We start from the raw sequence: 112678 nt of genomic DNA, 5'->3' as shown, positions 1-112678 counted from the left end.
CCACCCCGAAGTCAGGGTCAACATCCCCGGCACGGCCACCATCTGGCCGTGCGCCCGCGGCCTGCCCGCCCGCAGCCTGCATCCCGGCATCCCCGCCGACGCCCAGCGGCACGTGCTGCACGGCATCGGCGCCCGCGAGACCTACATCCACGGCGCCTGCGTCGCCGACATGTGGTGCGCCGCCACCGCGCTGGCCGAACTCGTCCCCGAGGCCGCGGCCGTCCGGCTCGACTACATCGGCTCCAGCTTCGGCGGCGGCATCGGCCCGTTCGTCCTCGCCTTCGACGACCGGTTCACCAGCGGCGCCCTGGTCATCCCCAGCTTCGGCAACCACCCGCTGCGCGTGACGCTGCCGTGCACGGGAAGCGGCGCGGCCGTCCGCGACCACTACGCCGCCCACCCCGAGGTGCTCGACGTCCTGGCCTACTTCGACGCCGCCACCGCCGCCACCTTCGTACGCCGCCCCGTGCACGTGGGCGCCGCCCTGTTCGATCCCTCCGTCCCGCCTCCCGGGCAGTTCGCCATCTACAACGCGCTCGCCGGCCCCAAGGAGCTGTTCGTGCTGGAGACCGGGCATTACGCGCACCCGGAAGAAGCAGCGCAGGAGGCGGCGTTGACGCAGTCGCAATATCGGTTCATGACCGCTTGATAACCTCCCCGCGGTGCGATGGATCATCCATCGCGGGTAGGTCGTCAGGTTGAGAGTGCGAGGAGGAGACGTGGACATCACTCGGAGCGGCGAGTGGGCGGCGCTGAAGGCCAACCACGAGGCCGTGGCGGGCAGGCACCTGCGCGAGCTGTTCGCCGAGGACCCCGGCAGGGTCGAGCGGATGAGCATGACCGCCGGTGACCTGTACCTCGACTACTCCAAGCACCGCGCCACCGCCGAGACGATGGAGCTGCTGCTGGCGCTGGCCGAGCGGGCCGGACTGCGCGAGCGGATCGAGGCCATGTTCTCCGGCGAGCACATCAACGTGAGCGAGGACCGGGCGGTCCTGCACGTGGCGCTGCGCATGCCCGCCGACGCCAAGCTGGTCGTCGACGGGCAGGACGTGGTCGGCGACGTGCACGCCGTCCTGGACAAGATGAGCGACTTCAGCGCCAGGGTGCGCTCGGGCGAGTGGAAGGGCCAGACCGGCCAGGCCATCAGGACCGTGGTCAACATCGGCATCGGCGGCTCCGACCTCGGGCCCGCCATGGCCTACGAGGCGTTGCGCGACTACGCCGACGCCGGCATCGCCGCCAGGTTCGTCTCCAACATCGACCCCGCCGACATCCACGGCGCGCTGCGCGACCTCGACCCCGCCACCACGCTGGTCATCGTCAGCTCCAAGACCTTCACCACGCTCGAGACGCTGACCAACGCCAAAGTGGCTCGCCAGTGGCTGGTCGGCGCGCTCGGTGAGGAGGCCGTCGCCAAGCACTTCGTCGCCGTCTCCACCAACGCCGAGAAGGTGGCCGAGTTCGGCATCGACACGGCCAACATGTTCGGCTTCTGGGACTGGGTCGGCGGCCGCTACTCCTACGACGGCGCCATCGGCCTGTCGCTGATGATCGCCATCGGGCCCGAGCGCTTCCGGGAGATGCTCGACGGCTTCCACACCATCGACGAGCACTTCCGCACCGCGCCCTTCGAGGCCAACATGCCGGTCATCATGGGCCTGCTCGGCATCTGGTACGCCGACTTCTTCGACGCGCAGACCCACGCCGTCCTGCCCTACAGCCAGCGCCTGCACCGCTTCCCCGCCTACCTGCAGCAGCTGACCATGGAGTCCAACGGCAAGTCGGTGCGGGCCGACGGCACGTCGGTGACCGTACCGACCGGCGAGATCTACTGGGGCGAGCCAGGCACCAACGGCCAGCACGCCTTCTACCAGCTGCTGCACCAGGGCACGCGGCTGGTACCGGCCGACTTCCTCGGCTTCGCCGAGCCGTTCGAGGACGCCGACGGCATGCACGACCTGCTCACCGCCAACCTCCTCGCGCAGACCTCCGCGCTGGCCTTCGGCAAGACGGCGGAGGAGATCGCGGCCGAGGGCACGGCCGCCGAGATCGTGCCGCACAAGGTGATGCCGGGCAACCGGCCCACCTCCACCATCCTCGCGCCCAAGCTGACGCCGGCCACGCTCGGCCAGCTCGTCGCCCTCTACGAGCACATCGTCTTCGTCGAGGGCACCATCTGGGGCATCGACTCCTTCGACCAGTGGGGTGTCGAGCTGGGCAAGAAGATGGCGCTCGACCTGGCGCCCGCGCTCACCTCGGCCGAGGCCCCTGCACAGGCGCCCGACGCCTCCACCGCCGCGCTCGTGCGCGCTTACCGGAGGCTCAGGGGCAGGAAGGTGTGAACCCATGGCGCTGGTCCTGTTCGGCATCACCGGCGACCTGTCGAAGAAGATGCTGTTGCCGGCACTCCACCGGCTCGCCGAGACAGGCCAGCTGAAGGAACCGGTCGTCGGGGTCGCCAAGACCGACCTCGGCCTCGACGGCCTGCGCGCCTTCGCGCGCCAGGCCGTCGGGCAGGACCTGTCGCCGCACCTCGACCTGCGGCTGGTCGCCGGTGACCTCGCCGACCACGGCACCTACGAGCGGCTGCGCGATCAGGTCAACGGCCTCGGCCACCTCACCCACTACCTGGCGGTGCCGCCGTCGCTGTTCGCCACCGTGGCCAAGGGCGTGGCCGCGGTGGGGCTCAACACCGGCTCGCGGCTGGTGGTGGAGAAACCCTTCGGACACGACGTGGAGTCGGCCAGGCAGCTGAACGCCGAACTCCTCACCTGCTTCGAGGAGGAGCGTCTCTTCCGCGTCGACCACTACCTCGGCAAGGAACCCGTCGAGGACCTGATCGTCTTCCGCTTCGCCAACACCATGCTCGAACCCATCTGGAACCGCACCTACGTGCGCAGCGTCCAGATCACGCTGGCCGAGACCTTCGGGGTGGAGGACAGGGGCGCCTTCTACGACCGGGTCGGCGCGCTGCGCGACGTCGTGCAGAACCACCTGCTCCAGCTGCTGGCCTACACCGCCATGGACGCCCCGCCGTCGGCCGACGCCCGCGCCGTGCTCGACGAGAAGTGGCGGGTGCTGCGCTCGGTCCGCGCCGTTCAGGAGTCCGACGTGGTGCGCGGGCAGTACGAGGGGTACCGCGACACGCCGGGGGTCGCGAAGGACTCGCGCACCGAGACGTTCGTCGCGTTGCGCGCCACCATCGACAACTGGCGCTGGGCGGGCGTGCCGTTCTGCGTCCGCACCGGCAAGTGCCTGCCCGTCGACGCGCTGGAGATCGTCGTCGAGCTGCACCGGCCGCCGGTCGCCTACTTCAGCGCCCGGCCGGCGCCCAACCTGCTCAGGTTCCGGATGCACCCGGACGCCGGCGTGACCTTCGACCTGCTGGCCAAGGAGCTGGACGTGCTCGACCGGACGCACGAGGTGGCGGTCTCCGTCGACTTCGCCACGGCGCTCGGGCCGGCCGAGGCGGCCTACGAGCAGGTCCTGAAGGACGCGCTCGCCGGCGACCCCCGGCACTTCGTGCGCTTCGACCTGGTGGAGGAGTCCTGGCGGATCGTCCAGGACCTCCTCACCTCCGACGTCGAGCCCGAGCCCTACGCGCCGGGGACCTGGCCCGAGGCCGCCTCGCGGATCGCGCCCGGCGGGTGGCACAGCGTGGGGGCGACGACCGGCGAGAGGGCCTCGCCGGGCCGCTAGTGCTCATGCCCGGAGGAACTCGGCGATCGGCTCGGCCTGGCCGAAGACGGCGTGACCGACCTGGGGGAGCAGGTTCACGGTCGAGTGCGAGACGCACTCACGCACGCGCCGCGCGGTCTGGTGGGAGTCGAACATGGCGTCACGGTCACCGACGATGACGAGTACGGGCATGGTGAGGCCGCGCAACGCGTCGTCGGAGAACACCGGGAGCTTCTCCCTGCGCGGGTTGAAGTGCGTGAAGGTCAGGACGACGGCGTCGAGTGCCTGCCGGTCCTTCTCCCCGTCCAGTCCTGCGACGGCCATCGCCGACTCGCGCAGTCCGCCGCGTCGGAACGGGCCGGTCAGGAGAGCCTTGAAGATCCAGCCGACCTTCTGCCGTCCCACGCCGCCGGGGCACATCAGGGCCAGGCGGGTCACTCGCTCTGGACGGCGGATGGCGTAGTCCAGGGCCGTCCAGCCGCCGAGGGACGTCCCGACGAACGCGGCGCCGGTGATCCCGAGCCCTTCCAGTACGTCGTCCAGCCAGAGTGATACGGCGTCGGAGCCCAGGGCGGGGCGCGAGGGCGCGCTCAGGCCCGGCTCGCCGACGAGGTCGACGGCGTACGTGCGGAAGTGCTGAGACCAGGTGGCGACATCTTCCCGCCACATCGACGCGTTCGCGCCGGAGCCGTGCAGCAGCACCAGGGGCGGCGCGTCCTGCGGGCCGGAGACGAGGACGAAGGTCTCGCCCTCGCGAGTCGGCACCCGTACGTGCTCGGCGGGCACCGGCCAGGCGTCCAGTACCTGCCGGTACTGGTCGAGGAGTTCGCGTCCACCGGCCTCGGACTTGTAGATCATGGTCATGACACCTGCACCGCCAGCCGCGCGTCTCGCGCATCGAGATTTGGAACGAACCACACGAGGTCGGCCATCGGGACCACCTCCTTGGCACCAGCGAAGACCTTGTCACCGTGTCAAGGTCAAATGGGTTCACGCCGCGGGATCACCAGGCATTCGCTCCGCGGCGAGCAGGGGATCCCCTTGTCCAGGCACCCAGCACCCCGGGAAAGATCCGTCATCGTGCGTCGCGGATCCCGAGAATGTATGTCGCGGTAAGCGCGACGGCACGGTCTTCGTCATGTGACAGATCCGCGAGGGCTCGTGACGCTGTGGTTCCCGGGATGTCCGCGAGCGCCTGTGTCAGCCGTCGACGTGCAGCCGATTCAACGGCGCCGTGGGCGAGGCGATCGACGAGCCTGGTAGCGATCTGATCCGCCAACGCGGGGCGACCCGCCAGCGCGCTCAGGGCATCGGCCGCATCGACGTCATTCGTCCCCTCGACGACCATGTCGATGAGCGTCGGGACCGCGTCGGCTCCGCCCCGTGCCCCGAGTGCCAGAGCCGCGTACCCGCGGACCACGATGTCGGGGTTCGTGAGGGCGTCCCGCAGCAGCGTGGTCGCCTCGCCGTTCGGAAACTCGGCGATGGACTGGACGGCACGTTTGCGCACCTCGGCCACTGGTGAGCCGAGGCCCTCCGCCAGCAGCGCCAATCCGGCATCGCCCGATCGCGCCAGAGCCCATCGGAGGGCTCCGGCGACGTTCGGGTCCGTTTCGCTCAGCGCTGCCTCGACCAGTGCTTCCACCGGCACCGGAACCTCTTCGGCTGAGGACAAGGCCGCGCGCTGGCGCTTCCCGGCGCTCTTCGAGCGCAACGCCTGCAGGAGTGCGACGACCTGGAGGACATCCTCCCAGCCGGCGGGTTCTACGGCGTCGATCCGACGCAGTCGCGTGAGCAGTTCCGTCTCAGCTGCGATGCGTTCTCGCGTCTGGCGGATGAGGTCGTCGACGAGCTCTGAGGGCGTGAAGTGGGGATCGTCGAGCGCGCGCCCGACGTCACGCAGCGACAACCCCAAGGACCGCAGGCTCTCGATATGGAAGATCCGCCGAACGTCCTCGCTGGAGTACTCCCGATAGCCTGCGCCGCTACGACCTGTCGGCCGCACCAGACCAAGTGAGTCGTAATGCCTGAGCATGCGGGCGCTGACCCCGGACCGTCGTGCCACGTCACCGATCAACACTGCCCATCACTCCTCCTTGCTGACGCTGCCGAGCGCTACGACGCGCTTGGCCTCCTCGATCGCGAACTCGAATCCGGCGTCCGGGTCGCGCAACAGCCGTTCCGTGGCGATCGCGTGCGCGCGCACCCGGGGGTCGAGATCCGTCATCGCGGCGCGCAACGTTGGCACGATCACCTCACCGAGCGCGATCAGCGCCCGGCTGAGGCTCAGCCGCATCTCGCGTCCGCCGCGCCCGAGCTGCGTCGACAACACCGCGGCCAACTCGGGCTCTTCCCCTTCGGGCACCAGCACGACCGCCGCCCGCCAAGCGCTCCGCGCCACCTCATCGTCGGCGTCGGACAGAAGCGCCCGTGTGATCGCCGGCCACGCTTGCCGATCCCCGATCTTGGACAGCGTGTGCAATGCCTGGCTTCGTGCCTGCGCACGTTCCGAGCGGACTTCCTTGAGAAGCTCTGGGACCGTCATCGACGCCGAGTGGCGAGTGAGTGCCCACGTCAGCATGTCGCGCACATGGAATTCGGGCTCGATCGCGCATCGTTCGATGAGCTTGTCGATGAACCGCGGGTCAGGGGTCGTGCCGACCGCCAGCGCTGCCCGCAGCCGCACCGACGAGCTGCTGTCCTCCAGTCCCTGGAAAGCTCGAATCGTATCCGTGTCCTGTTTCTGTACGGCCATCGGGACCACCTCCTTGGCACCAGCGAAGACCTTGTCACCGTGTCAAGGTCAAGTGGGTTCACGCGGCGGGCAGGCGATGCGGAGACGCCAGGAGCTTGCGGACGGACCAGCGGGTGAACCGGGTTCGGTGGCCGTCTGGATGACGAAGGCGTCGTCGTCATCACTGAGCAGACGGGGCCGGCCGCCCGGCCGCCGAGGGTCCCGGCGGGCCGGCCCGATCTGGTTGAAGCGGTGGATCACATCGCGGACGGTGTCCTCATCGGCCCGCACCAGCCGGGCGACGAGGACATCGTGTTGCCGCCGGCCGAGGCCGGCACGATCATCGCCCGCCGACAGCGCGCCGTACTCGTGCCGCCTCGCCACCCTGCTGGATCCGTGAGCCCGCGGACCCTGACCGGCCGGGCGATCCTGCCTCCGAACGCCGATCGCACGCGATCGGCGCCATCCAGGTGGCAGGAACGCCCTCCACGCCGCTAGCGATAGACCCTGTCGTCGGCGTGGAGCGGGCGGGCCAGGCGGATGGTGATGAACTCGTTGTCGTCGGGGCTGCCCGGCCTGCGACCGGACGAGAACGGGAAGTTGTTGTCGTTGAGGAGGCCGAGCGTCCGGTCGTCGAGGATGATCACATCCTCGATCGTCTGGAACGGGAACCGGAACGTCCCGGCGGGCGAGGCGAGGTCGAGCAGGTCGGCGACCAGCGTCTTGTCGAGCGCGCCGTCGCCGTCCCGATCCCGCTTGTCGGCCAGGTAGACGCGCTTGACCTTGGCCGAGTCGCCCTCCAGGTTGTCCCGCTCGATGATCAGGAACCGGTGTCTGTCGACGGCGATCGCGTCGCCGATGGCGTGCGACGGGTCGTCGAGGCGGTAGGTCCACCGGCGGTCGGTGTAGGCGCGCCTGCGCAGGTCGAACTCGTACATCCGCAGGGTGCCCGCGGGATCCCCGCTCACCGTGCCCTCGAGCAGGGGATACAGCCGCCGGCCGTCCACCGACCTGGCCAGCCCCTCGAAGCCCTTGCTCCTGCCGAGATTGGGCTGGGCCCCGTCGAGGCCCGGATTCTCCGGCGCCTTGACACCGGGCAGCTCGATCGGGGCGTCGACGAGCTCGCCCCGCCCGTTGACGTGCAGCAGGAACGGGCCGAACTCGTCACCGATCCAGTAGGTCCCGTCGGCGGCCCGCACGATCGACTCGACGTCGAAGTCGGCGCCGGTGAGCGTCCGGTCGGGCCTGGTCAGCGGGAACGGCACCAGGCCACGCGGGTCCGACAGGTTGAAGCCGCCGAGCACCCGCACGGTCTTCGCGGCGAAATCAGGCTTGATCTGGTGCACGCGCAGCAGGAAGTCGGCACTGTTGGCCTTCGCGCCGAAGCCGTTGTCCGACAGGACATCGAAGACACCGTCACCGCGGCGCGCGATGCCGCTGAAACCCTGCACCGGCTGCCCGGGGAAGGGCGGCGTCACACCGTTGATCGGGGTGGTGCCCAACTGCGCCCCGGACGGCGGGCTGCCCGGGACGAAGGTCCGCGCCGGCAGCGAGGCGAAACCCGTCAGCGTCGCCCTGCCGTCGCCCCCGGGCCTGGGGTCGGCACCGGGGTCGGCAGCGGCGGCGGGAGCGGTGGCGCCGAAGGCCAGCGCGCCCGCGCACATCATCATCGCGATACGTCTCATGGCGGGCACCTTAGGGATGTCACATGTCCGGCTGCCGAACAGCGGGCGACGTGCAGCCGGCGGGGCGTCTCGCGTGCGGAGGCGGGCCGCCGATTGGCGCGCCCGACGGCCGGCTTGCTATACCGGGCAGGTCCCCGCATGAGAAAGCGTTGAGGTCATGGAAATCTGGATCAACCCCGACTGCTCCAAGTGCCGGTCCGCGCTGTCCATCCTGGACGCCGCGGCGGCGGACTACACGGTGCGCCGCTACCTGGAGGACCCCCCGACCGCGGACGAGATCCGTGACGTGCTGTCCAGGCTCGGCCTCGAACCGTGGGACATCACCAGGACGGGCGAGGCCAGAGCCGTCGAACTCGGCATGAACGACTGGCCGCGTGACCCGCACGATCGCGAATCCTGGATCAGGGCGCTGGCCGACAACCCGATCCTGATCCAACGGCCGATCATCACCGCCGACGACGGCTCGGCGGTGATCGGGCGTAACGAGGAGGCCGTGCGCTCCTCCCTCCGCTAATCTCGCGCCCGCACCCGAGCCCGGCCCTCCTGGCGCGCTGCGGCGGCGACCTCGGCGGGGTGGGTGAGCTGCGGGTGATGTCCCGCTCCCGGGATCTCGGTCACCGGGTGGTCGACGGCCGTCACCAGGGGGTCGGCCGATCCCACGACGATCTCCACCGGGACGGTGACCCTGGCGAGCAGCCGCCGCGACGTCTCACGTTCGGCGTGAGCCGTACGGAGCGCGGCGATCACCCGGCGGGCCACGCCGGGCCTGCGCAGGTCGGCGGCGCCGCCGGACACGGCCGGTCCCTCGGGCAGGCCCAGCGTGCCGGCCAGGCGCGCGGGCGACATCCGGCGCGCCAGCAGGGCGGCCGGCCGCGACCGGGTGAGCCGCGCGGCGGGCCGCTGCAGGAAGGCGGGGGAGACGAGCACGAGCTTGGCGATCCGCTCCGGGTGGTCGACGGCGAAGCGGAGCGCGGGACCGCACGCCAGGGAGTGGGCCACCAGCACCGGCCGCGTCGTGACCGGGCCCATCAGCTCGGCCAGCCACGCCTCCGTCGATGCCTCCCTCGACGCCTTCCTTGATGCCGCTCCCGCCCGTCGTCGGCCATGCCCACGCGTCTCAACGGCTGCGGTGCCCACAGCTGCGGCGGCCACGGATGGGGCGGCCACGGACGGGGCGGCCACGGACGGGATGTCAGCGGGTGGGATGGGGCCGGCCGGGAGAGGGCCGGAGCGGCCCAGGCCGGGGAGGTCGGCGGCCAGGACGTCGCCCGGCAGGTGCGCGGCGAGCGGCGCCCACACGTCCGCGTTCATGGGCAGGCCGTGGAGGAGCACGTAGGCCGGACGGCGCCGCTCGCCCATCACCCAGGTGCGGCTGCCTGCCACCGCCTGGTAGCCGTACGGCCGCAGCCACGGCGTGGCGGCGCCGAAGCGGGCGGCCACCAGGTCGTCCGCCCACCGGCGGAGGGCGTCGGCGACCGGCGGCATCTCCAGGCCGGCGGCGGCGGCGAAGGCGCGGGCACTGGCCGTCGGGTAGCGGTCGGCCGACAGGAACGACAGCGTCTCCGGGTCCGCGCCGGTCAGCCTGCGCGGCAGCCGCCGGACCAGGCCGGCGGGGACGGTACGGCGCGGCGCCCGGACGCCGGCGTGGTCGGCGATCGTCCTGACCAGGTCGGGCAGGAGGGGAGTGGCCTCGTCGAGCACCCAGTAGTCCTCGCCCGCCTCACGGGTCGGGATCTCCGCCAGGAAGCGCGCGAAGTAGTCGATCGTGACGACCGGCAGGAAGACGTCAGGCCCGCCGGGAAGCACGGGCAGCCGGCCGTTCCACAGGTCGGCCACCAGCGCGGCCAGGCCGATGTACTGGCCCGGCCCGATCACCGTGCTGGGGTTGGCGATGGTCAGGGGAACGCCCAGTTCGCGCGCCCGCCCGCGGACGGCCAGGTCGGCCTCGAACTTCGACGCCTCGTAGGCGCCCAGCCTGCCGTAGTCGGGACGGCCCTCCGACGCGCTCACCCGGTAGCCGCTGATGTGCACGAGCCGCCGCAGGCCCGGCAGGGTGGCGGCCCACTCCAGCACGTTGAGCGCGCCGGTCACGTTGACGGCTCGGGCCTCGGCGACGCCGAGTCCGAAGGCGAAGCGGGCGGCGGCGTTGTAGACGTCGCGGACCTCAGGCAGGCCGTCGAGTGGCCGGGTGAGGTCGGCGCCGACCACGGTCAGTCCGGCGGTGCCGATCCCCTGGGCGGCCAGCCAGGGGGTGAGGGTGTCCTCGCGGACGGCCGCCGCTACCCGCTGTCCCCTGGTGAGCAGCTCGGCGATGAGGGCGCGGCCGACGAAGCCGGTCGCCCCGAAGACGATGGCGTCCATGATGCCTCCGTTAATAGATCGGTCTACATATTTTGCGGACGTAGTAGGGCCCGGGTGCGTGACCCGGGTGCTCGGGCGGGGTTCAGCGCAGCAGCGTGGCGATCCGGCGCCCGACGCTGCGCAGCGGCTCCCTGCTCCGGTGCGCCCTGGCCAGCAGCAGGGCTCCCTCGATCAAGGCCAGGACGGTGACCGCGAGGTCGCCGGCGTCCGGGCGGCCGGCCAGCATGCCACGCAGCGCCGACTCCCAGCCGGCGTAGACCTCCGAGCAGACCTCCTGCAACGGATCGCTGGTGGCGGCCATCTCCAGCGCCACGGTGGCCACCGGGCAGCCCCTGCGCCACCCCGACTCCTCCAGCCGGTCGCCGAGCCACTCCAGCACCACCGCGACGAACTCCTCGGCGGACGCGGCGGTCGCCGCCAGGTCGTCCATCGCCTGGCCGATCTCCCCGCCCGCCCGCCGTACGGACTCGCCCACCAGTTGGTCCTTGCCGCCGGGGAAGTGGAAGTAGAGCGATCCCCTCGGTGCGCCGCTGGCCGCGATCACCTGGTTGAGCCCGGCGCCGAAGTATCCGCCGCTCTCGATCAGCTCCTGTGTCGCGTCCAGCAGCCTGGCCCGCGTCTCGGCGCCCTTCTGTCCCATGGAGCTTAAAGTAGACCGGTCTGCATATTTTGCGCAAGCCCCGGGATCGGGCGCTCCCGGCGGGGGCGGGTCGGGTCCTGAAAAGGGATAAAAGGGAACAGGGTCGCCAAGTATTTCGATATGGCGGCACGGTCGAGGGTATCCGTATTTGAGATCTCTTTGCTTCTCAATGATGTGATCGGCAGATTCTCTCACTGTTTCCAGGGTATTTCCGAGCGTGCCGTCGCAGGTCGAGCGCGGTCGAGATGCACGTTTGTCAGAACCCCGAAGTCACCTGGAAGTCAGATGTCCCTTAGTAATATTAAATGGACAAAAGGCCTCGGTCGGAACCGCCGCGCCCTGGCGTGGGCCGCCACCGCGACGATCGTCCTCGCCTCGTCCCTTCAGGCATCAGGAAACGCCAGCGCCGACATCGGCCGGGCCGCGGCCGGCGGCGCGAGGTCGACTGGGCTCGCTTCGCAGGCGAACGCGGGGCTCGTCACGCGCTCGTGCTTCCCGTGGGAGAAGAACTGCAAGCCGTGCCAGTGCCGCCATGGCTCCTGCAAGTGCCCGCCGGGGGCCAGGGGGCCCGTCGGGCCGAGAGGTCCCCAGGGTCCGAGAGGATTGACCGGCCCCAGGGGCGAGAGCGGCGAGACGGGTCCCACCGGCCCCACGGGCCTGACCGGGGAGACCGGTCCGACGGGTCCGTCCGGCGCGACCGGGGACACCGGCGCGACGGGCCCCACCGGGCCGAGAGGCGCCACCGGCGGGACCGGTGCCACCGGACCGCGAGGCGCCACGGGTCCGACTGGACCCAGGGGTGTCACCGGTCCGACCGGGCCGAGGGGTGTCACCGGTCCGACCGGACCCAGGGGTGTCACCGGCCCGACCGGGCCGAGGGGCGTCACCGGTCCGACCGGGCCGAGGGGTGTCACCGGCCCCACCGGGCCGAGAGGGGCCACGGGGTCGACCGGCCCGTCCGGTGCCGCGGGTGCCACGGGCGCGACCGGCCCGACGGGTCCGCAGGGTCCCGCCGTGAGCATCGACAGCGCGCAGTCCAACAACAACTACTTCACCCTGCTGGTGCCGGCCACCGGGGGCCTGTTCATCCGCGACTCGAACAAGACGCCCACGTGGCAGAACCTCACGCCGATCGTCCCCGCGGGGGAGACGGTGGTCGCCGCGACGATCGTGGACCAGGGGCAGCCGCCGAGCAACGACGTCCACATCTCCATCCTCACCGCCGACGGGCAGGTCTTCCAGGCGGCCTGCATCGTCACCGGCACCTACACCTGGCCGGGCAACTGCGGGCCCTTCGTGAACAACACGCCGCCGAACCTGCGGCAGTGAAACGAAATGGCGGGCGCCGCGTCCGGGAATGTTTCCCGACGCGGCGCCCGCGCGTCATTACCGCGTTTATGTGAAACGCATATCCGCCGGTGGTGCCCGGCATTCTCGGGACGGCAAAGGCGCGCGGATATGGTGTTACCGCACCGGAATTCACTCCCGCCGTTTCAGGGGCCATCGTGGGACCGACGACCGCCACCACTCCGCCGCTCCGTGCCCTTGCGCGCGCCCGGAGAACGGCCCCGCCCCGCCGGTTCTGGGGGGCGGCGCTCGCGGCCGGCTGGCTGGTCCAGGCCGTGCTGCGCGCCGCGCTCGGATTCCAGCACGCCGCGCCCCTGCTCATCCCCGACGAGTCCGGCTATCTCCTGGCCGCGCGGCTGCTGTCCGGCGGCGCCCCGAGCGACCTGTCCTGGCGGACGTTCTACCAGGGCGGCTACGCCCTGCTCATCGCCCCCGCCTACTGGATCAGCGACGACGCCCACACCGTCTATCGCCTGGTGGTGGTCGTCAACGCGCTGATCGGGGCCGGACTCGTGCTCCTGGCGTACGCGGCCTTCCGCCGGATCGGCCTGCCGCGCGGCACGGCCTACCTTCTCGCGCACGTGACCGCGCTGGTGCCGTCCGCCGTCTACTACGCCCAGTTCGCGCTCACCGACGCCGTCCTGCCGGTGATCGTGCTCGGCTGGCTGCTCCTGCTGCACGCCTGGCTCAGCGGCGGCGGCAGGCCGTACGGCGTGGCGGCCGGCGCGACGATCGCCTTCGCCTCCAGCACGCACGCGCGGGGACTCGTCCTCCTGCTAGTGCACGCGTGCCTGCTGGCCTTCGTCGTGGTACGGCACCGCCGTACCGTGGGACGGGGCAGCTGGCTGCCGGTCGCCGTCACCGCGGGCGTGGCGGGCGCCGGATGGGCGTTGAACGCCTGGGTGCGCAGCCAGATCTACCCGAGCGGGGTCGCGCCGCTCGGACAGTGGCTCACCACCCGGCTCAGCACCCTGGACGGCCTGGCGTGGACGCTGTCGGTCGCGGCCGGCCAGCTCTGGCACACGGTCGTCGCCACCGGGGGACTGGCGGGCGCCGGCCTGGTCGCGCTGGCCGCGCTCGTCCTGCGCCGCGGCGGGCCGTCCGGTGGCCGTCCAGCGCGGATCGGGTCGCCTGGCGGGCCGTCCACCGGTCATCCAGCGCCGTTCGGGTCGCTCGGGGGACCGTCGGGGTCGCCTGGCGGGCCGTCCGCCGGTCATCCGGCGCCGCCGTCGGGGTCGTCCGGCGGACCGGCGGCCGACCGGATGGTGGCGGGGACGACGCTGGCCGCCGTCGCCGGCATCGCCCTGGCCACCTCGGCCGCCCTGCCGAGCGAGGGCACCGTCGCCAACCTCGCCTACGGCAGGTATCTGGCCTGCCTGACGCCGGTGCTGCTCGTCGCCGGGCTGGCGGTGCTGGCCAGGGCCCGGCGGGCGGCGGCGGCGCGAGCGGCCCTGGCGACGGGGGTGCTGACGCTGCTGGCCATGGCGGTCGTGCGGCTGCACGCGGGGGATCGGCTGTCCCGGGACTTCTTCGGCATGTTCGACTTCCCGGAGATCTGCTTCCTCACCTGGAACTGGGACTCGCTCAGCCTGGGCCAGGCCACGGTGACCGCCGTGCTCGCGCTCACCGTGGCCGTCCTGGTGACGACGCTGGTGCGCCGCACGACCGCGCTGGTCCTCATCGCCGGCGTCTGCGTCGCGGCGGAACTGGCGATCGCCGGGGTGACCGTGTCGAAGGTCACCGCGCCGTGGGGACGCATCCTGGCGTTCGCCACCGACCTGACCCCCGCGGGGCTGCGGGCGGGCGATCGGGTGGGGATGGACTACGCGGGCGTGCACTGGCGGATCTGGGTCTCGCAGGCGTACCAGGTGCCGGCCAGGCTCGTGCCCGTCGACCCGGACCACCCCGAGTGGCTTCCCGCCGACGTCAGCCTGGTCGTGATGCCGTGGCCGGCGGGGACGGACATCAGGCGCACCTGGCCGGCCGCCCCGCCGGGCTGGTGGCCGATCACCGGCAACCGTAACCACACCGGTGACTGGGTGGCCTGGCGCCGCGCCCTGACCTGAGAGGCCCCGCGACGCCGAGCCCCGAGATGGACGAGCCCCGAGATGGACGAGCCCCGAGATGACGGTCCGGACATGACGGTCCGGACATGACGGGCCCGTGACGGGCGGCGCGGGCGCGCGCGTCAGGGGACGCCGAGGTCGTGCCTGAGGGCCATCACCGCCGCCCCCCGCGCCCACTCGGTGAACGCGAACGGCTGCACCCGCACCTCCACCGGGTCGCTCGTCCAGTGCGTGTGCTCGGCCAGCGCCGCCTCGAACGCCGGCGCGCACACCGCGTGCATGTGCACCGTCTCCCCGGACAGCACCACCACCTCGGGCCCGATCAGGTTCGCGATCGTGGCCACGATCCGGCCCAGTGCCCGCCCCGCCTCGTCGAAGATCCGCCGCGCCACCAGGTCGCCGGAGCGGGCCAGCTCGAGCGCCTGCTCGAAGGTGAGCCTGGGGCGGTCGAGCGCCGCCCTGGCCGAGCGCCTGATGGCCGGCGCGGCGAGGTAGGCACGGGCGCAGCCGCGGTGCCCGCGCTCGCAGATCGGCCCGCCCTCGTCGACGGCCAGGTGCCCGATCTGCCCGCTGACGCCCGCCGTGCCGGTCACCAGGCGGTCGTCGACGACGATTCCGCAGCCGAGCCCCTCGCCCACGGTGACCAGCGCGAACGTCCGGTGCCCTGCGGCCGCGCCGAACCAGTGCACGGCCGCCGTCAGGGCGCGCACGTCGTTCTCCAGGACGGCGGGCAGCCCGGTCGCCGCGCTCACCAGCGCGGCCAGCGGAACGTCGTGCCAGCCCAGGAACGGCGAGCGGTGGACGACCGCGTCCGCCCGCGACGCCGTCCCGGCCAGGCTGACGCCCACCGCCGCGGGCGGACCGCCCGCGGACAGGACCGCCACCGCGTCGGCGATCCGGCCGACCACCGGCGTCACGTCGTGCCCGTCGAGCGGCATGCGCACCTCCGCGGTGACCGCCGCCCCCATGTCGGTGCGCACCGCGAACAGCTCCGTCTCGGTCAGCTTGATCCCCACGTACGCGCGGCGCGAGCGCTCGACCCGCAGCGGCACGGACGGGCGGCCGGGGACACCGGCGGGCCCCGGCTCCTCCACCAGGTACCCGGCCTGGAGAAGCGGCCTGGTCAGTTTGGTCAGCACCGAGGGCGACAGGTCGAGCCGCCGGGCCGCCTCGGCTCTGGAGAGCGGGCCGTGCAGAAGCAGTTCGACGAAGACGGCCCGCGCGGCGGGAGAGAGATTCATGGAGTGAACGAAACTTCCCCTCTGGCGACGAAGGAGGCGATCTGCTCTCATGGGGTTTGTGTCTAGTGTGAATATACTCTCGGTTGGTGACCGCGCCTGGGCGGCTCTCACGGCGACCTCCGCGTACGTGTTCGGCGTCGAGGCGGCGGGTGAGGACACGCGGGTCGTGCAGTGGTACTGGGGGCCGCGGCTGCCGGATGAGGCGCTGGCCGAGGTCGTCGGGCAGGTGCCGAGGCGGGTCGGCTCGGGCTTCCACGACCCCCGCGACATCGACGAGCTGCTTCCCGTCGAGGGCGGCCGCCGCTGGGGGGTGCCGTCGCTGCAGGCCACGTACGCCGGCGGGGTCCGCTCGGTCGAGCTGTCGTTCGCCGAGGCGGTGCTGTCGGACACCGAGGTCGAGCTGGTGCTGCGCGACCCGCTGGGGCTGCGGGTGGGCCTGCACGTGAAGGTGGCGGGGGAGGTCGTCGAGCGCTGGGTGAGCCTCGCCAACGAGGGCGCCCACGCCGTACGGCTCGGCCGGGTCGACTCGGGCAGCTGGGTCGTCCCCGAGCAGGCGGGCTATCGCTACACCGGCGTCGCGGGCGCCTGGGCAGGGGAGACCCAGCTGCACCGGGCCGAGCTGCCGGTCGGCGAGACCACGTTCACCAGCAGGACGGGCACCACCTCGCACCGCGCCAACCCCTGGATCATGATCGACGCCGGTGACGCGACCGAGGAACGGGGCGAGGTGTGGACGGTCGCGCTGGCGTGGAGCGGTTCGTGGCGGCTGACCGCGCAGCGCCGTCCCGAGGGCGACGTCGCCGTCACCACCGGCTTCGGCCACGACGGCCCCGCGTGGGTGCTGGAGCCGGGCGAGAACCTCGTGACGCCGCCGGCGCTGGGCCTCTACAGCGACGGCGGGTACGGCGCGGCCAGCAGGGCCTGGCACGACTACGCCCGCCACCACGTCCTGCCCACGCCGTTCGAGGAGCGGCCCGTCCTGTACAACTCGTGGGAGGCCACCTGGTTCGACGTGCGGGAGGACGGCCAGATCGAGCTCGCCCGCAGGGCCGCCGACCTGGGCGTGGAGCTGTTCGTGGTGGACGACGGCTGGTTCGGCGCCCGCACCGACGACAAGCGCGGCCTGGGCGACTGGTGGCCGAACCCCGACCGCTTCCCGCAGGGCCTGACCAAGCTGTTCGACACCGTTCGCGAGCTCGGCATGCGGGCCGGCCTCTGGGTCGAGCCCGAGATGGTCAACCCCGACAGCGACCTCTACCGCGAGCGCCCCGACTGGGTGCTGCACTACCAGGACCGGCGCCGCGACACGCTGCGCAACCAGCTCGTGCTCAACTACGGCAGGCCGGACGTGCGGGCCTGGGCGGTCGGCTGGCTGTCGGGGCTGGTGTCGGAGTACGGGCTCGACTACTTCAAGTGGGACATGAACCGCAGCTTCACCCAGGCGGGCTGGACCGAGGCGGGGGAGCGGGCCGACCTGCTGTGGATCGAGCACACCCGCGGCGTCTACGAGGTCATGGACACCCTGCGCGAGCGCCATCCGGGGCTGCGCATCGAGTCGTGCTCGGGCGGCGGCGGCCGGGTCGACTTCGGGATCATGCGCCGCACGGACGAGATGTGGACCTCCGACAACACCGACGCCCGCGACCGCCAGGCCATCCAGGACGGCTACTCCTACCTCTACCCGGCGGGGACGATGTCGGCCTGGGTCACCGACAGCCCGAACCCGCACACCAGGCGCGAGGTGCCGCTCGCCTACCGCTTCCACGTGGCCATGGCGGGCGTGCTCGGCATCGGCGGCGACCTGACCAGGTGGTCGGCCGCCGAGCTGGACCAGGCCCGCGAGCTGATCGCGGCCTACAAGGCGGTGCGCCCGGTCATCCAGCACGGCCGCCTGCACCGCCTCGCCGGCACCCCCGGCGTGACCGCCTCGGCCGTGCAGTACGTCCACGAGGACACCGTGGTGGTGCTCGCCTACCACCCGTTCGCGCTGTCGAAGCAGCCGCCCCGCCGGGTACGGCTGGCGGGCCTGGACCCGTCGGCCGTCTACGAGGACGCCTCGGGCGGGCGCCTGCACGGCCAGACGCTCATGTCGCACGGCCTGGCCCTGCCCACCTGGTTCATGAACGGCCCCGACTACCGCAGCGAGATGGTGGTCCTGCGCCGGGTCAATGGATATAGATGACCTCATGGACATGATGGAACTGGTGGAGAAGACGAAAGACGCCGCCACCGTCCGGCGCGTCTTCGGCGAGCCGGTCACCAACGGTGACGTGACGGTCATCCCCGTCGCCAAGGTGGCCCAGGGCGGCGGGGGCGGCGGCGGCAAGCAGGAGGGCGAGCAGCCGCGCCAGGGCTCGGGCGGCGGCTACGGCCTCGGCGCCACCCCCGCGGGCGTGTACGTCATCAGGAACGGCGAGGTCACCTGGCGGCCCGCCGTCGACGTCAACCGCATCGTGGTCGGCGGCCAGGTCGTCGCCGTCGTGCTCCTGCTGACGATCAGGACCATCGTGAAGCACTGGCGGAAGGGGCGGCGATGATCGTCCCGGGCCTGCGGCCGGCCACCTCGACCCGGCCGTAGCTCCCGTGCTGCGCCGCGTCGCCACCTGGCTGCTGCCCGGCGACACCGACCGGCACGGCGTCCTGCCGGCCCTGCTCATCCCCCTGACGTTCGTCACCGGTCTCGTCGACGCCGTCAGCTTCCTGGGGCTGAGCAGGGTCTTCGTCGCCAACATGACGGGCAACGTGGTCTTCGTCGGCTTCGCGCTGGCGGGCGCGCGGCAGCTGTCGCTGTGGTGGTCGCTGCTGGCGATCGGGGCGTTCATGGCCGGGGCCTGGACGGCGGGGCGGCTGATCGCCCGCTCGGCCGTCGAGCGGGCCTTCACCCCCGTCACGGCCGTCCACCTGACGCTCGTGGCGCTGGCGCTGGCGGTCTCGCTGCTGTTCGGTCACCGGGGCGACGGCGCCCAGATCGCGCTCATCTCGCTGCTGGCCGGTGGCATGGGCATGCAGAACGCGATCGTGCGCAAGCTGGCCGTCCCCGACATGACGACCACGGTGCTCACGACCACCATCACCGGACTGGCCAGCGAGGCGCCGGGGACCGCCGCCCGGCGCCGGCTCGTCTCAGTGTTCGGGATGTGCGGCGGCGCGTTGTGCGGCGGGCTGCTTCACTTCCACGTGGGCCCGCCCGCGGCGCTGGCGGTCGCGGTGGCGGTGCTGGCCGGTGTCACGCTGGCCGGCCGGCGCTGATCCCTCGGGATCATCGCGTCGCACTCGGCGATCGCGCCGGCCAGGAGCTCGCGCAGGATCGAGTCGGGATCCGGCACGCAGGCCTGCGCGATGCCCACGACGGCGAGCTGCACCGCGTTCGGCGCCGCGTACCTGCGGAAGCCCTTGTCGGTGATCTTCGCGGCGCGGCTGAAGCGCCTGGCCGACTCGGCCGCGTGCGGCGCCTGGGCGAAGGCCCGCCTGCTGCGCTCCTCCAGCCCCGCGGGACGGCCGTCCAGCCTGGCCAGCATCTCCTCGGCGGCCAGCACCGAGACGGCCAGCGCGAGCTGCCGCTCGGCGGCCGCTATGGGCAGGGCGGTGGTCGCGGCGCGCAGGGCCAGCCTGGCATCGATCCGCAGGTCGTCACCGGTCAGCCCGATGATCGAGGGGACGAGCGGGACCAGCTTGCTCCTGTTCTCGTCGGTGGTGTGGTCGTTGACCAGGCGGGCCAGGCCCGCGAGCAGGGGGTGCGTGCACGCGGGATGGTCGCTCCACCGCTCGCCCGCCAGATAGGAGGCCAGCTCCATGAAGCAGGCGCCCTTGCGCGGGTTACGGTGCCTGCCTCGCGACAGGATCGGCATGTGATCGTACAGAGTGTCCACGGCTGCTCCACGCGTTCTGCGCTGATCTGCCCTTTCAGTCTGCGTTCACGTCTGCCCGAAAGCCAGAGGTTGAGACACACGGCAAGCGGCGGATGTCGGCGCTCACCAGGTGAGATGGACGGCTTCGGGGGAGCGGTGGATGAGGGTCGGCAGCATCGCGACCTCGCTGTCGGCCAGCCTGAGGCCCGGGTACCTGGCCGTGAGCTGCTCCAGTGTGAGGCGGACCTGCTCGCGGGCCAGCTGCGCGCCGGGGCAGGCGTGCGCGCCGTGACCGAACGACAGGTGCCTGAGCGGCTCGCGGGTGATGTCGAAGGTGCCGGCGCGGTCGAAGACCGCCTCGTCGCGGCCGGCCGAGCCGTAGGAGACGAAGATCTGCTCGCCCTCCTTCAGCTCGTGGCCTGCGAGGGTGCAGGGCCTGGTGACCGTACGGCGGAAGCCCTGGACGGGGGCCTCGAACCTGGCGCCCTCCTCGATCGCGGCGGGGATGAGGGCCGGCCGCTCGCACAGCAGCTCCCACTGCTCGCGGTGGCGTAGCAGGTTCAGCACCAGCGTGCCGAGCAGGGCACTGGTGGTCAGGTGCCCCGCCAGCAGCAGGTTCTGCAGGTTGGAGACCAGCTCGTGCGGGTCGTCCCTGGTCAGCGCCCTGACCATCTCGCCCACGAGGTCGTCGCCGGGCTCGCGCAGCGCGTAGCCGTGGAGCAGGTGCTGGAGCCCGACGGTCGCGCGGGCCGCGCCTGCCTGCCCGGCGGGCGAGAGCGGCCGGAACAGCAGCGCCTCGGCCTGCCTGCCCGCCTCGACGGCAGGGTGCACGTCGGCCGGGTCGAGGCCGAACAGGTGGCCGAAGACCTCGGCCGGCAGCGGCCTGGCGTAGGCCGCCATCCACTCCACCGGCCCGTCGTCGGGGAAGGCGTCCAGCAGCGCGTGGACCCTCCCGGTGACGTACGGCAGGGCCGCCGCGACTCGCGCGGGGGACAGCCCGCGCGAGATCGGCCGCCGGTAGCGCTGGTGGGCCTCGCCGTCGGTGCTGAGCACAGTCCTCGTCTGCAGGAATCCCTTGGCCAGCTCGGCCAGCGCCTCCTGCCCCGGCACCTGGTCGGGCCGCAGCGCTCCCGCGGAGGAGAAGAGGTCCGGCCTGCTCAGCGCCTCGCGCACGTCCGCGTGGCGGGCGACGAGCCACGCCCCGAGCTCGGGGACGAACGTCAGACCCGGCGTCCGCCTGGCGATGGTGTAGACAGGATGGGGATCGCGGTAGAACGCGTCGAGGTCCACGCGCCCCATCGTGCAGGGGCCGGACGGGACGAGACAAGATCTGAAATTTTCTTTTAGTTCATGACTAAGTCTTGAAACTTGTCACCATGGCACGATTGAGTGCCGTCGTGCAGACCCTCCGCTTCATGGCGTCCGCCGCGCTGGCCTTAGGGCTTCTGGCCAGCCCGGCGCAGGCCGATCCCCCCGCTCCCGCAGAGGACGCGCCTCCCGCGTCGTCCTACAGCTCCGACTCCACCCTCCTGCTCAACGCCCCCGCGAGCCGGTCGCTGGAGACGGCCAAGAAGGTCCGGCCCGTCGCGCCGGGCCTCACGCTCACCTCCTTCGACCGCTTCGACGCGGCAGGCTGGCTGCGCGCCGACGCCCTGTCGGCCGACCTGTCGGGCGGGGTCACCACCGGCTATCTCAACTCGGGCGAGGTGTCGAAGACCGAGCCGCTGTCGGGGCCCGCCGATCGCGCCCGCGCGGTGGCCGCCGTCAACGGCGACTTCTTCGACATCAACCGCTCGGGCGCGGCGCTCGGCGTCGGCGTGAAGGACGGCGCGCTCGTCCAGTCGCCCGTCCAGGGCTGGAACAACGCGATCGCCCTCAACGAGGGCGTCGGCCGAGTCCTGCAGATGCACTTCGACGGCACCGCCACGCCCGCGGGCGGCGCACCGATCACGCTCACCCAGTTCAACCAGCTCGTCCAGACCGGCGGGGTGGGCCTGTTCACCCCGCTGTGGGGCTCCTACCGGCGCTCCGACTCCGCCAAGGTCACCGAGGTGGTGCTCGTGGACGGAGCCGTCACCGAGGTGCGCACCGGCGCAGGCCAGGGCCCCATCCCCGCCGGAACCACCGTCCTGCTCGGCCGCGAGGCGGGCGCCGACGCGCTGGCCCAGCTCAAGGTGGGCGACCGGGTCGAGGTGAAGTACCAGCCCAAGCCCTCCGACGGCGGCGCCGTCCAGACCGCGCTCGGCGGCAGGAACGTCCTGGTCAAGGACGGCAAGGCGCAGCCGTTCACCGACACCGACAGCCACCCCCGCACCGCGGTCGGCTTCTCCGCCGACGGCAGGAAGATGTACCTGCTCACCGTGGACGGCCGTCAGGCCGACAGCCGCGGCCTGACGCTGCGCGAAATGGCCGCGCTCCTGGTCGAGCTGGGCGCCCACAACGCGCTCGAACTCGACGGCGGCGGCTCCTCCACCATGCTCGCCCGCGAGCCCGGCAGCGCCGACGTCCAGGTGGAGAACAGCCCCTCCGACGGCGGCGAGCGGCACGTCCCCAACGGCCTGGCCCTCTACGCCCCGCAGGGCAGCGGCGAGCTGAAGGGCTTCTGGCTGGAGACCGCCAGCGACCCCGCCAAGGCGCCCGGCGTCGGACCGGTCGCCGGCGGCCGTCCCGACCGCGTCTTCCCCGGGCTCACCAGGCGGCTGACCGCCGCCGGATACGACGAGACGTACGGCCCGGCCGAGGGCGCGCCCTCGTGGCAGACCTCGACCTCCGTGCACGGCCGCGTCTCCAAGGAGGGCGTCTTCCACGCCTGGGTCCCCGGGCAGACCACGGTCACGGCCAGGCACGGCGCGGCCAAGGGCACCCTGGACCTGACCGTCCTGCAGCCGCTGACCCGCCTCGGCGTCACCACCGACCGGGTGGGTCTGGCGGCGGCCGACGCCACGGGCAGCTTCGGCGTCGTCGGCTACGACCGCAACGGCAACTCCGCGCCCATCGAGCCGGGCGACGTGAAGCTCGACTACGACACCTCGCTGCTCGAGGTGAAGCCCGCCCCGCACGGGTTCTTCACCGTCAAGGCGCTCAAGGGCACCGGATCGGGCCTGATCACCGCGCGGGTGGGCGCGGTGAGCGCCGCCGTGCCGGTGACCGTCGGGTTCGAGGACGTCGCCGTCGCCGACTTCGAGAACGCCGGCTCGTGGACGTTCGCCGCGGCCAGGGCCACCGGCTCGCTGGCCGCCGGCCAGGGGCAGAGCGGCGGCGGGCTGAAGCTCACCTACGACTTCACCCAGTCGACCGCCACCCGCGCCGCCTACGCCTCGCCGCCCCAGCAGATCGTGATCCCCGGCCAGCCGCAGGCGTTCGGGCTGTGGATCAACTCCGCCGGCAAGGGCGAGTGGCCCAGCCTGGAGTTCTACGACTCCCAGGGGCAGTCGCAGATCCTGCGCGGGCCGTACCTGACCTGGAGCGGCTGGAAGTACGTCGAGTTCACGGTGCCGCCCGGGGTGAGCTACCCGCTCAAGCTGCGCCGCTTCTACGTCGCCGAGACCAGGGCCGACGCCACGTACACCAACGCGATCACCATCGACGGGCTGGTGGCCAGGGTGCCTCCCTCGGTGCAGGCGCCGCCCGCCGCCCGGGTGAGCGACCCGGTGGTGAAGCCGTCGGTCACCGCCATGCCGTGGCGGTTCGCGGTGATGTCGGACGCCCAGTTCGTGGCCCGGCAGCCCGACAGCGACATCGTCAAGAACGCGCGCAGGACGCTGCGCGAGCTCAAGGCCGCCAAGCCCGACTTCCTGCTGATCAACGGCGACCTGGTGGACGAGGCCTCGCCCGAGGACTTCGCGCTGGCGAAGCGGATCCTCGACGAGGAGCTGGGCGGGAGCCTGCCGTACCACTACGTGCCCGGCAACCACGAGGTGATGGGCGGCAAGATCGACAACTTCCGGGCGGTGTTCGGCGACACCTCCAAGGTCTTCGACCACAAGGGGACCAGGTTCATCACCCTCGACACCTCGCGGCTCAACCTGCGCGGCGGCGGCTTCGAGCAGATCGAGCTGCTGCGCGACCAGCTCACCGCGGCGGCCGGGGACGGGAACGTGGGGTCGGTGGTCGTGCTGTTCCACGTGCCGCCGCGCGACCCGACGCCCGGCAAGGGCAGCCAGCTCGGCGACCGGAAGGAGGCGGCCCTCGTCGAAGGATGGCTGGCCGACTTCCAGCGGACGACGGGCAAGGGCGCCGCCTACATCGGGGCGCACGTCGGGACGTTCAACGCCGCCCGCGTCGACGCGGTGCCGTACTTCATCAACGGCAACTCGGGCAAGAACCCGGCCACCGCCGCCGACGACGGCGGGTTCACCGGGTGGTCGCTGTGGGGCGTCGACCCGGTCACGCCGAAGGAGGCCGAGCACGTCAGGCGCAACTGGTTCGTCGACGCGCCCAGCTGGATCGGCACCCAGGTGCGTCCGCACGTGGACACGCTGACGCTGACCGCGCCCGCGTCGGTCTCCGTGGGATCGCCCGCGACGGTGAAGGCGTCGCTGACCCAGGACGACCGGACGGTCCCCGTGGCCTACCCGGTGTCGGCCGAGTGGTCCGGCTCGCCGAACCTGCACATCGGGCCGCTGTCGAAGGCCAGGCCCTGGCACGTCGCCTCGCTCGACCCGGCGACCGGGACGCTGACCGCGCTACGGCGCGGGCAGGTGCTGGTGGCGGTCACGGTGAACGGGGTCACCAAGGAGGCAACGGTCGCCACCGCGTCCAGCGCCGCCGCCTGACCCTCGCACCCTGAGGCGCCCGCTTCCCCACCGGGAGGCGGGCGCCTTCCGCGTCCGGCCACCACCGCCGGCCGTCACCGCCGGCCGTCAGCGTCGGCCACCACCGCCGGCCGTCACCCCGGGCCGCCCGGCGTCGGCTGTCACGGTCGGCCGTGCCGCCGGGCGGGCCGCCGCGGTGGCCCGCCCGGGGCAGGGGCAGTCCCTCCGCCGCCATCCCGGCTCTGGGTCAGGCGTCCGGCTGGGCGAGCTGGTCGGCCCACGGCGGGTCGGCGCCCGGCACGGCGCAGGTCAGCGCCGCTACTCTGGCGCCGAACGCCGCGGCCTCGGCCGCTGCGGCCAGGTCGAGCCGCTCCAGCCGCCCGCCCAGCAGCCCCCTGCTCTCCAGCCGGTGCAGCAGGCCCGCCGTGAACGAGTCGCCCGCGCCCACCGTGTCCACCACCTCGACAGGCACCGCCGGCACCGTCGCCGTCTGCGCCGCAGTCGGGACCACTGTCGGGGCCGCTGTCTGCACCGCTGTCGGACCTGCTGTCGGACTTGCTGTCTGCACCGCTGTCGGACCTGCTGTCGGACTTGCTGTCTGCACCGCTGTCGGACCTGCTGTCGGACCTGCTGTCTGCACCCCTGTCGGGCCCGCTGCCGGACCTGCTGTCGGGGCCGCTGCCGGACCTGCTGTCGGGGCCGCTGTCTCCCCGTCCAGCGACACCAGCGCCCCCTCGGCACCCATGGTCACCACCACGAGCCGGGCCCCCCACGCGTGCCAGAGCGCGCACGCCTCGGCCACCGAGGCGCCGGGCAGCAGGAACGCCACGTCGTCGGCGCTGAGCTTGAGGATGTCGGCCAGCTCGCACCACCGCGGCATCCGGCTCAGGTAGTCCTCGCGCGAGGCCAGGCTGGGCCGTACGTTGGGGTCGATCGAGACGGTCGCCGTCGCGGCGGCGCGCGCGGCGAAGTCGGCGACCGCGCTCGCTCCGGGTTCCCTGACCAGCGCCAGCGAGCCGGTGTGCAGGCAGGACGCGCCGTCCAGCCGGTCGGCCGACAGCTCGGCGGCGCTCCACTGCCAGTCGGCGGTGCCCTCGGCGTGGAAGGTGTAGCGCGCCTGCCCGTGGGCGTCCAGGGTCGCGACGGCCAGCGTGCTGGGCTCGCGGGCCGGCACGCACGCCGACAGGTCCACGCCGGAGGCGGCCATCCGCTCGCGGAACAGCTCGCCGAACACGTCGTCCGACAGCCGGCCGAGGAAGCCGGCCGGCGTGCCGAGGCGGGCCAGGGCGACCGCGGTGTTGGCGGGCCCGCCACCGGGCAGCACCCGCAACATCAGCTCGCCCGGACGTTTGCCGGCGAAGGCGTCGGCGACGCACTCACCCAGGACGGCGATCATGTGCCTGCCTTTCCGCTGTTGCCGTTTCGTTACGGGCGGGGGGCATTGACGTTTCCCGAAACGGAGTTCATCATCGCAGCACAGCGGATGTCAACGTTGACATATGTCAACGATGACACCGGGTCCGCCCAGCTCATGTGAGGAACACCCGCCATGAAGCGACTCATCGCAGGCCTCTCGGCCGCTACCCTTCTCACCGCCGGATGCGGCGGCGGCACCACGTCCGGCTCGGCTTCGGAGCCCGTCAAGGTCGGCCTCATCACCAAGACCGAGACCAACCCCTTCTTCGTCAAGATGAAGGTGGGCGCCACCGCAGCGGCCAAGGCCCAGGGCGCCCAGCTCATGAGCGCCGCGGGCAAGTTCGACGGCGACAACGCCAGCCAGATCACCGCCATCGAGAACATGGTCGCCGCGGGCGTCAAGGGCATCCTCATCACGCCGAGCGACACCAAGGCCATCGTGCCCGCCATCAAGAAGGCCAGGGACGCGGGCGTGCTGGTCATCGCCCTCGACACCCCGACCGACCCGCAGGACGCCACCGACGCGCTGTTCGCCACCGACAACTTCAAGGCCGGCGAGCTGATCGGCGCGTACGCCAAGGCCGCGATGGCCGGCAAGGCCGCCAAGATCGCCACCCTGGACCTGGCTCCCGGCATCACCGTCGGCAAGCTGCGCCACGACGGCTTCCTCAAGGGCTTCGGCGTCGCCGAGGGCGACCCGTCGATCGTGTGCTCGCAGGACACCCAGGGCGACCAGGCCAAGGGCCAGACGGCCATGGAGAACTGCCTGCAGAAGGCGCCCGACATCAACCTCGTCTACACCATCAACGAGCCCGCCGCGCTGGGCGCGCACACGGCGCTGAAGGCCAAGGGCGTCGACAAGAACGTGCTCGTGGTCTCCGTCGACGGCGGCTGCACCGGTGTCAAGGCCGTGCAGAACGGCTGGATCGGCGCCACCTCCCAGCAGTACCCGCTGAAGATGGCCGAGATGGGGGTCAAGGCCGTCACCGACTTCGCCAAGAGTGGGAACAAGCCCAGCGGGTACACCGACACGGGGGTCACCCTCATCACCGACAAGCCGGTCGCCGGGGTGGACGCCAAGGACACCGCCTACGGCCTGGCCAACTGCTGGGGCTGACATGGCCGTCACCGAAGCGAGCCTGCCGCGCAGGATCCTGACCACACCGACGGCGGGGCCGCTGGCCGCGCTGATACTGGCCTGCGCCTTCTTCTCGCTGAACAGCGAGCAGTTCCTCACCGGAGGCAACTTCTCGCTCATCATCCAGCAGGTCATGGTCGTCGGCACGCTGGCCATCGGCCAGACGCTGATCATCCTCACCGCGGGCATCGACCTGTCGAACGGGGCGATCATGGCCTTCGGCGGCATCGTGATGGCCAAGCTGTCCCTGTCCATCCCGCCGCTGGTGGCGATCGGCGCGGGCCTGGCCGTCTGCGCCGCGTTCGGCCTGATCAACGGGCTGCTGGTGACGAAGATCGTGCTGCCGCCGTTCATCGTCACGCTCGGCATGCTGAACGTGGTCTTCGCCCTCACCCACATCTACTCCCAGGACCAGACGGTCACCGGGCTGCCGCCCGAGCTGACCTTCCTCGGCCAGACCTTCCAGCTCGGCGACACCCGCGTCACCTACGGCTCGGTGCTCACCATCGCGCTCTTCCTGCTGTTCGCCTACCTGCTGGGGCACACCGCGTGGGGCAGGCACGTCTACGCCCTCGGCAACAGCCCGGAGATCGCCAGGCTCACCGGCATCCGCACCGACCGGCTGACCGTGGGCGTCTACAGCCTTGCCGGCCTCGTGTACGGCATCGCCGCCCTCCTGCTGGTCTCCCGCACCGGCGTGGGCGACCCCCAGGCGGGGCAGACCGACAACCTCGACAGCATCACCGCGGTCGTGCTCGGCGGCACGAGCCTGTTCGGCGGGCGCGGACAGGTCCTGGGCACGCTCATCGGCGCGCTGATCGTGGGAGTGTTCCGCAACGGACTCCAGCTGATGGGCGTCCCGTCGATCTACCAGACGCTCATCACCGGCATCCTGGTGATCCTCGCGGTCGCCGTCGACCAGCTCTCCCGCAGGAGGACCCGATGACCACCGCAGTTCTCCAGGCACGGGGCCTGGTCAAGCGCTACGGACACGTCACCGCCCTCGACGGCGCCGACTTCGACCTGATGCCGGGCGAGGTGCTGGCCGTCATCGGCGACAACGGCGCCGGCAAGACCACCCTCATCAAGGCGCTGACCGGCGCCATCCAGCCCGACTCCGGCGAGATCCTGCTCGACGGGAAACGGGTGCGCTTCGGCGACCCGCTGGAGGCGCGCAGACACGGCATCGAGACCGTCTACCAGGACCTGGCCATCGCCGCTTCGCTCGACATCGCCACCAACATGTTCCTCGGCAGGGAACTGCGCAGGCCGGGCGTGCTCGGCAAGGTCTTCAGGATGCTGGACAAGCCGCGCATGCGGGCCGCCTCGGCCGAGTACATGGCCGAGCTGAAGATCGGGCTGCGCTCGCTGTCCGTGCCCGTGGAGTCGCTGTCGGGCGGACAGCGGCAGGGCGTGGCGGTCGCCCGAGCGGTGGCGTGGGCCTCGCACGTGGTCGTCATGGACGAGCCCACCGCAGCCCTCGGGGTGAAGGAGTCGGGACAGGTGCTCGACCTGATCCGCAGGGTCCGCGACCGGGGCCTGCCCGTCGTGCTGATCAGCCACAACATGCCGCACGTCTTCGAGATCGCCGACAGGATCCACGTCCAGCGGCTCGGTCGCAGGGTCGCGCAGCTCAAGCCGGGCGAGCACAGCATGGCCGAGGTCGTGGCCATCATGACCGGCGCGCTGACCGTGTCCGAGGGCAAGGCGGTCATCGCCGACAAGGACGCAGCGGAGGCCATCGGCCTGTCGTGATCCCTTACCCTGTTCACGACAACGGGGAGGTTCGATGGCGAGCGCGCGGCGCCCGACGATGACCGATGTCGCCCGAGAGGTCGGCGTCACCGCCAAGACCGTCTCCCGCGTCCTCAACGAGGACGGCCCCGTCGCCCCCGAGACCCGTGCGCGGGTCATGGAGGTCGTGCGCAGGCTCGGCTACCAGCCCAACCTGATGGCGCGCAACATGCGGGTCGGCGCGAGGGACGCGGCGATCGGGCTGGTCATCCCCGACATGGGCAACCCGTTCTTCGGCACCGTCGCGGGCGGCATCGAGAGCGCCGTGCGCGAACGCGGCCTGACCGTGATCGTGGGCTCCTCCAGCGAGACCAGGGAACTCGAGCGCTCCCTGGTGGCCACCTTCCTGGCCCGCAGGGTGAGCGCGCTGCTCGTCGTGCCCTCGGCGGCCGGCGACCACCGCTACCTGCGCGCCGAACGCGAAGCCGGGCTGCCCATCGTCTTCCTCGACCGGCCCGCGGTGGGGCTGGTGGCCGACTGCGTGGTCAGCTCCAACCGGGAGGGGGCGCGCGACGGCACCGCCCACCTCATCGCCCACGGGCACCGCAGGATCGGCTTCATCGGCGACCTGCCCACGACGCTCTACACCAGGCGCGAACGCCTGCAGGGCTACCGGGAGGCGCTGGCGACGGCCGGCCTGCCGTTCGACAAGGCGCTGGTGGAGACCGGCCACTCCGCCGCGGCCGCCGCAGCGGCGGCCGAACGGCTGCTCGGCCTGCCCGACCCGCCGACCGCGCTGTTCGCGGCCAACAACTTCGCCGCCACCGGGACGGTGGTGGGGCTGGCCAGGGCGGGACGCAAGGACGTGGCCCTGGTCGGCTACGACGACCTGCCGCTGGCCGAGGTCCTCGACCCGCCCCTGACGGTCGTCGCGCAGGACCCGGCGGCGATGGGGACGGCGGCGGCGGCGCTGGTGCTGTCCCGGCTGGCCGGCGACCGGTCACGCACGGCCAAGACCCAGATCCCCACCCACCTGATCCCTCGCGGCTCCGGCGAACTCCCCCCGCGTCGCTGAACCCCCGTCCTGCCTGCCCGGTCCGGCCGTCCGGTGCCGTCCTCTCCGCTACCGCGAGCCCGCCCGTGCCGTGCTTCCTCCCGTACGGCGCGGCCACCCCGGCTCTTCCTCCCGTACGGCGCGGCCACCCCGGCTCTTCCTTCCCGTACGGCGAGCCCACCCGGCCGCCACCCTGGGCGCCGGGCCGGGGCGCGTCCAGGGGCACGCGTCCAGGGGCACGCGTCACCGTGGCGGGCCGTCGCGACGTCGCCGGACCCGCTGAACGTCTGGACATGTGTGATTAATTCGGAAAACATCGGTTTTTGTGTACTTCGCCGATTTCGCTCCGGGAGCGGGCCGACTGGACCCGCGTGCCGCGCTCCGCTCCGACGCCCCTTCGATCGATCTCAACGGTGACTGGCGCTTCCGCCTGTCGGCCACCGCCGACGCGCCCGACGACTTCGCCGCCCCAGACTTCGACGACGCGGCCTGGGACACGCTTCCCGTTCCCTCCCACTGGCCGCTGCACGGGTACGGCAGCCCGGCCTACACCAACGTGTCCTACCCCTTCCCCGTCGACCCGCCGTACGTGCCCGACGAGAACCCCACCGGCGACTACCGGCGCGCGTTCGAGCTTCCCGAGGGGTGGAGCGGCGGGCGGCTGCGGTTCGAGGGTGTCGACTCGTGCGCCAAGGTCTGGCTGAACGGCCACGAGCTCGGCTTCACGACCGGCAGCAGGCTGCCCGCCGAGTTCGACGCCGGGCCGTACCTCAGGCCGGGGCGCAACGTGCTTGCGGTGCGGGTGCACCAGTGGTCGGCGGCCAGCTATCTCGAGGACCAGGACATGTGGTGGCTGCCCGGAATCTTCAGGGAGGTGACGCTCACCCGATCCACCGCTGACGTGTTCGTGCACGCCGCCGCCGACGGCACGCTCAGCTTCGAGGGCGCGGGTCTGCTGTCCGTCCCTGAGCTGGGCGTGACCGACCTGGCGCCCGGCACCGAGGTGCGCGTGGCCGCGCAACCGTGGTCGGCCGAGACGCCCCGCCTGTACGAGGCCGTCTTCTCCACCGCCGAGGAGACCGTACGGCTGCGCATCGGCTTCCGCACGATCACGATCGAGGACGGCGTGCTCAAGGCCAACGGCGTCCCGCTGGTCTTCAAGGGCGTCAACCGGCACGAGTTCCACCCCCGGCACGGCCGCGCGGTGCCGTACGAGACGATGGTCGAGGACGTGCTGCTGATGAAGCGGCACAACGTCAACGCCGTTCGCACCAGCCACTACCCGCCGCACCCCGCGTTCCTGGACCTGTGCGACGAGTACGGGCTGTGGGTGGTCGACGAGTGCGACCTGGAGACGCACGGGTTCGGGCAGGTCGGCTGGCGCGGCAACCCCACCGACGACCCTCGCTGGAGCGAGGCGCTGCTCGACCGGATGAAGCGGATGGTCGAGCGCGACAAGAACCACCCCAGCGTGGTCATGTGGTCGCTCGGCAACGAGGCGGGCGTCGGCGCCAACCTGGCGGTCATGGCCGGTTGGACGCGCGAGCGCGACCCGTCGCGGCCCATCCACTACGAGGGCGACCCGTCGTGCGCCGACGTGGACGTCTACAGCAGGATGTACGCCTCGCACGCCGAGGTGGAGGCGATCGGCCGGGGCGCCGAGGACCCGCTCGACGACCCCGGGCTGGACGCGCGGCGCAGGGCGATGCCGTTCGTGCAGTGCGAGTACGCCCACGCGATGGGCAACGGCCCCGGCGGCCTGGCGGAGTACCAGGAGCTGTTCGACACCTATCCGAGACTCGCGGGCGGGTTCGTCTGGGAGTGGATCGACCACGGCCTGGCCCACGACGAGTACGGCTACGCCTACGGCGGCGACTACGGCGAGCCGCTGCACGACGCGAACTTCGTCGTGGACGGCCTGGTCTTCCCCGACCGCCGGCCGTCGCCGGGGCTGCTCGACCTGAAGAAGGTGTTCGAGCCCGTCACGATCACCTTCTCGGACGGGACGGTGACCGTGACGCGGACGGTGCCGTACCCGCTGGAGTTCTGGTGGGCGCTGACGGCCGGCGGCGTGGCGGTCGCCGAGGGCGTCCTGGACGTGCCCGAAGGGGAGCGGGCCGAGGTCAAGCTCCCCGACCTGCCGGAGACGGACGAGCCCGGCGAGGTATGGCTGACCGTGCAGGCCGTCCTGGCGGCCGACCTGCCGTGGGCGGAGAAGGGACACGAGATCGCCTGGAGCGAGCTGAAGGTCGGCGACGGCTCGCCTGCCCCGGCGCGCGGCGAAGGACCCGCTCCCGCGGGGCGGGCGGAGCTCGTGGTGCGGGGGGAGAGCGCCGAGCTGGGCGGAGGGGTGTTCGAGGCGAGGACAGGACGGCTGACCACGCTGTTCGGGCTGGACGTCGAGGGGCCCAGGCTGGACCTCTGGCGGGCGCCCGTCGACAACGAGCGTTTCGGCGGTCTCGACTGGAACTGGCGCAGCCTCGGACTGCACCGCCTGACCCACCGGGTCGTCGCCGTCACCCACGAGGACGACGCGCTGACCGTCCGCGCCCGCGTCGCCCCCGCCGCCACCGACCTCGGCATGCGCGTCACCTACCGGTGGACCGCCGACGAGGCGGGACTCGCGCTCGACGTCCACGTGGTGCCCGAGGGGGAGTGGACGTTGCCGCTGCCGAGGCTCGGCGTGGCCATGACGCTGCCGTCGAGCCTGTCGGAGGTCGTCTGGTTCGGCAGAGGCCCGGGCGAGTCCTACCCCGACACGGGCCTGGCGGCCCGGATCGGCGGCTTCGGCGCCACGATCGAGGAACTGCAGACGCCGTACGTGTATCCGCAGGAGAACGGGCAGCGCGCCGACGTGCGGTGGGCCGTCCTCGTCGACGGCCAGGGCCGGGGCCTGCGCATCGCGGGCGAGCCCGCGTTCGGGCTGACCGCACGCCGGTGGAGCACCGCCGAGCTGGAGCGCGCCGCCCACCTGACGGACCTGCGGGCGGGGGAGCGGGTGCACGTCCACCTCGACCACGCCCAGCACGGCGTCGGCAGCGCGGCGTGCGGCCCCGGCGTCCTGCCGCGATACGAGCTGCGGGCGCGGGAGGCGCGCTTCGGCTTCCGCTTCTCGGCGGTGTGACCGCCGCGCCGCCACGCGGGCCGGTCCTCTTCCCGGAGGGGACCGGCCTTACGTCGCCCGAGGTCGCGGCGCTGATAGTGTCGCTTCCATGGCCACGGGCAGTCTTTTCCTCTGACGCCGGAGCGTGTTCGCCTCCGGCCGGATGACGCGGGGGCCACGGCCCCGTCTCCCTTCGCCGCCGCTCGGCTCCTTCCGCGCCCCCTTTTCGGTGACCTTCCGACGTTTCCATACCGAGAATCGAGCGACTCGCCATGACGACCGACCGGATGTCCGCGGACCTTCTCGCCACCTGGTTCCGGACGCACACCAGCATCCTGACCGGCCTCGATCCCGACGCGCCGCTCGACGACCTCGAGCCGCTGCGCGAGATCATCGGTGATGCCCGGGTCGTGGCCGTGGGGGAGGGGGCCCACTTCGTGAGGGAGTTCACCCAGGTCCGCCAGCGGGTGCTGCGCTTCCTCGCCGAGCGGTGCGGGTTCACCGTCCTCGCATTCGAGTTCGGGTTCAGCGAAGGCCTCGCCCTGGACGAGTGGTTGCGGGGCGACGGCGACGAAGCCGATCTGGCCGCCCTCAGCGGCACCACGAACGCCGGGATGAACCCCGACATGGTGCGCTGGCTGCGCCGGCACAACCTCACCAGCGCGCATCCGGTGCGCTTCGTCGGAGTCGACACCCCCGTGGCCGGAGGGCAGCTGCGCCCCGCGCTGGAGCCGCTGGCCGGCTACCTGCTCGACGTCGACAGGGAGGCGCTGGGCCAGGTCGAGCGGGCCATGGCGATCGCCGACCGGTTCACCGGCAGATCGGTCGCCGTGGCGGCGCCCCGGTGGGCGCGCCTGGGGGCGGGCGAGCAGGACGCGCTCACCGCCTCGCTGACCCGGCTCCTGCTGCGCTTCCGGGCGCTGGAGCCGCTCTACGTCTCGCGCAGCGACCAGCACCGCTACGACGTGGCGCGGCGCCATCTGGAGGCGGCGCTGCACGCCGACTACATGTTCGGGGCCATCCGCGCCCTCTTCGCGGGTGAGGGACTGCCGGGGGACGCGTCCGTACGGGACCACTACATGGCCCGGTCGCTGCGCTGGCATCTCGACCGCGCCGAGCCCGGCGCGCGCATCGTCCTGGCCGCCCACAACCAGCACATCCAGAAGACGCCCGTGTGCTACGGCGGCGAGCTGGCCGCCCTTCCCATGGGGCACTACCTGAGCCGGATGCTCGGCGACGGCTACCGGGCGCTCGCCCTGACCCACACCGCCGGCAGCGTCGCCGAGATGCACCTGGACGAGAAGAGCGAGGCCGGCTTCACCGTCGCCGAGGAGCAGCTCGCCGCGCCCGAGCCGGGAAGCGTCGAGGCGGCGCTGGTCGATGCGGGATTCGGCACCGCCGTCAGCCTCACGAACCTGCGCCACGCCCCGCAGGGCGCGCTGGACCGCATTCGCAGCCAGAGCGCCAGCGTGCTGACCCCCATGCGGGAGGCGTTCGACGGGGTCATCACCACCCCGACGGCCACCACCTCCTTCTCGACGAGTCTGGGCGGAGCGCCCTTCGACCAGCCGTGACGTCCGGCCTCCGGCGTTCCCCGCGTTTAGGTCACCCCAAAAAGGACAAAAAATGCCAAAGGGGGCTGGGGTATGCAGGTAAAGATCGATTACGAGGCGGTGTTCACGGCCGCCCCGTCCCTGTCGGCGGTCCTGACACCGGACTTCGTCATAACGGCGGTCAACGACTCCCTCCTCAGGGCGCTCGATCGCACCCGGGCTGAACTGATCGGCCAGGACGTCTTCGCCGCCTTCCCGATGAACCCGAACATCCTCGACGACCCGGGCATGCAGGGCGCCAAGGCGCTGCGCGCCTCGCTCGAACAGGTCGCGGCCACCGGCCAGGCCGACGTCATGTCGGCGCAGCGCTACGACATCGAAGAGGTGGGCCGGCCCGGCGTCTTCGAGGAGAGGTACTGGAGCACGGTCAACACGCCCATCCTGGGGCCGAAGGACGGGGTCGACTGGATCCTGCTCAGCAGCCAGGAGGTCACCGGCTTCGTCAAGGCGATGAAGCGGTACGGCATGCGGAACGCCCCCGGCCGCGACGTGGAACCGGACGAGGTGAACGCCGATCTCTACGCGCGCGCCTGCGAACTGCACAACCTCGCCGGACAGCTCCAGGAGACACACGACCGGCAACGGGCGACCATCTCGGCGCTCCAGGAGGCCGTCCGCCGGCAACGCCAGGCGGTCTTCGACACCTCGCACGACCTGCGCAACCCCATCACCGGACTGCTGACCGAGCTCGAGGCCGCGCTCGCCGAACCGCACATCGACCAGCGGCAGATGCTGCGCAAACTGCTCCGCAACACCGAGCGGCTGAGCGAGATCGTCGCGGACGTGCTCGACCTGGCCCGCCCCGACAGCGGCACCACCGCCGACATGGAGGTGCTCGACCTGGGCGTCTTCGCCGCCGACGAGCTCGAACGCCGCGCCCCCGCCGCCACCGTCGTCACCGGCCTGGAGCGCGAGGTCCTGGTACGCGCCTCCCGGATCCGCCTCGCCAGGCTGCTGGGCAACCTGCTGGACAACGCCGAGCGGCACGCCTCCACCACGATCGAGGTCCACGTCACCACAGCCCCGCCCGAGGCGATCCTCGAGGTCGTGGACGACGGGCCGGGCATCGCGTCGGCCGACCGCGAACGGGTCTTCGAACGCCTGTACCGGCTGGACGACGCTCGCCACCGCGACCCCGGGGGCACCGGACTCGGTCTGGCCATCGCGCGCGAGATCGCCCGCGCGCACGGCGGCCAGTTGCATGCCGCCGATCACCCCCGCGGGGCTCGCTTCGTCCTGCGCCTTCCCCTCGCCGCCCCGCCCGTCCGGAAGTAACGGCGGCCTGACAGGCCCGTCCGGAACTAGCGGCCGCCTGACAGGGCCCGTCCGAGAGTAACGGCCGCCTCACAGGCCCGTCCGGGAGCGGCGGCCGCCTGACAGCGCCGTGTGGCCGGGCGGGACGCGGAATAATCCGTTGCCGCCGGGCATTCCACACCGACATCATGGTCATCATGTTCCGGTACGTCCTCCAGCTCACGCTTGCGGCAGCAGGCGCGCTGGGCCGTGCCGCGACGCTCCGCGACGGCCTGGAGCGCTGACCCTTTCCCGTGCGTCCGATCGTGACCCGGCGGGGGAGGGTTGACGACCCGACGGGTCACCAGGCATCGAGCGTCGAAGGAAAGGGACGATGGCCAAGCAGGCCTACGTGCGGAACAAGCCGCACCTCAACATCGGCACCATGGGGCATGTCGACCACGGCAAGACCACGCTGACCGCCGCGATCACCAAGGTGCTCGCCGAGCGGGGCGGCGCGACGTACACGCCGTTCGAGCGGATCGACCGCACGCCCGAGGAGGCGCAGCGGGGCATCACGATCAACATCTCGCACGTCGAGTACGAGACGGCCACCCGTCACTACGCGCACGTGGACATGCCCGGCCACGCCGACTACGTGAAGAACATGATCACGGGGGCGGCGCAGCTCGACGGCGCCATCCTGGTCGTGTCCGCGCAGGACGGCATCATGCCGCAGACGCGCGAGCACGTGCTGCTCGCCCGGCGGGTCGGGGTCGAGCACCTGGTCGTCGCGCTGAACAAGGCCGACGGCGCCGACCCGGAGCTGGCCGACCTGGTCGAGCTCGAGCTGTCGGAGCTGCTGGCCGAGCACGGCTACCACGACGTGCCCATGGTCCGCGTCTCCGGGCTGCGGGCGCTGGAGGGCGACCCCACGTGGACGGCGTCCGTCGAGGCGCTGCTCCAGGCGGTGGACGACCACATCCCGGTCCCCGTCCGCTACGTCGAGGCGCCGTTCCTCATGCCGGTGGAGAACGTGCTCACCGTCACCGGGCGCGGCACGGTCGTCACCGGCGCGATCGAGCGCGGCTCGGTCAAGGTCGGCGACACGGTCGAGGTCGTCGGCCTGGGCGAGGGTTTCACCGCGGTGGTGACCGGGGTGGAGACCTTCGGCAGGACCATGGAGCGCGGCGAGGCCGGTGACAACGCGGCGGTGCTCCTGCGCGGCGTGCGGCGCGAGCAGGTACGGCGGGGCCAGGTGCTGGCCGCGCCCGGCTCCCAGCGCGCCCACACGCGCGTCACCGCCAGGATCTACCTGCTCACCGAGGCCGAGGGCGGGCGACGCCGGCCCGTCGGCAGCGGCTACCGGCCGCAGTTCTACCTGCGCACGACCGACGTGCCCGGCCAGATCGTCATGGACGGGCCCGCCGCGCCGGGCGACACGGTGGAGGCGGTCGTCGAGCTCGGCCGGTCGGTGGCCGTGGAGCCCGGGCTCGGCTTCGCCATCCGCGAAGGCGGGCTGACGGTCGGCGCCGGCACGGTGCTGTCCATCCTCGACTAGCACGTCCGGCCTGGCGGGCGGCCGGGTCCCCCACCGGGACCCGGCCGCCGTCGCGCCGGAATCCGCACCCAGGCGACGCCACCGCCGCGCTACCGCCGCGCCCAGCGCAGCGACCCCGCCGGGAGCGAGCGGACGGCCGGGCGGGACGTCAGACCCTGGCGGTCTCCCTGGTGTCGTCGCGGTGCCGGTCGGCGGGGTGCTCGTGAAGGCCCTCGCCCTCGACGTCGAGGTTCGGCAGGACCCGGTCGACGGCGCGGGGCAGCCACCATGCCGCGCGGCCGAGAAGGGACATCACGGCAGGCACCAGGGTCAGCCGGACGAGGAACGCGTCGACGAACACCCCGACGGCCAGCGCGAAGCCGATGGACTTGATGATCGGGTCATCCATGAACACGAATCCGCCGAAGACGGCCACCATGATGAGAGCCGCGGCGGTGACGACGCGGGCGTTGTGGCCCAGCCCGTTGACGGTCGCCTGGCCCGGACTGTCGCCGCGGACGAAGTCCTCCCGCATGCGGGAGACGAGAAAGACCTCGTAGTCCATGGCCAGCCCGAACAGGATTCCGATCAGCAGGATCGGCAGGAAGCTCACCAGCGGTCCGGGGACGTCGACGCCCACCAGGTCGGCCAGGTGCCCCTGCTGGAAGATGGCCACCGTGATGCCGAACGTGGCGCCGACGGTCAGCAGGAAGCCCAGCGCCGCCTTGAGCGGCACCAGCAGCGAGCGGAAGACGAGCATGAGCAGCAGGATCGACAGGCCGACGACGAGCAGCAGGTAGACGGGCATCGCCTCGGCGAGCTTCGCCGACACGTCGATGCCGATGGCCGTGGCGCCGGTCAGCGCGACGGTGGCGCCCTTGACGCCGGACACGCGCTCCCTGATCAGGCGCACCGCCCGCTCGGTGGCGGCGTCGGTGGGCCCGGCCTTGGGGATGACGGTCATCAGCGCGGTGGTGCCCTGGCTGTTGGTCTGCGGCGGGGAGACGCCGAGCACGCCCTCGGTGCCGTGGATCAGGAGTGCGGCCTGCTTGGCGGCCGCGCCGGTGGATGCGGCGTCGTCGCCGGAGACGACGGCGACCAGCCGGCCGTTGAGGCCCGGCCCGAAGCCCTCAGTGATCAGGTCGTAGGCCTCGCGGGGCGCGGAGCCGGAGGGGGCTGTGCCGGCGTCGGGCAGGGCCAGGCGCATGTCCTGGGCGGGCAGCGCCAGCGCGGCCAACCCCACGACACCGGCCGCCAGAATCGGGACGCGCAGGCGCGTGACGATCCGGCCCCAGCTGTAACCGAAGCCCTCGCGGCCGGGGCCGGCGGCCCTTCCACGGCGGTGCGCCCTGGGCATGACGCGGGGGCCGGCGAAGCCGAGCATGGCGGGCAGCAGGGTGAGGGCGACCAGCACGGCAAGGGTGACGGTGCCGGCCGCGGCCAGGCCCATGACGGTGAGGAAGGGGATGCCCACCACGGCGAGACCGGCCAGGGCGATGACGACGGTGGCACCGGCGAAGACCACGGCCGAGCCCGCGGTGCCGGTCGCCCGCCCGGCGGCCTCCTGCGCCTCGACGCCCTCGGCGAGGAACTGCCGGTAACGGGAGGTGATGAACAGCGAGTAGTCGATCCCCACGGCCAGCCCCAGCATCAGCGCCAGGATGGGCGCGGTGCTGGTCAGGTCGAGCACGCCGCTGAGGGCGAACAGCCCGGACATCCCCGCGGCCACGCCGGCGAGCGCGTTCAGCAGCGTCATGCCGGCGGCCACGAGGGAGCCGAAGGTGACCACCAGGACCACGGCGGCGACCAGGACACCGAGAGCCTCGGTGGAGCCGATCTCGGCTCCTGCCGTCATCACCTCACCGCCGTGCTCCACCCGCAGGCCGTGCGCCGAGGCGCCGACCTTCTGGTAGGCGGCGCGCTGAGCGTCGGTGATCTCGCTGGTGGCGGTGTCGAACTGCACCTGGACCAGCGCGTAGCGGTCGCGCGAGACCGCGCCGACCTGGAAGGGGTCGACGGCGGCGATCACACCCGGAACCCGGTCGGCCTCCTGCACGATGGCGGCGACCGCGGCCCTGTCGAGCTTCCTCCCCTCGGGTGCGGCGATGACGATGGTGCCGGTCGTGCCGCCGGCCTGCGGGAACTGCCGCCGCAAGGAGTCGAGCGCCCGCTGCGACTCCGTACCCGGGATCGTGAAGTCGTCGCTGGTGGGGCCCATGAAGGTGGCGGCCGCCCCGCCCAGCAGGGCGAGCGCGAGCAGCCAGACGGCGAGGACCCGCCCCCGGCGGCGGAAGGAGAACCGGCCGAGCCGGTAAAGCAGAGAAGCCATGAACGTGGGTGTCTTTCCTCGTGTTCAGGGGGTTTCGCGGTCGAGTGTGCGCAGGGCGCCGCGGATCAGTTCGGCACGCAGGTCCTGGTCCGTCACCGGCAGGTCGCTGGCGCAGGTGACGGAGACCGCGCCGATGACCATGGAAGCGGTGACCAGGCCCTTGGCCGCGGCCGAGCCCTCGGCCATCGCCGCCATCAGCCGCGCGATGACGGCGGGCACGGCACCCAGCGCCGGGTGGCCGGTGAGCCCGGGGATGTCCTGGAACAGGACCTTGACCTCGCGCCGGAACCGCATGGCCAGGTCGACGAAGCCGGTGACGGCCGCTTCCGCGGCCGGGGCCCCTTCCATGCCCGCGAGCCGGGCGTCCAGCGCGCCCAGTTCCTCGCCGGCGGGGGTGAGCAGCTCGGTGAGGATCGCCTCCTTGCTGACGAAGTAGTAGAGCAAGGACGCCTTGGAACAGCCCACCACCTGGGCGATGTCGTGCAGCGAGGTGCCCTTGTAGCCGCGCGTGGCGAACAGGTCCAACGCCGCGTCCAGGAGGTGGCCGCGCAGGGCGGAAGCGGGACGTGCCATGCCAGCCACGATAACTGTCCGATCGGTCAGAGCTGACCGATCGGACAGGACAAGGGTGTGGCCTTGATCACTTCGCCGATGGGGTGCCCCCTCGTACGACGGCACAATGAACCGCGTCCGCTTCGTGCGCGCGGCCGAAGATGCGTCCTGGCCTCTCACCTACCGTTCGATCATGTCCCGCCTCTCCCTGAACGATCTCTTCCGCATCGCCGTACCCGGTGATCCGCAGGTGCGCCCGGACGGCGGCGCGGTCGCCTACACGCTGACCACCGCGGACAGGGACGCCGACGACAACCGCTGCGAGGTGTGGCTGGCCGAGCCGGGCCACGAGCCGCGCCGGCTGACCGGTGGCCCCGCGGACCTGGCTCCCCGCTGGTCGCCCGACGGCCGCACGCTCGCGTTCGTGCGCCCCGTCGACGGCAAGCCGCAGATCCACCTGCTGCCGATGGACGGCGGCGAGCCGCGTGTGCTGGCCACCGACGGCGCGGGCCCGCCCGTGTGGTCGCCGGACGGCCGCCACCTGGCCTTCACCGCCCCGTACGGCGAGGCGCAGGCGCACGACCCGGTCGTGGCCGACACCCTGGAGTACAAGGCCGACGGCGCCGGCCTGCTGCGCGACCTGCGCACCCACGTGGTGGTCGTGGAGGTGGACTCGGGCGCTTGGCGCAGGCTCACCGAGGGCGACTTCCACGCCGGCGAGCCCACCTGGTTGCCCGACGGGCAGAGTCTCGCCTTCGTCGCCGCCATGGAGCCCGACCGGGACCTGGTGCCCGGCGGCGCCGTCTACCTCGTCGACCTCGACGGCGGGCAGCCCAAGCGGCTCACCGAGCAGGGCGTGACCTGCACGGGCGTGTGGTGGCTCGGCGAGCGCCTGGTGGTGACCGGATTCACCGGCGAGCCCGTCGGCCACACCCGCCTGTTCGCGCTCGAGGCGGGCGGCCTGGTCGAGATCGAGACCGGCCTGGACCGCAACGTCATGGTGGGCGCCCCCGGCTACCCGGGCGCCCCGCCGCTCCTGCTGGGCGACGAGCTGCTGTTCTGCGCCCGTGACGGCGGCCTCACCCACCTGTTCGACCTGGACGGCCGGGCGAGGGTGGGAGGGGAGTTCGGCGTGTCGGGCGCCACGGCCGCGGCCGGCCGCCTGGCCTACGTGGCCGCCGGCCCTGGCAGCGCCGGCGACGTCTACCTCGACGGTCGGCGGCTCACCGATCACGCGCTGCCCGACGTGGAGCTGTTCCCGCTCGAACGCCGCGTGTTCACCGCCCCCGACGGCACCCCGGTCGAGGGCTTCCTGCTGCGCGACCCGGCGCTGAAGCAGCCGGGACCGCTCCTGCTCGACGTGCACGGCGGCCCGCACAACGCGTGGGCGCCCGTCTTCGACGGCGTCCACCTCTACCACCAGGTGCTCGCCGCGCGCGGCTGGAGCGTGCTCACGCTCAACCCGCGCGGCAGCGACGGGTACGGCGAGGCCTTCTACACCGCCGCGATCGGCGCGTGGGGCCTGGCCGACGCCGGCGACTTCCTGGCCGCGCTCGACGACCTGGTCGAGGAGGGCGTGGCCGACCCGGACCGGCTGGCCGTCACCGGCTACAGCTACGGCGGCTACATGGCCTGCTGGCTGTCGGCCACCACCGACCGGTTCAGGGCCGCCATCCCCGGCGGCTGCGTCAGCGACCTGACCAGCATGTCGGGCACCTCGGACGCCGGACACCTGCTCAAGACGTTCGAGTGCCGCGGCGACCTGGCGGCGCAGTCGCCGCTCACGCACGTGGCAGGCGTGCGCGCGGCCACCCTCGTCCTGCACGGCGAGCGCGACGACCGCTGCCCCGTCGGGCAGGCCGAGCAGTGGTTCGCCGCGCTGCGCGAGCGCGGGGTGCCCGCCAGGCTCGTGCGCTACCCGGGTGGTTCGCACCTGTTCATCCTCAACGGACGCCCGTCCCACCGGCTCGACTACAACGAAAGGATCGTCGCGTGGCTGGAGCAATGGGTGATCGGCTCGCAGAGCTGATCGCCGAATACGACGTCCCCGGCGCCGCTGTCGCCTACCTCCACCAGGGGGAGGTGCACGAGAGCGCGGCCGGTGTCCTCAACCGCCGCACGGGCGCGCAGGTGACGCCCGACTCGCTCTTCCAGATCGGCTCGGTCACCAAGGTGTGGACCGCCACCCAGCTCGCCCTGCTGGCCGAGCAGGGCGCGCTCACCCTCGACACCCCCGTCGCCGAGCTGCTGCCCGGCTTCCGGGTCGGCGACCCCGAGGTGACCGGGACGGTGACCGTCCGTCACCTGCTCAGCCACACCTCGGGCATCGACGGCGACCTGTTCCTCGACACCGGCCGTGGCGACGACTGCATCGAGCGGTACGTCGCCGCCTGCGCCGACCTGGCGCAGAACCATCCGCTCGGCGCCACCCAGTCCTACTGCAATGCGGGGTTCGTCATCGCCGGCCGTGTCGTCGAGCACCTGACGGGCAAGGTATGGGACCAGGCGCTGCGCGAGCAGATCATCGAACCGCTGGGCCTGACCCACACCTGGACCCTGCCCGAGGACGTGCTGCGCTTCGGCGCCGCCGTCGGTCACGTCGACGGGGAGCCCAGCCCCGTGTGGGGACTCATGCGTTCCTGCGGCCCGGCCGGGCTGATCACCGCCAGGCCCGCTGACGTCGTCGCCTTCGCCCGCGCCCACCTGGAGGGCGGCCTGCTCAAGGACCCGCGCGCCCTGTGGGAGCCGCAGGTCGCCCTCCCCAACCCGCACACGCTGGGCACGCACTGGGGCATCGGCTGGATCCTCGACGAGTGGGACGGCCGGCGGGTCGTCTCCCACGGTGGCAACACCATCGGCCAGTCGTCGATGCTGTGGATGCTGCCCGACACCGGCACCGTCGTGTGCGCCGTGGCCAACGGCGGGCACAGCGCGGCCTTCTTCCACCACCTGGCCACCGAGCTGTTCCGCGAGCTGGACGGCGTGGCCGTCCCCCCGGTGCTCGGGCCGCCCGAGCAGCCGGTCGAGGTGGACGCCGAGCGGTACGCCGGGGTGTACGAGCGGGTCGGCGCGCGGCTGACGATCACGGTCCGCGACGGCGGCCTGCGGCTGCTGATGGAGTCCACGGGCGCCCTGGCGGACCTGTCGGAGCCGGCCGAGCTGGACCTGCTGCCCGTCGACGACGTCACCTTCGTCGGCCGCCTCCCGGACGACCCGCAGTGGCTGTCGGCGGTCTTCTACGAGCTGGCCGACGGTTCCCCCTACGTCCACATGGGCGTCCGCGCCACTCCCAAGATCGCCTGAGGAGCATCCATGGACCTGCAGCACCGCCTCGACGAGGCCGCGCGCGACCACAACGTCCCCGGAGCCGCCGTCGCCGTGTGGGCGGACGGCCGGTTGATCGAGGCGGCCACCGGCGTCGTCAACCGCGACACGGGCGTGGAGACGACGACCGACAGCCTCTTCCAGGTCGGTTCCACGACCAAGATCTGGACGGCCGCCCTGGTCATGCGCCTGGTCGAGGAGGGCGCGGTGGACCTCGACGCGCCCGTGCGCAAGTACCTGCCGGAGTTCGGCCTGGCCGACGCCGCCGCGGCCGAGACGGTCACGGTCAGGCACCTGCTGACCCACACCGCCGGGTTCGCCGGCGACCTGTTCGAGGACACCGGGCGCGGCGACGACTGCCTCGACCGCTTCGTGAGCTTCCTGCACGGCGCGCCGCAGGTCTACGAGCCGGGCGCGATGTTCTCCTACTGCAACTCGGGGTACGTCGTGCTCGGCGCGCTGGCCGCCAGGTTGGCCGGGGGCACGTGGGAGCGGGCCATGCGCGAGCGGCTGATGAACCCGCTCGGCGTCACGCACGGGGCGCTGCTGGCCGAGGAGGCCGTGCTGTTCCGCGCCTCGGCAGGGCACCTCGGGCCCGGCAACGCGGTCAACCCGAACTGGCAGATGCCGCGCTCGAACGCGCCCGCCGGGTCCACCCTGTGCCTGGCGCCGCGCGAGCTGGTCCGCTTCGGCCGGATGTTCCTCGACGGCGGCGTCACGCCCGGCGGCACCAGGCTGCTGGAGGAGGAGACGGTCGCCGCGATGACCACCGCCCAGGTGGACGTGCCGGGCGTGCCCGGCCTGCTCGCCGACCGGTGGGGGCTCGGCTTCGAGCTGTTCGACTGGGGCGCGCCCGTCTTCGGCCACGACGGCGGCACCGTCGGGCAGAGCACGTTCTGGCGGATCGTCCCCGGCAGCCGCTTCACGATCGCGATGAGCTGCAACGGCGGCGACGTGCCCGCAATGCTCGATGACCTGGCCTTCTCACTGGTCCGCGAGCTGGCGGGGGTGACCCCCACCCCGCTGCCGACCGTGCCCGAGCGGCCCGCCGCGGTGGACGCCACCCGCTACGCGGGCACCTACCATGGGCCGGCCGCCGTGCAGGAGGTGGCCGCGGTCGGCGGCGGCCTGGAGGTGACCACCATTCCCGGCGAGTTCATGCGCCAGGCGGGCATCGAGCGCACGACCGAGAGGTTCGTCCACCACTCCGACGAGTCCTTCATCGACGTCGAGGCCAAGACGACGATCACCTTCCTGGAGCGGGACGGGCGGATCTTCCTCCACAGCGGCGGCAGGGCGGTGGCACGTGCGTGAGCTGTTCGCGGCCGCCGAGGTCGAGGGATTCCTGCACGCGCGGGAGATCGACGGTGAGCGCGAGGTGTGCCACGGGGCCGACGACCCCGTGGTGCTCGCCTCCGTCTTCAAGATCCCGATCGTTCTGGAGTACGCCAGGCAGGCCGCCGCGGGCCTGATCTCCAGGACCGAGCGGCTGCCGGTGACCTTGGAGCACCGCGACGGCGGCATCGGCACCTCCGGCTGCGCCGACGAGATCGAGCTCTCCCTGCGCGACCTGGCCCTGTTCATGATGTCGATGAGCGACAACGCCGCCACCGACGTGCTGCTGGAGAAGGTGGGGGTGGAGCGTGTCAACGCCACCCTCGCCGAGCTCGGGCTGAAGGCCACGCGCCTGGTCGGCGACTGCCGCGTGCTGCTGGGCAGTGTCCTGTCCGAGCTCGGCGCCGGCTCGTTGGAGGAGGCGGCGGCCGCGCCGCCGGAGACCATGCGCACGCTGTCGGTGCTCGACCCGGCCAGGACCTCCGCCTCCACCCCCCGCGAGACCACCACGCTGCTGGCCAAGATCTGGCGCGACGAGGCGGGCCCGCCGCAGGCCTGCGCCGAGGTCAGGCAGATCATGGGACGGCAGGTCTGGCCGCACCGGCTGTCGTCGGGCTTCGGCGACGACGTCCGGATCTCCGCCAAGACCGGGACGATCTTCGGCGTCCGCAACGAGGCGGGCGTCGTGGAGTACCCGGACGGAAGGCGCTACGCCGTCGCCGTCTACCTCCGGCCGCGCTCGCTCGGCTACCGCCTGCCCAAGGCGGATGCCGTCATCGGCGCGGTGGCCCGCGAGGCGGTCGACGAGCTACGCGGCTGATGTCAGTTTTCGTCCACTATCGTGAGGAGATGACGACTCGGCCGCGGGCCAGTCTGCGCCGGATCCTCGACGATCTGGGCAGCACGGTGCTCGACGTGGCCGCCTCGCCCGGCGACCTCGACGCCGAGGTCACCGGCGTCCACATCTACGACCCCCTCGACGAGCTGCTGCTGCCCCCGGGCGGCCTGCTGCTCGGCGTGGGGGTCGAAGGCGCCGAGGCGATCTGCGACCTGCTGGAAGGGGCCCGCCCCGGCTCCGGCATCGTGATCAAGCAGCCCGTGGCGGCCGACGAGCGGGTGCGGGCCAAGGTGCTGGAGACCGGCGTCGCCGTGCTCGGCCTCACCCGCGCCGCCTCCTGGTCACAGGTGGCGGCGCTGCTGCGCTCGCTGCTGGCCGAAGGCGATCTGACGGAGTCCGGCCAGCAGCCGCCCGACGATCTGTTCTCCCTGGCCAACGCGCTGTGCGCGCTGCTGGACGCGCCGGTCACCATCGAGGACCGCTCGGCCCGGGTGCTGGCCTTCTCCGGCCGCCAGGAGGAGGCCGACTCCAGCAGGATCGCCACCGTGCTCGGCCGCCAGGTGCCCGAGGTGTACCAGCGCATGCTCGACGAGCAGGGCTGGTTCCGCAAGCTCTACCAGAGCACCGGGCCGATCTTCATCGAACTGTCCGAGGGGCTGCCCCGGGTGGCGATCGCCGTCCGCTCCGGCGACGAGATCCTCGGCTCCATCTGGGCCGCCGTCCGCGAGCCGCTCAGCGAGCAGCGCGAGTGGGCGCTCGTCGACGCCGCCAAGATCGTCGCCCTGCACCTGCTGCGCCAGCGCGTGGGCGCCGACACCCGCCGGCGGCTGCAGGCCGACCTGCTGTCCACCATCCTGGAGGGCGGCAGGGACGCCGCCGAAGCCGCCGGCCGCCTCGGGGTGGCCAGCGAACGGCTGTGCGTGCTGGCCGCGCAGCTCACCGAGACGCGGGCCGACGCCGCCCAGGCCGAGGCCGACCGGCAGCGCTTCTGCGACGCGCTCGCCCTCCACGTCGGCGCCATCCATCCCAGGGCGGCCGCCGCCCTCGTCGGCTCGGTGGCCTACGCGCTCCTGCCGCTGCACGCCAGCGGTGAGGAGGAGGCCAGGGCCGTACGCGTCGCCGAGAGCTTCCTGTCCAGGGTCGGGCCCCGCCACAGCGCCAACATCGGGGTCGGCAGGCTCGCCGCCGACCTGGGCGAGGTGGCCAGATCGCGGGCCGACGCCGACAGGTCGCTGCGCGTGCTGCGCTCCAGGGGCCTCTCAGGACAGGTGGCGGGCTACAGCGACGTGCACTTCGAGTCGCTGCTGCTCCAGCTGGGCGACCTGGCCGCTGCCGAGGAACAGGCCCCGACCGGGCCCTACCACCGGCTGCTGCGCTACGACGCCGAGCACGGCACCGAACTGGCCGCCACCCTCGGCGCCTATCTCGACAGCTTCGGCGACGTCAACGCCGCCGCCGCGGCCGTGCACGTGCACTCCAACACCTTCAGATACCGGCTGCGCCGCCTGACCGAGATCAGCGGTCTCGATCTCGCCGACGCCGAGGCGCGGCTCGCCGCCATGCTCATGATGCGCATCTTCGGACGGCGGCACTAGAGGAGCAGCCGCTTTCGTCGCCGCGCACGAAGAATCCCGCGAGGCCACAGGGGAGGGTGAGGCCACCCCTCCAGCCGGGAGCTTCGCATGAACGCAACCACCGCGGCGACCGTGCTCGCCCTGACGGGACTGCTGGCCGCCTCCTGCGGCGCGGCGCCGTCCACCCCTGGCGCCGGCGGCCTCGCCGACAACGCCACCTTCACCGCCGCCATCCCCGCCGATCCGGGCGCTCTCGACCCCGCGACGGCCATCCTGTCGGTCACCAACGAGGTGCTGAACTACGCCTACGACACCCTCGTCGGCATGCGGCCCGACGGGACGCTCACCCCCGCCCTGGCCGCGAAGTGGGACGTCAGACCCGAGTCGGTCACCTTCACCCTGCGCAAGGACGTCACCTGCGCCGACGGCTCGCCCGTCACCCCGTCGGTCGTGGCCGAGAACTTCACCCACATCGCCGACCCCGCCACCAAGTCGCCCATCTACGGCGTATTCGTCCCCGCCGGGATGACGGCCAAGGCCGACGACGCGGCCGGGACCGTCACCCTGACCATGCCCCAGCCCTTCTCCTTCATCGTGGAGAGCGCGGCCATGGTGTACATCGTCTGCGGCAAGGGACTGAAGGACCGCTCGCTGCTGGCAAGGCAGACCTCGGGCTCGGGCCCGTTCCAGCTCGCCGAGGCCGTCTCCGGCGACCACTACACCCTGACCCGGCGCCAGGACTACGCCTGGGGCCCCGGCGGCGTCACCGCCAGGACGCCGGGGCTGCCGGCCAAGGTCGTGCTGAAGGTCGTGCCCAACGAGCAGACCGCGGTCAACCTGCTGACGTCGGGCGCGCTGAACGCGGCCGACATCCAGGGGCCCGACAGGCAACGCGTGGAGGCCGACCGGTCGATCCAGAAGACCGTCCTCGGCGCCGCCAACGGCCAGTTCTTCTACCACCAGGGTGAGGACCGGCCGACCGCGGATCCCGCCGTGCGCAAGGCGCTCACCCAGGGCGTCAACCTGACGGAACTGGCCGCGATCGCCGCCTCGGGCACCGGACGGAAGGCCACCAGCCTGGTGCTCGAGCCGCGCCCCTGCAAGGGCGACAGCGTCAGCGGGCACGTGCCGGCTCACGACCCCGCGGCCGCGGCCGCCGCCCTCGACGCCGCCGGATGGCGGCCCGGTCCCGACGGCGTCAGGGTCAAGGACGGCAAGCGGCTGACGCTGCGCTACCTGTACGCCACGACCAGGGGCCAGGGTGTGCTCGCCGCGGCCGAATACCTCTCCGCCACCTGGAAGAAGCTGGGCGTCGAGGTACGGCTGAACGGCGTCATCGACACCAAACTCGCCGAATCGCTCAACGTCACCCAGGACTGGGACGTCGTCTGGCTGCCCATCGGCGTGTTCCTGCCGTCGCAGCTGACCGGCTTCCTGAGCGGGCCGAGCGCGCCCAAGGGCGCCAACTTCGCCCACATCGACAACAGCCGCTACAACGAACTGGTCGCCAAGGCCTCGGCCAGGCCTGCCGCGGACAGCTGCGCCGACTGGCTGGCGGCCGAGTCGGCCCTGTTCGAGGCCGCCGACCTGGTCCCGGTCGTGGAGAACACCGTGGTCGTCGCGACGAAGGGCGCCACCGTGGACATCGTCGGCAGCCTGGTCATGCCTACCTCCATCCGCATGACGAAGGCGGGTTGACCCTTGCTCCTGCCGCGCCTGGTCAGGTTCGCGGCGGCCCTGGCCGCCCTCATGGTCGCCACGTTCGCGATGATCCACCTCATTCCCGGCGACCCCGTCAGGGCCGCCCTCGGGCCCGCCGCGCCCCCGGAACTGGTCGCCGCCCGCACCGCGGCGCTCGGCCTGGACCAGCCCCTGCCGATGCAGTTCGTCACCTACGTCAGGGGCGTCTTCACCGGCGACCTCGGCACCTCGTTCCTCACCGGGGAGCCGGTGGGCCAGACCATCCTGGAGCGGCTGCCGAACACGCTGACCCTGGCCGTGCTCGCCACCCTCGTCGCGCTGCTGGTCGCGGTGCCCCTCGGGCTGTGGGTGGCGATCCGCACCGAGAACGGCCGCCACCGCGGCACCGAGCTCGGCTTCACCGCCGGCACCGGCGCCGCGGTGGCCGTCCCCGAGTTCCTCTACTCGATCGCGCTGGTCGTGGTCTTCGCCATCACGCTGGGCTGGTTCCCGCCGGCCGGCAAGGAGGGCGCCCTGTCGTTCGTGCTGCCGATCGCCGCGCTGGCCATCGGGCCCGCCGCGCTGATCGCCCGGCTGGTCCGCGTGGAGACCGCACGCGAGCTCGGCAAGGACTACGTCAGGCTGGCCAGGGCCAAGCGGCTGCCGGCCGCCAGGGTCAACGTCAGGCACGTGCTGCCGAACGCGCTGACGGCCACGCTGACGACGGGCGGCCTGCTGCTCGGCGGGCTCATCGCCGGCAGCGTGCTCGTCGAGTACGTCTTCGCCTGGCCCGGCCTCGGCATGCGGCTGACCGAGGCGATCACGCAGAAGGACTTCCCCGTCGCCCAGGGCGTGATCCTCGTCTACGGCGCGATCGTGCTCGTCGTCAACCTGGCCGTGGATCTCGCGCTCGGCGCGCTCGACCCCCGCTCGACCATCAAGGAGGGCTGATGCGGACCCCTGCAGGGCTGGCCGGAGCGGCCGTCGTCGCGCTCATGCTGGTGCTGGCCGTCGTCGGGCCGCCGATCTGGGGCGACAGGGCCGAGCTCATCGACCCGGTGGCGGCCCTGTCGGGCGCCTCGGCCGCGCACCCGCTGGGCACCGACAACCTCGGCCGCGACATCCTGGCCAGGGTGCTGGTGGCCACCAGGATGTCGCTGCTGCTGGCCGTGCTGGCCACCGCCATCGGCGCGGCGATCGGCGTGGTGCTCGGCACGCTGCCCTCCGTGCTGCCGCGCCGGCCGGCGCGGCTCGTGACCGCCACCGTCAACGCCCTGGTGGCCTTCCCCGGGCTGCTGCTGGCCATGTTCACCGCCGTCGTGGCCGGGCTCGGCGCGCGCGGGGCGGTGCTCGGCATCGGGGTCGCCGTCGCCCCCGGCTTCGCCAGGCTGACCCAGACGCTGGCCGCCTCCGTGGCGGCCGCCGACTACGTGGCCGCCGCCAGGCTGCTCGGCGTGTCCAGGACCAGGATCGTCACCAGGCACGTGCTGCCGAACATCGCCGAACCCCTCATCCTCAACCTCACCACCATGATCGGCGGCAGCCTGCTCGGCCTGGCCGGGATGTCCTTCCTCGGGCTCGGCGTGCAGCCGCCCGGCTACGACTGGGGGCGGCTGCTGTTCGACGGCTTCGCCCGGATCTACGTCAACCCCGTCGTGGCGCTCGGTCCCGCGCTGATGGTGGTGCTGGCCGGCGTCGGGTTCAACCTGCTGGGCGAGGCGCTGGCCAGGACCGCGAGCCGCGCGGAGGTCCACCGGGCGGCCCCGGCCGTCCCGCCGCCCCCGGCGGACGAGGACGGGCGGCACGACGACGAGGCGGTGCTGGAGGTCAGGAACCTCACCGTCACCTTCCCCGGCGGCGTCACCCCGGTGCGCGAGGTCTCGCTCACCGTCCGCCCCGGCGAGATCGTCGGCGTCGTGGGGGAGTCGGGCAGCGGCAAGAGCCTGACCGCCTACGCCGTCGGCGGCCTGGTACCCCACCCCGGCGTGGTCGGCGGCGGACCGGTGCTGCTGTGCGGCCAGGACGTGCACGCGCTGCCCGAGGAGCAGCGCAGGAAGGTACTCGGCACCCGCCTGGCCATGGTCTTCCAGGACCCCATGGCCTCGCTCAACCCGGCGCTGAAGGTCGGCGGGCAGCTGGCCGAGGTGGCCACCGTGCACCAGCGCGCCGGCCGCGCCGACGCCTGGCGCAGGGCCGTCGACCGGCTCGGCCACGTGCGGATCACCGACCCTGAGCGCCGCGCCCGCCAGCACCCGCACGAGTTCTCCGGCGGCATGCGCCAGCGCGCCGTCATCGCCATGGGGCTCATGGGCGCGCCCCGGCTCGTCATCGCCGACGAGCCCACCACCGGCCTGGACGTCACCGTGCAGCAGGAGATCCTGCGCCTGCTGCGCGAGGTGACCGAGGAGAGCCAGGCGGGAACGCTGTTCATCTCGCACGACATCGCGGTGGTCGGCGCGCTGTGCGACAGGGTCGTCGTCATGTACGCCGGCCGGGTGGTCGAGGAACTGCCCGCCGACCGGCTCGCCGCCGCCGCCCACCCCTACACCAGGGCGCTGGTCGCCTCGGTGCCCGACATGACCACCGACAGGTCGCTCCCGCTGGCCAGCATCCCCGGCCGCCAGCCGGGGCCGGCCGAGGTCGGCGAGGGATGCGCGTTCGCGGGCAGGTGCCCGCTGGCCACCAGCCGCTGCGTGGCCGAGCGTCCGCCACTGGAAGAGCATGGCAAGGCGCACCGTGTCGCCTGCTGGGAGGTTTCGTGATCATCAACGGCCTGACGGTCAGGTTCGGCGCGTTCACCGCCGTGGACGACGTCTCGCTGGAGATCCCGCCAGGGCGCGTCGTCGGCCTGGTGGGCGAGTCGGGCTCGGGCAAGTCGACGCTGGCCAGAGCGGTGAGCGGGCTGGTGCCGTACACGGGGGTGATCGAGGACGGCGGCGGGGTGCAGATGGTCTTCCAGGACCCCTACGCCTCGCTGAACCCGCGGATGACGGTGGGCGCGTCGGTGGCCGAGGGCCTGCGCAGGCCCGACGCCCAGGAGGTCGAACGGCTGCTCGCCCTGGTGTCGCTGCCGGCGCAGACGGCCGCCCGCTATCCGCGCGAGCTGTCGGGCGGCCAGCGCCAGCGCGTCGCGATCGCCAGGGCGCTCGGCGCCGCGCCCCGCCTGCTGGTCGCCGACGAGATCACCTCGGCGCTGGACGTGTCGGTGCAGGGCGCCGTGCTGAACCTGGTGCGCTCGCTGCGCGCCGAGCTCGGCCTGTCGATGCTGTTCATCTCGCACAACCTGGCGGTGGTCCGCTACGTCGCCGACGACATCGCCGTCATGCGTCACGGCAGGCTGGTGGAGTACGGGCCCGCCGACCAGGTGGTGGAGGCGCCCGCGCACGACTACACCCGCGCCCTGCTGGCGGCCGTGCCGCGCCTGCCCACCACCTGAGCGCCGGCGCGCGGCCGCCTCACCCCGCGAACCGCCTCCCGTGGCGGGCCGCCACGGGGCGGGACGCCTCACTCGGCGGGGTGGCGCGGCGACAGCCAGCGGATCCACGCCGGACGGGAGAGCGCTCCCGTCCGCTGGTCCGCGGCCGGCGGCGTCGGCACGACGACCACCGGGCAGCGGGCGTGGCCGGTGCAGTAGCGGCGGGTGGACGGCATCAGCAGCCGGTCCAGCCCGCTCCGGTGCCCCCTGCCCACGACCAGCAGGTCGATCGGCCTGGCCAGCTCCACGAGCAGGGGGCCGGGCTCGCCGAGCCTGGCGACGGCGAGCGTGTTGATGTCGGGCGGGGCGCCGCCCGTCATGTCGTCGAACAGGGTCTGGATCAGCTCGACGCTCCTGGCCTCCTCCATCTGCCTGACGGTGTGCGTGTACGGCAGCGCCTCAGGAAAGGGATGCACGGGCGCCCTGCTGACATGGACGGCGACCAGCGCCATCCCCCGCAGCCTGGCGGCCTCCACCGCCCAGAGCAGTGCCCAGCGAGAGGCGGGTGTGTCGTCGACCCCGACGACCACGCGCGGTCCTTCGGATAGCATCGCGTCCTCCTCAACAGAGGTACGCGTCCCATACTGCGCCCCTCAGGGCCGCTCCACCACGTAATGGGATTTCATATGGAAACCTGTTACCCGGGCGCCGTCCTCCAGCAGCCCCCCCAGCACCTCGCGCACCGCGTGCCGCCAGGCCTTCGCGGTGCCGGGATCCCGCCTGCGAAGCGCCTCCACGTCGGCGGGCACCGCGACCAGCAGCACCTTCGCGTCCGTGTCGCCCACGACGGGCCTGCCGTCCTCCTCCTTCAGCGCCACGCCCGCCCCCTCCACCGTGTACGGCACCGGCGGCTCGGCCAGCCGCCACACCGCCAGCAGCCGGTCGGACTCGTCGCCCCTGTTGACGGCGTCCTGCATGACGCCGTAGAAGCCCGGCAGGTACTCCTCGGGCCTGGCGCCCAGCTTGGCCAGGTTGAAGTGCGCGTTGCGGCGGACCAGCGGGTCGTAGGTCCAGGTGACGCGGTTGATGCCGCGCGCCAGCGCCCACGCGCGCTGGTGCTGCTTGAGCGCGAAGCCGACGCCCCGGCCGGTGACCGCGCCGGTGATGTGGGAGTGGAGCGCCCCGCCTTCGGCGAAGAAGGCGACCGAGGCGCCCACCATCCGCGTGCCCTCGTAGGCGCCGGCGACGTAGTTGCCCGCGTGCGCCAGGGCGCGCATCAGCTCCGGGTTGATCGGCTGGTTGCTCTGCTCGAAGCCCCAGATGCCGGTGAAGACCGCGAAGGCCTCACCGAACTCCTCGAGGCTGTGCAACTCCCTGATCTCGGTCATCGCAGCGCCTCGCCGAGGAGCCGGTGCACGTTGCCGCCGAGGATCTTGAGGATGTCCTTCTCCGGCACGCCCCTGCGGGTCAGGGCCTCGGTGACCAGCGGCAGGCCGCGCGGGCCGTCCAGCCCCGGCAGGGTGGCCAGGGGGTCGATCTCGCCGTAACCGAGCTCCTCGCAGCAGGGCGGGGTGGTGTCCATGAGGACCTCGCGGACGAAGTCGGGACCCAGACCGACGTGGTCGACGCCGGCGACGGCGGCGATGTGCTCGATGTGGTCGACGAGCCGGTCGAGGGTGTGGCCGGCCGGGTCGTCGGCCAGGAACGCGGGGACGAAGTTGACGCAGACCACACCGCCGGTCGCGGCGACCCCTCTCAGCTGGTCGTCGGTCAGGTTGCGGTGGTGGTCGCGCAGGGCGCGGGCCGAGGAGTGGGTGGCCATGAGCGGCCTGGTGGCCAGCTCCAGCACGTGCGCGACGCCTGAGGCGCCCAGGTGGGAGATGTCGAAGACGATGCCGAGCCGTTCCATCTCCTTCAGCGCGGCGACGCCGTGGGAGGTGAGGCCGCTGCCGGTGGCGTCCTCGCCGCTGCCGTCGGCCAGCGGGGTGCGGCCCCAGTGGGCGATGGAGGCGATCCTTACGCCGAGCCGGTACACGGTGGAGATCAGCTCCACGTCGGCGTCGAGGCCCGGCATGCTCTCCATGGCCAGCACCAGCGCGATCCTGCCGTCGTCGAGGGCGGCGTCGATCTGGGCCGCGTCGGTGCAGAGCGCGACGGCGTCGGCGTTGCCCTCGGCGACGACGTGCGCGCACTCGATCATGCGGAGCGTCTCGCGCAGCGCGCCCTCCGGGCGGAAGGCGTCGTCGATGAAGACGGGCAGCACCTGGAGATCGACCCCGCCCTCCCGCAACTGGGGCAGCCACCGGTCGCGGAAGAAGCCCGCCCAGCGCTGCGGCGGGCGGGCGGCGACGGCCATGAGCAGGTCGTTATGCGTGTCCGCGACGAGGGCGCGGTGGTGGAGATCGAACGGCATGCCGTGACGGTATGCCAAGGGGCCGCCGGAGGAACTCGTCGGGAAACATCAAGACGGGGGGGTCGGTTCGTCCGGCAGCCCAACCGGCCTCAGCCGAGGCCGATCCACTCCGTTGCCGTGGTGACCTCCTCCAGGATGTCCTTGATCGGCTCGACGCCGAGACCGGGGCCGGACGGCACGTCGAGGTGACCGCCGTCCAGCTCGAAGGGCTCGGTGATGTCGGTGGCGTAGTAGCGGCGCGAGGCGGAGGTGTCGCCGGGCAGGGTGAAGCCGGGCAGGGCGGCGAGGGCCACGTTCGCGGCCCGGCCGAGGCCCGTCTCCAGCATGCCGCCGCACCAGACCGCGATCCCGTGCGCCCTGCACAGGTCGTGGATGCGCCGCGCCTCCAGGTAGCCGCCGATCCGGCCCGGCTTGATGTTGATGATCGAGCAGGCCTTGAGCGAGATGGCCGCGGCGGCGTGCTCGGCCGACTCGATCGACTCGTCGAGGCAGATGGGCGTGCGCAGCCGCTTGGCCAGCTCGGCGTGCTGCACCAGGTCGTCGTTGGCCAGCGGCTGCTCGATCAGCAGCAGCCCGAAGTCGTCCAGCCTGGCCAGCTGCTGGGCGTCGACGAGCGTGTAGGCCGCGTTCGCGTCGACCTGCAGGAGCACGTCGTCGCCGAACCGCTCCCTGACCGCGCGCACCGGCGCGACGTCCCAGCCCGGCTCGATCTTCAGCTTGATCCGGACGTAGCCCTCGTCGAGGTAGCCCTCCACCGCGTCGAGCAGCTGCGGGATGGAGTCCATGATGCCGACCGACACCCCGCAGGGGACCCGGTCCCTCGCCGAGCCCAGGAAGTGGCCGAACGACTCGCCCGAGGCCCTCAGCTGCGCGTCGAGCACGGCCGTCTCCAGCGCCGCCTTGGCCATGCGGTGGCCCTTGATCGGCTCCATGGCCCTGCCCACGCCGTACGCGTCCAGGTCGTCCGGCAGCAGGGGCAGCAGGAAGCGCCGGATCACCTCCGCCGCGCCCTCCACGTACTCGGAGGAGTAGAGCGGTTCCGACATCGCCACGCACTCGCCCCATCCCTCGGCGTCCGGCGTGACCACTCTGACCAGGAGCACGTCGCGGGAGGTCTCGGTGCCGAAGGAGGTGCGGAACGGCGCGACCAACGGCATGGCGATCCGGCGCAGTTCCACTCCGGTGATCTTCATTGTCTCTCCACTTCGTCGCAGGGCTCCGTCCGACGCTAGGCCACGACGACCCTCCACCGATTCGTCCGGCAAGCCGGAAAATCAGGCGTCGCTTCGTCTCCTACCCCAAGGCGTCGCCCGGGCGCGGCGGGCCCGCACCGCGAAATCACCAAGTCTGGACGAAACTCCGCCTTACGACTTGACCCTGGTCGGGAATCATCCCGGCATGCCCACAGTGCGCTTCAGCGTTCACACAGCAGGGGAGACGGGCCTGGGAAAGACGTCCGTCCTGGTGGCCGGCGAGCAGCAGGCGCTGCTCGTCGACGGCCAGTTCACCCTCGCCGAGCAGCACCGCGTCCTCGCCGACGTCATCGACAGCGGCAAGCACCTGTCCACCGTCTTCGTCAGCGCCGCCGACCCGGACTACTATTTCGGCCTCCAGGTGGTCAGGCAGGTCTTCCCGCGGGTGCGCGTCCTGGCCACCCCCGACACCGTCGAGCGCATCGAGGCGACCTGGCGGTCCAAGCTGGAGATCTGGAAGCAACTGGGCGGCAACCTCGCCACCGACGTGGTCATCCCCGAGCCGCTCCTCGGCGGCCACCTGGAGCTCGAGGAGCACGTCTTCGAGGTGCGGGCGGGCGATCCGGCCGTCGAGTGGCGCACCGGGTACCTGTGGAACGCCGAGCGGCGCGCCGTCCTCGGCGGCGCCGCCCTGTTCAGCGGCCTCCACCCGTGGACCGCCGACACCCCCACGCCGGAGGAGCGCGAGGGCTGGCGGCGGGCGCTCGACGAGATGAGCGCGCTCGAGCCGGAGTACGTCGTGGCCGGCCACCGCGCGTCGGGCGGGCCCTTCGACGCCTCCGTCATCCGTTTCACCCACGACTACCTCGTGGCGTTCGAGACGGAACTGCGCGACGCCAGCCGCCGCGACGACCGGGCCAGGGCCCTGCGCAGATCCATGACCAGGCGCTATCCCGGGCTCGGCGGGCTGGTCAACCTGGAGCTCGGCGCCAAGGTGGCCACGGGGGAGATGTCCTGGAGCTGACCGTACGGCTGCCGCCACCACGTGAGGACCACACATGAGAACCACCTAATGTCTTAACAAACGTTTGACACCTCGGTGGGAGAGTCGATAGAAAAAGCTGATCCCATCGAGTCAAGGAGCACGCCCATGCGCCTCGGCGTCATCGGTCTCGGCCTCATCGCCCAAGCCGTGCACCTGCAGAACCTGCGGGCGCTCCGCGAGAAGTACCAGGTGACGCACGTCTGCGACCTGTCGCCCACGCTGGCGGCGCAGATCGCGGCCGAGCACGGCGGCCCGGTGCGGCACTCCACCGACGCGGCGGACGTGCTGGCCGACCCCGAGGTCGACGCGGTCCTGCTGCTCACCCCTGGCACCCACGCCGACCTGACCCGCAGGGCGCTGGAGGCGGGCAAGCACGTGCTCGCCGAGAAACCGTTCGCGCACACCGTGGCCGAGTGCGTCGAGCTCGGCTCCATGGCCGCCGCCAAGGGGCTGGTGCTGCAGGTGGCGTACATGAAGATGTACGACCCGATCATGGCCAGGGCCAGGGGGGAGCTGTCGCGACTCGGGGCGATCCGGCTCGTGCGGGTCACCGTGCTCCACCCCGCCGACCAGCCGCAGTACTCCCACCAGCGCTTCCTGCGCCATTCCGACGCGGTGGTCCCCGCCGACGGTCACGAGCGGCGCAAGGCCGTCGAGGCCGTCGGCGACCTGGGCGAGCCGTACCTGTCGATCTACGCCGACGTGCTGCAGGGCTCGGTCGTGCACGAGCTGTCGGTGCTGCGCGCCCTGTTCGGCGAGCAGCCGCTGACGATCGCGCACGCCCAGGCCGCCGGGCTCGAGCCGGGCGTGAAGCTGAAGGAACCGCCGCAGCTGCAGGCGCTCGGCACGTTCGGCGCGGCCCAGCTGTCGCTGTCGTGGAACTGGCTGCCCGACTATCCCGACTACGGCGAGGAGATCGCCGTCTTCGGGTCCGCCGGACGCCTCTACCTGAACATGCCAGGCCCCTACCTGCGCGACGCCCGCGCCTCGCTGGTGGTGCAGACCGCCCAGGACGGCGAGCGGGCCACCACCGAGTTCCGCTGCGACCACCGCACCGGCTTCCTGCACGAGCTGCTCGCCTTCCACGCCTCCGTCACCGAGGGCGCGCCCGTCCTGTCCACCGCCGCGGGCGCCGCCTACGACACCGCGGTCCTCCAGCAGATCGCCAGGAGCCTCGCATGAACAAGATCGCCTCCGCGCCCTGCAGCTACGGCGTGCACAGCGGACACGGCATCGGCATGAAGCCGGTCGAGCTGCTCGAGGCCATGGCTGCAGCCGGGTACACGGGCAGCGAGCTCGGCCCGCCCGGCTTCTTCGGCTCACCCGAGGAGACCGCCCGCGCGTTCGCCGACAACGGGCTGGCCGTCGTGGGCGCCTACGTCCCGCTGAAGCTGTCGGCGCCGCACGAGGTGCCGGACGCCGACCTGGCGGCGATGCGCCACACGCTGGAGGAGCTTGCCGCCTCCGGCAACCCCGACGTGGTGGCCGTGCTGGCCGACGACGGCGACGAGGCGCTGCGCGCCGACCCGTGGCGTACCGGCGGCCGGTGGGACGCCGCCGCCTGGCGCCGCGCGGCTGACCGCGTCGCCGCCGCCTGCGAGCTGGTCACCTCGTACGGCGTGCGGCCCGTCTTCCACCCGCACTACGCCACCTACGTCGAGCGGGCCGACGAGATCGACACGCTCATGGAGCTGACCGACGTGGCGCTCTGCCTCGACAGCGGCCACTTCGCGCTGGGCGGCGCCGAACCGGCCGAATACGCCCGCAAGTACGCCGACCGGGTGCACCACGTCCACGTCAAGGACGTCCGCCACGCGGTCGTCGCGGACGCCGAGGCCAGGGGCGAGGCGCGCCTGGACGCGTGGTGGGGCGAGGTCGCCAGCCCCCTCGGCCGTGGCGACGTCGCCCTCGAACCCTTCCTCGCCCAGCTGAGGGCCGACGGGTACGCCGGCTGGTACGTCATCGAGCAGGACAGCCCCCCTGTCACCCCCGACACGTGGGCCGCCACCCTCGCCGACCAGCGGCACAACCTCACCTGGCTGGCCGAACGCCGATAGGCGCCCGCCGCCGCCGGGCCGCCGCCGCCGGGAAGGCCCTCACGAACCAGGACAGGCTCGCGGCGCCCGGCGAGGCCAGGGCGCGCCGCCCGTCCGCCCGGCCGGGCGGCGGGTCAGGCGTCGAGCACGTGGAGGGCGGGGGAGCTGGAGCTGAGCAGGACGGGGCCGCCGGCGGCGCAGGCGACCGTGTCGGCCACCCGGGCGCCGAACAGCCCCGTCAGGTGGATGGCCGGGGCGACGCACAACGTCATCCCGTCGGCCAGCGGCTCGGGGTCGGCCAGCGACGGGCCCTCCTGGTGCCCCCAGCCGACGCCCCTGCCGCGCACGTCGGCGAACCCGCCGTAGCCGCTGTCCTCGATCACCTGGCGGGCGCGGGCGGCGACCTGCTCGGCCGGGACGCCGGGCCGTACCGCGTCGAGGGCGGCGGCGCGCGCGGCGAGCACGACCGACAGCATCGCCTCGAAGTCCTCGGGCGGCTCGGCGACCGCGAAGGCCCTGGCCACCTCCGCGCACAGGCCGTCCCACCTGCCGCACACCGAGACCTGCAGCGCGTCACCCGGGTTGATGACCCGGTCGGTGGGCCGGTGGTCCCTGGCCGCGGTGTGCTCGCCGGCGCCCACGCGTACCGACAGGATCTCCTCGCAGCCCGACTCGATCAGCAGCATCCGCAGCCGGCGCGCCATCTCCCGCTCGGTCGCCCCGAACCAGGCCAGCTCCCGCGCCGCCGTCACGACCGCGTCGGCGGCCGCGGCGGCCCTGGCCACGGCCGCGACCTCCTCCGCCGACTTGCGCAGCCGCAGGTCGCGCAGGACGGCGGAGGCCGGGACGATCTCGGCGTCGATCCGCATGCCGAACAGCTCGGCCACCCGCATCTCGTCGTCCACCCCCACCCGGCGGGCCCCGCGCGGGATGCACGGCACCGGGTCGCCGGTCTCGACGGGCGGCCCGTCGAGGGTGACGACGAGGAACCCCTCGCCGGCGCCGCCGAGGAAACGGAAGTCGGGGGAGGGACGCAGCACCAGCGCGTCCACCCCGGCCCCGGACATCGCCTGCCTGACCAGCTCCTCCCTCATCGCTCGGGGGCGTGCAGCCAGCAGGCGACGGGACCGAAGTCGGGCTCCTTCACCCGGCACACGTCCATGGCGAGGGAGCAGCGGGGGTGGAAGCGGCAGCCGGGCGGCGGGTCGGCGGGGTCGGGGACGTCGCCGGACAGCTCCGCCGGCAGCACGCCGAGCCCGTCGGGCTGGGGGATGGCGGCCAGCAACGCCCGCGTGTAGGGGTGGCGGGGGTCGGCCCACACCTCCTCCGTACGGCCCACCTCGACGATCTTCCCCAGGTACATCACGGCGATCCGGTCGGCGATCAGCCGTACCACCGACAGGTCGTGGCTGATGAACAGCAGGCCCGCGCCCGAGTCGACGGCCAGGTCCCGCATCAGCCTGGCCACCTGCGCCTGGGCCGAGGCGTCCAGGGCGGAGATCGGCTCGTCGCCGATCAGCAGCCGCGGCCTGGCCGCCAGCGCCCTCGCGATGGCGATGCGCTGCCGCTGGCCGCCGGAGAACTCGTGCGGGTGCCGGCCGGCGAACTCGCGCGGCAGGCCCACCCGCTCCAGCAGGTCGGCAGGGGCCGTGGTGGTGTCGCCCGCGGTCCGCAGGCCGTCGGCGATCTGGTCGCCGACGCGGCGGCGCGGGTTCAGCGACGCGTAGGGGTCCTGGAAGACCATCTGGATCTCGGTCAGCGCCCGCCTGCGCAGGCCCAGCGGGGTGACCTGGCGCCCGCCGAAGGTGATCTCACCCTCGGCCGCCTGGTGCAGCCCGCAGACGGCTCTGGCGAGCGTCGACTTGCCGCAGCCCGACTCGCCCACCAGGCCCACCACCTCGCCGGGGGAGACGGTCAGGCTCGCGCCCGCCACCGCCCGCACGACGGGCCGTCCGGGGGAGCGGTGCTCCACCACCAGGTCGCGGATGTCCAGCGTCGTCATGAGCTCTCCCCGTCGGCTCGGCGCTCTTGCTGTGCGGGCCGCTCGGCGGGGCCGGCCGCGAGAGGCGCGGGCGCGTCCGGCAGCGAGTCGAGAAGCGCGCGGGTGTAGGGGTGGGCGGGTTCGCGCAGGACCCGCGTGCGCGGGCCCGTCTCGACGACCAGGCCGTCCTTCATCACGCTCACCTGGTCGGCCACCGCCGACATCACCCCGAGGTCGTGCGTGACCAGCAGGACGGCCAGGCCCAGGTCGTCGCAGAGCCCGCGCAGCAGCCGCAGGATGCCCGCCTGCACCGTCACGTCCAGCGCGGTCGTCGGCTCGTCGGCGATCAGCACCTTGGGCGAGCAGGCCAGCGCGATGGCGATCGCGATGCGCTGCCGCATCCCACCGGAGAACTGGTGCGGGTAGCGCTCGAACGCCTCGCCGGGGCCGGGGATGCGCACCTTGCCCAGCAGCTCCACCGCCCGCGCGCGGGCCTCGGCCCGGCCGAGCCCGAGATGGTGGCGCATGTGCTCGGTCAGCTGCCTGCCCACGGTCAGCATCGGGTGCAGGCTGGTCGCGGGGTCCTGGAAGACCATGGCGACCTGGCCGCCGCGCACCTTGTTCAGCTCCTTGGCCGGCAGGCCGAGCAGGTCCCTGCCCTCCAGCGCGATCGTGCCGGTGGCCCTCGCGCCGTGCGGCAGCAGCCCGAGGACGGCCAGACCGGTCATGGTCTTGCCGGAGCCGCTCTCGCCCGCCAGGCCGTGCACCTGACCTTCGCGGAGCGAGAGGTCGACGCCGCCGAGGACGGTCCTGCCGCCGATGGTGACCTTGAGGTCGGTGATGTCCAGCATCAGAGGGCACGCTCCTTGATGGCGCGGGCCGTACGCGGGTCGAGGGCGTCGCGCAGCGTGTCGCCGAGGAAGTTGAAGGCCAGCACGACGGTCAGGATCGCCAGGCCGGGGAAGGTCGCCACCCACCAGCTGTCGAAGACCTCCACACCGCCGGCGACCATCGCGCCCCATTCGGGGGACGGCGGCTTGGCGCCCAGGCCGAGGAAGGACAGGCCCGACAGCAGCAGCAGCGCGGTGCCGATGTCGAGGGTGGCCAGGACGAGGACCGGCCCGGTGACGTTCGGCAGCACGTCCACGCGTAGCGAGCGCCAGACCGAGAAGCCGAGCAGCCGCCCGCTCAGCACGAACTCCCGCTCCCGCACGCCGAGCACCAGCCCGCGGGTGACGCGGGCGTAGGCGGGCCAGGCCACCACCAGGACGGCGAGCACCGCGTTGCCCAGGCTCGCGCCGAGCGCCGCGGCCACCACCATGGCCAGGATGACCGTGGGGAAGGCGAACACCAGGTCGGCCACCCGCATGATGGTCTCGTCCACCCAGCGGCCGAAGTATCCGGCGCAGGCGCCGAGCAGCCCGCCGACCAGCACCGACAACACCACCAGCAGCAGCGTCAGCGGGATCGACACGCGCGCGCCGTACAGGACCCTGCTGAGGATGTCGCGGCCGAGCTGGTCGGTGCCGAACCAGTGGCCAGGGCCTGGCGCGGCCAGGCGGGGCAGGTCCTGTGCGAGCGGGTCGTGCGGGGCCAGCCACGGGGCGGCCAGCGCGATGACCAGCCAGGCGAGCGCGACGGCCCCGCCGATGATGGCCAGGGGCTGCCGCCAGGCTTCGGGGAGTCGTCGTCTCACTGCAGTCTCACTCGGGGGTCGATGACGCCGTACAGCACGTCCACGATCAGGTTGATCACCAGGTAGACGCCGCCGACCACGAGGCCCACGCCCATGACGGCGGGCAGGTCGAGGGTGGTGGCGCTCTTGTAGGCGTACTGCCCGACGCCCGGCCAGGCGAAGATCGCCTCGACCAGCACCGTGCCGGACAGCAGGCTGCCGAAGGCGAGCCCGGCCACCGTGATGATCGGCACGAGCGCCGAGCGCAGCACGTACCTGAACAGGATCACCCGGCCCGGCAGGCCCTTGGCCCTGGCCGCCCTGACGTAGTCCTGACCCAGCACCTCCAGCACCGCGCTCCTGGTGAAGCGGGTGAGCAGGCCGATGGTGTAGAGGGCGAGCACCAGCGCGGGGGTCAGCAGGTGACCGACGGCGCTGGCGAAGACGTCCCACTGGCCGGCGAGGGCCGAGTCGACGGTCGCCAGGCCCGTCACGGGCGGCGGCGCGGTCAGGCCGGGGTCGATGCGCCCGCTGCCCGGGGTCAGCTGGAGGCGGTAGAAGAAGACGTAGAAGGCCACCAGGGCCAGCCAGAACGTCGGCACCGAGATGCCGATCAGGCTCAGCACGCGCAGCAAGTGGTCCGACAGCCGGTCCCTGCGCAACGCCGCCACGACGCCGAAGGCCACTCCCAGGACCAGCGAGACCAGGATCGCCGCGCCCGCCAGCTCGAGGGTGGCCGGGACGGTCTCGGCGAGGTCCTGGCTGACCGGCCGGTGGCTCTGCTGGCTGGTGCCGAGGTCGCCGCTCAGCAGGCCCCGCAGGTGCAGGAGGTACTGCTGGGGCAGCGGCTTGTCCAGGCCGTGCTCCTGTCGCCACTGGGCGACGATCGCGGGATCGCCGAGGGCGCGCTGGCCCAGGTTGGCGGCGGCGGGGTCGCCGGGCACCAGGTTCGTCAGGACGAAGGTGACCAGCGTGATGCCCCACGCCAGCAGGATCGCGATGAGCACCCGGCGCAGCAGGAAGCGCGCCAGCGGGTGCCTGCGGGCGCGCGCCCCGCCCGCACGGGGGGCGGGGGCGGGCGCCTTGCTGGGGGAGCCCCCGGCCGCCGCCCCCGCAGCGGGGGGAGCGGCCGAGGTGTCCTCGGGGACGGTCATCGCGGCCTACTTGGCGCCGAGGTCGGCCACGTCGACCGTCCAGACCGGGTGGTACTCCAGGCCGGTCACCGACGCCGCGGTCACGATGTTCTGGCTCGGCTGGATGAGCGGGACGAACGGCCCGGCCTCGTTCAGCTTGTTCTGGACCTCGGCGTACGCGGCCTTGCGCGCGTCGTCGCCGATCGTGGTGGCCGCCTTGTCGCCGGCCGCCGAGACGTCCTTGGCCGCCCCGTCCTTCCAGCCGGCGCGCAGGCCGACGAGCTTGCCGGGCAGGAAGGCCAGGTAGTCGCTGGGGTCGGGGTAGTCAGGGCCCCAGTACCACAGGCCCAGCTCCTCCTTGCCGTTGCGGTAGTTGTCCAGCGCGGTGGTGACGGGCGCGGGCGAGAGGTCGACGGTGATGCCGACCTCCTTGAGGTTGGCCTGGATGCGCTCGGCCAGCGGCTGGAACGACAGGCCGTTGACGGTCAGCTCGCTCGGGTACTCGAGCTTCACCGTCGGGTTGGACAGCCCGCCGGCCGCCAGCGCCGCCTTGGCGCCCTCGACGTCGCGCTTGGCCGCCTGGTCGGCCGGCAGCGCGCCGAGCAGCTGCGAGGGGATGATGCCCGGCGCCTGCGTCGAGCCCTCACCGGCCAGCTCCAGCAGCCCGGCGTAGTCGATGCCCTTGCGCAGGGCCTCGACGAACTTGGCGTTCGGCGTGGTCTTGCTGATCGCCGAGTCCTGGTTGGCCAGCAGGAAGATGACGTTCGCCGAGGCGGTCTTCTTCACCTGCAGCGTCGCGGGCATGCCGGTCACCTGGTCACCGGACAGGTTGAGCGCCACCTGGCTGTCGCCGCGCTGGACGTTCAGCTTCTGCGTGGCCGCCTCGACGTTGCGGATGACCACCCGGTCGTAGGCGGGCTTGGTCCCGTAGTACTTCGGGTTGGCCTTGAGCACCACCTGGCTGGTCAGGTTGAACGACTCGATCACGTACGGGCCGGAGCCGGCCGAGGCCGAGTTGAGGTACTGCTCGGCCTTGTCGGAGGCGTCGGTCGTGGCCCCGTGCTCCTTGGCGACCTTGCTGTTGATCACACCGAGGGCGGGGTTGGGCAGGATGTACGGCAGGGCCGGGTTCGGCGCCTTCGAGGTCAGCGTGACGGTGGTGGCGTCGGTCTTGGCCACCTCGACCCCGTCGAGCAGGAACGAGGGGGTGCCCTTCATGTCGCGCACCCTGGTCAGCGAGAACACCACGTCGTCGGCCGTCACGGGGGAGCCGTCGGCGAACGTGGCGCCCTGCCTGAGCTTGAGGGTCAGCGCCTTGCCGTCCTCGGACAGCTCGTAGGACTCGGCCAGGCCGGGCACCGGCTTGGTCACGTCGGAGCCGTCGAAGGTGAGCAGCGTCTCGTAGACGGCCTTGCCGACGATGAGCCCGGTCGGCTCGTAGGTGCGGCCCGGGTCGGCGGTCTTCAGGTCGAAGGACGTGTCGATGACGAGGGACTTGGCGCCGGACTGCGGGGCTGCCGACGACTTGACGCCGCCGGCGGAGCAGGCGGCGAGCGCGAGAGCACCGACGACCAGCAGTGCTGCCGTCTGAGAGCGGGTCGCCATGGGGGTGTCCTCCGAAGCTGGACGGTTGGTTGGGGTTGGTCGAGGATTGTGCGGCAGAATGTCCAGCTCACGTCATATGAGTGAGACGGTACTGAAGAAATTGGCTACACAATGAGTGAAATGTCTGGGAATAGCGGGAGGCTTGGGGATCCGACTGGACGGATCGGTATCGGGCTTGATCTCGACGCCACCCACATGAAGATCCTCGAGGTCCTGCGGGAGAACGGCCGGATCTCCGTCGCCGCGCTGGCCGAACGGGTGGGCATCTCGCGGGCCAACGCCTACACCCGCTTCGAGGCGCTGCGCGCCGACGGCGCCATCAAGCGCTTCACCGCCGAGATCGACCACGTGCGCGCCGGGCTCGGCATCACGGCGCTGGTCTTCGTCACCGTGCGGCAGCAGATGTGGAAGCAGTTCCGCGCCGAGCTGGCGCGGATGCCGGAGGTCGAGTACTGCGCGATCACCACCGGGCAGCACGACGCGATGATCCAGGTGCGGGTCGCCGACGTGGCCGAGGTGCACCGGCTGGTGACCGAGCGGATGGCCAACATCCCGGCGGTGAAGGCGACCGAGACGGTCTTCATCCTCGACGAGGTGCTCAGGCGGCCCTACGTGCTGCCCACCGATCGGGAAGGCGCGGGCCGGACCGGCAGGAGGACCGCGCCCGAGCCCGCGGACGTGCCGCTGGGCAAGATGCGCTTCGTCGGCGCGGCCGAGGGCCGCGCCGCGCTCAGGAAGGACGGCTGACCCGGGCCAGCTGCTCGTTCATGATGAGGAAGGCGCCCAGGCCGTGGAAGTCGTTGACCGGCCGCGCCCTGCCGTAGTAGTAGCCGGTGACGTCGTCGACGTTGGTGCCCTCGCCGATGTCGGTGATCGTCGTCCGGCCGTCCGCGCCGAGCGACACCTTCGCCAGCACCCCCTGGTAGCCGCGGGCGGCGACGGCCGCGTAGGAGGCGTCGACGTGGCCGCGCTCGACCGCTCGCGAGATCGTGTAGGTGTACATCGCCGAGCAGGAGTTGGAGGTGCCGGGTGCGGCGCCGCCGGTCTCGGCGTACGAGGGGGAGGCCGGGGTGTTGGGCGGGGCGGCGGTGGTGTCGTCGTGCGGGGCGTGTTCGGGCGGGTCGAAGGTGCGGTTCATCGGGAACGGTCCGGCGAACGCGGTGACGTTGTCGGTGGTGTCGGCGTCGGCGGGTGCGCGTCAGGTGACGGTGGCGGGGACGGTCGGGGGGACGCGGTCGTTCTCGGTGAGTGTGAACGGCGGGGCGCCGGTGGCGGTGACGTTGACCGGGCCGGACTTCAACACGCCGGTGTCGGCGGTGTTCACCGCGTCGCTGCAGGCGGGGTCGAACACGTTGCGGTTCTTCAACGACACCGCCTACGCCCCCGACCTCGACAGCGTCACGCTCGGCTGAGGCCGTACCGGGCCTTCCCCGAGGGCGGGAAGGCCCGGCGCGCCCGCGTGGTTGGTGATGGACGTGAACGAGACCGACGTCGTGGTGATCGGAGCGGGCCAGGCGGGCCTGTCCAGCGCCTACTTCCTGGACCGCTTCGGCCTGGGCCCCGTGGTGCTCGACGCCGCCGAGGGGCCGGGCGGCGCGTGGCGGCACCGCTCGCCCTCGCTGACCATGAGCAAGGTGCACGGCATCTTCGACCTGCCCGGAGTCCACCGGGAGCCGTCCGCCGACGGGCTCGCGCCCGCCGCGCTGGTCGTCCCCGAGTACTACGGCGCCTACGAGCGGCAGGTGGGGCTGACCATCGTGCGGCCCGCCCAGGTGAGCGCGGTGCGGCGCGGCGCCGGCGACAGGCTCGTGGTCCCGTCCGGCGCGGGGGAGTGGGCGGCCAGGGCGGTGGTCAACGCCACCGGCACGTGGACGCGCCCCTACTGGCCCTACTACCCGGGAGGAGCGGGCTTCCTCGGCAGGCAGCTCCATTACGCCGCCTACCGTGGACCGGCGGAGTTCACCGGCCGCAGGGTCGTCGTGGTGGGCGGCGGCGCCTCGGCGATGCACGTGCTGTCCGAGCTGGGCGGCGTCGCGGCCGGCACGCTGTGGGTCACCCGCCGCCCGCCGGTCTGGCGCGACGACGACTTCGGCGAGGGGGCGCGCAGGGAGGCGGTGGCCAAGGTCGAGGAGCGGGTACGGCAGGGCCTGCCGCCGCGGAGCGTGGTCAGTGTGACCGGCCTCGGCCACACCCCCGTCGTGCTCGAGGCGATGGAGAAGGGCACCCTGCACCGGCTGCCGATGTTCGCCAGGATCGAGCCGGACGGGGTGGCCTGGGCCGACGGCCGGTTCGAGCCCGCCGACACGATCGTGTGGGCGACCGGCTTCCGCTCGGCGCTCGACCACCTGGCCCCGCTACGGCTGCGCACGCCCGGCGGGGGCATCCAGGTCGACGGCACCCAGGCGGTCGCGGAGCCGCGCCTGCAACTGGTCGGCTACGGCCCCTCGGCCAGCACGGTCGGCGCCAACCGCGCGGGCCGTACCGCCGCCGTGAACGTGCGCAGGTTCCTCGGGGCCGCCAGGGTCGCCGCCTGACCGGCGGATCTCAGTGGTAGGCGTGCACCACCGCGTGGCCCTTGCCCTTGCCGATGAGCCACTTGTTGATCGGCGTCGTCACCAGGAAGGCAATCGCGAACGCCACCGCCAGCGCCCCCCAGAACAGGCCCGTGGCCAGCCCCGCGTCCATCGCGCCCGGGATGACGAGCATGACGCCGTTGTCCACGATCTCCATCACCACGATGGAGACCGTGTCGGCGGCCAGGGCCACCCGCAGCGCGCGCCCCCAGCTCAGCCCGGCCCTGCGCACGGGGATCATGGTGAGCAGGTAGCCGAACACGAAGGCCAGGGCGATGGCCAGGGCGATCGTCGGCGCGTTCGACCAGCTCAGGGCGGTGCCGATCACCATGCCGAGCACCTCTCCGATGGCGCATCCGGTGAGGCAGTGCAGGGTCGCCGTGGCGGCCATGCCCCAGGAAACGCCACCGCCGTGCGCGGCATGGCTGCCGTGCGCGGCATGGCTGCCGTGCCCGGCATGACTGCCGTGCTCAGCATGACTGCCGTGCCCGGCATGATGGTCGTGCCCCGCTTCGTGCTCGTGCGCGGCGTGGCGGGCGGGCGCGGCATGATGGCCGTGCGTGCCGTGATGGTCATGCGCATCGTGCATGTCGGACATTTCATACTCCGTCAGCGTCCAGGGGGAGAGGGGTACGGGTGCCCCCTATAGGTAATCGGCACAGGGTACTACAGCGCATAGTTCGACAACGGATCTCGACATGGTGTGGGACGGCGGGTTAACGTCCGGGCATGCAGGTGCCTGGCTACACCGAGATCAGGGAGCTTGGCCACGGCGGCACGGGGCGGGTCATGCTGGCCCTTCGCGACACCGACCGATTACCCGTCGCGATCAAGCACCTGTCCGACCCCGAACTGGTCGATCGATTCAGGACCGAGGCCGCGCTCGTCGCCGGCCTGGACAACCCGCACATCGCCCGCCTGCTGGAGTACGTCGAGGGTGACCGGGGCGCCGCGATCGTCATGGAACTCGTCGACGGAGTCACCCTGCGCCGGCTGCTCACGCGCGAGGGCGCGACCGGCCCCGAGGCCGCCATGACCGTGCTGAAGGGCGCGCTGCTCGGGCTGGCCGAGGCGCACCGCGCGGGCGTCGTGCACCGCGACTTCAAGCCCGAGAACGTGATCGTCACCTCGGACGGCGACAGCCGCCTCGTCGACTTCGGCCTCGCCGGCGCGTGCGGACAGAGCGGCCCGCCGGCCGGCACCCCGCCGTACATGGCGCCCGAACAGTGGAACGAGGCCCCCGCGAGCCCCGCCACCGACGTCTACGCCGCGACCGTGGTGTTCTACGAATGCCTCACCGGGCGCCGTCCCTTCGACGGCCCGACCACGGCCGCCCTCGCCTACCAGCACCAGTACCTGACGCCGCCGCTGCGTGACGTGGCCGAACCGGTCAGGGCGCTCGTCGGGCACGGCCTGGCGAAGGACCCCGCCGCCCGGCCCGCCTCGGCCGAGGCGTTCATCGCCGAACTGGAGGCCACCGCGGCCGCCGCCTACGGCGAGGACTGGGAACGGCGCGGCCGTACCGGTCTGGCGGCGCTCACCGTGCCGTGCACCACGCTCTTCCCGCTGGCCGGGCCCACCATCGCCGAGACAACCAGCACGCTGGCGCGGACCACCCTCGCGCCCGCGGGCAAGCTGGCGGTGACGGCCGCCGTGACCGTGGCCACGATCGCCGCGGTGCTCGCCACCTTCACGATCTGGCGGGACCCGCCGGCGGAACCGCTGTCCGGACGCCGCCCGACGACCGGCCCTGCGGCCCTGCCCGCCCCTGCCTCCGGTACGGCGGCGCCGGCCGTCCCGGACCCCGACACGCGCCCCGGGCGGCCCGGTGAACCGGAGTGGCCGGCCGAGCCGCGGCCCGCGGACACCGCGCACCGGCAGCCTCCCGGTGTCACGGACCCGCCGCCGGCCCGGCCCAGCCCGCCGCCCGCCACCCCCGGCCGGCGCCCCACGCGCACCCCTGATCCCGGACCGACCCGCACCTCTGATCCTGGACCGACCCGCACCAGGGCCCCCGAACCCAGCCGCATCCCGGCGCCCGAACCCACCCGCACGCGCACCGCCGCCCCCGAACCGACCCGCGCCAGGACCACCCCGCCGGCCGATCCCGCGACCTCCGCTCCGGCCGATCCGGGGCCGGGGCAGCAGGGATCGGGTGACCCGGGGCCGGGCGACCAGGGGTCCGGTGATCCGAACCCGGGTGATCCCGGAACGGGTGGGCCGAACCCGGGCGACTCCGGTTCCGGTGGCTCGGGTTCCGGTGATACGGGCTCCGGCGACTCGGGCTCCGGTGACACGGGCTCCCGTGACACGGGTTCCGGCGGCCAGGCGACCACGCCCGCCGGGCGCCCGATCGTGTCCGCCGAGGTGTCGGTCTCGGTCGAGGTCCCCCTGCTGGGCGGCGAGGGTGACGGCCTCGTCAACGCGGGACTCGGGGTCACGGTCGGCTCCGGACTGCTCGGCGGCGCGGCCTTCCCCGGCGTGCTGCTGCTCGGCCGCCGGATGGCCGTCACCCGCCGTCGCCGTCGCCTGGCGCCGTCGTCCGGGGCCGCCGCGGACCGTGGGCGGGCCGGCGGCGCGGCCCGTGAGCAACCGTGGCCCTGACGCGGCGTCAGGGCCGAATGCCGCACATCTGACCGGATCCTCTACTATCGTCCATCGGACAGAACGGCGCTCTCCCCGCGCCATCCCCCGGACGAAGGAGAAGCGTGGCGGTTGCGGCCCCCGGCGACCGGCGGCGCGCCCCGCTCCGCATCGTGCTCGCGGCCGGTCTGGCGGTGACCATGCCCCTGGCGTCGCCACCGGCCGAAGCGTGGGCCAAGCCCAGGCCGAGCGTCAAGCAGCTCAAGAAAGAGCTGGCCGCGCTGCAGAAGAAGTCCGACAAGCTCATCACCGAGTACTACAGCAGCCGCGTCGAGCTGCAGAAGGTGGAGAAGGTCGAGAAGACCGCCCGCGAGCGGCTGAAGGTCGCCCAGGCCGACTTCGACAGGGAGTCGGCGCAGCTGCGCCTCATGGCCACCGAGCAGTACATGTCGGGCGGGCTCGGCATCGTCCCCGCCTTGCTCGGCCAGGTCGACCTCGACGGCATGGCCGTGCTGACGGCGATCGGCGAGGAGCAGGGCGCGCGCCTCGAGGGGTTCACGCGGGTACGCGACGAGCACCGGCAGGCCAAGACCGACGCCGAGCGGCGGGCCGACGAGCTGGGCGCGCGGATCAAGGAGCTCGAGGTCCAGAAGAAGGACGCCGAGAAGGTCATCGCGAAGATCAAGGACAGGATCGACCTCCTCTACCCGACGCCCGGCGTGCGCAGGCCCGACGGGTCGTGGGTGCCGCAGCTGCCCTCGGGTCCCGACAACATCACGCCGAGGATGCGGCTGGTCAAGAAGCTCATCGCGGAGCGGTTCGGCGTGCCGTACGGGATCGGGTGCTACCGGACCATCCAGGACGGCGGCGAGCATCCGCTCGGGCGCGCCTGCGACTTCATGCTGAGCCGCGGCGGCGCCATGCCGTCGGCCCAGGAGGCGCAGCGCGGCCACGAGATCTCCGCCTGGGTGGTCAAGAACGCCGAACGGCTCGGCATCATGTACGTGATCTACCGGCAGCGGATCTGGCACGTCAGGACCAAGACCTGGCGCACGATGTCGAACAGGGGCGGAACCACCGCCAACCACTACGACCATCCGCACATCTCGGTGTATTGATAGCGTGTGACATGTGATCGACATTGACAAGGCGCGTGCGGAGACCCCTGGCTGCGCGCATGTGATCCATTTCAACAACGCCGGCGCGGCACTGCCCCCGCGCGTCGTCATGGACACCGTCAAGGAACACCTCGACCTGGAGTCGGCCATCGGCGGCTACGAGGCCAAGGACCGGGAGGCCGAGCGGCTGGAGGGCTTCTACGGCTCCGTCGCCACCCTGCTCGGCGCCCACCGCGACGAGATCGCCTACGTCGAGAACGCCACCCGCGCCTGGGACATGGCCTTCTACGGCATCCCCTTCCAGGAGGGCGACAGGATCCTGACGACCACCAGCGAGTACGTCAGCAACGGCATCGCCTTCCTCCAGATCGCCCGCTCGCGCGGCGTCACCGTCGAGGTGATCCCCGACGACGCCGACGGCACCATCGACCTCGACCGCCTGGAGTCCGAGCTGGGCAGGGGCGGCGTGCGCCTGGTGGCCATCAACCACGTGCCCACCCACAACGGCCTGGTCAGTCCCGCCGCCGAGGTCGGCAGGCGGTGCAGGGACGCCGGCGTGCTCTACCTCCTCGACGCCTGCCAGTCCGTCGGCCAGATCGCCCTCGACGTCGACGAGATCGGCTGCGACTTCCTGTCCGCCACCGGGCGCAAGTTCCTGCGCGGCCCGCGCGGCACCGGTTTCCTCTACGCGCGGCGCAGCGCGATGCGCGGCCTCGAGCCGCCCTTCCTCGACCTGCACGCGGCCAGCTGGGTGACCCCCACGACCTACGAGATCCGCGACAGCGCCCTCAGGTTCGAGACGTGGGAGCGCTACTTCGCCGGCCAGCTCGGACTCGGCGCGGCCGTCGACTACGCGCTGGCGATCGGTCTGGAGGAGATCGAGGCCAGGGTGGCCGAACTGGCCGAGACCCTGCGCGCGGGACTGGCCGGCAAGCCCGGCGTGACCGTGCACGACCGCGGCGCCAGGCGTTCGGGCATCGTCACCTTCACCGTGGCGGGCCAGGACAGCACCGCGGTGAAGCTGCGGCTGCGCGAGCAGGGCATCAACGTCAGCGCCACCGAGCCCGACCAGCGTTTCGACACCGTGTCGCCCGGGTCGGCCGTGCGCGCCTCGGTGCACTACTACAACACCGAGGACGAGATCGGCCGCCTGCTCGAGGCCCTGTGACGGCTAGCGGGTCCGGCCGCGCGGCTTGAGACGGGCCGTGGGGAGGGCGGGAGCGCGCAACGGGTCGCCGTCGAACCCGGTGACCCGGCCGAAGAGCGTGCCCTCCGCCCACTCCTTGCGGAAGGTCTCGATCTCCTCGTGCGTGCGGCCGACGAAGTTCCACCACATCACGATCTCCTCCTCGAACGGCACGCCGCCGATCAGCAGCAGCCGCCCGGTGCCCGACACCCGCAGCGCGGACCGGCCGAGCCCGAGATACAGCAGCGGCCCGGCGGGCAGCGCCTCGCCGTCGACGGTCAGCGTGCCGTCCAGGGTCAGCGCCGCGTGCTCGAAGTCGGGCCGGATCGGCAGCTCGGCCGTGCCGTCGACCGACACCTCGACGCCGACCAGCGGCGTGTAGGTGCTCGCGGGGGAGGCGGCGCCGCCGAAGGAACCCATGAGGACCGTCGCCGCGTGTCCGGGCCCACGCACCACCGGCAGGTCGCCGTGGTGCTCGAAGTGCGGTGCCATGTGGCGCGCCGCCTCGGGCAGCGCCACCCACAGCTGCACGCCGTGCAGCTCCGTCCGCGGCGACTCCTCCGAGTGGGAGATGCCGCGCCCGGCCGTCATCAGGTTGAGCTGGCCCGGCCGTACCGGCTGGAGGCTGCCGAGGCTGTCACGGTGGAGCACCTCGCCTGCCACGAGCCAGGTGACGGTCTGCAGGCCGGTGTGCGGATGCGGCGGCACCCGCATCCGGGCCGTCTCGGGGCCGTACTGGTCGACGAAGCACCACGCGCCCACCATGCGCCGCCCCACGGCGGGCAGGGTGCGGGTGACCGTCATCGCGCGCGGCCCGCCGAGCGCGACCTCGTGCCCTCGCACCAGCTCGCGGACGGGCTCGCCCGCCGCGCACACCGTCTCCTGCGGGTTGGGTTCGATGTTGCTCACGCCTACGACTGTACGGCCTGCCACCAGGCGTCGACCGCCGGCACCGAGGCGGTGTCGACCAGCTCGCCGGGGCGCGGGACCACGATCGAGACGTCGCGCGCCTTGGCCTCGCGCCACAGCCGGTCGACCGGCTCCGACCACGGGTGCAGGGCCAGGGTGAACGTCGCCCAGTGCACCGGCAGCAGCACCGAGCCGCCCAGGTCGACGTGGGCGTTCACCGCCTCCTCCGGGTTCATGTGGATGTCGGGCCATGCTGGGCTGTAGGCGCCGATCGGCATGAGCGTGAGGTCGAACGGGCCGTGGTCCGCGCCGATCGTGGCGTATCCCTCGAAGTAGCCCGAGTCGCCGGCGTAGAAGACCCTGCGCCGGGCGCCCGCGACCACCCACGAACCCCACAGCGTGTCGTTGCGGGTCACAGACCGGCCGGAGAAGTGGCGGGCGGCCGTCGAGACGAAACGCAGCCCCGCGACGATCGCCTCCTCCTCCCAGTCCAGCTCGATGATCCGGTACAGCGGCACGCCCCATCGCTCCAGGTGCGCGCCGATGCCGAGCGGCACCAGGAACGGCGCCTTGGAGATGCGGGTGAGCCGGCGCACCGTCGCCAGGTCCAGGTGGTCGTAGTGGTCGTGCGAGATGACGATCGCGTCGAGCTTCGGCACCTCCTCGATGGCGACGGGCACCGGGTGGTGCCGCCGCGGGCCGACGAACGGCGTGGGGGAGACCCGCCTGCTCCACACCGGGTCGAACAGCACCCGCCTGCCCTCGATCTCCACGAGCGTGGAGGCGTGGCCGTACCAGACGACGCTCAGCCCGGTCGGCGACGGAGCCGTGGCGGCGGGCGTGCGCAGCGGGATCGGGCCGGGGGGACGGCGCGACTCGCGGTCCCTCATCAGCTCGCGCAGCAGGCCGGGGGACGGCGCGCCCACCCTGGTCGGCTCCGGCATGGGGTTGTAGAAGACGCCGTCCCTGAACTGCCGCGAGCGGCGGATCCTGCCGGCCCGCTCCTCGCCCGAGGTCAACGGCCGGACGCCCAGCTCCGCGGGCACGTCGCGCAACGCCCAGCCCGCCGCGGCCAGCGCCGCCCCACCCGCGAGCAATCGGCCCACTGTCCGCATCGCCGCCATCGCTCACCCTCCACAAGCCAGTATCTCCGGGACAACCACCGCCGGAGGATCACATGTTCCCGGTTAGGACGATATATCGCGATATGTTCGCCCGCGCGGCCGAACCTGAGACCACTCTCAGCAGGAAGGGCCGGGCGGATCCCCGCCTGCGAACCCCTGCCGAGGGATCCGGCCTCGGGGAACGCTCGCCCCCGGTGGCTGCAGGAGATGGACTGGCCTCACGCGCGCACCGGACGCCGACCGCGGAGATCACCAGTGCCCCGTGAGACGATGGCGGAACGGGGACCCGCCGCGAGGGGGCACCAGGATGGACACCACCGTCACCGAGGTCGCGCCGGACGTCTACCGGATGTCCACGTTCATCCCTGACGCCGGCATCATGTTCAACCAGTACCTGATCGACGCCGAGGAGCCGCTGCTGTTCCACACCGGGCTGCGCGCGCTGTTCCTCCCGGTGTCGGCGGCCGTCGACCGCCTCATCGGTCTGGAGCGGCTGCGCTGGATCACCTTCGGTCACGTCGAGGCCGACGAGTGCGGATCGATGAACGCCTGGCTGGCCGCCGCGCCCCGGGCCCAGGTGGCGCACGGCCGCGTGGGGTGCCTGGTGTCGGTGAACGACCTCGCCGACCGGCCGCCCCGGCCGCTGGCCGACGGCGAGGTCATGGACCTGGGCGGCAGGCGGGTACGGCGGATCGAGACGCCGCACGTCCCGCACGGCTGGGACGCGGGCCTGTTCTACGAGGAGACCGCCGGCACCCTGCTGTGCGGCGACCTGTTCACCGCGATGGGCCCGGCGCCCGCCATGACCGACAAGGAGATCGTCAGCCCCGCGCTGGCGGCGGAGGACGCCTACGGCGCGACCTGTCTCACCCCGTCCACCGGTCCCACCATGCGCGCGCTGGCCGGGCTGGAGCCGACGGCGCTCTGCCTCATGCACGGGCCCGTCTACCACGGCGACTGCGGGTCGGCGCTGCGCGACCTGGCGGGGGCCTACGAGTCTCGGCTCTCCCTCGAGGGCGTGCGCCTGCACGGACCCATCACGCCGACCGGCTAGAGGACGACCGAAGGTCCCGGTCGCTGCCTGCCCCGGGTGGGACGGGCGCCCTTCCGTGCCGGTTCGGAGCGCCGCCCGACCTCCGCGTTCCGCGGCTCGCAGGGTGCGGACCACGTCGCCCGGCCGTCGATCCGCTTCGCATTGACTCGGGGTTTGCCGGCTGATAAGTCTTGTCAGGACAAAACTATGTCCTGACAAGCTGCCCCTTTGGAGGAGCGCCGTGGCTGCCAGGGTGGCCGAGATCGTGCGGACACGCGTGCACAACCCCGAGGCGATCGCCGAGGCCGCGAGGCTTCGCATACCGGCGCCCTCCGTGCTGGGCGAGCACGGCCGAGTGATGATCATCGCCGCGGACCATCCAGCGCGCGGCGCGCTCGGCGCGGGCGGCGATCCGATGGCCATGGCGGATCGGGGCGATCTCCTGGACCGGCTCTGCGTGGCGCTGGAACGTCCAGGCGTCACCGGCGTGATGGGCACCGCCGACATCCTGGAAGACCTGCTGCTGCTGGGCGTCCTGGACGGCAAGTCGGTCTTCGGGTCCATGAATCGCACCGGCTTGGCCGGCTCGTCGTTCGAGATCGACGACCGTTTCACCGGCTACGACGCGGAGACCATCGCGGCCATGGGCTTCGACGGGGGCAAGACGCTGACGAGGATCGCGCTGGACGACGCCGCCACGCCTTCGGTGCTGGAGAACACCGCGCGGGCGGTGAACGAGCTCAACGACCGCAAGCTGATCGCGATGGTCGAGCCGTTCATCTCCCGGTGGATCGACGGCAGGATCCGCAACGACCTGTCACCGGAGGCCGTGATCCGGTCGATCGTCATCGCGTGCGGGCTGGGTCGGCGCAGCGCCTACACCTGGCTGAAACTCCCCGCCATCGACGACATGACCCATGTCCTGGCGTCCTCGACCCTGCCGGTGTTGCTGCTCGGCGGCGACGGCACCGATACCGAGCGGATTTTCGACCGATGGAAACGTGCGCTGAGGATGCCGACGGCGCTCGGCCTGGTACCCGGCCGGTCGCTTCTCTATCCGGCCGACGGAGACGTGGCGGGCGCCGTTGACCGGGCCGTCAGCCTGTTGTAGGCGGGTTCCGGAGTGTCCTCGAAGCCGCCCGGCGCATGTTCGCGTCCGCCACGTCAGCGCTCGTCGAGTTCGCGCTCCGGGCGGAGAAGCCGGGGGACTGGCATCGTGCGGCTCATACCGGCGGCCATCGATCTGACGGCACTGCGCAATCCCGCCTTCCGGATGATCGCGCTGGCGCAGCTCGGCTTCGTGGTGGGCGAGCAGGTCCTCGCGGTCGCCGTCACCGTCTCCGTGCTCAGCGCCGGGGGCGACGCGGCCACGGTCGGCGTCGTGCTCGCCGCCAAAGGCGTCGCGTCGTTGTGCCTGCTCCTGGTAGGGGGAGTCTGGTCCGATCGCCTGTCGCGACGGCGGATCCTGACCGTCATGCTCGCCGTCGACGCCGCCGCGGCGAGCGTGCCCATCGTCGTGGGCGGGCACACCGTCGCCGTGTGGCTGCCGGCCACCGTCCTGTTCGTGGTCGGCGCCGCCGAGGCGTTCATCCGGCCCGCGTTCAACGCCATCCTGGCGGGCTCGCTGGACGAGGACCGGCGGATGTCCGGCCGGGCCCTGGTCAACATCTGCACCCGGGTGGGGGTCATCACCGGTCCGGTGGTCGGCACGCTGCTCGCCGGCGGGAGCCGGGTCCTTCCCTTCGTGCTGGCGGCGCTCGTGTTCGCCGCCGCCGCGCTCGCCCTCCGCGGGGTCGCGGAGCCGTCATGGACGCCGGTCGCCCGCCGTTCCCTCCTCAAGGAGGCGACGGCGGGATTCGCCGAGGCGGGGCGCCGGCCGTGGCTGACGGCCCTGCTCCTGTTCTCCCCGGTCAGCCTCATGTTCGTGATCGCGCCCAGCCAGGTGCTCCTGCCCGTGCTGAGCCGGGACATGTTCGGCTCCTACACGGCGTACGGCACGGCCCTCGCGTGCTACGGCGCCGGCGGGCTGATCAGCAGCGTCACGATGATGGCCTGGCGCCCCCGGCGCTCGGGAGTCGTGGCCATGTGCTCGATGTCGCTGTATGCCCTCGTCCCTCTCGGCCTGCTGTACGCCCCTTCGATCTGGGTGCTCTTCTGCTGTTACCTCATCGCCGGCTTCGGCGTGGAGACGTACGCCCTGTGCTGGGACGTCGCGATGTACCGCGAGGTACCCGACCACCTGATCGGGCGGATCACCTCGCTGGCCTGGCTCGCCACCTTCGGCCTCATGCCGTTCGGCCAGGCGGTGACCGGGCCGCTGACGAACCTGACCGGCGACCAGGCCGTCCTTCTGGGCGCGGCGGGGCTCGTGCTGGTGATCCCGCCATGCCTGCTCCTCGTCCCTGGGATGACCTACCTGCGAGGCACGCGCACGCCGGGGTAGCGGCCGGCTGGACCGGGCAGCGGGGGTGGCGTTCCGCGGGCGCGAGCGCCGCATGCCGCGCGGGGCCGCGTCATCCGGTGATCGTCACCGTCCTGTGCACCGTTCGGGGTAGGGGCTGCACCGAACGGTGTACGCCAGGCGCCGGTGGAGGGCCGCCGCGCCCTCGCGGGCACGGCGGGAGGGGACCGTCAGCGGATCACCCGGCACACCAGGGCGTCGGAGGTGCCGCGGAAGGCGCTCATGACCACGTCGGTCGTGAGGAACTTGCAGGCCAGGTACGGGTCACCGGACCCGGCGTACTGCAGGCCGCCGCCGGGGGCGCTGCCGTAGCACCGCAGGCCGCTCGACTCGTAGAAGCCGATCCAGGTGGAGGAGGAGACCTTGGCGCGGCAGTAGTCGCCGATCGAGAGAGGGCCGAAGGGGACGTCGACGACGGCGGCGGAGTGGGCGGGGGTGGCGAGGGTGACCAGCGCGGCGCACAAGCCGGCGGCCAGGACGAGGGGGCGGAGACGCATGTGTGCTCCAATGGGGGGAGAGGGACGGTCGAGTCCACTCTTTATAAAGAAACTTTCCTAAGCAATAGCTTGACTTCCCGGAGGGAGCCCCTCCTGGTACGTTCGGCCGGGATCGCGATCTTCATCCGCTCCCGAGGAGGCCGCCATGACGCATCCCGCGCTCGCGGGCGCGCCCGTCTACCTGGACTACAACGCCACCACCCCGGTGGACCCCGAAGCGCTGGAGGCGGCGCTGCCGTACCTGACGGCCCACTTCGGCAACCCCTCCAGCGGCCACGCCTACGCCCGCGCGCCGCGCGCGGCCCTCGACCGTGCCCGCCGGCAGGTGGCCGAGCTGCTCGGCGCCGAGCCCTCGGAGGTGATCTTCACCGGCGGCGGCTCCGAGGCCGACGCCCTGGCCGTCCGCGGCGCCGCCCTGGCCGTCCGCGCCGGCGACCCCGGGCGGCGGCGGGTCGTCGCGCCGGCCACCGAGCACCCCGCCGTGCTGCGGTCCTGCGACGGCCTGCGGGCCGAGGGCTTCATCGTGACGCCGCTGCCGGTGGACGGCCACGGCCGCGTCGATCCCGGCGACCTGCGCGCGGCCGTGCGGCAAGGGGACACCGCGCTGGTGTCGGTCGCCTATGGCAACAGCGAGACCGGCACGATCCAGCCGATCGCCGAGCTGGCCGCCGTCGCGCGGGAGAGCGGGGCGCTGTTCCACACCGACGCCGCCCAGGCCGTCGGGAAGGTGGCCGTCGATGTGGCGGCGCTCGGTGTGGACCTGCTGACCGTGGTCGGCCACAAGATGTACGCCCCGAAGGGGGTGGGCGCGCTGTACGTGCGTGCCGGCACCCCGCTTCGTCCCGTCATCCCCGGCGGCGGCCAGGAGCGCGGCCTGCGGGCCGGCACGGAGAACGTCGCCTTCGCCGCCGCCCTGGGCCAGGCCGCCGAGACCGCCCGGCGCGAGCTGCCCGGCAGCGCCGTACGGCTGGCCGCGCTGCGCGACCTGCTGCAGGCGGAGCTGGAGGCCCGGCTGCCGGGCCGCGTGCGCCTCAACGGTCACCCGGACGCGCGCCTGCCCGGCACGCTGAACGTCAGCATCGACGGCACCAGCGGCCGTGCCCTGCTGGCCGCCGTGCCTGAGATCGCCGCCTCCACCGGCTCGGCCTGCCACGAAGGCGTCGACGCCCCCTCGCCCGTGCTGCTGGCCATGGGACTGCCGCCGGAGCGCGCGCTGGCCGCGCTGCGGCTGTCGCTGGGCCGCTGGAGCACCGAGCAGGAGGTACGGCACGCCGCCACGCTGATCGCCAAGGCGGCCGCGGGATAATCGGTGGTAGTCCCCCCGCCGTCGCTGCCAGACTCCCGCGCATGACTGTGGCCCGTATCGACCTCCTCCTGCGCCAGCTCGACATCGCCTGGGCGCTGTTCGACCACCACCTCAAGGACATCGACGACGCGCTGTGCCTGTGGGAGCCGGCGCCGCACTGCTGGAGCGTGCGTCAGGACGGTCGGGGCCGGTGGGTGGCCGACTGGCAGGTGCCCGAGCCTGACCCGGTGCCGGCGGTCACGATCGGCTGGCTGACCTGGCACATGGGCTTCTGGTGGACGACCACGCTCGGGCACTGCTTCGGCGACGGCGCGCCACCGCGCGAGGAGATCATCTGGCCGGGTGGCGCCGCCGCGGCGGCCGAGTGGCTGCGCGGGCTGAAGGCGGACTGGCAGGAGCGGCTGTCGTCGCTGACCGACGCCGACCTCGACTCCGCCGACCGGACCGCCGGGCTGTGGGGGCAGGAGCAGACGCTGGCCGACGTGGCGGGCTGGCTCAACGTGGAGCTGACCAAGAACGTCGCCGAGATCGGCCTGGTGTGCATCCTCCATGGAGCACGAGCGCGGTGACCGCGGCCGGCGGTCATGGCACGCCGAGCAGCCGCAGCCCCGCGGTGACGGCGGCCGCGGACAGGACGATCACCAGGAAGGGCGCCCTGCGCCAGGCGAGCACCCCGGCGACCGCGACCCCCGCCACCCTGGCGACGCCCGCCAGACCCCCCTTCTCGGTCAGGGTCGTCGTGGCCACCAGCGCGGCCAGCAGGACGACGGCGCCCGCCGCCATGAGCCGCTCCATCCGGGGCGGGAAGGTGACACGGTCACGCAGCAGGGGGCCGGCCAGCCGGAAGGCGAACGTGCCCGCGGCGAGCACCAGCGCCGCGGCCACCAGCACGACGGGGCTGTTCATCGGGAGGCCTCCGCGCGCGTGGCGATGAGCGCCAGCCCGGCCAGCGAGAGCAGCACGGGCAGCCCCGCGGGCAGGAACGGCGTGGCGGCCAGGGCGACGACGACGCCGGCCAGCGCCGCGTGGCGCTTGTCCCTGTCCCGCAGGGCCGGCAGGACCAGCGCCAGCAGGACGGCCGGGAACATCGCGTCGAGCCCCAGCGCCCCGGTGTCGTCGATGAGGGCCCCGGCCAGGCCGCCGGTCACGGCGCCGAGCGGCCAGCAGATCAGGATGCCGATCCCGCAGGCCCAGTAGGCGGCCCGCTTCCGCGCGGGCTCCTCCTGCGAGAGGGCGAAGACGACCGACTCGTCGTTCATGAGGTGGGTGCCGAGCAGCCGCCGCCAGCCGCGCCCGAGCACGTCGGGCAGGGCCAGCCCGAACGGCAGGTGGCGCGCGTTGACCGCGAGCCCGGCCACCACCGCGGCGATGGGACTGCCGCCCGCCGCGATGATCCCGATGAACAGGAACTCGGAGCCCGCGGCCAGTACGAGCAGGCCGAGGATCGCCGGCAGCCACAGCGGGAAGCCGGCCGCCACGGCGGTCGCCCCGTAGGAGATGCCGACCACACCGATCGCCAGGCTCACCAGCGCGATGTCGCGCAGCAGCCCGCGGTCGAGTGTTCGTACTATCGAACGCATGGAGTCCAGAATGAACACTTCTGTCCGTGTTCGTCAAATCGAACGGCCGGATGATATTCTGAACACATGGAGCGGGACGTTCCCATGAAATCCATCGCGGCCGCCCTGCGCCGCGAGCGCGGCGCCGCCGGCCTGTCCCTCACCGAGGTGGCCCGCCGGGCCGGCATCGCCAAGTCGACCCTTTCCCAGCTGGAGTCCGGACAGGGCAATCCCAGCCTCGAGACCCTGTGGGCGCTGTCGACGGCGCTGAACGTGCCGTTCTCCCAGATCATCGACCCGCCCCGGCCGCGGGTCCGGGTGATCAGGTCGGACGAGGGCGTGGCGGTCGCCTCGGCGCAGGCCGACTACCGGGCCGTCCTGCTGGCCGCCAGCCCCCCGGCCGCCCGCCGCGACATCTACCGCATCGAGGCCGAACCCGGCACCGTGCGCTCCTCCGATCCCCACATGCCCGGCGTCATCGAGCACGTCGTCCTGGCCACCGGCCGGGCGCTGGTGGGCGTCGTCGACGAGCCGGTGGAGCTGCGTCCCGGCGACTACATCTCCTATCCGGGAGACCTGCCGCACGTCTTCGAGGCGCTGGAGCCGTCGACCAGCGGGATCCTGATCTCCGAGCACACCTGACGGCCCGCCCGCCTCGCTAGAGGCCGCGCAGGGCGGCACGCGGGATCACCCCGCTGACCGTCGTGCCGCCGCCGAGGGTGCTGGTGACGGTGCAGCGTCCGCCCACGGACGCCAGGTGCGCGCGCATCGCGACGATCCCGCGGCCGGCGGCCGGCCCGACGAAACCCCTTCCCTCGTCGCTGACCGTGAGGCGCAGCCCCTTGTCGCCCACGGTCACGGCGACGGAGACGACCCGCGCGCCGCTGTGCTTCTCGACGTTGGACAGCGCCTCGGCGAAGCAGCCCAGAACCGCCTCGACCACCCGCCTGGGCACCCGCTCGGAGGGCAACGCCCAAGTCTCGACGGCGATCCCGGTACGCCGCGACCACTCGGCCAGCTGGTGGTCGAGCTCGCCTGCGAGGTCCGTGGCGCGCCGCTGGACGATGCCGCGCAGATGCTTGCGTCTTTCCATGGGTTTCCCGGTGTTCGCCTCGACGATGCGCACGTCAGGTGCGCCGGCCTGGATTCCGGCCTGGAAGCTTCATTTGAGCACAGACCTTGTCGACGGTTCTGTACGACCATAACCAACTTTCCCTTGCCGCCCCCCGCTTCTCGCCCGTCCGGCTCCGGACGGACAATGAGGAGGTGAGCAGGCGTGTCCGCGCCATGGTCCTGGTCGAAGGCGTCGTGCAGGGGGTCGGGTTCCGGCCCTTCGTGTACGGCCTGGCCACCGGGCTCGGCCTCGACGGGCTGGTCGGCAACGACGAGCGGGGGGTGTTCATCGAGGTCGAGGGTGCGCACGCCCGGGTCCAGGAGTTCCTGGCGACGCTGCGCGCCAGCCCGCCCCCGCTGGCCTCGATCGAGCGCATCAGCACGGGGGCCATCCCCGCCACGGGCCAGGCGGGCTTCGTCATCGCGGGCAGCGCCACCGGCGGGCGGCGCCGGGCGCTCGTCTCACCCGACGTGGCGACCTGCGCCGACTGCCTGCGCGAGATGGACGACCCGGCCGACCGCCGCCACGGCTACGCCTTCACCAACTGCACCAACTGCGGGCCGCGCTTCACGATCGTCCGCGGCGTGCCGTACGACAGGGCCCGCACCACGATGGCCGCCTTCGCCATGTGCGCGGACTGCGCGCGCGAGTACCACGATCCGGCCGACCGCCGCTTCCACGCCCAGCCGGTGTGCTGCCCGGCCTGCGGGCCCGGCCTGCGGCTGCTCGACCGCGAGGGGCGGCAGGTCGACGGCGATCCCGTGGAGGGCACGGCGCGGCTGCTGGCCGGCGGCGCCGTCCTGGCGATCAAGGGGCTGGGCGGATACCACCTGGCCGCGGTCGCCGCCGACGACAGCGCGGTCGCGGCGCTGCGCCGCCGCAAGCACAGGGAGGACAAGCCGTTCGCCGTCATGGTGCCCGACCTGGCCGCCGCCCGCCTGCTGTGCGAGGTCGGCGGGGAGGAGGAGCGCCTGCTCACCTGCCGGGCCCGCCCGATCGTGCTGCTGCGCCGCCGTCCGGACGCCGAGGTGGCCGCCCCGGTGGCCCCCGGCAACCACTGGCTCGGCCTGATGCTGCCCTACACCCCGCTGCACCACCTCCTGCTCCGCCGGCTCGCCACCCCCATCGTGCTGACCAGCGGCAACGTCTGCGACGAACCCATCGTGTACGTCGACGAGGAGGCCGTGCCCAGGCTGGGCGGCATCGCCGACGCCTTCCTCACCCACGACCGGCGCATCCACATGCGCACCGACGACTCGGTGGTACGCGTCTTCCGCGGCGAGGCGCTGCCCGTGCGGCGCTCCCGGGGGTACGTGCCCCAGCCGCTCGAGCTGGCCTGGCCCTTCCCGCGGCCCGTCCTCGGCTGCGGCGCCGAACTCAAGCACACCTTCTGCCTGGCCAGGGACGGGCACGCCTTCGTCTCCCACCACATCGGCGACCTGGAGAACTACGAGACGCTGCGCTCCTTCACCGAGGGCGTCGAGCACTTCGGGCGGCTGTTCGACATCGTCCCCGAGGTGCTGGCGCACGACCTGCACCCGGAGTACCTGTCCACCAAGTACGCGCTGGCCAGGGACGGCCTCGACCTGGTCGCCGTGCAGCACCACCACGCGCACGTCGCCTCATGCCTGGCCGACAACGGCGTCGCGGGGCCGGTCATCGGCGTGGCCTTCGACGGGCTCGGCTACGGCGAGGACGCCACGCTGTGGGGCGGCGAGTTCCTGATCGCGGACCTGACCGGCTTCCGGCGGGCCGGCCACCTGGCGACGGTGCCGATGCCCGGCGGCGCGGCGGCGATCAGGCAGCCGTGGCGCATGGCCGCCGCCCACCTCGACCTGGCCTACGACGGCGACGTGCCGGCCGGCCTCGACGTCGTCCGGCGCAACGCGGAGCGCTGGGCGGCCGTCGTCGCGCTCGCCCGCCGCGGCGTCGGCGCTCCTCCCACCTCCAGCATGGGCAGGCTGTTCGACGCCGTCGCGACGATCGTCGGCGAGCGCGACGCGATCACCTACGAGGGCCAGGCCGCCATCGAGCTGGAACAGTGGGCCGACCAGGCCGAGGACGGCACCTACCCGTGCCGCCTGATCGGGGAGGAGCCGTTCGTCGTGCCCGGCGCCGAACTGGTCCGGGCGGTCGTGGAGGACGTGCGGGCGGGCACGGACCGGGCGGTGACAGCCGCCCGGTTCCACAACGCGATCGCGGCTGCCGTCGCCGACGGCTGCACCCGGCTACGGCAGGCCGGCGGCCCGTCCACGGTGGCGCTGTCGGGCGGGGTGTTCCAGAACCTCCTGCTGCTCGGGCGGGCTACGGCGCTGCTGGAGGAGCGCGGCTTCCACGTCCTGACGCACCGGCGGGTGCCGCCGAACGACGGCGGGATCAGCCTGGGCCAGGCCGCCGTCGCCGCGGCCCGCGACCGGCTTCGCTGAGCGGCGCGGGTCAGCCGCCCTGGTCGCCCGAGGGCAGGGTCGGGCTCTCCCCGTCCTGCGGCTCCTGCGGCCCCACCCCCGTGGAGTCCTCGGCGCTCGAGCCGCCGTACGGCCGGCCCGACTCGCCCTTCACCCCGATCGTCTCCCTTCCGGCCTCCTCTTCCTCCTTGGCGATCTCCTCCGCCCGCCTGGAGGTGCTCTCGCCCACGCCGTGCGGTGTGCCCGGCTCGGTGTCGGTGGCGGAGACACCGGCGCGTTCCTCCTCGGACGGCGCCCGCCCTTCGCCGGGCGGAGCGGCCTGCTCGGGCGTGAAGGCACGGTCACCGGCCTGGCGGGCCTCCTCGCTCCCGCGTCCGACGTCGGGAGAGAACCCGTGCTGGTCCTCGGGCTCGCGGGGCTCTGACATGTTCAGCACCTCCGTCAGAAGTCATCAGCAGATGCGGGGGAGCGGGTCGCCGACCAGCAGGTCGACGATGCGGGTGCCGCCGAAGGCGGTCTTCAGCAGCACCAGACCCGCCGGATCGTCCTTGACGTGGCCGACCAGCGCGGCACCCTCGCCCAGCGGGTGCCCTCGCAGGGCCGCAAGGGCGGTGTCGGCCGCCGCACCGTCGACGACCACGACCATGCGGCCTTCGCAGGCGACGTAGAGCGGGTCGATGCCGAGCAACTCGCACGCGCCGCGCACGCCCGGCCGTACCGGGACGGCCTCCTCGTCGACGACCACGGCCACGCCCGAGGCGCGCGCGATCTCGTTGAGTATCGTCGCGACCCCGCCGCGGGTGGCGTCGCGCAGACAGCGCACCGCGCCCCCGCCGCCGGCCCCGCCACCGTCCTCACCGGCGCCCGCGCCGTCATCCTCGCCGGCGCACGCGTCGAGCAGCGCCGCGGTCAGGCCGTTCAGCGGCGCGGTGTCCGACGTCAGGTCGGCCTCGATGTCCAGCTCACCCCTGGCGAGCATGATGGTGACGCCGTGCTCGCCGATCGGTCCCGACACCAGGATCGCGTCGCCGGGACGCGCGCGGGAGACCCCCAGGTCGAAGCGCCGGTCCATCAGCCCGACACCGGCGGTGTTGACGTAGCAGCCGTCGGCCTTGCCCCTCTGCACGACCTTGGTGTCCCCGGTCACGATGAGCACGCCCGCGGCGGCGGCCGCCGCCGCCATCGAGGCGGTGATGCGCCGCAGGTCCTCGACGGGGAAGCCCTCCTCGAGCACGAATCCGGCCGACAGGTACAGCGGGCGGGCGCCGCACACCGACAGGTCGTTGACGGTGCCGTTGACGGCCAGGTCGCCGATGTCCCCTCCGGGGAAGAACAGCGGCGACACCACGTAGGAGTCGGTGGTGAAGGCGAGCCTGGCCGTACCGACGTCCAGCACGGCGCCGTCCTCGAGCGGCTCGAGCAGCGGGTTGCGGAACGACTCCAGGAAGACCGCCTCCACCAGCGTCTGCGTCGCCTTGCCGCCCGAGCCGTGGGCCATGGTGATGTGCTCCTCCTTCACCCTGGCCTTGCGGCGGCGCGCCCGGTCGATCCGTTCGAGCACCTGCTCCTCGCGGCTGGGGCCCTCGGCTTCGGCCGCGTGCTCGCGCACGGCCGCCTCCGCCCAGTCGGCGGTGCCGCCGATGCCCGTCCCGCCGAGGTCCGTCCCGCCGAGGCGGGCCCGGTCGGTGCCCGTCCTCTCCACGCCGGTCACCGCGTCGCCTCCCTCACCCGCTCGCGCGAGAAGCGGCCGAAGTTGTAGTACGCGGCGCAGGCGCCCTCGGAGGAGACCATGCAGGTGCCGATCGGCGTCTCCGGCGTGCAGGCGGTGCCGAACACCTTGCACTCCCACGGCTTGAGCACGCCCTTCAGCACCTCGCCGCACTGGCAGGCCTTCGGATCGGCCACCCTGCCGCCGGGGATCTCGAAGATCTGCTCGGCGTCGAAGGCGGCGTACTTCTCCCGCATCCTCAGCGCGGAGTGGGAGATGAAGCCGAGACCCCGCCACTCGAAGTACGGCCGCAGCTCCATCACCTCGTTGATGACCTTGAGCGCTGTGAGGTTGCCCGCCCAGGGCACCACGCGCGCGTACTGGTTCTCGACCTCGGAGCGGCCCTCGGCCAGCTGCACGAGCAGCATGTAGATCGACTGCAGGATGTCCAGCGGCTCGAAGCCCGCCACGACCAGCGGTTTGCCGTAGTCGCGGGCGATGAACTCGTACGGCCGGCAGCCGATGACGGTCGAGACGTGACCAGGGCCGATGAAGCCGTCCAGCCGCAGGTCGGGCGAGTCCAGGATGGCCTTGATCGCGGGGATGATCGTCACGTGGTTGCAGAAGACCGAGAAGTTGCCGAGACCCTCTGCCGCCGCCCGCAGCACCGTCATGGCGGTGGACGGCGCCGTCGTCTCGAAGCCGATGGCCATGAAGACCACGCGCTTGTCCGGGTTCTGCCTGGCCACCTTGAGCGCGTCCAGCGGCGAGTAGACCATGCGGATCGCGGCACCCTGGGCCATGGAGTCGAAGAACGAGCCGCGCCCGCCCGGGACCCGCATCATGTCCCCGAAGGAGGTCATGACGACGTCGGGCTGCTCGGCGATGTGGATGGCGTCGTCCACCCGCCCCATCGGGATCACGCACACCGGGCAGCCGGGCCCGTGCACCAGCGTGATGGTCTCGGGCAGGTAGTCCTCCAGGCCGTGCTTGTAGATGGTGTGGGTGTGGCCGCCGCACACCTCCATGAACTTGTAGGCCCGGCCCGGCTCGCACAGGCTCGCGATCCTGGCGGAGAGGGCGCGCGCCTTCTCCGCGTCGCGGTACTCGTCGACGAAGCGCATCGCGCCTCACCCCCGGTCGATCGATGACGTTCGAAGCGCCGCCAGCTCGTCGTCGTAGGCCTGGCCGATGCCCTCCAGGAAGTCCAGCGCGGCCCTGGCCTCCTCCTCGTCGATCTTCGACAGCGCGAAGCCGACATGGATGAGGATCCAGTCGCCGGGCTGGAGCCGCTCGTTCTCCAGCAGGCCGATGTTGACGGCCCGCCGTACCCCGCTCACGTCGACCTTGGCCAGGTCGGCGTGGTCCGGCAGGATCTCCACGATCTCACCGGGGATTCCCAGGCACATGGTGTCCCTCCGCCATCTGGATCGATTCGAGGACCAGGGCGTCGCCGCCGCGCAGGTCGACGTCGTCGCCGCCGCAGCCGCCGCACACGGCCAGCGCGTCGGCCGTCTCCTCCTGGCGCCCGCAGGTCCTGCAGGTGAGCTGGACGGGCACCACGGTCAGGTCGATCGTGGCGCCGTCGGCGACCGTCCCCTGGGCGACGAGGGAGAAGGCCTGGTCGAGCGCTGGCCCGGTGATGCGCAGCAGCGCGCCGGCGCGGACCTTGACGTGTGCCACCCGTCGCCCGACGGCCCGGCGTTCCACGGCGTCGAGCACCGAGGCGGCGATCCCGAACTCATGCACGGCTCACATCCCCCTGATGTGGAGGTAGCGCTTGATGTCGGGTATCGACTGCCACACCAGCACGGCCAGCACGGCCACGAACAGCACGATCAGCAGACGCTTCAGCATCGTCGGGCCTTCCTTCCTGTCGCGGTCCGAAAAGTTCGCGCACCAGCCCGGCGGCGCGCGGCACCGCTCGCGCGACCGCCTCGCTCAGCTCCATGCCAGGTGAGACGTCGGCGGGCTGGCAGCCGACGATGACCACGCGGCCGATCGTGACCCCGTAGGCCCGCATCAGGCCGAAGATCGCCTCGGGGGTCATGCCGTGGGCGTCGGCGAGAGCCGCCCGGGCGAGCACGTCGTCGGCGGGCCCGTGCTCGTCGAGCGCCGGCTCCAGGACCGCCAGCGTTCCCGGCGGCTCGTCCATCGGCAGCGCGTCGATCATGATCATCTCGTCGTAGCCGGAGAGCAGCTCGTAGGCCAGGTGCACGCCGCGGATCCCGAAGTCGGCCACGACCGCCTCGGCCGGCAGACCGCCCTCCGACAGCAGCCGCCTGGCGACCTCGACGCCGAAGCCGTCGTCACCGAGGAAGACGTTGCCGACCCCCGCGACCAGGACCTTCCGGCTCATCCGCCCTCCTGCCCGCCCGTCAGGGGCTCCACCTCGTCGGGCGCGAAGTAGAGGAACCGGCCCTGCTCGCGCAGCAGGTCGGCGCCCGGATCGTCGTCCAGCGTCACCGCCAGGTAGCGCTCGCCGTCCACGTCGAGGAACACCGCCTCGACCGTCGCCCGCCGCCCGGCCAGGAACATGTCGTGGGCGTCGGCCCGGCGGGCGCGCGAGCCGCCGCGCGCCGGCAGCAGGCGCACGGCGCTGCCCCTGGCGAGGGTCACCCCGTCGACCACGACGCTGTCGCTCTCGGGCGAGACCGACCGGTCGGAGCCCGGATCCCACCACGGCGGAGCGGCCTGCGCGGCCGGATGCAGCCGGTGGACGGCGCCGTGGAGCCGTTCGAGCACCTCCGCCGGGAGGTCGCCCACCCGGTCGATGATCTCGGCGGCCCTCGGGTCGGTGGCCCTGGCCTCGCGCTTCTCCGCATCGGTGAGGGCGAGCGTGCGCAGGCTGAGCAACTCGTCGATCTCGGTCGCGTCGAACAGGTCGCCCGGGCTCTCCCGCGCGATGGACGGGTGGTCGTACAGGATGATCGGCGCGGACAGCATCACGTCACGCCGTCCGGGCTCGCCGGCCAGCACCGGCCAGGTGCGCAGGTTCTCGCACGCCGCCGCCGCGGCCGCCGCCCAGGCGGGCGGGTCGAGCAGGGACACGAACGCCGCCGACCCGGCCTCGAGCAGCGTGTGCGCGGCGATCAGCGAGCAGTGCAGCGCGTCGTCCCTGGAGGCGTCGGGATCGTCCCACTCCGTGGTGTTCTCGACCTGCACGCGCAGCCTCACCAGCCCGTACGGCCCGTCCACCCGCTCGGCCCGCACCCGCAGCACGGCGTCGAGACGCCGGTCCTCACGCACGATCCGGCCGAGCGGCTCGCCGCCGGGGCCGGTCAGCGGCTCCACCGCACGCGCCCCCGGGTGGCCCACGTCGTAGGTCCTCTCGGCGGCCAGCACCTCCTCCAGCGCCACCACCGTGTCGCGCTCCCGCTCCACGGCCTCGTCGAAGGTGAGGTAGGTCTGCCCGGCGATCTCGAGCGCGGGGACGGGGCGGTGCCCGCCGGCCTCGGCGCGCTCGACGGTCCTGGAGCGGACCTGCAGGAAGCGCAGGTCGATCCGCACCACGGCGTCCTCGGCGCCGGGGGCCACCTCGAGCAGGCACTCGGTCTGGCAGACGGGGTGCTCGGCCGTCGCGGTGTAGGCCGGCGGCACCAGCACCCCGAACTGCCAGCGCGCCTGGTTCTTGGTGGCCGAGGCCCGGTAGGGGTAGAGCAGGTACCCCTCGTAGAGCACCGCGTCGGCGACCTCACGGGCGATCCGCATCGACATGGTCACGACGTCGCCTCCTTCGCCCGCGCCAGCAGCGCCTCCACGGTGTCGTCCCACGTCGCCAGCGCATGGGCGGACTTGAACAGGTGCAGGGCGCGCAGCGTGTCCGTGCGCAGCCGCAGCCATCCCTCCCCGGGGAAGTAGCGGTCCATCAGCTCCCGCCAGACCGCGACGGGCAGCCGGTGGCGGGTCTCGCGGTCCCACGGCACCTGCTCCACCGCGAAGCCCGTAGGTGTCCTGGCGAAGACGGTGCCGCTGAAGAGCAGCAGGAGCGGGATCTCGCCGTCGTCGAGCGCGGCGAAGTACTTGCCCGCCGCCACCTCCAGGTCGTAGGAGACCGGCACCGGCAGATCGACCTCCGTCGACCCGGTGAACCCCGGCACCATGAGCGAGACGGTGGCGAACTGCAGCGGCCGAAGCGTCTCTCCCCAGCGCGACGGCGCGCCGAACAGATCGGTGAGCAGCTCGGCCTCGGCGGCGGAGTAGCGGCGCCGCTGGGGCTCGATGCGGATCTGGCAGCGCAGCGCGACGGCGTGCACCGCGCCGCCGCCCGCCTCGCTGACGCGCAGCGGGAAACGCAGCGTCGGCGCCGCCGCGAACCGGTCGGCACGGGCGTCGAGGCAGGTGAAACCCAGGTCAGCCATGCTCGGTCCCCACCTCGCGGCTGCGCGCCCGCAGCTCGCCGAAGAAGGCGTCGATGGCCTGCCAGGCCTCCTGACCGCCGTCGAAGCCCTTCCACGTGGTCCTGACCAGGCCGACCAGCTCGTAGCAGGCGTCGATGGGCACCAGGTGGCACACGAAGCCGCCGGGCCGCCGGTCCACCAGCAGCGCCTCGACATCGGGGGCGGCGTCGGCCAGCGCGGGGTTGGCCGCCATGATCCTCTCCCACGTCGGCAGGGAGAGCTGCGACTCGGTCGCCCCGCCGGGGCTCGGATAGAAGGCGACCGTACGGCCCAGCGCCGAGTTGTGGAAGAAGAACGCCATGCGCACCGGGATCTGCAGCTCGTCCCAGTCGGCGACGGACATGGTGAAGCGCGGCGCGTACAGGTAACGGTCCGGCACCGCCAGATACCGGCCCATGGCCGCGCCCGGCACTGTGAACAGCAGGTAGCAGCCGCGGCACGCGCACATCAGGGCCCTGCTCTCCACGTTGACCACATGGCGGTGCCCGGCGTCGATCGGTTCGGCGCACAGCTCGCAGCGCTCGCCCGCGACCGGAACCCCGGCGGGGCGCGGCTCGCGGAAGCGCCGCAGCCCGGTACTCATGGCAGCGCCCCCTCCGGCACCGGACAGGGTCCGGGCGGCGGGTGCGTCTGGATCTGGTACAGCTGCTCGCCCGGCTCGACCACGCCGTCCACCTCGACGCGGGCCACCTCAGGCGCCGCCCTGGCGATCGCCTGCTCGATCGCCGACGTCACCGTGACCCGCGAGGAGGGACAGCCGTGGCAGGTGCCCGCCAGGCGCAGCCGTACGACGCCCGGCTCCTCGATGCCGACCAGCTCCACGTCGCCCGCGTGGCTGCCGAGGTAGGGCCGGACCCCCTCGAGAGCCGCCCGCACCCGCTCCTCGGTGCTCAGCGGGTGGAGGTCGTGCACCACGAGCAGGCCGGAGACGAGGTCGTCGGCGACGAGCCGGCGAAGCGTCTCGGCCTCCCCGGACTCGGCGACGACCTCCATGATGCGCTCCAGCGCCGCGCCGTACAGCTCGACCAGCACCCGCACCAGCTCCTCGGCCTTGTCTCGGGTGGCCTCGTCGCTGAGCGCGCCCAGCTCGGCGAGCAGCACCTCCACCCGCTCGCCTGCCGTGACGGCCTCGATCCTCCCAGGCATCGCACCACCCCGTCAGGACCCGCCGAAGGCGTGCGGGCTGTGCAGCTTGCGCAACTGCCTGCCGCCGCCCAGGTACATGTGGACCCCGCACGGCAGGCACGGGTCGAAGCTGCGGACCGTCCGCATGATGTCGATGCCCTTGAAGTTCTCCGGCGCGTTCTCCTCGAAGATCGGCGTGTTCTGCACGGCGTCCTCGTACGGCCCCGGCGTGCCGTAGGAGTCGCGGACGCTGGCGTTCCACGGCGTCGGAGGATAGGGGTGGTAGTTGGCGATCTTGCCGTTCCTGATCACCATGTGGTGGGACAGGACGCCCCGCACCGCCTCGGTGAAGCCGCAGCTGATCGCCTCCTCGGGCACCGTGAACGGCGCCCAGGTCTTGGTGTGTCCGGCGCGCACCTCGGCCAGCGCCTGCTCGACGAAGTACAGCGCGCACGCCGCGGCGTAGGCCTGGAAGTACGTCCTGGCCCGGTTGCGTTCGATGGTGTTGGAGTACAGCTCCCCGCCGCGCTCGGGGATCTTCCACTCGAAGGTCGTCTCGGGCCTGGTGGCCGAACGCGGCAGGTTGATGAGCACGCTGTGGCCCGTGGCCTTGACGTAGCCGATGTCGACCAGTCCGGACAGCGCCGTGGACCACAGCCTCGCGAGCGGGCCGCCCCCGGTGTCCAGTGCGAGCATCTCCTTGCCGTCGAACCAGCGGGGCGACATGACCCAGCTGTACTTGTCGGTGAAGTCGCGCTTGCGCGGATGCGGGATGGTGTGCTGGTTCCACGGATGCCGCATGTCGACCGGGTTGCCCAGCGGGTCCTGGGTGACGAACGGCTCCTGGTCCTCCCAGTCGTCGTAGTACGAGCTGCCCAGCAGGATCCTGATCCCGAGGTTGATGTCGACGAGGTCGTTGGTGACGACCCTGCCGTCCATGACGACGCCCGGGGTCACGAACATGCGCCGGCCCCAGTCGCTCATGTTCTCGTAGGTGAAGTCGCAGTACTCCGGGTCGTTGAGGCTGCCCCAGCAGCCCAGCAGCACCCGCCGCCTGCCGACCTGCTCGTAGCCGGGGATGGCCTCGTAGAAGAAGTCGAACAGGTCGTCGTGCATGGGTACCACGCGCTTGAGGAACTCCACGTAGCGCATGAGCCTGGTCAGGTAGTCGGTGAACAGCTGCACGGTGGCCACCGTGCCGACGCCGCCGGGGTAGAGCGTGGAGGGGTGCACGTGCCTGCCCTCCATGAGGCAGAACATCTCCCTCGTGGTACGGCTGACCTGCAGCGCCTCGCGGTAGAACTCGCCCTCGAGCGGGTTCAGCGAGCGCATGATGTCGGCGATGGTCCGGTAGCCGTGCTCGCCCGCGTGCGGCGCCTCGGTGCGTTCGGCCTGCTCCAGCACGCCGGGATTGGTCTCGCGGACCATCTTCTCGCAGTAGTCGACCCCGACCAGGTTCTCCTGGAAGATGTTGTGGTCGAACATGTACTCGGCCGACTCGCCCAGATTGATGATCCACTCGCCGAGGTGCGGCGGCCGCACCCCGTAGGCCATGTTCTGGTTGTAGACCGAGCAGGTCGCGTGGTTGTCGCCGCAGATCCCGCAGATCCTGCTGGTGATGAAGTGCGCGTCCCTGGGGTCCTTGCCCTTCATGAAGATGCTGTAGCCGCGGAAGACCGACGAGGTGCTGTAACACTCGGCGACCCGCTGGTTCCTGAAGTCCACCTTGGCGTAGATGCCCAGGCTTCCGACGATCCGGGTGATCGGATCCCATGCCATCTCGACGAGTTCCTCGCCGGCCTGCTGTGGTGTGGTCGTCATGTCAGCCTCGCTGGGGTTACCAAGGGGCCTTGTAGCCCGTGAGCAGCTCGCGGCCCTTCCGGCGCCACCTGGGTTCCTTGTCGACGGTGCGCTGGGTGACGTGGCGCAGGGTGCGGATCATCGCACCGTAGGCTTCGCTGGCCGTCGAGGAGATCTTGGCTCCGGGCGGCTCGTCCATGAACGGCATGAACTTGTCGGGGAAGCCGGGCATCGTGCAGGCGATGCAGATGCCGCCGACGTTGGGGCAGCCGCCGATGCCGTTGATCCAGCCCCGCTTGGGGACGTTGCACTTCACCACCGGACCCCAGCAGCCGATCTTGACCAGGCACTTCGGCGAGCCGTACTCGGTGGCGAACTGTCCCTGCTCGAAGTAGCCGGCCCGGTCGCAGCCCTCGTGCACCGTCTGCTGGAACAGCCACGTGGGGCGCAGCGCCTCGTCCAGCGGGATCATCGGGGCCTGCCCGGCGACCTGGTAGAGCAGGTAGAGGATGGTCTCCGACAGGTTGTCGGGGTGGACCGGGCAGCCGGGCACGTTGACGATCGGCAGACCGGCCTTCGAGCGCCAGTCCCAGCCGAGGTAGTCGGCCACGCCCATGGCGCCGGTCGGGTTGCCGGCCATCGCGTGGATGCCGCCGTAGGTCGCGCACGTCCCCGCGGCCAGGATGGCCGTCGCCTTGGGCGCGAGCCGGTCCAGCCACTCGCTGGTGGTCATCGGCTGACCGGTCTCAGGGTTGTTGCCGAACCCGCACCAGTAACCCTCGCTCTTGATCGACTCGTTGGGGATCGAGCCCTCCACCACCAACACGAACGGGTCCAGCTCGCCGCGGTCGGCCTTGTAGAACCATTCGATGAAGACGTCGGCGCCCTGCATGGGGCCGCACTCGAAGTCGATCAGCGGCCAGTGCACGGCGATCCGCGGCAGTCCTGGCAGGGCCCCGAGCGCGATCTCCTCGATGCTCGGCTGGGTGGCAGCGGTGAGCGCGACGGAGTCGCCGTCGCAGCTCAACCCCGCGTTGATCCACAGAATGTGGAGGAGAGGCTCCTCCTGTGCCTGTGATGTGGTCTCTTGCGACTCGGTCGGCGCGCTCATGCGCCTCACCACCTCGCGGGTCTGGTGTTCAGCTGGAACGCGGCGGCGGCACCGCGCCCCGCCGCCCGAGCGCGTCCTGGGTGAGCTCCCAGAGCGCGTGGTAGATCGTGGTCTGGGCCTCCTGGATGCGGTGCACCGAGGACGACGGGACCACGAACAGGTGGTCGATCGTGCCCAGCTCGGCCATCTGGCCGCCGTCGTAGCCGGCCAGCCCAACGGTGATCATGCCGCGTCTGTCCGCCTCCTGGAATCCGGCGATGAGGTTGCGGGAGTTGCCGCTCGTCGACAGCCCGAACGCGATGTCCCCCGCGCGGCCCGAGGCGGCCAGCTGCCGGGAGAAGACCACCTCGAACCCGATGTCGTTCGACAGCGCCGTGACCACCGCCACGTCCGCGGTCAGCGCGAACGCGGGCAGCGGCCGGGCGGCCTGCCCCGTGCCGAGCGAGCCCGGGTTGAGGAACAGGGCGGCCACGTCCTGGGCGTCGGTGGAGCTGCCCCCGTTGCCGAAGGCGAACAGCCGCGCCCCCGCCTCGAAGGCGGCGGCCATGACCTGCGCGCAGGCGGCCATCCGGGCGCCGTCGCGCTCGAGGACGCTCTGGCGCAGGGCGACGATCTCGCCTGCCTTGTCGACCGTGGACTGGCGCACCGCGGTCAGCACGGCGTCCAGATCGCTCCCGCCCGAGTAGAGGAACGGGTACAGCGACTCCATCGGCTCACTCACGTCGGGCCCTCCTCGACGACCACAGCGATGGCCTCCTTGGCGTGCACCAGGACCGTGTCACCGACCCGGGCCGTCACCAGGGCCACGCTCACCTCCTCGGTGCCCTGCCCGGTGTCCACCACGGCCAGGCCGTCCTCCAGCAGCCTGACCACCGTCACCGGCACCGCCTCGTCGGAGCAGGTGACGCACACCTCCTCGTGGCAGGCCCTCCCGTCGGCGCTCATGCGACCACCTGAGGGTCGAGCACGCCAGGCTGTTCGAAGAACACGTGAACCAGCTCCCACAGGATGTGGTACGTGGTGACGTGCACCTCCTTGATGATCCGCGGATCGGTGGAGCGGGCGATCAGGACGTGGTCGACCGAGGGGCTGCGGGCGATCTGCCCGCCGTCGCCGCCCACCAGTGCCAGGGTCAGCATGCCGAGCTCCCTGGCGGTCTCCAGCGCCTTCAGCACGTTCACGCAGTGCCCGAACGGCGAGACGCCCAGCGCCATGTCCTGGCCCGCCGCCAGGTGCCTGAGCTGGTGGGCGAAGACCTCGTCGAACCCGGCCTCGGCGGCGATCCCCGTGATCGCGGCCACGTCGCCGGTCAGCGAGAACGACGGCAGCGCGCGCTTGCCGACGATCACCGGATGCACGAACTCGACCGCGATGTGCTGGGCGTCGGTGGCGGACTCCCCGTTGCCGAAGACGATGAGCCTGCCACCGCCGTGGAATCGCGTCGCCATGGCGTGACAGGCACGTGCCACCTTCTCGGCCTCGTCGGCGAGGCCGCAAGCGGGTTCTACGCGGCGTGCGAAGACCTCCGAGACGGAGGCCAGGACCGTCTGGTCCATAGCGGACCACTTCCCCCACGTTGCGCGCTTCTTGATTCTCGTGCTGGAACGTCCCCCGTTTACCGACCGTACGCCAGGGCGAGACGGCCGAAAGAAAACAGATGTCGGAAATTTCGCAAAGTTGGGATCCATCCGCGAAACCTCCGGCGAGCTGCGCGAACGCCCGCCACTGTCGATCCGGAGGCGGTCGCCGCTGTCCCTCTGGCGACGGTCATCGCGGTCGGTTCGGAGGCGGTCGCGGCTGTCCCTCTGGCGAGGGTCATCGCGGTTGATCCGGGGGCGGTCGCGGCTGTCCCTCTGGCGAGGGTCATCGTGGCCCGGCCATCGGGGCGCGCCGGTGGTGCGGGCGGGTGGACGCGCCCGCGGCGGGGCCGTTCGCCGCCCGGCTCAGGCCGGGGTGCGGACGACCGCCACCGGGCCCGGCGCGCGGTGGAGCAGGGCGTGGGAGACCGAGCCGAGCACCATCCCCGCCAGCCCGCCGCGCCCCCGCGAGCCGATCACCAGCAGGTCGGCGCCGCGCGCCGCCTCCGTCAGCGCGTCGACGGGATGGCCCTTGACGACCTCGGGAATGACGGTGACGTCCGGATAGCGTTCGCGCCGGCCGGCCAGCGTCTCCTCCAGCTGCTTGAGCTGGCTCTCCTCGACCGAGCCGCGACCCCCGCGCGACGGCGGGATCCGGCCGCCGGCCTCGTGCCTGCTCCACACGTGCAGGACGCGCAGCTCCGCCCCGCGCAGCGCCGCCTCCCCGAACGCGAACTCCAGCACCGGCCCGCCGCGCGGGGAGCTGTCGAGGCCGGCCAGGATCTCCTCGCTCGAGGCGGCCGGGTTCTCCCGCACGACCACGACATGGCAGGCGGCGTGCCCGGCCACGCCGTAGGCGACGGAGCCCACCAGCAGCCCGCGCACGGCACTCAGCCCGTGGTTGCCGACCACCAGCAGATCGGCCCGCTCGCTCTCGCGGATCAGCGCCTCGCGGGGATCACCGGGCAGGATCTTCGCCTCCGCCTTCAGCTGCGGCTGCAGGCGGCGGGCCGTCTCGACACCGGCGGCCAGCACCGTCTCGGCGCCCTGCCGCATCCACTGCGCGACCTCCGCGTAACGGCCGGGCCCCGCCTCGGCCGCCCAGCGGTGGATGGCGTGCACCACCCGCAGCGGCACGTCCCGCAGCGCGGCCTCGTTCGCCGCCCAGGCGACGGCCTCCAGACCGGCGCGCGAACCGTCGACACCAACGACGATCATGAAAGTCTCCCTTCGACCGCGCTCCACGGGACGGCCAGGAGCGCTCCCACGGGACGGCCGGGAGGAGGACACGCACGTCCCAAGGCCGGAGAACCTCGGGCCCGAGGACCCCCGTCAGGTCAACCATTCCCCGCCGGTGGGCGCGGCCACGGGTTCGGCAGGCAGCGTTCGAGTGACTTCGACTGCTGCACCATGACCGGCGCGGGCAACCCCCTGCCGGGGCAGTGCGCGTGGGAATGGCCGAGCCCGTGCCCGACCTCGTGGTTGATCACGTACTGCCGGTAGGCGGTCAGATCGCCGCGATAGGACGGGACGCCGACCGCCCAGCGCAACGCGTTGATGACCGACCTGCGGCCGTTCCAGCACGACAGCTCGCCGCCGGTACGCAGCGGCAGGCACTGCGCGTCGGTGGTCAGCGGACTGGTCAGCGCGACGCTCAGCCGTACCGGCGGGTGGTCGACCCGGCGGAACCTGCCCCAGCTGCGCGGGTCGTTCAGCGTGGCGTGCACGGTTGCGGCGAACGCGGCGGGAGCGAAAGGGAGGCCGCCCTCCACCTCCACGAGGTAGCGGACCACCGGTCCGCGCCCATTCCTCGGCGCGGCGCCGCCCGCGACCACCCGGTAGGCGCCACTGCCCCTCCTGGGCACCCTGACGTACGGCGTGGCCTCCTCGCGAGCGGCTCCGGCGCGCCCCACGTCCGCACCGGCCATGCCATGGGGGACGACCCCGCGCCCGACCTGGCCGAACGGCACCAACCAGTGTCCAGTGGGGTCGGACGGCACGGCTTCACGATGGTTCGGGCCGTAGGGTGCGATCCCGTGACCGGTCGGCCCGAACGGCGAGGCTTCACGATGGTTCGGGCCGTAGGGTGCGATCCCGCGACTGGTCGGCCCGAACGGCACGACCTCGCGCCCGACCTGGCCGGACGGTTGGGCCTCGCGAGCGGTCCGGCCGTACGGGACGGCTTCGCGGCCACTCCCGCCGGGCGGCAGGGACCGGCGGCCACCCCGGCCGTACGGCTCCACATCGCTGCTGGGCAGGCCGTTCGCTTCGGCTCCGAAGCCCGACAGACCGAACAGACCGGAGAGACGGGACAGGCCACGCAGGGAGAGAGGCCGACCGGGCATGCGGGGTAGGGCGAGAGGCAGGCCCGGCATGTGGGCCAGTCCGGGCGGGGCGGGAGGCTGATCGGGCAGGCGGGGTAGGGCGGGAAGCGGGCCCGGCATGTGGGCCAGTCCGGGCGGGGCGGGAGGCTGATCGGGCAGGCGGGGTAGGGCGGGAAGCGGGCCCGGCATGTGGGCCAGTCCGGGTAGGGCGGGAGGCTGGCCCGGCATGTGGGTCAGTTCGGGCGGGACGGGAGGCTGATCGGGTATGCGGGTCAGGCCAGGCAGGCCGTACCGGCCGGGCAGACGGGGCAAGCCGCGCAGGCCGTGCCGGCCGGATTGGCGGGAGGGGCCGGGCCAGGTGGGCCGGTCAGGGCGCAGGCCCGGCGGTAGGGACAGGCCGAGCAGACCGGCGGGGCTGGTCAGGCCGGTCGGGCTGATTGGGCCGGTCGGGCTGGCGGGGCTGGTCGGGCCGGTTGGGCCGGGCAGACCTGGCAGGAGGGGCAGGGCGGGCAGGACGCCGGGACTGGCCTGATCGGGACGGGCGCGATCGAGGCGGGCCTGGTCGAGCCGGGCGCGATCGGGACGGGCGTGGTCGGGGCGGCGGGGCGGGGCGGACCGGGCGCGAGGTATCTCCGGGCGGACGCCGGGCCTGGCGGGTTCGATCACCGGCGGTGACGTTCCGGCCGCCGGCACCAGGGCGGGCGCCCCGCACCCGGCCGGCAGGAAGGCCACGGCAGCGAGCGCCAGAGCGCGCACGTCATCCCCCTCGGATCGCTGGGGGAGTCACCGATCATAGACCGTAGGGCGCCAGGTCGAGCGGAGGCTTCTCGCCCATGGCGAGCGTGGCGGCCAGCAGGCCCGCGTAGGGGCCCGCGGTCAGCCCGTAGGCGCTCATGCCGGTCGCGACCACCACTCCGTTGGCGACCCTGGCGATCAGCGGCCGGCCCGCGGCCATGACGGGACGCAGCCCGACCCGCGCCTCCACCGGAGTAGCGGCGCCCAGCCCGGGGGCCACGGCCATCGCGCCGGACAGCACCTCGGTCACGCCCGCGACCGTGGTCCGCGGATCGAAGCCGGCCTCCTCCACCGTCGCGCCCATCACCACCCGCCCTCCGGGGAAACCCAGGAGGTAGGGGCCGCGCACGGGCAGCACGATCGGCCAGGATCCCGTGTCGGCCCCGGCCAGAGTGGCGTGAACGATCTGGCCGCGCCGGGGCTCGACGGGCAGCTCGACCCCGAGAGGGCGGCACAGCTCGCCCGTCCACGCCCCCGCCGCCACGATCACCGCGTCGGCCGCCGGTTGCGTGACAGGCGTGCCCGCCCCGCCCGTCCCCGTGGCCACCACCTCGGCGCCCCCCGTCCCGCCGGCCACGTCGGCGAGGGCGCTTCCCGTCCCGCCGGCCACGTCGGCGAGGGCGCTTCCCGTCCCGCTGTCCAGGTCGGTGACGACGCTTCCCGTCCCGCCGGCCACGTCGGCGAGGGCGCTTCCCGTCCCGCCGGCCACGTCGGGGACGGCGCTCCCCGCCCTGCCGGTCGCGTCGGCGAGGCGGCACCCGTGCCCCGTCCCGCCGGCCACGTCGGTGACCGTCACCGGCATGACGTCCTGGACGGGGCTCAAGGGGATGCTCGTCCCGCCCGTAGCGCCGGTGACGGGCCCGCTCGCTCCGCCTGCCCTGGTGGCCGTCATGTCGGCCGACGCCCGGGCGAGGGGGACGTCCGGCGCGACGACGACCGTGCCGTCCGGCGTCAGGCTCGCCGACCCCCTGAGGACCACCGCGCCCCGCCGTACCGCGGCTGCCAGCAGGTCGTCGCGCACCGCGCGCCCGTCGACGCGCGCCGCCCCCGGCACCAGCAGCGCCTTCAGCCGGGGATCGAGCGGCGGGAACAGTTCGGCGGGCCGGTCGACCGCGGTGACCTCGCCCATCTCCGGCGCGCCGGCACGCCTGGCGGCCAGTAGCGCGCGCACCGGCTCGAGCTCCGCCCGGTCCTGCGCCACCAGCAGCGCGCCCACCCGGGCGTGGCCGCCCACCGCCGGCGGCAGGTCCGCGTAGTGGCGCGCGCCCTCGCGGGCCAGCAGGTACCAGGGCTCGTCGTCCTCGTGGTCCACCCACGGGCACACGATGCCCGCGCCCGCCGGTGTCGCGGCGCCGGGACGGCCCGCGTCGACCACGGTCACGGCCACACCGCGGTGGGCCAGGTGGTAGGCGGCGGCCGCGCCGACGATTCCGCTCCCGATCACGGTGATCCTCATACCTCGATGATCTCAAAAGGGTTAGGTTGGCCGAGGGGGCGGCGCGGAGCGGAGGTGCGCGGAATGGCAGTGGTACTCATCGGCACACTCGACACCAAGGGCATCGAGTACGGCTGGCTGCGGGAGCGGCTGGCCGACCTCGGCGCCGAGGCGATCGTCGTCGACGTGGGCCTCGGCCCGGAGAGCACGGGCCCCGGCAGCGCCTTCGGCGCGCCCGCCTCCGCTTCGGCCGAGGACATCTCCAACGAGCGTGTCGCCGCCGCGGCGGGCGCCGACGTGGCCGCCCTGCGCGCGGCGGGCGACCGGGGCGCGGCGGTCACCGCCATGGGTGAGGGCGCCGCCCGGGTGCTGGCCGAGCTGCATGAGGAGGGCCGCGTCGACGGCGTGCTCGCCGTGGGTGGCAGCGGAGGGTCGGCCATCGCCGCGCGGGCCGTCAGGGACCTGCCGATCGGGCTGCCGAAGCTGATCGTGTCCACCATGGCCGCTGGGGACGTCTCGCCGTATGTCGGGGCGAAGGACGTCACGATCATGTACAGCGTGGTCGACATCGCGGGCATCAACCGGGTCTCACGCCTGGTCCTGGGCAACGCGGCGGCGGGGATCGCGGGCATGGCGGCGGCCTACGCCGCCCGCACCGCGGCCGAGGCCGCGGCGGCGGTGCGCGGCCCACGCATGGGCACAGGCATGGGAACGGGCACGGACGCCGGCACGGGGGCGGGCACGGGCACGAAGGCGGCGATCGGGACGGCGCGGGCTGACGACAGGCCGCTGGTTGCCGCGTCGATGTTCGGCGTGACCACGCCCGCCGTCGACGCCGCCCGCGAACGCCTCACCGAGCTCGGCTACGAGGTGCTCGTCTTCCACGCCACCGGCGCCGGCGGCAGGGCACTGGAGGGCCTGGCCGACAGCGGCCTGCTCGCCGGCGTCCTCGACCTCACCACCACCGAACTGGCCGACGACCTCGTCGGCGGCGTCCTGTCGGCGGGGCCCGACCGGCTGACCGCGGCCGGACGCCGCGCGATCCCGCAGGTGGTCGCCCCCGGCGCGCTCGACATGGTCAACTTCGGGCCGGCCGACACGGTGCCCCCGCGATTCGAGGGGCGCGACTTCCACGTGCACAACCCGACCGTCACACTCATGCGCACCACTCCCGAGGAGATGGCCGAGCTGGGCCGCCGCGTCGCCGCCAAGCTCGCCGCCGCGACCGGTCCGGCCGCGCTGTTCGTGCCGCTGCGCGGCGTCTCCGCGCTCGACGCGCCCGGCATGCCGTTCCACGACCAGAAGGCCGACGACGCCTGCTTCGCCGCGCTGGCCGCCTACCCGGACACGACCCGGCTCGACCTGCACATCAACGACCCGGCCTTCGGCCGCGCGATGGCCGACCGGCTGCACGACCTGATCAGGGGTGAGGGATGAACCGCCAGACCGTACTCGAACGGCTCCGCCGTACCGTCTCCGAAGGCCGGCCGGTGATCGGCGCCGGCGCGGGCACGGGCCTGTCGGCCAAGTGCGCCGAGGCCGGCGGCGTCGACCTGATCATCATCTACAACTCGGGGCGCTACCGGATGGCGGGGCGCGGCTCCCTGGCGGGGCTGCTGCCGTACGGCGACGCCAACCAGATCGTCGTCGACATGGCGGGCGAGGTGCTGCCCGTGGTCAAGGACACGCCCGTGCTGGCGGGCGTCTGCGGCACCGACCCGTTCAGGGTGATGCCGCGCTTCCTCGACTCGCTCAAGGCGATGGGCTTCGCGGGCGTGCAGAACTTCCCCACCGTCGGCCTGTACGACGGGGTGTTCCGGCAGAACCTCGAGGAGACCGGCATGGGCTTCGACCTCGAGATCGAGATGGTACGGCTGGCGCACGAACGCGACCTCGTCACCGCCCCCTACGTCTTCGACGCCGCGCAGGCCCGCGCCATGGCCGAGGCGGGGGCCGACGTTCTGGTGCCGCACGTCGGCCTCACCACGAAGGGCTCGATCGGCGCGGGCACGGCCCTGTCGCTCGACGAGGCCGTGGCCGCCGTGCAGGAGATGCGCGACGCCGCGGCGGCGGTCAGGCCGGACATCCTGGTGCTGTGCCACGGCGGGCCGATCGCCGAGCCGGCCGACGCCGCGTACGTGCTGTCGCGCACCAACGGGGTCGTCGGCTTCTTCGGCGCCTCGTCCGTCGAGCGGCTGCCCACCGAGATCGCCATCACGCGGCAGGTGGCCGCCTTCAAGAATCTGGAGATCTAGATGCTCGTGAGCCCGTCCCACGTCCCGACGATGACCTTCGACTGGGGGTCCATCAAGTGGTTCGTCACGCCGTCCGCGATCCCGGGGGCGGCCAGCACGCTCGGTGAGGTCATCGTCAACCCGGGCCGGGGGCACGCCCGGCACAACCACCCCAACGCCGAGGAGATCATCTATGTCATCTCCGGCGAGGCGATGCAGATGGTCGACGACGGGGAGCCGTTCCCGATCAGGGAGGGCGACACCGTGCACATCCCGGCGGGAGCGTTCCACTCGACGTTCAACACGACATGGCGGCCGTTGCGGCTGATCGTCACCTACACGCCCGGCGGGGAGGAGAAGGCGCTGGAGGGCGCCCCCGACTACTGCCTGCACGATCCCGGCGACATCGCCGAATGGCGCCAGGTCTGACCGGCCCGCCGTCCCGCCCCGGCTAGGGTCAGCCGTCGGCCGCCCAGCCGTGGGTCCGCATGAGCACCTTGGCGACCACGGCGAACCTGTCAGGGTGCAGGACCGCCCCCTCCCGCCTGATGTCGTCCTCGTCCAGCGCGAACACCCGGTCGAGACGCAGGTAGGACACCCGGCCGTCGGAGCCCCACGAGCCGATCTCCAGCCACTCCGGGCCGTCGTCGCCGCGGCTGGACAGCATCATGCCGAGCAGCCTGCGACCATGGCGGCCGACGATCAGCAGCGGCCTGTCCTTGCCCCGCGCGGCGTCCTCCTCGTACGGCACCCACGCCCACACGATCTCGCCGGGGTCGGCCATGCCGTCCAGGTCGGGGGAGTAGGCCAGGCTCGCCGCCCGGTCCACCGAATAGATCTCCCTCACCGCGCCGCGGGCGGGACGCGGGTCATCCTCGTGATCTCGCACAGCCGGAGCCTAGACCACCGCACGGGGGTGGGAGGAGTCGTCAGTGCTTCGAGTTCTTGTCGCAGGACTGCAGGAGCCACGTCCCGTCGTCACTGACGCAGTACAGGCACCCGCCTTTCCATGCCCACCGCTCGTGCGAGCCGCACGGCCGGCCGGCTACGCACGTCCTGCCCACGACCTGCTGGTCGGAGATCGCGGGGGCGGTGACATCAGCGGCGGCGAGCGGGCCGGCCGCCGTCCCGACGGCGAGTACCGGCGCCGCCAGCGCGGTGATCAGGAGCAGGCGCTTGAGCATCAACAGATCACTTCCCGGGGATCGGGCGGGCCGGTGTCGTGGCCGGATCGCCGGATCGAGTGTCCCTATGACCGCGCCGAAAGGCGCTCTGTCTTTCACAGGGTAGGCATGGGCCGACGGCTCGGCGCGGCCTGCGACGCAAAGCTTCCTTGGGTCTTTCCCCACCGAAACCCGCAGGTGGCGGCCGGTTGGTCGATGACCGCAGACCGGGGCGGGACCGCACGCATGCACGTCGGTCCCGCCGGATCACCACCCCGGCCGCCCGCGGGACGGCAGACCGGGCGCGCCGGCCATGATCCCTTGACCCCGATTTTCACCACGGCGGCGATTGCGGCGCGGTGATCGGGCGGTAGAACCCCCGCAGGCGGCCGCGGTGCCGCCCTCCCCTCGATCCGCCCGACCGTCATCGAGGGAGAACATCCATGCGTCGCACGCCCGCCCTCCGGCGCGCCGTCGTCACCGTGGCCGCCGCCACGCTGCTCGGCCTGGCCGCCGCGCCGCTCGTCACCGGCGCCCACGCCGTGCCGTTCATGACCGGCGCCGCGCCCGCGCCGAGCGCCACCGCCGCCGCTTCGGCGCCGAGCGCCACCGCCGCCACGCCAGGGCCGCGCACCACCCCCGCCGCCGCCACCCCGGCATCGAGCGGCACCGCCGCGCCGGCGAGCGGCACCGGTGCGGCGCCCTCGTTGAACGTCACCGGCGCCGTGCCCTCGTCGAGCATCAGCGGTGCCGCGCCCGGGTCGAGCCCCACGGGAGCCGCTCCCGCTCCCGCCTCCGCCGCTCCCGCCTCGGCTTTCCCCGCCTCCGCTGCTCCTGCCTCGGCTTCTCCCGCCTCGGCTTCTCCCGCCTCGGGGGCTGACGTGACCGCGCCGCCCTGCCCGCCGTCCGGCTGCGAGCAGACGAGAGTGGAGCAGTTCAAGCAACTGTTCAAGCAACTGGTGCGCTTCGCCGTCCTGCGGACGGTGCGCGGCATGTTCCGCTAGCCGTTCCGCACGGTGGTGGCCATCTAGCGGAGTCCCCGTCGCGGTTGGCGATGGGCCTCGCCGCGGCGACCGCAGCGATGATGATGCACACGAACGGAAACGACGACCCGGCGACGGCCGGCTCCGTACGGATCCTCGGTCGCGCCGGTCAGTCGGCTGGGGGCGGGGGCGGGGGCGGGACGGCGGGCAGCGTGGTGAGCAGGCCGGTGAGGGCGGTGACGGCCCATTCCTGCCACCGCGCGTGCTCCCAGCCGCGCTCGCGCACCAGCAGGTTGTAGGTCTCCGGCGACAGCAGCGCCATCGCCACGTCGGCGGCCTCGTCCGCTGTGAGGCCCTGGGGGAGCGGCGTCTTGCGGGCCAGCGCCTCGACGAAGACCCGTTGGACGGCCAGCCGCTGCCGGATGTTGGCCGACCACACCTCGGCCAGATCGGGATCGGTGGTCGCGGCGCTGCGCACGACGTCCAGCAGAGCAGCGGCTCGCAGGTAGATGTCTCCCGCGCCGGCGACCTGCCGCCGGAGCTGGCCGTACGGGTCGGGGTCGGCCAAGGCGTCGAGCGCCCATGGTCGCTCGAGCGTGGGCCTGGGTTCGTCGTCGCCGGCCACGGCCCGGTCGAGTGCCGCGGCGAGGACGGCCTTCTTGGTGCCGAAGGCGTAGTAGACGGTCTGCTCGCCCACCCCTGCCGCGGCGGCGATGGCGCCGATACTCGTGACCGTGTAGCCGGTCGAGGTGAACAACCCGGTGGCCGCGGCCACGATCCGGGCCCTGGTGCCGCGCGCCCGCGCGGCACGCCCGTCCTCACGCTCCGGGGCCCCGGCCACCCCCCGGCCGCCCCGCGGCGATCGTCCACTCACGAGCGCTGACCATAGCACCACTACGGAAACCTTCTTGTAGCGTGACTTCAGAAAGACCCTTCTGCGCGGTGTCCACGCTCGGCATGCCGAACAGGCTGGACCGAGCGCGCCGGCCGGGAACGACTTCCGGCCGGCGCGCCGGGCACCGCGATCTCGTGTCAGCTCAGCTGCCGGACGAAGAACCTCAGCGAGTTTTCCACTTCGAACGACGGCACGTCCCCGTGCTTGCCAGGGTTGGCATGCAGCGTCTTCTCAGCCGAGGCCAGGGCGTCGAACAAGGCCAGACTCTGGTCCCGCGGCACCATCTGGTCGTCCCACTGCACCAGGAACTGCACCGGTACGGTGATCCGCACGGCGTCTTCGGCCAGCCCGTGCACGCCGAGCAGGCCCAGCACCGCGGCGCGGATCCGGGGCTCCGCGGCGATGAGCGGGATGCCGAGCCCGCAGCCCATCGACATGCCGCAGTACCCCACCGGGCCGACACCGACGTGGTCGAGGCGCTGGACCGCGGTCAGGACCGCCTGCCAGTCCGCGACGGCCTGGCAGGCCAGATGGCTGTGCATGCCGGCGACCAGCGCGCCTGGATTCTGACCGGCGGCCATGCCGGCCCGCATCTCGGCCGCGATCCGGTTGAACTCCTCGTCCCTGGGCCGGTCGCCGTGGTTGGGCGCGTCGATCGCGACGACCGCGAAACCCTCGGCGGCGTAGCGGCGCGCGCGGGACACGATGCCGGGGGCCGTCTTGTGCTGCCCGCCGCCGTGACCCAGCAGAATCAGAGGCCGAGTACTGCAGGCGTCTTCCGGCGTCCACAGCACGCCGGGGATCTCGTCGAGGGTGAAGAACTGCTCGGTGACACCGTCTGATGATGTCTGGGAGGTGAAGCGCATCAGCGTTTCAAGCCTTTCGGGATGCCTCGCGCGGGCGCTCCCTAGGCCATGCAAGGGAGGGAGCCCCGACCTGTCGCAGTGTTGATCGGTCTCACCTCCTTGAATTCGCAGTGGTGCACGGCGACGCCGAAGGTATCACAATCAGCATTCGCACCTCGTCGGGGCGAATGTCGCCTGATGCGGCACCAAGCAGGCGAGCCGGACATCCCATGCACCCGCACCATGCGCGCCGTCACCGTACCGGCGGACTGATCGACAACCGGTAGGTTGCACCGGTGGGATCCATAGCGCAGTGGCCGTCGCGCCGCCTGGCCAGGGCGGAGGACATCCTTCGACCCTGCCGCTCTCGACCGGATGCTCAGCGAGAGCGAGCGCGCGCTCCGGCACCTGAGCGAGGCCGCCGCGGACGTGGAAACGATCTCCGGTGCGGGGGAGAGCGCCGACGGGCAGGTCACGGCGACGGTGGACCACGCGGGGCGGCTGCTGCGGGTGGGCCTGGACCCGAGGGCGATGCGCATGGACAGCGGGACGCTCGCCGAGTCGGTCACCCAGGCCGTGCAGGCGGCTCAGGACGACGCGACCCGGCGCTGCCGGGAACTCCTCGACCGGGCGCTGGGGGAGAACGCTCCCGCGCCCTTCGACCTGGACGCGCTGCGCGACCACCTCGACTCCGTCCAGGACGCCTTCACCCGATCGCTCGACGACCACACCGACGCCTGGCAGGCCCGGCGGCGTTCTGATCATCGTCGTGTCGGCAACGCGCCTTGACACGATCACCCGTCAGCAAGGCGCGGGGAGAGCCGGCCGTCAGAGCGGTGCGCTCCCGTCGCCGTCCTTCAACAGGCCGGCGGATGCGCGGTCACCGGCCTGCTGAAGGGCGGCAAGCCTTCCGTCGGGCCGCTGGAGGACCGCAGGCTCCACACCGGCCGGCTGCGGCACGGCGAGCCCCCCGTCGGTCCGCTGGAGGGCGGCCGACTCCGCGTCGGTCCGCTGGAGGGCGGCGCGGACGGGCTCCTCGCCGGCGCCGGACGGCGGCAGCTCCGGCCGGGCGGCGCCGTCCGGCTCCTGCGGGGGCACGCCGGTGGCGGCCGCCTGGCCGCCCGCCGCGTCCTGGGTGGCACGGTCGAAGAAGCGCAGCAACTCCACCGGCAGCGGCATCAACAGGGTGGAGTTCTTCTCCGCCGCCACCTCGACCACCGTCTGCAGCAGGCGGAGCTGCAGCGCGCCTGGCGTCTGCGCCATGATCCCGGAGGCGTCGGCCAGCTTCTGCGCCGCCTGCAGTTCGCCGTCGGCCACGATGACCCGGGCCCGGCGCTCCCGCTCGGCCTCGGCCTGGCGTGACATCGAACGCTTCATGGCCTCCGGCAGCTGCACGTCCTTGATCTCCACCCGGTCGATGTGGATGCCCCAGCCCAGCGCCGGGCTGTCGATCATCAGGGCCAGGCCGCGGTGCAGTTCCTCGCGGTTGGACAGCAGGTCGTCCAGCTCGCTCTTGCCGATGACCGAGCGCAGGGAGGTCTGGGCCACCTGCTCGATGGCGAACAGGTAGTTCTGGACCTCGATCGCGGCGCGCATGGGGTCCTGGACGCGGAAGTAGACGACGGCGTCCACCCGGACGGAGACGTTGTCGCGGGTGATGCCCTCCTGCGTCGGGATCGGCATGGTGACGATCTGGACATTGACCTTCTTCATCTGGTCGACGATCGGGATGAGGAGCCTGAGCCCCGGCTGGCGTACGCGCCGCTGCGCCCTCCCGAACCGGAAGACGATGCCGCGTTCGACCTGGTTGATCACCCTCACCCCGGTGGCGAGGGCCAGGAAGAGGAGTAACGCGACGACGCCGAGCACGATGGTGATGTCCATGGTGGTGTCCCTTCCGCTTCGAGGCTAGATCGGGACGGCCCGCCGCAGGCGTATGAAAAACGTCAAGATCCGTGGTCAGCGGCCCATTCGTCGTGGTCAACGCCGTATGGTGCACGATGAATACGGCCCTATACGGATCTTTTACGCATACATCGCACCAGGGGGTGGATCGGGGTGAACGTTTCGGCCCCGGTACGGACCGAGTCCGGACTACGTCAGTGGCTGCTGCACGGGCTGCCACGCTCCGACCCCAGGACGACGGGCCCTCATCACGAGGAGAGCCCCGGCCACCAGCACGCCTGGTGGCAGGTGATGTGCCTGACCGGCGTGGACTACTTCTCCACGCTCGGCTACCAACCCGGCATCGCCGCGCTGGCCGCCGGAACGCTCAGCCCCATCGCCACCCTGCTGCTGGTCGCCCTGACTTTGGCGGGAGCCCTGCCCACGTATCGCGCCGTGGCCGAACAGAGCCCGCACGGGCTGGGCTCGCTGTCGATGCTGGAGAACCTGCTGCCCGGCTGGCGCGGCAAACTCCTGGTGCTGTTCCTGCTCGGCTTCGTCGCCACCGCCTTCATCGTGACCATCACCCTGTCGGCGGCCGACGCCACCGCGCACGTGCTGCACAACCCGTTCGTGCCGGAGTTCTTCTCCGACTGGCAGGTGCCGGTCACGCTGGCGCTCATCGCCGCGCTCGGCGGGGTCTTCCTGATCGGCTTCAGCGAGGCCATCTCGATCGCCGTCGTGCTGGTCGCCGTGTACCTGTCGCTGAACGTCGTCGTCGTCGCCGTGGCCCTCCAGCGCGTCCTGGCCTCCCCGGACCTGGTCGCCGACTGGCAGCGGGCGCTGACGGTCGAGTACTCCAGCCCGGTCGCGATGATCGCCGTGTCGCTGTACGTCATGCCGAAACTCGCGCTCGGCCTGTCCGGCTTCGAGACGGGCGTGGCCGTCATGCCGCTGGTCAAGGGTGACCTCCGCCACCGGATCGCGGGCGCCAAGAAGCTGCTCACCACCGCCGCGATCATCATGAGCGGCTTCCTGATCACCTCCAGCTTCGCCACCACCGTGCTGATCCCGGCCGAGGAGTTCGCCGAGGGCGGCAGCGCCAACGGGCGGGCGCTCGCCTACCTGGCGCACGAATACCTGGGCGACTGGTTCGGCACCGCCTACGACATCAGCACGATCGCGATCCTGTGGTTCGCCGGCGCGTCCGCCATGGCGGGGCTGCTGAACATCGTGCCGCGCTACCTGCCCCGCTACGGCATGGCGCCGAACTGGTCAAGGGCCGCCCGGCCGATGGTCCTGGTCTTCACCGCCATCTCCTTCGTCATCACGGTCTCGTTCGGCGCCGACGTGGAGTCGCAGGGCGGCGCCTACGCCACCGGCGTCCTGGCGCTGATCCTGTCCGCCGCCGTCGCCGTCACCCTGTCGGCCTGGGTTATGGGCCGCACCAGGCCGGCCATCCTGTTCGGCGTCGTCGCCCTGGTCTTCGCCTACGCCACCGTGGCCAACATCATCGAACGGCCCGACGGCCTGGTGATCGCGCTGCTGTTCGTCCTGGCGATCGTGGTGACCTCGCTCATCTCCCGCGCCACGCGCTCGACGGAGCTGCGGGTCACCAGCATCACGCTGGACGACCTGGCCCGCCGCTACATCAACGAGGCCGGCGACATCCGCCTGATCGCCAACGAGCCCAACGCGCGCGACTGCGCCGAGTACGTCGACAAGACCAGGGAAGCCTGGGAACTGCACCGGCTCCGCACGGCCGAGGGGCCGCTGTTCCTGGAGGTCACCGTCCCCGACGCCTCGGAGTTCGAGAGCGAGCTGCGCGTGGTGGGGGAGGAACGCCACGGCTTCCGCGTGCTGCGGATGGAGAGCACCACCATCGCCAACTCGATCGCCGCGCTCCTGCTGTACCTGCGCGACGAGACCGGCAAGACGCCACACGTCTACTTCCACTGGGCGGCGGAGGGCAACCCCATCGGTGCGCTGCTGCGCTACCTGGTCTTCGGCGGCGGCGACATCCCGCCGCTCACCCGTGAGGTCCTGCGGCAGGCCGAGCCCGAGACCGCCCGCCGTCCCGTCGTCCACGTGGGCTGACCCTCCGGGCGGCCGCCGGGGCGGCGTCGGCGTCAACCGCGCGTCAGCGTTCCGGCCGTTCCCGTCGCGATCCCGTAGCGATCGCCGCCCGGCGCACCCGCAGCCCCTAGCGTCACATGCGGACGAATCCCCCGGTGAAAGAAGCCGAAGATGTCAGATGTGCCGCTATGCGTCCCGGTCCGACAGGGCCGGTTCAGCGCCTCGCTCAGGTTGTTCCGCACCGCGTCGGGCGGCAGGACCGCGGTGGCGTTCTCGTTCCCGCTCCGCCTGGCGCAGGTGCTCGGCACCCGGCAGCCATGGGTACGGCTCAGCGAACCCGCCCTGCGGGGCATGATCCGCGACCTCGGCGTCACCGGCGTCGTCGTCGACCCCGCCGGTACGACGGCCGCCCTCGCCGCCTCCGGAGCGGCCTGATGTGCGCCCTCGAGCAGGACCTCGCGCATCAGAACCTGACACGGCCGCCGACCCGCAGGCCGCGGTCGGCCCGCACTGCCCGGTCGGCCCGCACTGCCCGGTTGACCCGCGCGACCGGGTCGACCCGCCCTACCCAGTCGACCCGGACTGGCCGGTCGACCCGCACGACGGCCCGCGCGTCCACGCGACGACCCGGTCGACCCGGTCGAGCGCCGGGTCGGAAGGGCCGTCGCGCCCCCGCTCGCGCGCGGTCCCCGTCAGAGCCAGCCCCGCCGTTTGAAGACGAGGTAGAGCACGGCGGACGCCAGCACCATCGTGACCAGCGCCAGCGGATAGCCGAAGACCAGGTGCAGCTCCGGCATGTGGGCGAAGTTCATGCCGTACACGGTGCCGACCAGCGTGGGGGCGAAGAAGATCGCCGCCCACGCGGAGATCTTCTTGATCTCCTCGTTCTGCGTGTAGCTCGCCTCGGTCAGCAGCTTGACCTCGGCGTTCTGGGCCTGGCCGACCAGCGCGGCCTTGATGGTGAGGGTGGTCTGGTAGAACTCGATCACCCCCTGCAGGTACTCGCGCTCGCCGTCGGCGAGGCTGCGCATCCGGTCGAACTGGTCGGTGATGTCGACCACCAGCCGCTGCCCCTCGGGTGAGATACGGGTGAGGTTCGACATCCGTCCGTAGATCGCCTCGCCCAGCGCCGCCATGGT

At 72.5% G+C, this 112678-nt stretch carries 105 protein-coding genes (2 of these 105 running past the window's edge); 50 read left to right on the top strand and 55 right to left on the bottom strand.

The genetic code is table 11. The features are described 5' to 3' along the window. The 3 genes from ACWEVS_RS08990 to zwf form a co-directional block, all read left to right on the top strand. Window positions 1–649, top strand: the 3' portion of a protein-coding gene (locus ACWEVS_RS08990; RefSeq protein ID WP_449922628.1) for an acetylxylan esterase. Its footprint begins 308 nt before the window's first position; the window shows 649 of its 957 coding nt (coding positions 309–957); the start codon falls outside the window, past its left edge; it ends in the stop codon at window positions 647–649. Window positions 650–719: 70 nt separating this feature from the next. Continuing rightward, the gene (gene pgi, locus ACWEVS_RS08985; protein WP_452550704.1) at window positions 720–2345 is read left to right on the top strand and encodes a glucose-6-phosphate isomerase; all 1626 of its coding nucleotides are present in this window, start codon (window positions 720–722) and stop codon (window positions 2343–2345) included. A gap of 4 nt (window positions 2346–2349) precedes the next feature. Continuing rightward, the gene (gene zwf, locus ACWEVS_RS08980) at window positions 2350–3702 is read left to right on the top strand and encodes a glucose-6-phosphate dehydrogenase (RefSeq protein ID WP_452550702.1); all 1353 of its coding nucleotides are present in this window, start codon (window positions 2350–2352) and stop codon (window positions 3700–3702) included. Window positions 3703–3705: 3 nt separating this feature from the next. Here zwf and ACWEVS_RS08975 read toward each other — a convergent pair whose 3' ends face one another. From ACWEVS_RS08975 to ACWEVS_RS08955, 5 genes are all read right to left on the bottom strand, one after another. Continuing rightward, entirely contained in the window at window positions 3706–4545 is an 840-nt protein-coding gene (locus ACWEVS_RS08975) for an alpha/beta fold hydrolase (RefSeq protein WP_452415122.1), read from the bottom strand. A 211-nt stretch (window positions 4546–4756) separates the two neighbouring features. Continuing rightward, window positions 4757–5761, bottom strand: coding sequence for a HEAT repeat domain-containing protein (locus ACWEVS_RS08970; protein ID WP_452550701.1), 1005 nt, complete (start codon window positions 5759–5761; stop codon window positions 4757–4759). A 6-nt stretch (window positions 5762–5767) separates the two neighbouring features. Then, window positions 5768–6436, bottom strand: a complete 669-nt coding sequence (locus ACWEVS_RS08965) for a HEAT repeat domain-containing protein (protein ID WP_449922618.1) — start codon at window positions 6434–6436, stop codon at window positions 5768–5770. 48 nt (window positions 6437–6484) lie between these two features. Then, window positions 6485–6799, bottom strand: a complete 315-nt coding sequence (locus tag ACWEVS_RS08960; protein ID WP_452550699.1) for a helix-turn-helix domain-containing protein — start codon at window positions 6797–6799, stop codon at window positions 6485–6487. 110 nt (window positions 6800–6909) lie between these two features. Next, window positions 6910–8100, bottom strand: a complete 1191-nt coding sequence (locus tag ACWEVS_RS08955) for an esterase-like activity of phytase family protein (protein ID WP_452550697.1) — start codon at window positions 8098–8100, stop codon at window positions 6910–6912. A gap of 157 nt (window positions 8101–8257) precedes the next feature. Here ACWEVS_RS08955 and ACWEVS_RS08950 point away from each other — a divergent pair, with 157 nt between their 5' ends. Then, window positions 8258–8614 carry an arsenate reductase family protein gene (locus tag ACWEVS_RS08950; protein ID WP_354913306.1) on the top strand — a complete coding sequence of 119 codons (357 nt, stop codon included), beginning with the start codon at window positions 8258–8260 and terminating at the stop codon, window positions 8612–8614. Here ACWEVS_RS08950 and ACWEVS_RS08945 read toward each other — a convergent pair. Beyond that, window positions 8611–10461, bottom strand: coding sequence for an alpha/beta fold hydrolase (locus tag ACWEVS_RS08945; protein WP_452550696.1), 1851 nt, complete (start codon window positions 10459–10461; stop codon window positions 8611–8613). The two genes, ACWEVS_RS08950 and ACWEVS_RS08945, sit on opposite strands and share 4 nt — an antisense overlap. Window positions 10462–10543: 82 nt before the next feature. Next, a complete protein-coding gene (locus tag ACWEVS_RS08940) occupies window positions 10544–11101 on the bottom strand; it encodes a TetR/AcrR family transcriptional regulator (RefSeq protein WP_452550694.1) in 558 nt (185 codons plus the stop codon). A gap of 1014 nt (window positions 11102–12115) precedes the next feature. Here ACWEVS_RS08940 and ACWEVS_RS08935 point away from each other — a divergent pair. Both ACWEVS_RS08935 and ACWEVS_RS08930 read left to right on the top strand, forming a co-directional pair. After that, on the top strand, window positions 12116–12430 hold the full coding sequence (locus tag ACWEVS_RS08935) for a hypothetical protein (protein ID WP_449922608.1): 315 nt from the start codon (window positions 12116–12118) through the stop codon (window positions 12428–12430). 176 nt (window positions 12431–12606) lie between these two features. Then, entirely contained in the window at window positions 12607–14514 is a 1908-nt protein-coding gene (locus tag ACWEVS_RS08930; protein ID WP_452550692.1) for an ArnT family glycosyltransferase, read from the top strand. A 122-nt stretch (window positions 14515–14636) separates the two neighbouring features. Here the strand turns inward: ACWEVS_RS08930 and ACWEVS_RS08925 are convergent, their stop codons facing one another. Further along, window positions 14637–15755 carry an ROK family transcriptional regulator gene (locus ACWEVS_RS08925; RefSeq protein WP_452415137.1) on the bottom strand — a complete coding sequence of 373 codons (1119 nt, stop codon included), beginning with the start codon at window positions 15753–15755 and terminating at the stop codon, window positions 14637–14639. Between the two features lie 67 nt (window positions 15756–15822). Here ACWEVS_RS08925 and ACWEVS_RS08920 point away from each other — a divergent pair, with 67 nt between their 5' ends. The 3 genes from ACWEVS_RS08920 to ACWEVS_RS08910 are packed head-to-tail and all read left to right on the top strand — an operon-like array spanning window position 15823 to window position 19004. Further along, complete coding sequence (locus ACWEVS_RS08920; RefSeq protein ID WP_452550690.1) at window positions 15823–17937, top strand: alpha-galactosidase; 2115 nt, start codon at window positions 15823–15825, stop codon at window positions 17935–17937. A gap of 4 nt (window positions 17938–17941) precedes the next feature. Further along, complete coding sequence (locus ACWEVS_RS08915) at window positions 17942–18292, top strand: GerW family sporulation protein (protein WP_452415140.1); 351 nt, start codon at window positions 17942–17944, stop codon at window positions 18290–18292. 46 nt (window positions 18293–18338) lie between these two features. Continuing rightward, window positions 18339–19004, top strand: coding sequence for a YoaK family protein (locus ACWEVS_RS08910; RefSeq protein ID WP_452415142.1), 666 nt, complete (start codon window positions 18339–18341; stop codon window positions 19002–19004). On the opposite strand, the gene ACWEVS_RS08905 is transcribed toward ACWEVS_RS08910, so the two are convergent. Together ACWEVS_RS08905 and ACWEVS_RS08900 are read right to left on the bottom strand one after the other, a co-directional pair. Further along, window positions 18923–19624: a hypothetical protein gene (locus ACWEVS_RS08905; protein WP_449922598.1), complete on the bottom strand. Its 702-nt coding sequence runs from the start codon at window positions 19622–19624 to the stop codon at window positions 18923–18925. The two genes, ACWEVS_RS08910 and ACWEVS_RS08905, sit on opposite strands and share 82 nt — an antisense overlap. A 102-nt stretch (window positions 19625–19726) precedes the next feature. After that, the gene (locus ACWEVS_RS08900; RefSeq protein WP_449922597.1) at window positions 19727–20893 is read right to left on the bottom strand and encodes a cytochrome P450; all 1167 of its coding nucleotides are present in this window, start codon (window positions 20891–20893) and stop codon (window positions 19727–19729) included. 86 nt (window positions 20894–20979) lie between these two features. On the opposite strand from ACWEVS_RS08900, the gene ACWEVS_RS08895 reads away from it, so the two are divergent. Further along, the gene (locus ACWEVS_RS08895; RefSeq protein WP_452550689.1) at window positions 20980–24378 is read left to right on the top strand and encodes a phosphodiester glycosidase family protein; all 3399 of its coding nucleotides are present in this window, start codon (window positions 20980–20982) and stop codon (window positions 24376–24378) included. 226 nt (window positions 24379–24604) lie between these two features. Here ACWEVS_RS08895 and ACWEVS_RS08890 read toward each other — a convergent pair whose 3' ends face one another. Beyond that, complete coding sequence (locus ACWEVS_RS08890) at window positions 24605–25753, bottom strand: PfkB family carbohydrate kinase (RefSeq protein WP_452550687.1); 1149 nt, start codon at window positions 25751–25753, stop codon at window positions 24605–24607. Window positions 25754–25906: 153 nt separating this feature from the next. Here ACWEVS_RS08890 and ACWEVS_RS08885 point away from each other — a divergent pair, with 153 nt between their 5' ends. The 8 genes from ACWEVS_RS08885 (at window position 25907) to tuf (ending at window position 37209) form a co-directional block, all read left to right on the top strand. Beyond that, a complete protein-coding gene (locus tag ACWEVS_RS08885; RefSeq protein ID WP_452550685.1) occupies window positions 25907–26890 on the top strand; it encodes a substrate-binding domain-containing protein in 984 nt (327 codons plus the stop codon). A gap of 1 nt (window position 26891) precedes the next feature. Further along, window positions 26892–27857 (top strand): ABC transporter permease, encoded by a 966-nt coding sequence (locus tag ACWEVS_RS08880; RefSeq protein WP_449922589.1) that lies wholly within the window; start codon window positions 26892–26894, stop codon window positions 27855–27857. Beyond that, entirely contained in the window at window positions 27854–28666 is an 813-nt protein-coding gene (locus ACWEVS_RS08875; RefSeq protein ID WP_449922587.1) for an ATP-binding cassette domain-containing protein, read from the top strand. Before ACWEVS_RS08880 ends, ACWEVS_RS08875 begins: the two co-directional genes overlap by 4 nt. 34 nt (window positions 28667–28700) lie before the next feature. Continuing rightward, complete coding sequence (locus ACWEVS_RS08870; RefSeq protein ID WP_452550683.1) at window positions 28701–29720, top strand: LacI family DNA-binding transcriptional regulator; 1020 nt, start codon at window positions 28701–28703, stop codon at window positions 29718–29720. Window positions 29721–30024: 304 nt separating this feature from the next. Continuing rightward, window positions 30025–32823: a glycoside hydrolase family 2 TIM barrel-domain containing protein gene (locus tag ACWEVS_RS08865; protein WP_452550682.1), complete on the top strand. Its 2799-nt coding sequence runs from the start codon at window positions 30025–30027 to the stop codon at window positions 32821–32823. A gap of 251 nt (window positions 32824–33074) precedes the next feature. After that, window positions 33075–34376 carry an erythromycin esterase family protein gene (locus ACWEVS_RS08860; RefSeq protein WP_449922581.1) on the top strand — a complete coding sequence of 434 codons (1302 nt, stop codon included), beginning with the start codon at window positions 33075–33077 and terminating at the stop codon, window positions 34374–34376. 72 nt (window positions 34377–34448) lie between these two features. Beyond that, window positions 34449–35690: an ATP-binding protein gene (locus ACWEVS_RS08855; protein ID WP_452550680.1), complete on the top strand. Its 1242-nt coding sequence runs from the start codon at window positions 34449–34451 to the stop codon at window positions 35688–35690. 352 nt (window positions 35691–36042) lie between these two features. Further along, window positions 36043–37209, top strand: a complete 1167-nt coding sequence (gene tuf, locus ACWEVS_RS08850; protein WP_452550678.1) for an elongation factor Tu — start codon at window positions 36043–36045, stop codon at window positions 37207–37209. Window positions 37210–37357: 148 nt separating this feature from the next. On the opposite strand, the gene ACWEVS_RS08845 is transcribed toward tuf, so the two are convergent. After that, a complete protein-coding gene (locus ACWEVS_RS08845; protein WP_452550676.1) occupies window positions 37358–39517 on the bottom strand; it encodes an MMPL family transporter in 2160 nt (719 codons plus the stop codon). A 24-nt stretch (window positions 39518–39541) separates the two neighbouring features. Further along, the gene (locus tag ACWEVS_RS08840) at window positions 39542–40090 is read right to left on the bottom strand and encodes a TetR/AcrR family transcriptional regulator (RefSeq protein WP_449922574.1); all 549 of its coding nucleotides are present in this window, start codon (window positions 40088–40090) and stop codon (window positions 39542–39544) included. A gap of 172 nt (window positions 40091–40262) precedes the next feature. On the opposite strand from ACWEVS_RS08840, the gene ACWEVS_RS08835 reads away from it, so the two are divergent. The 9 genes from ACWEVS_RS08835 to ACWEVS_RS08795 all read left to right on the top strand — a co-directional run bounded on the left by ACWEVS_RS08835 (window position 40263) and on the right by ACWEVS_RS08795 (window position 52256). Beyond that, window positions 40263–42098 carry a S9 family peptidase gene (locus ACWEVS_RS08835; protein ID WP_452550674.1) on the top strand — a complete coding sequence of 612 codons (1836 nt, stop codon included), beginning with the start codon at window positions 40263–40265 and terminating at the stop codon, window positions 42096–42098. Further along, on the top strand, window positions 42062–43372 hold the full coding sequence (locus tag ACWEVS_RS08830; RefSeq protein ID WP_452550672.1) for a serine hydrolase: 1311 nt from the start codon (window positions 42062–42064) through the stop codon (window positions 43370–43372). Before ACWEVS_RS08835 ends, ACWEVS_RS08830 begins: the two co-directional genes overlap by 37 nt. 9 nt (window positions 43373–43381) lie before the next feature. Further along, entirely contained in the window at window positions 43382–44707 is a 1326-nt protein-coding gene (locus ACWEVS_RS08825; RefSeq protein WP_452550670.1) for a serine hydrolase domain-containing protein, read from the top strand. Next, on the top strand, window positions 44700–45548 hold the full coding sequence (locus ACWEVS_RS08820) for a serine hydrolase (protein WP_452550668.1): 849 nt from the start codon (window positions 44700–44702) through the stop codon (window positions 45546–45548). The genes ACWEVS_RS08825 and ACWEVS_RS08820 overlap by 8 nt, the downstream gene beginning before the upstream one ends. A gap of 29 nt (window positions 45549–45577) precedes the next feature. Continuing rightward, on the top strand, window positions 45578–47161 hold the full coding sequence (locus ACWEVS_RS08815; RefSeq protein WP_354913253.1) for a PucR family transcriptional regulator: 1584 nt from the start codon (window positions 45578–45580) through the stop codon (window positions 47159–47161). An 87-nt stretch (window positions 47162–47248) separates the two neighbouring features. Further along, on the top strand, window positions 47249–48838 hold the full coding sequence (locus ACWEVS_RS08810; RefSeq protein WP_452550666.1) for an ABC transporter substrate-binding protein: 1590 nt from the start codon (window positions 47249–47251) through the stop codon (window positions 48836–48838). 3 nt (window positions 48839–48841) lie between these two features. Continuing rightward, a complete protein-coding gene (locus tag ACWEVS_RS08805; RefSeq protein ID WP_449922565.1) occupies window positions 48842–49771 on the top strand; it encodes an ABC transporter permease in 930 nt (309 codons plus the stop codon). Further along, on the top strand, window positions 49771–51582 hold the full coding sequence (locus ACWEVS_RS08800; protein ID WP_452415159.1) for a dipeptide/oligopeptide/nickel ABC transporter permease/ATP-binding protein: 1812 nt from the start codon (window positions 49771–49773) through the stop codon (window positions 51580–51582). Before ACWEVS_RS08805 ends, ACWEVS_RS08800 begins: the two co-directional genes overlap by 1 nt. Then, window positions 51579–52256 (top strand): ABC transporter ATP-binding protein, encoded by a 678-nt coding sequence (locus ACWEVS_RS08795; RefSeq protein WP_354913245.1) that lies wholly within the window; start codon window positions 51579–51581, stop codon window positions 52254–52256. The genes ACWEVS_RS08800 and ACWEVS_RS08795 overlap by 4 nt, the downstream gene beginning before the upstream one ends. A 68-nt stretch (window positions 52257–52324) precedes the next feature. On the opposite strand, the gene ACWEVS_RS08790 is transcribed toward ACWEVS_RS08795, so the two are convergent. The 4 genes from ACWEVS_RS08790 to menC form a co-directional block, all read right to left on the bottom strand. Beyond that, window positions 52325–52846, bottom strand: coding sequence for a universal stress protein (locus ACWEVS_RS08790; protein ID WP_354913244.1), 522 nt, complete (start codon window positions 52844–52846; stop codon window positions 52325–52327). Between the two features lie 42 nt (window positions 52847–52888). Next, window positions 52889–53623, bottom strand: a complete 735-nt coding sequence (locus ACWEVS_RS08785) for a GNAT family N-acetyltransferase (RefSeq protein WP_452415162.1) — start codon at window positions 53621–53623, stop codon at window positions 52889–52891. Next, entirely contained in the window at window positions 53620–54648 is a 1029-nt protein-coding gene (locus tag ACWEVS_RS08780) for a dipeptidase (protein ID WP_452415164.1), read from the bottom strand. Before ACWEVS_RS08780 ends, ACWEVS_RS08785 begins: the two co-directional genes overlap by 4 nt. Window positions 54649–54737: 89 nt before the next feature. Further along, window positions 54738–55841 (bottom strand): o-succinylbenzoate synthase, encoded by a 1104-nt coding sequence (gene menC, locus ACWEVS_RS08775; protein ID WP_354913238.1) that lies wholly within the window; start codon window positions 55839–55841, stop codon window positions 54738–54740. Between the two features lie 205 nt (window positions 55842–56046). Here menC and ACWEVS_RS08770 point away from each other — a divergent pair, with 205 nt between their 5' ends. The 3 genes from ACWEVS_RS08770 (at window position 56047) to ACWEVS_RS08760 (ending at window position 58943) form a co-directional block, all read left to right on the top strand. Then, entirely contained in the window at window positions 56047–56865 is an 819-nt protein-coding gene (locus ACWEVS_RS08770; protein ID WP_452550664.1) for an MBL fold metallo-hydrolase, read from the top strand. A gap of 126 nt (window positions 56866–56991) precedes the next feature. Continuing rightward, entirely contained in the window at window positions 56992–58068 is a 1077-nt protein-coding gene (locus tag ACWEVS_RS08765) for a Gfo/Idh/MocA family protein (RefSeq protein WP_452550662.1), read from the top strand. Further along, the gene (locus ACWEVS_RS08760; RefSeq protein ID WP_452550660.1) at window positions 58065–58943 is read left to right on the top strand and encodes a sugar phosphate isomerase/epimerase family protein; all 879 of its coding nucleotides are present in this window, start codon (window positions 58065–58067) and stop codon (window positions 58941–58943) included. The genes ACWEVS_RS08765 and ACWEVS_RS08760 overlap by 4 nt, the downstream gene beginning before the upstream one ends. Window positions 58944–59056: 113 nt before the next feature. Here the strand turns inward: ACWEVS_RS08760 and ACWEVS_RS08755 are convergent, their stop codons facing one another. Genes ACWEVS_RS08755 through ACWEVS_RS08730 form a run of 6 tightly spaced genes read right to left on the bottom strand, consistent with a single transcriptional unit; the run spans window position 59057 to window position 65316 of the window. After that, window positions 59057–60016 carry a M24 family metallopeptidase gene (locus ACWEVS_RS08755; RefSeq protein WP_452550658.1) on the bottom strand — a complete coding sequence of 320 codons (960 nt, stop codon included), beginning with the start codon at window positions 60014–60016 and terminating at the stop codon, window positions 59057–59059. Then, a complete protein-coding gene (locus ACWEVS_RS08750) occupies window positions 60013–60924 on the bottom strand; it encodes an ABC transporter ATP-binding protein (RefSeq protein WP_452550656.1) in 912 nt (303 codons plus the stop codon). Before ACWEVS_RS08750 ends, ACWEVS_RS08755 begins: the two co-directional genes overlap by 4 nt. Beyond that, entirely contained in the window at window positions 60921–61754 is an 834-nt protein-coding gene (locus ACWEVS_RS08745) for an ABC transporter ATP-binding protein (RefSeq protein WP_354913226.1), read from the bottom strand. Before ACWEVS_RS08745 ends, ACWEVS_RS08750 begins: the two co-directional genes overlap by 4 nt. Beyond that, the gene (locus tag ACWEVS_RS08740; protein ID WP_354913224.1) at window positions 61754–62599 is read right to left on the bottom strand and encodes an ABC transporter permease; all 846 of its coding nucleotides are present in this window, start codon (window positions 62597–62599) and stop codon (window positions 61754–61756) included. The genes ACWEVS_RS08745 and ACWEVS_RS08740 overlap by 1 nt, the downstream gene beginning before the upstream one ends. Next, window positions 62596–63732 carry an ABC transporter permease gene (locus ACWEVS_RS08735; protein WP_449922548.1) on the bottom strand — a complete coding sequence of 379 codons (1137 nt, stop codon included), beginning with the start codon at window positions 63730–63732 and terminating at the stop codon, window positions 62596–62598. Before ACWEVS_RS08735 ends, ACWEVS_RS08740 begins: the two co-directional genes overlap by 4 nt. A 6-nt stretch (window positions 63733–63738) precedes the next feature. After that, complete coding sequence (locus ACWEVS_RS08730; protein WP_452550654.1) at window positions 63739–65316, bottom strand: ABC transporter substrate-binding protein; 1578 nt, start codon at window positions 65314–65316, stop codon at window positions 63739–63741. A gap of 111 nt (window positions 65317–65427) precedes the next feature. Between ACWEVS_RS08730 and ACWEVS_RS08725 the strand changes: the two genes are divergently transcribed. Continuing rightward, a complete protein-coding gene (locus tag ACWEVS_RS08725; protein WP_354913218.1) occupies window positions 65428–66063 on the top strand; it encodes an Lrp/AsnC family transcriptional regulator in 636 nt (211 codons plus the stop codon). Here ACWEVS_RS08725 and ACWEVS_RS08720 read toward each other — a convergent pair. Next, the gene (locus ACWEVS_RS08720; protein WP_452550652.1) at window positions 66047–66454 is read right to left on the bottom strand and encodes a glycoside hydrolase family 88 protein; all 408 of its coding nucleotides are present in this window, start codon (window positions 66452–66454) and stop codon (window positions 66047–66049) included. The two genes, ACWEVS_RS08725 and ACWEVS_RS08720, sit on opposite strands and share 17 nt — an antisense overlap. A gap of 106 nt (window positions 66455–66560) precedes the next feature. Between ACWEVS_RS08720 and ACWEVS_RS08715 the strand changes: the two genes are divergently transcribed. Both ACWEVS_RS08715 and ACWEVS_RS08710 read left to right on the top strand, forming a co-directional pair. After that, a complete protein-coding gene (locus ACWEVS_RS08715) occupies window positions 66561–66728 on the top strand; it encodes a hypothetical protein (protein WP_452550650.1) in 168 nt (55 codons plus the stop codon). A gap of 57 nt (window positions 66729–66785) precedes the next feature. Continuing rightward, window positions 66786–67850 carry an NAD(P)-binding domain-containing protein gene (locus ACWEVS_RS08710; protein WP_452550648.1) on the top strand — a complete coding sequence of 355 codons (1065 nt, stop codon included), beginning with the start codon at window positions 66786–66788 and terminating at the stop codon, window positions 67848–67850. A gap of 10 nt (window positions 67851–67860) precedes the next feature. Here ACWEVS_RS08710 and ACWEVS_RS08705 read toward each other — a convergent pair whose 3' ends face one another. After that, window positions 67861–68478 carry a DUF4396 domain-containing protein gene (locus ACWEVS_RS08705; RefSeq protein ID WP_452550646.1) on the bottom strand — a complete coding sequence of 206 codons (618 nt, stop codon included), beginning with the start codon at window positions 68476–68478 and terminating at the stop codon, window positions 67861–67863. Window positions 68479–68618: 140 nt separating this feature from the next. Here ACWEVS_RS08705 and ACWEVS_RS08700 point away from each other — a divergent pair, with 140 nt between their 5' ends. The 3 genes from ACWEVS_RS08700 to ACWEVS_RS08690 all read left to right on the top strand — a co-directional run bounded on the left by ACWEVS_RS08700 (window position 68619) and on the right by ACWEVS_RS08690 (window position 72758). Then, window positions 68619–70493 carry a protein kinase domain-containing protein gene (locus tag ACWEVS_RS08700; protein ID WP_452550644.1) on the top strand — a complete coding sequence of 625 codons (1875 nt, stop codon included), beginning with the start codon at window positions 68619–68621 and terminating at the stop codon, window positions 70491–70493. Window positions 70494–70597: 104 nt separating this feature from the next. After that, complete coding sequence (locus ACWEVS_RS08695; RefSeq protein ID WP_449922535.1) at window positions 70598–71590, top strand: coiled-coil domain-containing protein; 993 nt, start codon at window positions 70598–70600, stop codon at window positions 71588–71590. Between the two features lie 13 nt (window positions 71591–71603). Next, entirely contained in the window at window positions 71604–72758 is a 1155-nt protein-coding gene (locus ACWEVS_RS08690; RefSeq protein WP_452550642.1) for an aminotransferase class V-fold PLP-dependent enzyme, read from the top strand. A 3-nt stretch (window positions 72759–72761) separates the two neighbouring features. Here ACWEVS_RS08690 and ACWEVS_RS08685 read toward each other — a convergent pair whose 3' ends face one another. Beyond that, a complete protein-coding gene (locus ACWEVS_RS08685; RefSeq protein ID WP_452415181.1) occupies window positions 72762–73685 on the bottom strand; it encodes a pirin family protein in 924 nt (307 codons plus the stop codon). Between the two features lie 2 nt (window positions 73686–73687). Then, window positions 73688–74800: an MBL fold metallo-hydrolase gene (locus tag ACWEVS_RS08680; RefSeq protein ID WP_452550640.1), complete on the bottom strand. Its 1113-nt coding sequence runs from the start codon at window positions 74798–74800 to the stop codon at window positions 73688–73690. Between the two features lie 316 nt (window positions 74801–75116). Here ACWEVS_RS08680 and ACWEVS_RS08675 point away from each other — a divergent pair, with 316 nt between their 5' ends. The 3 genes from ACWEVS_RS08675 to ACWEVS_RS08665 all read left to right on the top strand — a co-directional run bounded on the left by ACWEVS_RS08675 (window position 75117) and on the right by ACWEVS_RS08665 (window position 78285). Further along, window positions 75117–75863, top strand: a complete 747-nt coding sequence (locus ACWEVS_RS08675) for a hypothetical protein (protein ID WP_452550639.1) — start codon at window positions 75117–75119, stop codon at window positions 75861–75863. Window positions 75864–76083: 220 nt separating this feature from the next. Next, window positions 76084–76953: a Cgl0159 family (beta/alpha)8-fold protein gene (locus ACWEVS_RS08670; protein ID WP_452550637.1), complete on the top strand. Its 870-nt coding sequence runs from the start codon at window positions 76084–76086 to the stop codon at window positions 76951–76953. Between the two features lie 105 nt (window positions 76954–77058). Beyond that, the gene (locus tag ACWEVS_RS08665; protein WP_452550635.1) at window positions 77059–78285 is read left to right on the top strand and encodes an MFS transporter; all 1227 of its coding nucleotides are present in this window, start codon (window positions 77059–77061) and stop codon (window positions 78283–78285) included. A 188-nt stretch (window positions 78286–78473) separates the two neighbouring features. On the opposite strand, the gene ACWEVS_RS08660 is transcribed toward ACWEVS_RS08665, so the two are convergent. Continuing rightward, window positions 78474–78800, bottom strand: a complete 327-nt coding sequence (locus tag ACWEVS_RS08660; RefSeq protein WP_452550633.1) for a hypothetical protein — start codon at window positions 78798–78800, stop codon at window positions 78474–78476. Between the two features lie 145 nt (window positions 78801–78945). Here ACWEVS_RS08660 and ACWEVS_RS08655 point away from each other — a divergent pair, with 145 nt between their 5' ends. Continuing rightward, on the top strand, window positions 78946–80106 hold the full coding sequence (locus ACWEVS_RS08655; RefSeq protein ID WP_452550631.1) for a cysteine desulfurase family protein: 1161 nt from the start codon (window positions 78946–78948) through the stop codon (window positions 80104–80106). A gap of 41 nt (window positions 80107–80147) precedes the next feature. After that, complete coding sequence (locus ACWEVS_RS08650) at window positions 80148–80675, top strand: DinB family protein (protein WP_449922524.1); 528 nt, start codon at window positions 80148–80150, stop codon at window positions 80673–80675. 13 nt (window positions 80676–80688) lie between these two features. Here the strand turns inward: ACWEVS_RS08650 and ACWEVS_RS08645 are convergent, their stop codons facing one another. Beyond that, a complete protein-coding gene (locus tag ACWEVS_RS08645; protein ID WP_449922522.1) occupies window positions 80689–81012 on the bottom strand; it encodes an AzlD domain-containing protein in 324 nt (107 codons plus the stop codon). Then, on the bottom strand, window positions 81009–81686 hold the full coding sequence (locus tag ACWEVS_RS08640; protein WP_449922521.1) for an AzlC family ABC transporter permease: 678 nt from the start codon (window positions 81684–81686) through the stop codon (window positions 81009–81011). The genes ACWEVS_RS08645 and ACWEVS_RS08640 overlap by 4 nt, the downstream gene beginning before the upstream one ends. Window positions 81687–81752: 66 nt before the next feature. Between ACWEVS_RS08640 and ACWEVS_RS08635 the strand changes: the two genes are divergently transcribed. Beyond that, window positions 81753–82307, top strand: coding sequence for a helix-turn-helix domain-containing protein (locus ACWEVS_RS08635; protein WP_452550629.1), 555 nt, complete (start codon window positions 81753–81755; stop codon window positions 82305–82307). Between the two features lie 16 nt (window positions 82308–82323). Here ACWEVS_RS08635 and ACWEVS_RS08630 read toward each other — a convergent pair whose 3' ends face one another. Then, window positions 82324–82758, bottom strand: a complete 435-nt coding sequence (locus tag ACWEVS_RS08630) for a sensor histidine kinase (RefSeq protein WP_449922517.1) — start codon at window positions 82756–82758, stop codon at window positions 82324–82326. Between the two features lie 173 nt (window positions 82759–82931). Between ACWEVS_RS08630 and hypF the strand changes: the two genes are divergently transcribed. Continuing rightward, window positions 82932–85205 carry a carbamoyltransferase HypF gene (hypF, locus tag ACWEVS_RS08625; protein ID WP_452550628.1) on the top strand — a complete coding sequence of 758 codons (2274 nt, stop codon included), beginning with the start codon at window positions 82932–82934 and terminating at the stop codon, window positions 85203–85205. Between the two features lie 10 nt (window positions 85206–85215). Here the strand turns inward: hypF and ACWEVS_RS08620 are convergent, their stop codons facing one another. From ACWEVS_RS08620 to ACWEVS_RS08535, 18 genes are all read right to left on the bottom strand, one after another. Then, a complete protein-coding gene (locus tag ACWEVS_RS08620; RefSeq protein WP_452550626.1) occupies window positions 85216–85611 on the bottom strand; it encodes a hypothetical protein in 396 nt (131 codons plus the stop codon). 24 nt (window positions 85612–85635) lie between these two features. Beyond that, the gene (hypE, locus tag ACWEVS_RS08615) at window positions 85636–86895 is read right to left on the bottom strand and encodes a hydrogenase expression/formation protein HypE (RefSeq protein WP_449922511.1); all 1260 of its coding nucleotides are present in this window, start codon (window positions 86893–86895) and stop codon (window positions 85636–85638) included. Further along, the gene (gene hypD, locus ACWEVS_RS08610) at window positions 86892–88016 is read right to left on the bottom strand and encodes a hydrogenase formation protein HypD (RefSeq protein WP_449922509.1); all 1125 of its coding nucleotides are present in this window, start codon (window positions 88014–88016) and stop codon (window positions 86892–86894) included. The genes hypE and hypD overlap by 4 nt, the downstream gene beginning before the upstream one ends. A gap of 6 nt (window positions 88017–88022) precedes the next feature. After that, window positions 88023–88301 (bottom strand): HypC/HybG/HupF family hydrogenase formation chaperone, encoded by a 279-nt coding sequence (locus tag ACWEVS_RS08605; protein ID WP_449922507.1) that lies wholly within the window; start codon window positions 88299–88301, stop codon window positions 88023–88025. After that, window positions 88279–88641, bottom strand: a complete 363-nt coding sequence (locus tag ACWEVS_RS08600) for a hydrogenase maturation nickel metallochaperone HypA/HybF (RefSeq protein WP_452550624.1) — start codon at window positions 88639–88641, stop codon at window positions 88279–88281. The genes ACWEVS_RS08605 and ACWEVS_RS08600 overlap by 23 nt, the downstream gene beginning before the upstream one ends. After that, window positions 88634–89251, bottom strand: coding sequence for a hydrogenase maturation protease (locus ACWEVS_RS08595; RefSeq protein WP_449922503.1), 618 nt, complete (start codon window positions 89249–89251; stop codon window positions 88634–88636). The genes ACWEVS_RS08600 and ACWEVS_RS08595 overlap by 8 nt, the downstream gene beginning before the upstream one ends. Further along, window positions 89248–90609 (bottom strand): hypothetical protein, encoded by a 1362-nt coding sequence (locus ACWEVS_RS08590; protein WP_452550793.1) that lies wholly within the window; start codon window positions 90607–90609, stop codon window positions 89248–89250. Before ACWEVS_RS08590 ends, ACWEVS_RS08595 begins: the two co-directional genes overlap by 4 nt. Window positions 90610–90611: 2 nt before the next feature. After that, on the bottom strand, window positions 90612–91253 hold the full coding sequence (locus tag ACWEVS_RS08585) for a DUF6084 family protein (protein ID WP_449922501.1): 642 nt from the start codon (window positions 91251–91253) through the stop codon (window positions 90612–90614). Beyond that, window positions 91246–91875, bottom strand: a complete 630-nt coding sequence (locus ACWEVS_RS08580; protein WP_449922499.1) for a DUF5947 family protein — start codon at window positions 91873–91875, stop codon at window positions 91246–91248. Before ACWEVS_RS08580 ends, ACWEVS_RS08585 begins: the two co-directional genes overlap by 8 nt. Further along, a complete protein-coding gene (locus ACWEVS_RS08575; RefSeq protein ID WP_354922242.1) occupies window positions 91872–92438 on the bottom strand; it encodes a NifU family protein in 567 nt (188 codons plus the stop codon). Before ACWEVS_RS08575 ends, ACWEVS_RS08580 begins: the two co-directional genes overlap by 4 nt. A gap of 12 nt (window positions 92439–92450) precedes the next feature. Then, the gene (locus ACWEVS_RS08570) at window positions 92451–94238 is read right to left on the bottom strand and encodes a nickel-dependent hydrogenase large subunit (protein ID WP_449922497.1); all 1788 of its coding nucleotides are present in this window, start codon (window positions 94236–94238) and stop codon (window positions 92451–92453) included. Between the two features lie 16 nt (window positions 94239–94254). Further along, window positions 94255–95328, bottom strand: coding sequence for an NADH-quinone oxidoreductase subunit B family protein (locus ACWEVS_RS08565; protein ID WP_449922495.1), 1074 nt, complete (start codon window positions 95326–95328; stop codon window positions 94255–94257). Between the two features lie 28 nt (window positions 95329–95356). Then, window positions 95357–96049, bottom strand: coding sequence for a D-sedoheptulose-7-phosphate isomerase (locus ACWEVS_RS08560; protein WP_449922493.1), 693 nt, complete (start codon window positions 96047–96049; stop codon window positions 95357–95359). After that, the gene (locus ACWEVS_RS08555) at window positions 96046–96273 is read right to left on the bottom strand and encodes a HypC/HybG/HupF family hydrogenase formation chaperone (protein WP_354922254.1); all 228 of its coding nucleotides are present in this window, start codon (window positions 96271–96273) and stop codon (window positions 96046–96048) included. Before ACWEVS_RS08555 ends, ACWEVS_RS08560 begins: the two co-directional genes overlap by 4 nt. Continuing rightward, the gene (locus ACWEVS_RS08550) at window positions 96270–96884 is read right to left on the bottom strand and encodes a D-sedoheptulose-7-phosphate isomerase (protein WP_354922257.1); all 615 of its coding nucleotides are present in this window, start codon (window positions 96882–96884) and stop codon (window positions 96270–96272) included. Before ACWEVS_RS08550 ends, ACWEVS_RS08555 begins: the two co-directional genes overlap by 4 nt. Window positions 96885–97271: 387 nt before the next feature. Next, on the bottom strand, window positions 97272–98123 hold the full coding sequence (locus ACWEVS_RS08545; RefSeq protein ID WP_452550620.1) for a universal stress protein: 852 nt from the start codon (window positions 98121–98123) through the stop codon (window positions 97272–97274). A gap of 119 nt (window positions 98124–98242) precedes the next feature. Next, window positions 98243–98905: a DUF3152 domain-containing protein gene (locus ACWEVS_RS08540; RefSeq protein ID WP_452550618.1), complete on the bottom strand. Its 663-nt coding sequence runs from the start codon at window positions 98903–98905 to the stop codon at window positions 98243–98245. Between the two features lie 1114 nt (window positions 98906–100019). After that, on the bottom strand, window positions 100020–101480 hold the full coding sequence (locus ACWEVS_RS08535; RefSeq protein WP_452550616.1) for an NAD(P)/FAD-dependent oxidoreductase: 1461 nt from the start codon (window positions 101478–101480) through the stop codon (window positions 100020–100022). Window positions 101481–101543: 63 nt separating this feature from the next. On the opposite strand from ACWEVS_RS08535, the gene ACWEVS_RS08530 reads away from it, so the two are divergent. From ACWEVS_RS08530 to ACWEVS_RS08520, 3 genes are read left to right on the top strand one after another with little or no spacing between them, the layout of a single operon-like run. Then, a complete protein-coding gene (locus ACWEVS_RS08530) occupies window positions 101544–102896 on the top strand; it encodes a Tm-1-like ATP-binding domain-containing protein (RefSeq protein ID WP_452415211.1) in 1353 nt (450 codons plus the stop codon). After that, on the top strand, window positions 102893–103714 hold the full coding sequence (locus tag ACWEVS_RS08525) for a phosphoenolpyruvate hydrolase family protein (RefSeq protein WP_452550614.1): 822 nt from the start codon (window positions 102893–102895) through the stop codon (window positions 103712–103714). The genes ACWEVS_RS08530 and ACWEVS_RS08525 overlap by 4 nt, the downstream gene beginning before the upstream one ends. Continuing rightward, entirely contained in the window at window positions 103715–104122 is a 408-nt protein-coding gene (locus ACWEVS_RS08520; RefSeq protein ID WP_449922477.1) for a cupin domain-containing protein, read from the top strand. 28 nt (window positions 104123–104150) lie between these two features. Here ACWEVS_RS08520 and ACWEVS_RS08515 read toward each other — a convergent pair whose 3' ends face one another. Both ACWEVS_RS08515 and ACWEVS_RS08510 read right to left on the bottom strand, forming a co-directional pair. Continuing rightward, a complete protein-coding gene (locus tag ACWEVS_RS08515) occupies window positions 104151–104582 on the bottom strand; it encodes a type II toxin-antitoxin system PemK/MazF family toxin (RefSeq protein WP_449922476.1) in 432 nt (143 codons plus the stop codon). A 40-nt stretch (window positions 104583–104622) separates the two neighbouring features. Continuing rightward, a complete protein-coding gene (locus ACWEVS_RS08510; RefSeq protein ID WP_354922280.1) occupies window positions 104623–104877 on the bottom strand; it encodes a hypothetical protein in 255 nt (84 codons plus the stop codon). 422 nt (window positions 104878–105299) lie between these two features. Here ACWEVS_RS08510 and ACWEVS_RS08505 point away from each other — a divergent pair, with 422 nt between their 5' ends. Next, window positions 105300–105860, top strand: a complete 561-nt coding sequence (locus tag ACWEVS_RS08505; protein ID WP_452550611.1) for a hypothetical protein — start codon at window positions 105300–105302, stop codon at window positions 105858–105860. A 148-nt stretch (window positions 105861–106008) separates the two neighbouring features. On the opposite strand, the gene ACWEVS_RS08500 is transcribed toward ACWEVS_RS08505, so the two are convergent. Next, window positions 106009–106713, bottom strand: coding sequence for a TetR/AcrR family transcriptional regulator (locus tag ACWEVS_RS08500; RefSeq protein ID WP_452550610.1), 705 nt, complete (start codon window positions 106711–106713; stop codon window positions 106009–106011). 158 nt (window positions 106714–106871) lie between these two features. Next, complete coding sequence (locus ACWEVS_RS08495; RefSeq protein WP_452550609.1) at window positions 106872–107600, bottom strand: dienelactone hydrolase family protein; 729 nt, start codon at window positions 107598–107600, stop codon at window positions 106872–106874. Between the two features lie 354 nt (window positions 107601–107954). Here ACWEVS_RS08495 and ACWEVS_RS08490 point away from each other — a divergent pair, with 354 nt between their 5' ends. Continuing rightward, a complete protein-coding gene (locus ACWEVS_RS08490) occupies window positions 107955–108368 on the top strand; it encodes a YbaB/EbfC family nucleoid-associated protein (protein ID WP_452550608.1) in 414 nt (137 codons plus the stop codon). Window positions 108369–108407: 39 nt separating this feature from the next. Here ACWEVS_RS08490 and ACWEVS_RS08485 read toward each other — a convergent pair whose 3' ends face one another. Continuing rightward, window positions 108408–109463 (bottom strand): slipin family protein, encoded by a 1056-nt coding sequence (locus ACWEVS_RS08485; protein ID WP_452550606.1) that lies wholly within the window; start codon window positions 109461–109463, stop codon window positions 108408–108410. A 174-nt stretch (window positions 109464–109637) separates the two neighbouring features. Between ACWEVS_RS08485 and ACWEVS_RS08480 the strand changes: the two genes are divergently transcribed. Continuing rightward, on the top strand, window positions 109638–111560 hold the full coding sequence (locus tag ACWEVS_RS08480) for an amino acid transporter (protein WP_449922458.1): 1923 nt from the start codon (window positions 109638–109640) through the stop codon (window positions 111558–111560). A 150-nt stretch (window positions 111561–111710) separates the two neighbouring features. Further along, window positions 111711–111974, top strand: coding sequence for an SAV_915 family protein (locus tag ACWEVS_RS08475; RefSeq protein ID WP_452550605.1), 264 nt, complete (start codon window positions 111711–111713; stop codon window positions 111972–111974). Window positions 111975–112231: 257 nt separating this feature from the next. Here the strand turns inward: ACWEVS_RS08475 and ACWEVS_RS08470 are convergent, their stop codons facing one another. Beyond that, window positions 112232–112678, bottom strand: partial view of a magnesium transporter CorA family protein gene (locus ACWEVS_RS08470; RefSeq protein WP_449922455.1) — the final stretch only. The gene runs 600 nt beyond the window's last position; only the last 447 of its 1047 coding nucleotides appear in the window; its start codon lies off the right edge, out of view — the gene reads right to left on this strand; the stop codon is at window positions 112232–112234.

Source organism: Nonomuraea sp. NPDC003754 (assembly GCF_053605785.1).
The sequence above is the reverse complement of the archived record's forward strand: the minus strand, read 5'-3'. Positions and strand labels throughout refer to the sequence as shown.

Bases quoted from the DNA above. Each gene is read 5' to 3' on its own strand.
- zwf (WP_452550702.1), top strand. From the start codon at position 2,350: ATGGCGCTGGTCCTGTTCGGCATCACCGGCGACCTGTCGAAGAAGATG.
- ACWEVS_RS08975 (WP_452415122.1), bottom strand. From the start codon at position 4,545: ATGACCATGATCTACAAGTCCGAGGCCGGTGGACGCGAACTCCTCGAC.
- ACWEVS_RS08965 (WP_449922618.1), bottom strand. From the start codon at position 6,436: ATGGCCGTACAGAAACAGGACACGGATACGATTCGAGCTTTCCAGGGA.
- ACWEVS_RS08955 (WP_452550697.1), bottom strand. From the start codon at position 8,100: ATGAGACGTATCGCGATGATGATGTGCGCGGGCGCGCTGGCCTTCGGC.
- ACWEVS_RS08950 (WP_354913306.1), top strand. From the start codon at position 8,258: ATGGAAATCTGGATCAACCCCGACTGCTCCAAGTGCCGGTCCGCGCTG.
- ACWEVS_RS08945 (WP_452550696.1), bottom strand. From the start codon at position 10,461: ATGGACGCCATCGTCTTCGGGGCGACCGGCTTCGTCGGCCGCGCCCTC.
- ACWEVS_RS08940 (WP_452550694.1), bottom strand. From the start codon at position 11,101: ATGGGACAGAAGGGCGCCGAGACGCGGGCCAGGCTGCTGGACGCGACA.
- ACWEVS_RS08925 (WP_452415137.1), bottom strand. From the start codon at position 15,755: ATGAATCTCTCTCCCGCCGCGCGGGCCGTCTTCGTCGAACTGCTTCTG.
- ACWEVS_RS08915 (WP_452415140.1), top strand. From the start codon at position 17,942: ATGGACATGATGGAACTGGTGGAGAAGACGAAAGACGCCGCCACCGTC.
- ACWEVS_RS08895 (WP_452550689.1), top strand. From the start codon at position 20,980: ATGGCACGATTGAGTGCCGTCGTGCAGACCCTCCGCTTCATGGCGTCC.
- ACWEVS_RS08890 (WP_452550687.1), bottom strand. From the start codon at position 25,753: ATGATCGCCGTCCTGGGTGAGTGCGTCGCCGACGCCTTCGCCGGCAAA.
- ACWEVS_RS08885 (WP_452550685.1), top strand. From the start codon at position 25,907: ATGAAGCGACTCATCGCAGGCCTCTCGGCCGCTACCCTTCTCACCGCC.
- ACWEVS_RS08880 (WP_449922589.1), top strand. From the start codon at position 26,892: ATGGCCGTCACCGAAGCGAGCCTGCCGCGCAGGATCCTGACCACACCG.
- ACWEVS_RS08875 (WP_449922587.1), top strand. From the start codon at position 27,854: ATGACCACCGCAGTTCTCCAGGCACGGGGCCTGGTCAAGCGCTACGGA.
- ACWEVS_RS08870 (WP_452550683.1), top strand. From the start codon at position 28,701: ATGGCGAGCGCGCGGCGCCCGACGATGACCGATGTCGCCCGAGAGGTC.
- ACWEVS_RS08860 (WP_449922581.1), top strand. From the start codon at position 33,075: ATGACGACCGACCGGATGTCCGCGGACCTTCTCGCCACCTGGTTCCGG.
- ACWEVS_RS08855 (WP_452550680.1), top strand. From the start codon at position 34,449: ATGCAGGTAAAGATCGATTACGAGGCGGTGTTCACGGCCGCCCCGTCC.
- tuf (WP_452550678.1), top strand. From the start codon at position 36,043: ATGGCCAAGCAGGCCTACGTGCGGAACAAGCCGCACCTCAACATCGGC.
- ACWEVS_RS08845 (WP_452550676.1), bottom strand. From the start codon at position 39,517: ATGGCTTCTCTGCTTTACCGGCTCGGCCGGTTCTCCTTCCGCCGCCGG.
- ACWEVS_RS08840 (WP_449922574.1), bottom strand. From the start codon at position 40,090: ATGGCACGTCCCGCTTCCGCCCTGCGCGGCCACCTCCTGGACGCGGCG.
- ACWEVS_RS08835 (WP_452550674.1), top strand. From the start codon at position 40,263: ATGTCCCGCCTCTCCCTGAACGATCTCTTCCGCATCGCCGTACCCGGT.
- ACWEVS_RS08825 (WP_452550670.1), top strand. From the start codon at position 43,382: ATGGACCTGCAGCACCGCCTCGACGAGGCCGCGCGCGACCACAACGTC.
- ACWEVS_RS08815 (WP_354913253.1), top strand. From the start codon at position 45,578: ATGACGACTCGGCCGCGGGCCAGTCTGCGCCGGATCCTCGACGATCTG.
- ACWEVS_RS08810 (WP_452550666.1), top strand. From the start codon at position 47,249: ATGAACGCAACCACCGCGGCGACCGTGCTCGCCCTGACGGGACTGCTG.
- ACWEVS_RS08800 (WP_452415159.1), top strand. From the start codon at position 49,771: ATGCGGACCCCTGCAGGGCTGGCCGGAGCGGCCGTCGTCGCGCTCATG.
- ACWEVS_RS08790 (WP_354913244.1), bottom strand. From the start codon at position 52,846: ATGCTATCCGAAGGACCGCGCGTGGTCGTCGGGGTCGACGACACACCC.
- ACWEVS_RS08785 (WP_452415162.1), bottom strand. From the start codon at position 53,623: ATGACCGAGATCAGGGAGTTGCACAGCCTCGAGGAGTTCGGTGAGGCC.
- ACWEVS_RS08780 (WP_452415164.1), bottom strand. From the start codon at position 54,648: ATGCCGTTCGATCTCCACCACCGCGCCCTCGTCGCGGACACGCATAAC.
- menC (WP_354913238.1), bottom strand. From the start codon at position 55,841: ATGAAGATCACCGGAGTGGAACTGCGCCGGATCGCCATGCCGTTGGTC.
- ACWEVS_RS08770 (WP_452550664.1), top strand. From the start codon at position 56,047: ATGCCCACAGTGCGCTTCAGCGTTCACACAGCAGGGGAGACGGGCCTG.
- ACWEVS_RS08765 (WP_452550662.1), top strand. From the start codon at position 56,992: ATGCGCCTCGGCGTCATCGGTCTCGGCCTCATCGCCCAAGCCGTGCAC.
- ACWEVS_RS08760 (WP_452550660.1), top strand. From the start codon at position 58,065: ATGAACAAGATCGCCTCCGCGCCCTGCAGCTACGGCGTGCACAGCGGA.
- ACWEVS_RS08755 (WP_452550658.1), bottom strand. From the start codon at position 60,016: ATGAGGGAGGAGCTGGTCAGGCAGGCGATGTCCGGGGCCGGGGTGGAC.
- ACWEVS_RS08750 (WP_452550656.1), bottom strand. From the start codon at position 60,924: ATGACGACGCTGGACATCCGCGACCTGGTGGTGGAGCACCGCTCCCCC.
- ACWEVS_RS08745 (WP_354913226.1), bottom strand. From the start codon at position 61,754: ATGCTGGACATCACCGACCTCAAGGTCACCATCGGCGGCAGGACCGTC.
- ACWEVS_RS08735 (WP_449922548.1), bottom strand. From the start codon at position 63,732: ATGACCGTCCCCGAGGACACCTCGGCCGCTCCCCCCGCTGCGGGGGCG.
- ACWEVS_RS08730 (WP_452550654.1), bottom strand. From the start codon at position 65,316: ATGGCGACCCGCTCTCAGACGGCAGCACTGCTGGTCGTCGGTGCTCTC.
- ACWEVS_RS08725 (WP_354913218.1), top strand. From the start codon at position 65,428: ATGAGTGAAATGTCTGGGAATAGCGGGAGGCTTGGGGATCCGACTGGA.
- ACWEVS_RS08720 (WP_452550652.1), bottom strand. From the start codon at position 66,454: ATGAACCGCACCTTCGACCCGCCCGAACACGCCCCGCACGACGACACC.
- ACWEVS_RS08710 (WP_452550648.1), top strand. From the start codon at position 66,786: ATGGACGTGAACGAGACCGACGTCGTGGTGATCGGAGCGGGCCAGGCG.
- ACWEVS_RS08705 (WP_452550646.1), bottom strand. From the start codon at position 68,478: ATGCACGATGCGCATGACCATCACGGCACGCACGGCCATCATGCCGCG.
- ACWEVS_RS08700 (WP_452550644.1), top strand. From the start codon at position 68,619: ATGCAGGTGCCTGGCTACACCGAGATCAGGGAGCTTGGCCACGGCGGC.
- ACWEVS_RS08680 (WP_452550640.1), bottom strand. From the start codon at position 74,800: ATGCGGACAGTGGGCCGATTGCTCGCGGGTGGGGCGGCGCTGGCCGCG.
- ACWEVS_RS08675 (WP_452550639.1), top strand. From the start codon at position 75,117: ATGGACACCACCGTCACCGAGGTCGCGCCGGACGTCTACCGGATGTCC.
- ACWEVS_RS08660 (WP_452550633.1), bottom strand. From the start codon at position 78,800: ATGCGTCTCCGCCCCCTCGTCCTGGCCGCCGGCTTGTGCGCCGCGCTG.
- ACWEVS_RS08655 (WP_452550631.1), top strand. From the start codon at position 78,946: ATGACGCATCCCGCGCTCGCGGGCGCGCCCGTCTACCTGGACTACAAC.
- ACWEVS_RS08650 (WP_449922524.1), top strand. From the start codon at position 80,148: ATGACTGTGGCCCGTATCGACCTCCTCCTGCGCCAGCTCGACATCGCC.
- ACWEVS_RS08645 (WP_449922522.1), bottom strand. From the start codon at position 81,012: ATGAACAGCCCCGTCGTGCTGGTGGCCGCGGCGCTGGTGCTCGCCGCG.
- ACWEVS_RS08640 (WP_449922521.1), bottom strand. From the start codon at position 81,686: ATGCGTTCGATAGTACGAACACTCGACCGCGGGCTGCTGCGCGACATC.
- ACWEVS_RS08635 (WP_452550629.1), top strand. From the start codon at position 81,753: ATGGAGCGGGACGTTCCCATGAAATCCATCGCGGCCGCCCTGCGCCGC.
- ACWEVS_RS08630 (WP_449922517.1), bottom strand. From the start codon at position 82,758: ATGGAAAGACGCAAGCATCTGCGCGGCATCGTCCAGCGGCGCGCCACG.
- ACWEVS_RS08620 (WP_452550626.1), bottom strand. From the start codon at position 85,611: ATGTCAGAGCCCCGCGAGCCCGAGGACCAGCACGGGTTCTCTCCCGAC.
- hypD (WP_449922509.1), bottom strand. From the start codon at position 88,016: ATGCGCTTCGTCGACGAGTACCGCGACGCGGAGAAGGCGCGCGCCCTC.
- ACWEVS_RS08605 (WP_449922507.1), bottom strand. From the start codon at position 88,301: ATGTGCCTGGGAATCCCCGGTGAGATCGTGGAGATCCTGCCGGACCAC.
- ACWEVS_RS08595 (WP_449922503.1), bottom strand. From the start codon at position 89,251: ATGAGCCGGAAGGTCCTGGTCGCGGGGGTCGGCAACGTCTTCCTCGGT.
- ACWEVS_RS08590 (WP_452550793.1), bottom strand. From the start codon at position 90,609: ATGTCGATGCGGATCGCCCGTGAGGTCGCCGACGCGGTGCTCTACGAG.
- ACWEVS_RS08585 (WP_449922501.1), bottom strand. From the start codon at position 91,253: ATGGCTGACCTGGGTTTCACCTGCCTCGACGCCCGTGCCGACCGGTTC.
- ACWEVS_RS08580 (WP_449922499.1), bottom strand. From the start codon at position 91,875: ATGAGTACCGGGCTGCGGCGCTTCCGCGAGCCGCGCCCCGCCGGGGTT.
- ACWEVS_RS08575 (WP_354922242.1), bottom strand. From the start codon at position 92,438: ATGCCTGGGAGGATCGAGGCCGTCACGGCAGGCGAGCGGGTGGAGGTG.
- ACWEVS_RS08570 (WP_449922497.1), bottom strand. From the start codon at position 94,238: ATGACGACCACACCACAGCAGGCCGGCGAGGAACTCGTCGAGATGGCA.
- ACWEVS_RS08565 (WP_449922495.1), bottom strand. From the start codon at position 95,328: ATGAGCGCGCCGACCGAGTCGCAAGAGACCACATCACAGGCACAGGAG.
- ACWEVS_RS08555 (WP_354922254.1), bottom strand. From the start codon at position 96,273: ATGAGCGCCGACGGGAGGGCCTGCCACGAGGAGGTGTGCGTCACCTGC.
- ACWEVS_RS08550 (WP_354922257.1), bottom strand. From the start codon at position 96,884: ATGGACCAGACGGTCCTGGCCTCCGTCTCGGAGGTCTTCGCACGCCGC.
- ACWEVS_RS08545 (WP_452550620.1), bottom strand. From the start codon at position 98,123: ATGATCGTCGTTGGTGTCGACGGTTCGCGCGCCGGTCTGGAGGCCGTC.
- ACWEVS_RS08535 (WP_452550616.1), bottom strand. From the start codon at position 101,480: ATGAGGATCACCGTGATCGGGAGCGGAATCGTCGGCGCGGCCGCCGCC.
- ACWEVS_RS08530 (WP_452415211.1), top strand. From the start codon at position 101,544: ATGGCAGTGGTACTCATCGGCACACTCGACACCAAGGGCATCGAGTAC.
- ACWEVS_RS08525 (WP_452550614.1), top strand. From the start codon at position 102,893: ATGAACCGCCAGACCGTACTCGAACGGCTCCGCCGTACCGTCTCCGAA.
- ACWEVS_RS08520 (WP_449922477.1), top strand. From the start codon at position 103,715: ATGCTCGTGAGCCCGTCCCACGTCCCGACGATGACCTTCGACTGGGGG.
- ACWEVS_RS08510 (WP_354922280.1), bottom strand. From the start codon at position 104,877: ATGCTCAAGCGCCTGCTCCTGATCACCGCGCTGGCGGCGCCGGTACTC.
- ACWEVS_RS08505 (WP_452550611.1), top strand. From the start codon at position 105,300: ATGCGTCGCACGCCCGCCCTCCGGCGCGCCGTCGTCACCGTGGCCGCC.
- ACWEVS_RS08495 (WP_452550609.1), bottom strand. From the start codon at position 107,600: ATGCGCTTCACCTCCCAGACATCATCAGACGGTGTCACCGAGCAGTTC.
- ACWEVS_RS08490 (WP_452550608.1), top strand. From the start codon at position 107,955: ATGCTCAGCGAGAGCGAGCGCGCGCTCCGGCACCTGAGCGAGGCCGCC.
- ACWEVS_RS08485 (WP_452550606.1), bottom strand. From the start codon at position 109,463: ATGGACATCACCATCGTGCTCGGCGTCGTCGCGTTACTCCTCTTCCTG.
- ACWEVS_RS08475 (WP_452550605.1), top strand. From the start codon at position 111,711: ATGTCAGATGTGCCGCTATGCGTCCCGGTCCGACAGGGCCGGTTCAGC.